We start from the raw sequence: 115343 nt of genomic DNA on the forward strand, positions 1-115343 counted from the left end.
CGACGGGTGGCCCCGGCCGGAGACCGCGGGAGAACAAACCTGACTCCCGAGCTGTCGTTGATCGGTCTCCGGGCGGTCGCCCGGTGTTCCAGACTGCCCTCATGAACCGTCCGGCCGCGTTCCTCGCCGATCCGCCGCAGAGCCCGGCGGTGACGGCCGCCTACGAGGACGATCTCACCTCCGACGGCTACGTCAACAACCTCACCCGGGTCTGGTGCTGGCGTCCGGACGTGCTGGCGTCCTTCCAGGCCGTGCGTGCCGGCCTCCTGGCCGATTCGGGGCTGTCGCCGAGGGAGGTGGCCGTGCTGGTCGCCGCCACCGCCGCGGCCCGCGGCGACGCCTACTGCGCGCTGGCCTGGGGTGCCCGGCTTGCCGAACTCAGTGACGAGGCCAGCGCCGCACGGGTGCTGCGCGGCGTCGACGGTGACCTGTCCGAGCGGGAGAACGCGCTGGCGGCCTGGTCCCGGCAGGTCGTCCAGGATCCGAACGCCACGACCGGGGTCCAGGTGCGGCGCCTGCGCGAAGCGGGCCTCGACGACCGGGAGATCTTCGAGGCGACCACCCTGATCGCGTTCCGGCTGGCGTTCTCCACCGTCAACGACGCGCTGGGAGCACACCCGGACCCGCAGCTCGCCGAGAAGGCTCCTCCGCTCGTCCGCGAGGCCGTCACCTTCGGCCGCCCGGTCCAGGACCCGTCCTCGGCCCCGACCGGCCGCGGCACCGCGTGACGGCCGCACCCACACCGGCTGACGCGGAGGGGGCGCGGCCGCGTCAGGCGGGGCGGCGGGCCAGGACGAGCGTGGTGCGCAGGTCGAGGACCACGGTGCCCCCGAACCCGTCGATCGTCGCGACGAGCGCGGCGAGCACCCGCTCGCGCAGCGCGGGCGGGCGACGCAGCTGCGGCGAGAAGGTGGCGACCAGCCGCAGGTAGGCCGCGGTGTCCAGCGGCAGGTCCCGGCGGTGCAGCGACGCCCGGACGTCGGTGAAGAGGCCGCTGCCCGCGATGTCGTCGTGGAACCAGGTCTCGGGGCGGTCGGCCTGCCGTTGCGGGTCTGCCGACTCGAACGCCGCCCGGATGGCAGCCCGCTGGGCGGGGTCGACGTAGTCGTAGCGGTGCCCGAAGACGGCGAGGGTGCCACCGGGGCGCAACGCGTCGTGCGCGCGCCGGTTGCGGGTGGCCGGGTCGAGCCAGTGCCAGGCCATGGCGCAGGCCAGCGCCGACACGCCGCCGGCCGGCGGGATCCACTCCTCGAAGGCGGCCGTCTCCACGTCGACCTGCGGGAAGCGTGCGGCCAGCACCGCCGCCATCCGGGTGTCCGGCTCGACGCAGACGGTCGGCGCGCCGAGGCCGAGCAGGGTGGCGGTGGCCAGGCCGGTGCCGGCGCCCACCTCGGCCAGGAGGCCGGGCGTTCCGCCGTGGTAGGCGCGGATCGCCGCGACGATCTCGGCCGGATAGCCTGGGCGGGCCTCGTGGTAGGCGCCGGCCACCTCGCCGAAGAGTTGCGACATGATCGCCATCATGGCAGTGCCGGCCGGGCGCCGCCGCCCCGACGGAGGGAGTGCCGTGGATCCGCAGCTGCCCGACGACCTGCCGTTGTTCGAACGGGAGGCGGTCCGGCTGGTGGTGCTGGACGCCACCGACCGGGTGCTGCTGTTCCACACCCGCGACCCGGACCATCCCGTGCTGGGCACCTGGTGGGAGCTGCCCGGCGGCGGGCTCGACCCCGGGGAGACCTACCTGGAGGCGGCGGTGCGGGAGCTGCGCGAGGAGGCCGGGATCGTGGTCGCGCCGGCGCAGGTGGGCGCACCGACCTGGCGGCGGCGGGCCAGTTTCCGGCACCGGCAGCGGCGGCACCTCCAGGACGAGGTGGTCGTGCCGGTCCGGCTGGCCGGGCCGGGGCCCGACGTGGACGAGGCGGACCGGCTGGACTACGAGGTGGAGGACTACTTCGGGTTCCGCTGGTGGCCGGTGGCCGACGTGGTCGCCGACCGGCCGCGCTGCTATCCGGGGCGACTGCCGGAGCTGCTGCCGGCGTTCCTGGCCGGCGAGGAGATCGACGAGCCGTTCGAGCTGTGGTCCTGACGGGCGTGCCGTCAGCCGCGCCGACCGGCACAGTGGAGCGGTGAACCCACTCCACGCACCCCTGGCCCACTACGCCGAGCGGCTGCACCGCGCCGCCGGCGACGCCCACCACGTCGCCTCGCCGCTGGGCGCCTGGCTGCTGCTCGCGCTGACCGGCCCGGCGGCCACCGGCGAGGCTCGGGCGACCCTCACCGAGGCGCTCGGCACCGACGCGGACGACGCCGCCGCGGCGGCCCGCGCGCTGCTCGCGGAGCCGCACCCGCTGGTCGCCTCGGCCACCGCCCTGTGGGAGCGGACCCCGTTCGAGCAGCTGGCCGCCTGGCGGGCCGGCCTGCCGGAGCGCACCGAGCGGGGGCCGCTGCCCGACCAGGCGGCGCTGGACGCCTGGGCCCGGGAGCGCACCGGCGGCCTGATCGAGCGGTTCCCGGTCGCCGTCGCCCCGGACACCCTGCTGATCCTGGCCAGCGCGCTGGCCACCCGGGTGTCCTGGGCGGACCCGTTCCAGGTGGCGCCGGCCGCCGAGCTGGGGGCCGGCAGCGCCTGGGCCGGCCGGCTCCGGCGGGTGCTGCGCACCCCGCCGTGGGGGCACCGCTGCTGGGTGGCGACCACCGACCGGGCCGGCGACGTGGCGGTGCACGCCGCGCCGGCGCGACCGGCGGACAGCGGGGCCGGCCTGCTGGTGGTGTCGGTGGCCGCCGCGCCGGACGTGCCGGCGGTGGACGTGCTGGCCGCCGCGCAGGAGCTGGCCGCGAGGGCCGCCACCGTCCCGGCCGGGACCGAGCCGGGGCGCCGGTCGCTGTTCGACCTGCCGCTGGGCGAGACGCCGCTGTGGGCGTTGCGGGAGGAGCCGACCCGGACGTTCGCCCGGGACGGCCGGGAGGAGCGGGCCGCGGCGGTGCTGCCCTGCTGGTCGGCGGAGAGCCGGCACGACCTGACCCGGGCCGGGTTCGGCTTCGACGGGGCGGCGCGGGCGCTGGGCGCGCTGCTCGGGCTGGCGGAGCCGCCGTTCGAGGCGGTGCAGTCGGCGGTGGCCCGGTTCGGGCGGTACGGCTTCGAGGCCGCCGCGGTGACCGCGTTCGGCGTCGCGGCCGGGCTGCCGCCGGAGGGCGTCGCCCGGGTCGCGGAGCTGCGGTTCGGGAACCCGTACGCGGTGGTGGCGGTGGCCACCGACGACGCGGGCGGGCCGTGGCACGGGCTGCCGGTCTACTCGGGATGGGTGGCCGAGCCGGCGGAACTGCCCGAGGACGAGGTGGCGGACCCGCCGGCGCAGTGGTAAGCGTGGGGCCTCCGGTTGCCGCCGGAGGCCCCCACCGGCCTAGACGGCGACCTTCTCCCGCTCGGCGGCCCGGGCGGCGAGCCGCCGCTCCCGCTCCTGCGCGCCGATCAGGTCGTCGGGCAGGGAGTCCTCGACCTCCAGGTCGAAGCGGCGCAGCAGGCGGATCGCGAAGCCGCCCAGGGTGATGAGGATCAGGGCCACCCCGAAGCAGACGTACGCGAAACCGATGCCGCGGCCCGGTCCGGTGCCGATCACCGCGCCCACCGACCCGGCCAGCGCCCCGTCCGGGGCCAGCATGGGCTCGAACAGGGCGGTGGCGCCCGGCGCGAGCAGCGCGAACCCGATCGGCAGGGTGGACCAGGCGATGGTCTGGTTGAGGCTGAACACCCGGCCGTGGAAACGCTGCGGCACCTTGACCTGGACGATGGTCGCGTAGATCGACTGCGCGGTGGTCATGGCCATGGCCAGCCACGCCATGCCCACGCAGATCATCGCCACCGAGGCGTCCAGGCCGATGAGCACGCAGCCGATCGCGGTGCCCAGGTTGCCGATGAGCACGCCGATCATCCGCCGCTTGCGCGGGCCGCCCCACAGCGACATGAGTACGCCGCCGGCCACCGCGCCGGCCGCCTCGGCGAGGGCCACCTGGGCCACCTGCGTCGGGCTGCCGAAGGACAACACCAGCGGGGTGGCGAGCACCAACGCGGGCGCCAGGAAGATGTTGCCCAGCGCGAAGTAGCCGAGCATCAGCCGGAAGCCGCGGTGCTGCCAGGAGTAGCGCATCCCGTTGGCGATGGCCACCAGCAGCCGCTCCCGGGGCCGCCAGCCGAGCAGGTCGGGGAAGCGGACCACGGCCAGGGTGAGCACGGCGACCAGGTAGCTGGCCACGTCGATGAGCAGGATGCCCTTCAGGTCGATCGCGGCGAGCAGGCCGGCCGCGAAGACCGGCATGAGCAGGGTGGCCACGCCGGTGGAGAGCTGGGTGATGCCCATGGCGTGGCCGAGGTAGCGCTTCGGCACCAACTGCGGCACGGCCGACTGGAACGCGATCCGCTGGAACGACCCGGCGACCGAGCTGAGCGCGACCAGCAGGTAGATGTGCCAGAGCACCAGGTTGTCGGTCCACAGCAGACCGGCCAGGACCAGCTGGATCGAACCGGCCACGGAGCTGGCCAGCATCATGATCCGGCGCCGGCTGACCCGGTCGACGATGGCGCCGGCCACCGGGAGCATGAGCACGCCGCAGATCAGCGCGAGCGCCCAGAGCAGGCCCAGGTCGGCCACCGACCCGGTCCGGTTGAACAGCCAGATCGGCAGGGCGAACGCGGTCAGCGCCGAGCCGGTGCTGGAGACCAGCTGCCCGACGGTGATCGACAGGAAGCGGGCCATGCTCGGCTTGACCGTCGTGGCCGCCGGCCGCTCCTCCTGGCCGACCCGGAGCCGGTCGAGAACCGCCCAGCCGGCGTCCTCGCCCCGGGCCTGCGGGCCGAGGTCGGTGACGTCCCCGGCGACCACGGCCGGGTGCACCCGGGTGACGATCTCGGCCAGCTCCTCGGCCCGGTACTTCAGGAAGAAGTGCCCGGCCTGGTCGAGGACGACCAGCCCGAGTGTGTCGCTGAGGAACTGCCACTCGGCGTACCGCTCGCGGTAGTAGTCGGTGACCGGGTCCTCGGAGCCGACCACCGAGATGATCGGGGCGCGCAGCTTCGTGGCCCGCTGGTCGAGCAGCCGGGTGAAGTACTCCTCGGAGGCGCGGGAGTCGGCCCGCATGTTGCTGATGATCCGGTCGGCCTGTTCCGGGTCCAGCTCGTCGGTGTCCACGCCCATCGACTTGAGCCAGCTGGCGTAGTGCTTGTTGCTGCGCAGCTGTTCGAGCCGGTTGCGGGCGGCCGCGAAGAGGCCCTTCGGGCGGGCGAACGGGAACATCGCGCCGATGTAGACGGCGTCGAGGTCCCGCCCGGCCGCCTCAACCTTGCGGGCCACCTCGGCGACGATGGCGCTGCCCACGCCGCAGTGGCCGTAGAGGGCCAGCGGCCCCTCGACCCGTTCCAGGATCTCCTCGGCCACCCGGGTGGTCAGCTCGTCGAAGGGCAGCGCGTCCTCGCTGAGGCCGACGTCGTGGCCGGGGATGGCCAGGGACCACAGCGCGTGCCCGGCCGGCAGCGCGTCGGCGAGCGGCTGGTAGACGATGGCGCTGCCGCCGCCGTACGGGACGCAGACGTAGGTGAGCACCCGCTGGGCGGCGGGGATCGGCTTGGTCAGCTCGTAGAGCAGCCGGCGCGGGCCGGCCTCGGCGGCGTCGCCGGAGATGAACGCGGCCAGCTCGCGGATCGTCCGCTGCTGGAACAGGTCCATGACGCCGACCGCCCGGCCGCCCAGCTCCGCCTTGCGGATCTTCGCGACCACCTGGGTGGCGAGCATGGAGTGCCCGCCCAGGTCGAAGAAGTTGTCGTCGATGCCGAGCGTGTCGACGCCGAGCACCTCGGACCAGATGGCGGCGAGCGCCCGCTCCGTCTCGTCGCGCGGCTCGACCAGGGCCACCGACGCCTCGCGGGTGACCACCGGCGCGGGCAACGCCTTGCGGTCGAGCTTGCCGTTCGGGGTCAGCGGCAGCGCGTCGAGGGTGACGAACGCGGCCGGCACCATGTATTCCGGCAGGGTGTCCTTGAGCGCCGCCTTCAGCGCCGCGTGCTCGGCCGCCCCGACCAGGTACGCGGTGAGCCGCTTGTCGCCGGGGCTGTCCTCGCGGACGATCACCGCGGCCTCGGTCACCCCGGGCTGCTCGCGCAGCGCGCTCTCGATCTCGCCCAGCTCGATGCGCAGGCCGCGCAGCTTGACCTGGTGGTCGATCCGGCCGAGGAACTCGATGACCCCGGCCCCGTCCGGCCCGACGACCCAGCGGGCCAGGTCGCCGGTGCGGTAGAGCCGGGCGCCCGGCTCACCGAAGAAGGGATCGGGAACGAACTTCTCGGCGGTCAGCGCCGGCCGGCGGTGGTAGCCGCGGGCCAGCCCGACGCCGCCGATGTGCAGCTCCCCGGCCACCCCGACGGGGCACTCGGCGCCGGCCGGGTCGAGCACGTGCAGCCGCAGGTTGGCGATCGGCGCGCCGATCGGCACGCTCGCGGCCACGGCCAGCCGGGCCGGGTCGCAGCGCCAGGCCGTGACGTCGATGGCCGCCTCGGTGGGGCCGTACAGGTTGTGCAGGCCGCACCACGGCAGCCGGGCCGTGAAGTCGAGCGCGGAGGCCAGCGGCAGCTCCTCGCCGGAGCAGATCACCCGACGCAGCGCGGTGGCCGCCTCGATGCCGTCCTCACCGAGGAAGACCGTCAGCATGGACGGGACGAAGTGGGCCGTGGTGATTTCCTCGGCCACCAGCAGGTCGCGCAGGTAGCCGGCGTCCTTGTGGCCGCCCGGCTTGGCGAGGACCAGCCGGGCGCCGGTGCGCAGCGGCCAGAAAAACTCCCAGACCGAGACGTCGAAGCTGGCCGGGGTCTTCTGGAGCACCGCGTCGTCGGCGCCGAGGCCGTAGGTCTTCTGCATCCAGTCGAGCCGGTTGACGATGCCCCGGTGGGTGTTCGGCACGCCCTTCGGCCGGCCAGTCGAGCCGGAGGTGTAGATGACGTACGCCAGGTGCTCGGGGCCGGCGGTGGGCGCCGGGTCGGTGGCCGGCTGGTCGGCCCAGACCGTGGCGTCGTCGAGGGCGAGCACCGTGGCGGCGGTGGCCGGCAGCACGTCGCGCAGGTGCTCCTGGACCAGCACCACCGGCGCGTCCGCGTCGGTGACCATGAAGGCGAGCCGGTCCGCCGGGTACTCCGGGTCCAGCGGCAAGTAGGCGCCGCCGGCCTTGAGCACGCCGAGCAGGCCGGCGACCAGCTCGACGGAGCGTTCCGCGCAGACCCCGACCAGGGTCTCCGGGCCGACGCCGGCGGCGCGCAGCCGGTGCGCGACCCGGTTGGCCGCCGCGTTCAGCTCGGCGTAGGTGAGGCTGCGTCCCTCGATGGTCACGGCGACCGCGTCGGGGGTGGCGGCGGCGCGCTCCTCGATCGGGCCGTGCAGGGTCGCGTCGCGCGGGAAGTCCGCGGCCGTGTCGTTCCACCCGGCCAGCAGCGCCCGCTCGTCGGCGGGAAGCAGCGCCAGCCGGGAGACCGGGGTGTCCGGCGCGGCGACGATCGCGGCCAGCAGGGTGGTCCACCGCCGGGCCATCCGCTCGACGGTGTCCCGGGTGAACAGGTCGGTGTTGAAGACCAGCTTGCCCCAGAGGCCGTCGACGGTTTCCACGGCGTGCAGCTCGAAGTCGAACCGGGTGGCCCGCAGCTCCATCGGGGTCCACTCGAAGCTGACCTCGTCGGTGCGGGACACCCCGCTGAACCGGCCCATCTCGTAGTTCTGCAGCACGAACATGGCCTGGAACACCGGCGAGCGGCTGACGTCGCGGGGCAGCCCCAGCTCGTGGACGACCTTGGCGAACGGCACCTCGGCGTGCTCGAAGCCGTCGAGCACGGTGCGCCGGGTGCGCGCCAGCAGCTCCGCGAAGGTGGGGTCACCGGCCAGTTCGGCGCGGAGCGGCAGCATGTTGATGAACATGCCGACGACGTTCTCCAGCTCCGGTGCGGACCGGCCGGCCACCGAGGCGCCCACGGCGAAGTCGTCCTGGCCGGCGTGCCGGGCGAGCAGCACCTGGTACGCGGCCAGCAGCGTCATGAACAGCGTGCCGCCGGTGGCCCGGGTGAGGGCGTTGAGCGCCTCGGTGGCCGCCGGGTCGAGCTGGAACTCGACGAAGTCGCCCCGGTAGGTCTGGGTGGCCGGGCGGGGCCGGTCCAGCGGCAGTTCGAGCGGGGTGATGCCGGCCAGCCGCTCCTTCCAGTAGTCGACGTGCGCCCGGGCCTGCGGCCCGTCCAGCTCCCCGGCCTCCCAGACGGCGAAGTCGCCGTACTGGATGGGCAGGGCGGGCGGCTCGCCGCCCCGGTAGAGGGTGATGAGGTCGCGCAGCAGCACGTCCACCGACCAGCCGTCGCCCACGATGTGGTGCTGGCCGAGAAAGAGCACGTGGTCGTCGACGTTCATCCGGTCCGGAGTGCCGTCTTGCGGCGCGGAGGCCGGATTATCGTCGTCGGCGGCCAGCCGGATCAGCAGGGCGCGCAGCAGCGGCCCGTCCGCCAGGTCGAACGGTTCGGCGGCGGCGGCGTCCACCAGCGCCTGCGCGCTCGCCTCGTCCGGGGCGTCCACGATGGTCAACGGCACCTCGACGGACTCCTCCACCACCACGGTGGGGCGGCCGTCGGAGTCGGCCGGGAAGCGGGTCCGCTGCGACTCGTGCCGGGCGCCGAGCGCGGCCAGGGCCGCGCGCAGCGCCTCGACGTCGAGCGGGCCGCGCACCCGCAGCGGCACCGCGATGTGGTACGCCGCCTCGCCCGGGGCGAGCTGGTCCATGAACCAGACCCGCTCCTGGGCGTACGACAGCGGCACCGCGGCGCCGGGGGGTCGGGGGGTGATCCGGGCCGCGGGGGCGGCCTGGCGGGCGCGCAGCCGCTTGGCGATCAGCGCCTGCCGGGCCGCCTCGCGGGCCGGATCCTTCAGGTCGGTCATCAGCTGCTTTCCTCTTCCGCCGCGAGCAGGGCGGCGACCTCGCTGTCGGAGAGCCCGTCGAGTTCCGCGGCGATCCGCTGCTCGATCTGGGCGGCCAGGTCCGCCACCACGGGGCTGCTGAACAGCGCCCGCATGGGCAGGTCGACGTCCACCTCGGCGCGGATCCGGGCCATGGCCCGCATGCCGCGCAGCGAGTTGCCGCCGAGGGTGAAGAAGTCGTCCAGGGCGCCGACCTTCTCCACCTGGAGAATCTCGGCGTACACCTCGGCGACCAGGGACTCGGCCTCAGTGCGCGGCGCGACGTAGGCGCCCTCGGCCGGGGCGGCGGCGGCCGGGGCGGGCAGCGCGGCCCGGTCCAGCTTGCCGTTCGGCGTCAGCGGCAGCGCGTCGAGCCGGACCAGGTGCGCCGGCACCAGGTGCGCGGGCAGCTCGCGGGCCAGCTCGGCGCGGACCGAGTCCTCGTGCGCGGGGCCGACCAGGTAGCCGACCAGGGTCGGCTCGCCGCTGTCGGTGCGCACCGCCGCGGCGGCCGCCCGGACGTCCGGGTGGGCCAGCAGGGCCGCCTCGACCTCGCCCAGCTCGATCCGCATGCCGCGCACCTTCACCTGGTCGTCGCGGCGGCCCAGGTAGTCCAGGGTGCCGTCGGGCCGCCAGCGGGCCAGGTCGCCGGTGGCGTACATGCGCGCGCCGGGCAGGCCGTAGGGGCAGGGCACGAAGCGCTCGGCGGTGAGGCCGGGACGGCGGTGGTAGCCGCGGGCGAGCTGCGCGCCGGTGACGTACAGCTCGCCGACCACGCCCGGGGGGACCGGCTGGAGGGCCGCGTCGAGCAGCAGCGCCCGGGTGTTCCAGGTGGGCGTGCCGATCGGCACCGGTCCCGGCGGGACCGGCTCGCCGGGGGCGATCCGGGCGGCCACGCAGCCCACGGTGGCCTCGGTCGGGCCGTACTCGTTGGTCACCGCCACGTCGGGGTGGGCGGCCCGCCAGCCGGCGAGCTGCTCGCCGGTCAACGCCTCGCCGCCGATCACCAGGTCGACGGTGGGCGACAGCTCGCCGTCGAGCAGCGGCAGGTGGCTCGGGGTGACCTTGAGGAAGGCCGGCCGGCCGCCCACCCGGGCGGCCGGTGAGTCGATGGCGGCGAGCCGGACCGTGCCGCCGGCGGTGAGCGGGCCGAGCAGGCCCGTGACGGTGAGGTCGAAGGAGACCGGCGAGTGCAGCAGCGCGGCGCCGGCCAGTCCCGGGTAGGTGTCCCGCGCCCACGCCAGGTAGGCGCTCACCGCCCGGTGCTCCACCACCACGCCCTTGGGCCGGCCGGTCGAGCCGGAGGTGTAGAGCACGTACGCCGGGTGCTCGGGGCGCAGCGGGCTGCGCCGGTCGGCGTCGCTCAGGTCGCCGCCCGGCTGGTCCGCGCCGAGCTCGCCGTCGAGCACCAGCGCCCCGCCGGGCACCAGGCCGGCGGTGTCCGGCGTGGTCACCACGAGGGCCGGCGCGGCGTCCTCCAGCAGGTACGCGATCCGCCCGGCCGGGTACGCGGTGTCGACCGGCACGTACGCGGCGCCGGACTTCAGCACGGCGAGCATCGCCACCACCAGCTCACAGGAGCGGGGCAGGGCGAGCGCGACGCGGGTCTCCGGGCCGGCACCGCGGGCCACCAGCAGCCGGGCCAGCCGGTTCGCGGCGGTGTTCAGCTCGGCGTACGTGAGCGGCACGCCGTCGCAGACCACGGCGGTGGCGTCCGGGGCGGCCGCGGCCCGCCGCTGCACCTCGTCGACGACGGTCGCCGGCGGCACCCCGCGCGCCGTGTCGTTCCAGGCACCCAGCACCAGGTCGCGCTCGGCGTCGGTGAGCAGCGGCAGCGCGGCGACGGTGCGCTCCGGGTCGGCCACGGCGGCGGTGAGCAGCCCGACGTACCGCCGGACCACCGTCTCGGCGGTGGCCCGGTCGAACAGCGCGGTCCGGTAGACCAGGCGGCACTCCCCTGCGGTGATGTCGAAGGCCAGGTCGTCCTTCGTGGTGCCCAGCTCCACCGGGTCGAGGCCGGAGTCCGGGATGTAGTTCAGGGCGGTCTGGAAGATCGGCTGGACGGACGGGTCGCGCTGCGGGTCGACCGCCTCGACGATCTTCTGGAACGGGGTCTGCCCGTGCTCCATGGCGTCGACCAGGCCGTCCCGCACCCGGCCGAGCAGCGCGGCGAAGGACGGGTCGCCGGAGACGTCGCAGCGCAGCGCCACCGGGTTGACGAACATGCCGATCAGCGGGGCCAGCTCGGGGGTGTCGCGGCCCGCCGTGGAGACGCCGACCACCACGTCGGTGTCGCCGGAGATCCGCGACAGCAGCGCCGCGAAACCGGCCAGCAGCACCATGTACGGCGTGGCCGCCGCGCCGGCCGCCAGCGTGCCGACCCGGTCGAGCAGCCCCGCGGGCAGGTCGAAGCGCACCTCGTCGCCGGCGAACCCGAGCTGGGCCGGGCGGGGCCGGTCCAGCGGCAGGTTGGTCACCGGCGGCGCGCCGGCCAGGTGGCCGGTCCAGAAGGCGAGCTGCCGGTCCAGTTCCGCCCCGGCGAGCTGGTCGCGCTGCCAGACCGCGAAGTCGGCGTACTGGATGGGCAGCTCGGGTACGGCGGGTTCGGCGCCGGTCCGCGCGGCCGCGGCGAACGCGGCGAGTTCGGCGTGGAAGAGCACCGCCGAGTGGCTGTCGAAGACGGCGTGGTGCGCCACGAAGACCAGCGCCCAGGCGTCGTCGAGGCGGACCAGCCGCGCCCGCCACAGCGGCGGCGCGTCCAGCGGGATCGGGGTGCGGGCCAGCTCGGCCCGGATCGCCTCGAACGCGGCCAGCCGCTCGCCTTCCGGCAGGTGGCTCAGGTCGGTGGTGGGCAGCGGGGCCGGCTCGTGCGCGCGGACCACCTGCACGAGCGCGCCGTCGTCGACCCGCAGGTGGGTACGGAGCGCCTCGTGCCGGGCCACCACCCGGTCGACCACGTCGCCGGCCGCGTCGGCGTCGAGGCCGGCCGGGAAGCGCCACGGGATGGACACGTTGAACACCGGCGAGCCGGCGTCGAGCTGGTTGGCCATCCACACCCGCTCCTGGGCGAAGGAGGCCGGGAAGGTCCACTCCTGACTCATGAGTGTGCCTCGCGGACGGAGCGGGGACGCATGTCGGTCCAGACCTCGTCGACGTGGGCCAGGCACTCCTCGCGGGTGCCGGCGAAGCCGGTGTCGTGCCAGCCCGCGGGGAGGTCCCGGTCGGCCGACCAGATCGAGTACTGCTCCTCGTCGTTGCGGACGACCAGGAATCGGGGTTCGGCCATCTCAGTTCGCTCCAGGGGTGTCGGGGGTGTGCGGCTCGGCCATCGCCACGGCGATCCTGCGGGGGCCGGTGAACGGCTCCCGGCCGTGCGCGGCGGTCATGTTGTCCACCACCAGCACGTCGTCGCGCTGGTAGTCGAAGCGGACGGTGGCCGCCCGGTAGGCGGCGCGCAGGTGGTCCATGACGTCGGCGGGGATCTCGCCGCCGTCGCCGTAGTAGGTGTTCGACGGCAGCCCGTCGGCGCCGAACATGGCCAGCAGCCCCTCCTGGTAGTCCTTCGGGAGGGTGCTCACGTGGAAGAAGGTGGCGTGGTTGAACCAGCGCGGGGTGTCCGAGCCGGGCCGGTGGTGCACCACGTCCCGCACGGCCCGGGTGCGCAGGCCGTCCGTGCCGACCCATTCCACGGTGATCCCGTTGGCCGCCGCGTACGCCTCGACCTCGGACCGGTTCTCGGTGTTGAACACCTCCTGCCAGCGGGTGCCGAAGTCGCCGTGGAAGTTGCGCACCAGCATCCAGCGCCGCCGGACGAACTCCTCGCGTACCGCCGGGTCGATCAGGTCGTGGACCCGGCGGACGTCGGCGAGCGGGGTGGCGCCCCGGGTCTCCGGAGCGGTGATGCAGTAGAAGAACAGGGTCAGCGGCCAGCGCGCCTGGTACGAGTTCTCGTTGTGCAGGAAGATCTCCTCGTCCGGCGGGTAGTCGGTCGAGGTGTACACCCGGCCCTTGATGGAGTGCCGGGGCGAGGAACGCTCCGTGTAGGTCAGCGGCTCGCCGGACAGGGCGCGCACCACCCCGTCGAAGCCGTCCACCCCGCCGACGTCGAAGCCGCGGAACAGCAGCCCGCCGTGCTCGACGAGGGTGGCCCGCAGCTCGGCGCGGCGGGCCGCGATCAGGTCGGTCAGGGCCCGGCCGTCGTTCTCGACGACCACCGGCAGCGTGGCGATCGTGTCGCTCATGATGCGGTGTCTCCTTGTTCTCGTGGTCAGGCGCGGGGTAGCCGCGGGATGGCCGGGATCGCCGCCGGCGCGGCCGGTTCGTCGGCGGGCTGGCTGGCCCGCAGCTCCTCGATGCGGGCGGCCAGCCCGGCGACCGTGGGGGTCTCGAAGAGGCTGCGCATGGGCAGCCGGACCCCGGTGGCCTTGCGCATCGCGGCGATCAGCTGCACCGCGACCAGCGAGTTGCCGCCGAGGGCGAAGAAGTCGTCGTCCACGCCCACGTCGGTGACGCCGAGGCCGTCCCGCCAGACCTGGGCGATGGTCTTCTCCAGCTCGGTCGAGGGGGCGGCCGAGCCGCCGCCCGTCCCGGCCGCTGCGGTGGCCGGGGCGTCGGTCTCCGCCTCCAGGCTGTCCGTGGTCACCCGGGCCGCGCGCCGCCGGATGTCGGCGACGGTGCGGGTGGTGATGACCACCTGCGCGCCCAGGCCGGCGGTGAGGCTGCGGCGGAACGCCTCGGCCCCGTCGACCGGCCGGATGTCCTCGGTGACCGCCGCCGGAGCGGCGCCGGCCGGGGTGTCGGCGAGGCCGCCGGTCACCGCGCCCTGGTCCACCTTGCGCAGCACGAAGTCGCTGATCGAGACCAGCTCCCGGCCCTCGGTGTCGCGCAGCGACAGGTCGGCCGCCACCACCTCCTCGGTGGCGCTGGGCCGGTGCCGCAGGTGGCTGTGGAAGGTCGCCGGCAACGTCCCCCGCACCACGATCCGGCCGTACGACAGCGGCAGGTAGGTGCCGGAGCCCTGCCCGCGGCCGAACGCGGTCGCCACGTCCAGCAGCGCCGGGTGCAGGCCCCAGGAGGGCAGGTCACCCAGCGCGGCGGCGGGCGCCTCGACCCGGGCCAGCTCCTCCCCGTCGGCCAGGTGGTGCTCGGCCAGCGCGGCCCAGCGGGGGCCGAAGGTGAGCATGCTGGTGCGGCCCCGGCCGAACGAGGCGTCGTCGTCGACCCGGCGGCCGGCGACGGCGGGCGTGCCGGCCGGCGGGGCGGGCTCGGTGGTCCAGCCGGCGGCGCCCCGCACGTGGGTGCGGAGCTGGCCGGCGGCCAGGCTCGCCACGGTGAAGTCGACACCGTCCTCGGTCGGGGTCAGCTCCACCCGGTACTGGGCGACCGTGCCGTCCGGCACCGAGAACGGCTCCAGGAAGACGACGTCCCGCAGTTCCACGGCGGCGTCCGGCGCCGGGGCGGGCAGCGCGGCGGTCACCGCGGCCCGCACCGACTCCAGGTGCGCGGTGCCCGGCACCACCGGCACCCCGCCGATCCGGTGCTCGTCGAGCAGCCAGTGGGTGCCGGCGGACACCAGGCCGTGCAGGACGGTGCCGTCCGGGCCGGTCACCCTGGTGGTGAGCACCGGGTGGTCCACCGGGGCCGTGACGGTGTCCCGTCCGGCGGCCCGGAAGGCGGCCGGCGCGTTCGTCTCCACGGCCATGCCGACCTCGGCCCAGCCGCCCCAGTTCTGCGAGACCACCGGGGCGCGGAAGCCGGCGCCGGCGCGCGCCCAGGCGTCCAGGAAGGCGTTCGCCGCGCAGTAGTCGACCTGGCCGAAGCCGCCGATCACCGCGGTGATCGAGGAGCAGAGCGCCACGAAGTCCAGCGGCAGGTCACCGAAGACCTGGGCCAGCGCGAGGGTGCCGGCGAGCTTCGGGGCGAGCACCCGCTCCGCCTCCGCCCGGTCCTTGATCTCGGCCATGCCGCCGCCGGGCAGGCCCGCCGCGTGCACGAGGCCGTCCAGCCCGCCGAACCGCGTCTCGACGGCCTCGCGTACGCGGCGCAGGTCGTCCGGGTCGGTGACGTCGGCCGCGAGCACCAGCACCTCGGCACCGGCCGCCTCCATCCGGCGGATCGCCGCGATGGCCCGGCCGGCCCGGTCGGCGCCGCCGTGCACCGCCAGGTGCTCGTCCCACCCGGCCCGCTCGGGCAGGCCGGAACGGGCCAGCAGCACCAGCTTGGCGCGGGCCCGGCGGGCGAAGTCCTCGGCAAGGGTGACGCCGATGCCGCCCAGACCGCCGGTGATCAGGTAGCGGCCGGCCTCGCGCAGCACGCCCGGTGCGTCCTCGGCGTCCACGGTGACCTGCTCGTAGCCGGCCACCCAGCGCCGGTCGCGGCGCAGCGCCACCTCCGCGTGCTCCGGGTCGACCGGGCCGCGCAGCTCGGCCGCGAGCGCGGCGATCCCGCGCGCGGCGGTGTCCGCGTCGACCAGCCGGACGGTCAGCCCGGGCAGCTCGACCGGGAGCACCCGGGCCAGGCCGGCCAGGGTGGCGTGCTCCGGCCGGACCAGGTCGTCGCCGCGCACGTCGCCGATGCCGGCGGTGACCAGGTCGAGGCGGATCCCCTCCTCGTCGGCGGTCAGGCCGGCCCCGGCGAGGGCCTGCACCAGGTGCAGGGCGCTGAAGAAGCCCCGGTCCTGGGCGGCCCAGGCGGCGGCGATGTCCGTCCCGGCCGGCTCCCCGTCGAGGGCGTACGCGTGCACGATCCGGCGGGGCAGGTCGGCGCCGAGCGCGGCGACCAGGGCCTCGTGGTCCTCGCGGATGCCGGGGCGCAGCCGGAAGCCGCTGCCGGTGACGGCGAAGGCGTCGCCGGCGCGTACCTCGACCGGGTCGTCGCCGGCGGCCCGCAGCGCGGCGACGAGCGCCTCCCCGCGCGGGCCGTCGGCCAGCACGAGGCACCGGCCCAGCGGGACGACGGTCCGCGCCGGGGCGGCCTGCCGCCACACCGGCACCGCGAACCACTCCGGCAGCGGCCGGGGCCCGGTCTCGACCGGGGCCGCCGCCTGCTCCGCCGGGTCCGGCGCGACCCAGTAGCGGCGCCGCTCGAACGGGTACGTGGGCAGCGGCACCCGCCGGGCGTCCGGGTCGACGTCCAGGGTCACCGGCACCCCGGCGCACCACAGGGCCCCGGCGGTGCCGAGCAGGGTGGCCAGGTCGCCGGTGGGCTCGCCGGGCCCCGGCAGGCTGCCCAGCGGGGTCAGCTTCCGCTGCGCCTCGGACGCCTTGGCGACCTGCATCCGGGCCAGGTTGGCGAGCTGCCGGCCCGGGCCGCACTCGACCAGCGCCCAGGTGCCCTCGGCCAGCAGCGTGGCCACGCAGGCGCCGAAGCGGACCGGCCGGCGCAGGTGCGCGGCCCAGTACGCGGGGTCGGTGGCCTGCGCCTCGGTGATCCACGTGCCGGTCACGTTGGAGAGGAACGGCACCGTCGGCGGGCTCAGCGGCACGCCCGCCATGAGCGCGGTGAACTCGTCGAGGATCGGCTCCATCATCGGCGAGTGGAAGGCGTGCGAGGTGCGCAGCAGCTTGGACTTGTTCTTCCCGCCCAGGCTGGCGGCGAACTCCTCGACCAGCGCGGTCTCGCCGGCCACCACGCAGGTGCCCGGGCCGTTGACGGTGGCCACCGACAGGCCCTCGGGCAGCCGGTCCGCGACCGCCGACTCGTCCAGCGTCACGGCGAGCATCGAGCCGGCGGGCAGCGAGTGCATGAGCCGGCCCCGGGCCGCGACGACCCGCAGCGCGTCGGGAAGGGTGAGCACCCCCGCCACGGTGGCGGCGACGTACTCGCCGATGGAGTGGCCGAGCATCGCGGCCGGGGCGACCCCGGCCCGCTGCCAGGCGGTGGCGAGCGCGTACTCGACGGTGAACAGGGCGGGCTGGGTGTAGCGGGTCTGGGTGAGCTTGTCCCCCGCCTCCGGGTCGCGGCCGAGGATCAGGTCCCGGATGTCCAGGCCCAGCTCGGGGCGGAGCAGCTCGGCGCACTCGTCCACGGTGGCCGCGAACCCCGGGTCCTCGGCGTAGAGCTCGGCGCCCATGCCGGCGTACTGCGAGCCCTGGCCGGAGAAGAGGAAGGCGACCCGCGGGGCGGGGCCGTCCAGAACGCCCCGGTGGCCCTTGCGCTTGTCGCGCAGGGCGGCCGCCGCGGAGGGCAGGTCGCCGGCGACCACGGCGGCGCGGTGCGCGTACCGCTGGCGGCCGACCCGCAGGGTGTGCGCCACGTCGGCCAGGAGTTCGGGACCGCCGGCCGTGCCGTTCTCCAGGTGCTCGGCCAGCCGCTCGACCGCGGTGGACAGCGCGGTCGGGGTCTTCGCCGAGACCTGGAGCAGGTGCGCCGGGCGGACCCGCCGCTCGGTCCGGTACGCGGCCGGGGCCTCCTCCAGCACGACGTGCGCGTTGGTGCCGCCGATGCCGAACGAGCTGACCCCGGCGCGCCGGGGCCCGCCGTCGGTGTCCCACTTGGTCAGCGTGTTCGCCACGTAGAACGGGGTGTCGGCGAAGTCGATGGCCGGGTTCGGGGTCTCGTAGTTGATGGTCGGCGGGATGAGGCCGTGCTCCATGGCCAGCACCGTCTTGATCACGCTGACGATGCCGGAGGGCTGGCTCAGGTGGCCGATGTTCGACTTCACCGAGCCGATGCCGCACCAGCCCCGGTCGTCGGTGTCCTTGGTGTACACCGCGGAGAGGGCGGCGATCTCGATCGGGTCGCCGAGCGCCGTGCCGGTGCCGTGCGCCTCGACGTAGCTGATGGTGCGCGGGTCGATGCCGGCCAGGCCGACCGCCTGGGCGACCGCCTCCATCTGGCCGTCGATGCTGGGGGCGGTGAAGCCGACCTTGCCGGCGCCGTCGTTGTTGATCGCGTTGCCGAGCACCACGGCGCGGATGGTGTCGCCGTCGGCGATCGCGTCGGAGAGGCGCTTGAGCAGGGTGACGCCGACGCCGCTGCCCCAGACCGTGCCGTTGGCTCCGGCGTCGAACGGGCGGCAGCGGCCGTCCGGGGAGGTGAAGCCGTCCATGCCGAGGTAGCCGACGTGCGGCAGCTCGATGTTGACCCCGCCGGCCAGGGCCATGTCGCACTCGCCGTTGCGCAGCGCCTCGCAGGCCAGGTGGAAGGCCACCAGCGAGGTGGAGCAGGCGGTGTGCACGGTGAGGCTGGGCCCGCGCAGGTCGAGCCGGTAGGAGACGTTGGTGGCCACGTAGTTCGGCGAGTTGCCGGTGGCCAGGGAGACCGCGCCGTGCGGGCTGCCGCCGACCCGCTTGTTGCGCAGCACGTTGCGGTGCAGGTAGGTGTTGCCGCCGGTGCCGGCGTAGACGCCGACCGCGCCGTCGTAGCGGGCCGGGTCGTAGCCGCCGTCCTGGAGCGCGGTGTAGCAGGTCTCCAGGAAGAGGCGGTGCTGCGGGTCGGTGATCTCGGCCTCGCGGGCGGTCATCCCGAACAGGCCGGCGTCGAACTCGTCGTAGCCGTCGACCAGCGGGGCGCGGTTCACCCAGCCGGGGTCGTCGACCTCCTCGGGGGTGGCGCCGCGGGCGATCTGCTCGTCGCGGGTCAGCTCGGTCACCGACTCGACGCCGTCGACCAGGTTGCGCCAGAACTCGTCGATGTCGCCCGCGCCGGGTAGGCGGGCGGCGAGACCGACGATCGCGATCGGTTCGATGCCGTCGTCGGTGGTGGGAATGTCGTTCTGCATCCGGGGTGTCCTTAGCTCACGCGGTGCGTCGGGGAGGGGTACGGCGTCAGGGCTGGTTCGGTCGTCGGGGTGGGGTACGGCGGGCGCGGCCACGCCGGGCGGCGGCGCGCAGCGCGGCCCGGGCGAGTTCCGGCCGGTCGGCGGCGCCGTCGAGGCTGGCGGCGAGGGCCCGAACGGTCGGGTGGCGGAACAGGTCGAGCATGGTGAGGGAGCGGCCGGTGGCCTCGGTGAGCCGGGCGTGCACCGCGGCGAGGGCCATCGAGTGGCCGCCGATGTCGAAGAAGTTGTCGGCGACGCCGACCCGGTCCCGGCCGAGCACGTCCCGCCAGATGCCGGCGATCAGCTCCTCGGTGGCGGTGAGCGCGTCCGGCCCGGTGGGCAGCGGGGCCCGGGCCGGCTCGGCGGCGGCCACGGTCATCGCGCCGAGCGCCGCCACCCGTACGGCCGGGCGGGGCAGCTCGGTGGCGACCTGGTCGGCGGGCGCGTCCGGGTCGGCCGCGAGGGCGCCGACCAGGGCGGCCAGGTCGGCCAGGAGCGCCTCGATCCGGTCGGCGTCGAACAGGTCCGGGTTGTGCACCACCTCGACGCCGGCCCGGCCGTCGCGTTCCACCACGTAGACGGTGATGTCGAACGGTGAGCCGGGCTTCGGCACCGGCACCGGCTCGACCGACAGGCCGGTCAGCGCGAGCCGGGGCGGCACGAAGTTGAGCACGTTGAACAGCACCTGCACGAGCGGGGCGCGGGAGGTGTCCCGACCGACGCCGAGCGCCTCGACGATCCGTTCCAGGGGCGCTCCGGGGTGCTCGGTGACCGCGTGCAGCTCGGCGGCGCACCTGTCGACCAGCCCCGCGAAGGTCGCCCCGCCGGTGCGGACCCGCACGGGCACGGTGTCGATGAAGAAGCCGATGACGTCGTCGAAGGCGGCGAGCCGGCGGTCGGCGACGATCGCGCCGAGCACGTGGTCGTCGGCGCCGGTGAGCCGGCGCAGCAGCTCGCCGAAGCCGGCCAGCAGCACGGCCGCCACGGTGGTGCCACGCCGGGCGGCCAGGTCCCGTACCGCCCGGTCGGCCGCCTCGGTGAGCCGCACCGCGGCCTCGACGCCGGCGTAGGTCTGTACCGCCGGGCGGGGCCGGTCGCGGGGCAGGTCCAGCACGGTCGGGGCGCCGGCCAGGTGGTCGGTCCACCAGGCCAGGTCGGCCGCGCCCCGGCGGCGGTCGCGCTCCGCCCGCCAGACCGCGTAGTCGGCGTACGTGGCGGGCAGCGGCGGCCGGGCCGGCGGGTCACCGGCGACCGCCCGGGCGTACGCGCCGGCCAGCTCGTCGTAGAGCAGCGCCTCGGACCAGCCGTCGAAGACCGCGTGGTGCACGGTGACGGCGAGCACGTGGGTGTCGGCGGCCAGCCGGTAGACGGTCACCTGCCAGGGCGGCCCGGTGGCCAGGTCGAACGAGTGCCCGGCGCCGGCCGCGAGCATGCTGGCCAGCTCCGCCTCGGCGTCGGCGGCGCCGGTCAGGTCGACCACCGGCACGGCCACGTCGGTCGGCTCCTCGCGGACCGCGTACGGCACCCCGCCGGTCTGCGGGATCCGCCAGCGCAGCACGTCGTGCCGCTCGGCCACGGCGCGCAGCGCGGCGCCGAGCGCGGCGGTGTCCAGCGGCCCGCGCAGCCGGTGCGCCACGGCGATGTTGTAGGGCGCGCTGGACGGGGCGAGCTGGTCCATGAACCAGAGCCGCCGCTGCGGTGGGGAGAGGGTGGGCGGGTTGCCGGTGGTCAGCTCGTCGCCGTCGGCGGGCGCGGCGGCCCGCACCCGGTCGACCAGCGCGCCGAAGGTGCGGTCGGTGAACAGCACCCGGGTGTCGACCCGCCGGCCCAGCTCGGCGCGGAGCGCGGCGACCAGTCGCATGGCGGCGATGGAGTTGCCGCCGGCGGCCAGGAAATCGCTGTCCGGGCCGGGGTTCGCGCCGAGCAGCCGGATCCAGAGTCGCCGGACGGCCGCCTCCACCGGGTCGCCGCCGGCGATCTCCGCCGCTTCCCGCGGCGCGGCGACCGCCAGCGCACGCAGCGCGGGCCGGTCCAGTTTGCCGCTGGTCGGGCTGACCGGCAGCGCGGCCAGCCGCACCGTCCGGGCCGGCAGCATGGCGGTGGTCAGCCGGGGCCCGGCGTACGCCCGCAGCGCCTCGTCGTCGGGCGCGTCGGCGGGGGTGAGGAAGGCGACCAGCTCGGTGCCGGCCGGGCCGGGCACGGCCTCCACGGCCACCCCGTCGACGGCGGCGTGGCCGGCCAGCACGGCCTCGACCTCGCCCAGCTCGATCCGCTGGCCGCGCACCTTGACCTGCCGGTCGGCCCGGCCGAGGTAGACGATCCGGCCGTCCGGCGCCTGCCGGACCAGGTCGCCGGTGCGGTAGAGCCGCTCCCCCGGCCGGTCGCCGAACGGGTCGGGCACGAACCGCTCGGCGGTCAGCCCGGGCCGGTCGAGGTAGCCGTCGGCCAGGCCGGGACCGCCGATCAGCAGCTCGCCGGTCTCCCCCGGCGGCACCGGGCGCAGGTCGGCGTCCACCACGTACGCCCGGTGGTTGGGCAGGGGCAGGCCGATCGGCACCGGGTCGGTGTCGGCGGCCGTGAGGTCACCGCTGACCGCCAGCACGGTGGTCTCGGTGGGACCGTAGCCGTTGAGGAACCGCCGGCCGGGGGCCCAGCGGGCGACCAGCTCGGCCGGGACCGCCTCGCCGCCGCAGAGCAGCACCCGCCACGACGGCAGCTCCGCCGGGTCGAGCAGGGCGAGCACGGTCGGGGTGATGAAACCCCAGGTGACCTCGTGCGCGGCGACGAACCGGGCGAGCCGGACGGGGTCGGCCCGGTCGTCGGTGCCGAGCAGCTGCACCGCGCCGCCGAGCAGCAGCGGCACGAACAGGTCCATGGTGGCCGCGTCGAAGCCGAGCGAGGCGATGCCGAGGCTGCGTACCGAGGCGTCGGCGCCGGTGAGCGCGGCGACCCCGGTGACGAACTCGACGGCGTTGCGGTGGGTGGTGAGCACACCCTTGGGCCGGCCGGTGGAGCCGGAGGTGAACAGCACGTACGCCGGGTCGCCGGGGCGCGCCGGGCAGGGTGCGAGGGGGGCCGGGCCGGGCAGCCCGACCGCCTCCACACCGGGCTCGCCGCCGAACTCGGCCGCCGCGGTGTCGCCGACGACCACCCGGACCCCGGCGTCCCGGGCGATCTCGCGCAGCCGCTCGCGGGGGCCGCCGGGCTCCAGCGGCACGTACGCGGCGCCGGCCAGCAGCACGCCGACCACGGTGACCACCAGGTCGGGGGTACGCGCGCCGCAGACCCCGACCCGGTCGCCACGGCCGACGCCGCGCTCGCGCAGGGCGGCGGCCACCCCGGCGGCCCGGTCGACGAGCTGCCGGTAGGTCAGCCGGGTGTCCCACTGGCGTACCGCCACGGCGTCGGGCGTGCGGGCGGCCTGCGCGGCGATCAGCTCGGCCAGGGTGGCGTCCGGCCAGGGCAGGTCCGCCCCGTACGCGACGCTGGCGGTGAGGATGTCGGTCACCCGTGGTCTCCCCGGTGCTCGGCTGGGTCGGTGATCTGGAGGCGGAGTTCGTTGACGTAGCCCCGGCCCCGCGCGTCGGTGATCCACGACTCGGCCGGGTCGGGCAGCAGCTCGGTGACCACCAGGGCCACGTCGGGACCGGTGCGGGCGGCGGCGTCGACCATGGCGCACAGCGAGTGGGCGTGCAGCGGGCCGGTCAGGTTGACGTAGCAGGGCTTGACCTCGGTTCCGACCTTCACGAAGACCCGCTCGGGCAGGCCGAGCCGCTGCCGCAGGCGCCGGACCGCGAGGTAGCGCTCGGCCTCGCCGCTCACCCCGGCCAGCCCGGACTCCCCGACCGTGGTGCGCCAGGTGCGCCGGGCCACCACCAGCCGGTCGATGGTGATGCGGGGCATGTGCGGGGCCGGGTCGAGCAGCTTGAAGCTGTCCAGCAGCAGCGCGGAGAACAGGTTGCCGAACACCTCGGTGAGCGGCCACCGCCGCCCGTCGGGGAAGACCGCGTCGAACTCGGCGCCGGCGCGCTCGATCCGCACGTCGGTGGCCGGGACGAGGCGGTCCAGGTCGGCGCCCCGGGCCGTGTCGATGCCGATCTGCCGGTCCTGCGGGCCGGTCAGCGCGTAGGTGGTCCGGGTCGTCAGGCGCGGATAGTTGGCCGGGTAGACCACGCGCAGCCGGACCGGCCCGAGGTCGGCGTCGAAGCCGGCACGCAGCACCGCGGGATCCGGGTGGAACGGGGTGAGGACAGCGCTGTCGAAGGTGGTCAGGCTGGGGTGCAGCTCGCCGAGGACCAGCAGGAACTCGCCCCGGTTGAGCGCGTCGAGGTCGGCGGCGACGATCTGCACGTCGGGGCTGTGGATCCGGGCGGACGGCCAGCCGGGGCCGTCGGCGGCGAACAGCTCGGCGGCGCGGGCGGCCAGGTCGGCGCTGCGCAGGGTCAGCTCCGCCTGCCCGGGCGGCAGGTCGGCCAGCCCGCACAGCTCCCGCCAGCGGGCGGTCAGCCCGGCGGCGGCGCGCTGGAGCGGGCCGTCGGGGGCGAGCAGCAGCCCCTGGGCGGGCGCCCACACGTCGGCGAGCCGCACCGGGCCGTCCCCGGCCAGTTCGGCGTGGAGGTCGGCGACGACCGCCGTGCAGGCCGCGCCCACCTCGGCGGTCAGCCAGCGGGCCGCCGTCAGCACCACGGCGAGCGGCTCGGCCAGCGCCTCCCGCACCGCCGCGCCCACCCGCACGTCCAGGTCCCGTTCGGTCTCCTCGTAGACCAGGGTCCGGCCGGCGTACATCTGGCCGGCGTGCCGGGTCGCGGCGGCCCCGGTGACCGCGGTGAACTCGTCGTTCAGCGCGGCCAGCGCGGCGCCCAGCCGGTCCGGGTCGCCGGCCGCGGCGGCCACCGCGTCCCGGGCCGCGCGGAGCCGGTCGAGGCCGGCCTCGGCCCGCGCCCGGTCGGCCGGGTCGCCGACGGCGGCGAGCCGCTCGGCCAGCACCCGTTCCGCGGCCGGGCTGGTGGGCAGGGCGGCGTCCCAGGCGAGCAGCCCGCGCTCGGCCAGCCGGTCGAGCAGCAGGTAGCCGTCGTCGGCGGTGCGCAGGTCGCCGGCCGCCCGGAACCGCTCGACCAGCTCGGCCGCCGGGGTCCGGCCGTCGGCGGCGGCGAGCAGCCGGGCCTCCACCGGAGGCAGCTCGACCGGCGGGTGCAGCGGCCGGTGCAGCCGGTTGCCGACCACGGTCAGGTGCGGCGGCCGGGTCGGTGGCCACCAGCGGCGCACCGCCAGGTCGGCGCCGAGCCGGTCGGCGTACGCGGCCAGCGCCCACGCCTCGAAGTGGACCCGGCGGCGGCGGACCAGGCCCGGACCGGGGGCCACCCGCGACGCGGCCGTCTCCGGTTCGAGGGTGCCCCAGGCGACGGGCCCGAAGAACCCGATGGTCTCGGCCTTGCCGCAGTAGCGCTGCCAGTAGCGCAGCAGCGTCATCTCGCGCTTGCGGCGCCGGCTGTTGCGGGTCGCCGGGTCGGTGCGCAGCAGCCCGTCCAGGGCCACGAGCATGTCCCGGTTCTGCCAGGTCACCGCCTCGCGGAGCAGCGGGTCGGCGGCGAGGTCGAGGGCCGCCGCGGAGCCCTCGGCCGCCGCCTCGTCCAGCGCCTTGTCGAAGACCTCCCGCGTGCCCTCCCCGGCGAGCAGCGCGTCCGCCGCGGCGGCGGCCTCCGGGGCCGCGAACCGGTCCAGCCCGGCGGCCGGGAAGCCGGCCGTCCGCACCACGGTGTCCCGCCAGACCGACCAGCCGGTCTCCCCCAGCGGCAGCAGGTGGCTCATCGGGCCACCGCCCCCTGGGTGTCCACGATGTGCAGGCGCAGCTCGCTGAAGTAGCGGCGGCCGGCGCCGTCGGGCACCCAGGCCTGGTCCGTGGTGGGGAGCATCTCGCTGACCGTGAGCGAAACGTCGTCGCCGCCGTCGACCCGGGCGGCCCGGACCATGGCGCAGAACATGTTGGCGAAGGCCGGGCTGGACAGGTCCACGAAGCACGGCTTGGTTTCGGTGCCGAGCTTGACGTAGACCTGCTCGGGCAGGCCGAACCGGCGCCGCCAGTCCCGCACGGCCAGGAAGCGCTGCCGCTCGCCGGTGGCGCCCGCCAGCCCGCTCTCCCCGACCGTGGTCCGCCAGGTCTGCCGGGCCACCACCAGCCGGTCCAGCGTGATCCGAGGCGTGTACGGCGCAGCGGCGACCAGCTTGAAGCCGTCCACCGCGTGCGCGCTGAGCAGCTCGGCGAAGACCTCGGTGAGCGGCCACCGCTGCCCGTCCGAGGCGGTGGCGACGAGCCGGCCGTCGACCTCGCCGACGGTGAGGTCGACGGTGGGCAGCACCCGGGCCGGCTCGCCGCCCGGCGCGTCCTGGAAGGCCAGGTGCCGGTCGGTCGGCCCGGTCAGCGACTCGGAGGTGCGGCTGGTCCGGCGCGGCCACTCGGTGGGGAAGAGCAGCCGGATCCGCCGTTCGCCCATGTCCTCGGCCAGCGCGGCGCGCAGCCGCTCCACGTCCGGGTGCGACGGGGTGAAGACCGCGCAGTCGAACGACGACCAGGCGGCGTGCAGCTCGCCGAGCACCACCGTGTACTCGCCCCGGGCCAGCGCCGCCGCGTCGGTGGCGCAGATCTGCAGGTCGGGGCTGTGCATCACGGCGTTGGACCAGGTCGGCCTGGCGCCCGGGAAGACCGCGTCGACCCGGTCGGCCAGATCGGCCACCCGCAGCCGTACGTCGGTGGTGCCGGGTGGCAGCGCGTCCAGCCCGAACAGCCCGGCCCAGCGGGCGGCGAAGTCGGCGGCGACCCCGTCGACCGGCCGCTCGCCCCCGCCCCAGAACAGGCCCTGGGCCAGGAACCACAGGTCCGCCAGGGCGACCGGACCGCCGCCGGCCTCGGCGCGCAGCTCGTCGTGGAGCCCGCGGAACACCTCGTCGTACGCGTCGGCCAGGGCGTTCGCCATCCACCGGGCGGCGCGCAGCAGCACGTCCAGCGGGGCGGCCAGCTCGGCGAGCAGCGGCGCGCCGAAGACCACGTCCAGGTCGCGGGCGGTGTCCTCGTAGCAGATGGTGCGGCCGGCGTACATCTGGCCGGCGCGGCGGACGGCCGGACGGCCGGTCAGTTCGGTGAACGTGGCGTCGAGGGTGTCCAGCGCGGCGCGCAGCCGCACCGGGTCGCCGGCCGCCCCGGCCACCGCGTCGCGGGCGGCGCGGAGCCGGTCGAACCCGGCCCGCGCGGCGCTGCGGGCGGCCTCGTCGCCGATCGCCGCGATCCGGTCGCCCAGCACCCGCTCGGCGTCCGGGCTGACCGGCAGGGCCGCGTCCCAGCTGATCAGCTCCCGCTCCACCAGCCGGTCGAGCAGGGCGTAGCCGTCCTCGGGGCGGCGCAGGCCGATGGCCGGGTCGGCCACCAGGTCGGCGGCACGGCGGTGGCCGTCGGCGGCGGCGAGCAGGGCCGCCTCCACCGGGGTCAGCGCCAGCGGGGGCCGGCCGGGACGCAGCACGGTCCGGTCGCGGACGGCGAGGTGCGGGCGCAGCACCGGCGGCCACCACCGGCGGACGGCCAGGTCGGCGCCGATCCGCTCGGCGTACGCGGCGAGCGCCCAGGACTCGAACCAGACCCAGCGCCGGCGGGTCAGCCCGGCGCCGGGGCGGATCCGGGCGGTCTCCGGCTGGTCGGGGTCGACGGTCACCCAGCAGCTCGGGCCGAAGAAGCCGACCGTCTCGTTCTTGCCGCCGTAGCGCTGCCAGTACTTGAGCAGAGCCCGCTCCCGGTCCCGCCGCCGCACGTTGCGGGCCGCGTCGGCGCCGCCGCGGGCCAGCCCGTCGAGCGCGACCAGGGCACCCCGGTTCTGCCAGGTGACCGCCTCGCGCAGCAGCGGGTCGACGGCCAGCTCGCTGAGCCGCTGGGCGGCGGCCCGGACCGCCTCGTCGAACTCCTTGTCGTAGCGGTCCTCGCCGGTGCCGGTGGCGAGCAGCTCGTCGGCCGCCGCGGCGGCCCGGGGCGCGGCGAACAGGTCCAGGCCGTCGGCCGGGAAGCCGGTGGTGCGCAGGATGGCGTCGCGCCACACCGACCAGGCGGTGCCGCCGAGCGGCACCCGGTGCACACCGCCGGCGGTCCCGCGGCCGGCGGTGTGCACCCGGTCCGTACCCGCGGCCGGCCCGCCGGCGCGGGTGGTCCCGGCGTCGAGCGCCGCGGCCAGGTCGGCGCGGATCAGCGCGAGCAGCTCGGGGAGCCGATCGTGCAGGAAGAAGTGGCCGCCGGCCAGCTCGTGCAGGGTGAACCCGGCCGCGGTGTGCGCGGCCCAGGCGGCGTGCTGCTCGCGGGTGACGGCCCGGTCGTCCCGGCCGCTGAACGCGACGATCGGCAGCGGCAGCGGCTCGCCGGGCACGTACCGGTAGTCGTCCACCCGGCCGAAGTCGGCCCGCAGCAGCGGCAGCAGCAGCTCCACCAGCTCCGGGTGGTCGAACAGCTCGGCGGGCAGGCCGCCGCCGCCGCCGAGGCGGCGCAGCAGTTCGTCGTCGTCCGCCCGGGACAGCCCGTCGAAGGGTCCGGGCGCGGTGACGTGCGGGGCGCGGGCGCCGCCGACGTAGAGCCGCAGCGGCATCGGCCGGCCGGTCCGGCGCAGCTCCCGGACCACCTCGAAGCCGAGCCGGCCACCCATCGAGTGGCCGTACAGGGCGTACGGGCGGTCGGCCCGGGCCGCGACGGCGTCGGCCACCTCGGCGACGCCGAAGCGCGGATCCTCGTTGATCCGGTTCTCCCGGCCGGGCAGTTGCACCGGCAGCACCTCGACGTCCGGCCCGATCCCCTCCTGCCAGCGCCGGAACGCGCTCGCGCCGGCACCGGCGTAGGGCAGGCAGAACAACCGCACCGGCGCCTGGGGTCGGCTTCCGGCGGAGACGAACCAGTTCACCGCGGACCTCTCTGAACGGGGTCGATCCAGTACCGGCGGCGCTGGAACGGGTAGGTGGGCAGGCCGGTGCGCCGGACCGTGCCCTCGGGGTGCAGGGCGTCCCAGTCGACGTCCCGCCCGGCGACCCAGTCGGCGGCCAGGTCGCGCAGCGGGCCACCCTCGCCCGCGATGCGGACGCCGGTGTCCAGCAGCATGTCCAGGCCGGCCAGCGCGCCGGCCAGGTCGGCGGCGACGACCGCGGCCCGGTGGGCGAAGGCCCGCCGGCCGAGCGCCAGGGTGGCGGCCACCTCGGGCAACGCCGGGGCGTCGCCGCCCAGGTGGGCCCGCAGCCGGGCCAGCGCGGCCCGCAACGCCGCCGGGGTACGCGCCGACACCGGCAGCAGCCACGGCCCGTCGCCGGGCGGGTCGGCCGGGTCGGCCGGCGGCGGCTGCTCCACGACGACGTGCGCGTTGGTGCCGCCGAGGCCGAAGGCGCTGACCCCGGCGACCCGGCGCGGGCCCTCGGGCCAGTCGCGGGCCTTGGTGGGCACGTAGAACGGGCCGGCGGCCAGGTCGATCTCCGGGTGCGGGCGGGTGAAGTGCAGGTTCGGCGGGATCACCCCGTGCCGCACGGCGAGCACCGCCTTGATCAGCCCGGCGATGCCGGCGGCCGCGTCGAGGTGGCCGATGTTGGTCTTCACCGAGCCGAGCGCGCAGCTCTCGGCGGGCGCGGCCCCGGCGTACACCTCGTGCAGCGCGGCGACCTCGATGGCGTCGCCGAGCGGCGTGCCGCTGCCGTGCCCCTCGACGAGGCCGACCTCGCCGGGGGCGACCTCGGCGGTGGCCAGCGCGTTGGCCACCGCGGCGGCCTGCCCGGCCGGGCCGGGCACGGCGAAGCCGGCCCGGTCCGCCCCGTCGTTGGTGACCGCCCAGCCGGGCAGGACCGCGTAGATCCGGTCGCCGTCGGCCTGCGCGTCGGCGAGCCGGCGCAGCGCGACCACCCCGGCGCCGGAGCCGAAGCCGGAGCCGTTGGCGCCCTCGTCGAAGGCGCGGCACCGGCCGTCCGGCGAGGCCAGCCCGCCCGGGACGTGCCGGTGCCGGGGCCAGGTGACGGTGACCCCGCCGGCCAGGGCGAGATCGCACTGGTAGTCGGCGAGGCTCTGCGCGGCCAGGCAGACGGCGACCAGCGAGCTGGAGCAGGCGCTCTGCACGGCCAGGGCGGGCCCGGTGAGCCCGAGCCGGTAGGCGACCTGCCCGGGCAGGTGGTCCGTGAACTGCCGGCCGATCAGCCGCGCCTCCCAGTCGTCCGGGTCGACGTCGCCGACCACGGCCGGGTTGTCCATGAGGTGGAACAGGAAGTACCGGTTGACGGAGGTGGCCGAGTAGACCCCGACCAGGCCGGGGAAGCGTTCCGGGTCGTGCCCGGCGTCCTCCATGGCCTCCCAGGCCGTCTCCAGGAAGAGCCGGTGCTGCGGGTCGGTCCGGGCCGCCTCGTCGGCGGCGAAGGAGAAGAACTCGGCGTCGAAGTCGGCGACCCCGTCGAGCCGGCCGACGGCCCGCACGTGCCGGGGGTCGGCGCGCAGCCCCGGCCCGACGCCGAGGGCGGCCAGCTCCTCGTCGGTGTGCTCGTGGATCGAGTCGACGCCGGTGCACAGGTTCCACCAGAAGGTGGCCACGTCCGGCGCGCCGGGGAAGCGGCCGGCGAGGCCGACCACCGCGATCTCGTCGCCGGTGTACGCGCGGGCCGCGGCGGCCGGGGCCGCGGGCGCGGGCAGCACCGGGGCGCGGACCGTCTCGGGCGGGGCGTCGAGAAGCGCCGCCTGGGCGGCCACCGTCGGGTGGTCGAAGAGACGCAGCAGGGGCAGGCGCACGCCGAACACGTCGGCGAGCCGCTGTTGCACCTGCCCCAGCAGCAGGGACTGCCCGCCGACGTCGAAGAAGCTGTCGGTGCGGCCGACCGCCGAGCGGCCGAGCACGGCGCACCAGATGTCGTGCACGGCCCGCTCGGTGTCGGTGGCGGGCCCCTCCCCGGCCGGCACCCCGGCCGGCGGGTCGGGCAGCGCGCGCTCGTCGACCTTGCCGGTGACGGTGAGCGGGAACTCGTCGAGCAGCACGACCGCGCGGGGCAGCGCGTAGCCGGGCAGCGCGGCGGCGAGCGCGGCGCGCAGCGCGGTCGGATCGGGGCGGTCGCCGGCCGGGCGGGCGTACGCCAACAGTTCGCCATCGCGGGCGATGGCGCGCACGCCGGCCACCCCGGGCTGGGCGGCCAGCACGGCCTCGATCTCGGTCAGCTCCACCCGGTGGCCGCGCACCTTGACCTGCCGGTCGAGCCGGCCGAGGCAGACCAGCTCGCCGCCGGGCAGCCGCCGGCCGAGGTCCCCGGTGCGGTACGACCGCACCCCGTCGGCGTCCACGGTGAACCGGTCGCTGCCCTGGTTGAGGTAGCCGGGCGCGAGGTGTCGGCTGCGAACCACCAGCTCGCCGGTGTCCGGGGCGAGATCGACCTGGTAGCCGGGGAACGCGGTGCCGATCGGCAACGGTCCAGTGGCGGCCGGATCCACCGTGGACAGCGGCAGCACGTGCCGGGCCACGAAGGTCATCTCGGTGGCGCCGTAGCCGTTGACCAGCCGGCAGTCCGGGGCGAACCGGTCCCGGCCGCGGAGGGCGTCCGCGTAGGTGGCCTGCTCGCCGCCGAGCAGCACCACCCGGACCGCGTCGAGGCGCCGGTCGCCGAGGGCCTCCAGCAGGTAGCGGTAGACGGTGGGCGTGCAGTGCAGCACGGTGGCCCGGTGCCGGTCGAGCTGGGTGACGGCCTGGGCGAGCCCCTGCCGGCGCAGGTCGACCGGGACCACCGCGGCGCCGGTGAGCAGCGCCGGGTAGAGGTCGGGGATGGCGGCGTCGAAGCTGAACGAGGCGAGCAGGCTGAGCCGGTCGCTCGGGCCGACCGCCAGCGCGGCGATCTGGTTGTCGACGACGTGCGTCAGGTTGCGGTGCGTCTGCCCGACGGCCTTCGGCACCCCGGTGGACCCGGAGGTGAACAGCACGTACGCCAGCGCGTCCGGGTCGACCGGCACGGGCCGCAGCGGGGCCGGCGGCACCCGGTCCAGCGGCACGACGGTCCGCCCGCCGGCGAGGCCCCGGGCCAGCTCGCGGTGCTCGGCGGCGCAGGCGAGGGCGGTGACCCCGGCGGCGGCGAGCATGTGGCGCAGCCGGTCGACCGGGAAGCCCGGGTCCAGCGGCACGTACGCGCAGCCCGCGGCGAGAGCACCGAGCAGCGCCGCGACGGTCGGAGCGCCGTGCGCGGTGAGCAGGGCGACGCGGTCACCGGGCCGGACGCCGGCGGCGACGAGCGCGGCCGCGTGCCCCCCGGCCATCCCGGCCAACCCGGCGTAAGCGACCTCGTGGGTCTCACCGAGCAGGGCCGGACGTTCACCGTGACGCGCCGCGACCTCGCCGAAACGATTGATGATCATCGGCTGTGCCATGTCAGCGGGCTGATGTTTCCCCAGTGACGACAGGCGCGCAGCGTTCAGTGAATGTGATCATGATCCCCCCCAGGACTTCACATTGGAGCCAGAATAGGGCTCGATATCTTGACGGGGAGGGCATCGATGCAGGTCGAGCCGAAGGGATGACGACCCGTGGAAGCTCGGACCGAGGAAATCGACCGATCATCCCTCTAGCGCGTAGACGATTTACCGCGTAAGCGCCTACTCGCGAGTTATTTTACGGTGAAAATACTTCCGGACCGTGGAATTTCCACCGCGAGGGCCTCATCTCCGCAGCTCAACACGCGTTTCGGGGGGCCCGACTACACATCGTACGGTGGCCGCGGGATCGGGTCGACCATCGCGTCGAATCCGTTCGGGAGCTGCGCCACGAGATCCTGGAACTCGCCGACCGTGACCGTCTCCCGCAGGGTGGCGAGCACCGCGCGGGCGCCCACCTCGGCGACCGCCGGGTCCACTCCGGCCCGCTCCGCGACCCGGTATAGGAAGGCGACCGCGCCGCCCGTCGTGCCGCCCTCGCCCGGCGCGACGAGATAGCTGCCGACCTCGTCCGGCAGCTGCGCGGCCAGGTCCGCCGACTCGGTGGCGGTGATCCGCTCGGCGAGGGTCTGCAACACCGCCCGCGAGATCGTGGCGGCCTGACCGGTGGGCAGCTCGGCGCGGCGGGACACCGCCTCGACGAATCGGGGAAACCGCACAGCCGCACTCCTGTCGTCGCCGGCCGCCGCCGGATGTCCGGCAGCCCCGGCCCGAGCCGGCCGGAGCGTCGCGTCCGCGGTTACCCGCGCCCGACGGCCGCAAACGGCGGCGGCACCCGGGCGGCACCTACCGCGCCGGGCGGGCGAGGTCAGTGCAGCGCGCCGACAGCCCGGAAGTGGTCGAAGATGAGCTGATCCACCGCGGAGACCCGGGACCGGTCGGCGTAGCCGAGCCAGGCCAGCTCCGCGATCTCGCTCGCCGGCCGCAGCGTGCCCTCGTAGTCGGCGGCGTAGCAGGTCATCCGGACCAGCGTGCCGGCGCCGTGGCCGTGGGCCTGCGCGGTGAAGACACCCACCGGCACGGCGGACTCCGGCACGACGGCCACGTCCAGCTCCTCGGCGATCTCCCGGACCAGGGTCGCCAGGTCGGTCTCACCGGCTTCCCGCTTGCCGCCGGGCAGGTACCAGACGTCCCGGCCCCGGGACCGGGTGCTCAGCACCCGGCCGTCCTCGATCCGGATCCAGGCGACCTTGTCGATCTCGGGCACCGTGCTCCTCGGGTCTCGGCGGCGTGGGCGTGGATGACGCCAGGGAGCGACCCTACGCTCGACGGCCCCGCGGCCGGCGCGCACCGCCCGCTCCGGTGACCGGGCGGCCGATGGGTTTGCCGCCGCCGCCCGAGCGGGCACTCCCGCCGTGACGCCCGGGACGCCGGGCACCGACGCGGGACGGAGCATCCGGATGGAGTGGCTGAGGAGGCTCCTGGGTGGACCGGCATCGGCCCGGCAGGACGTCGCGGAGCGGTTGACCACGTACGGCCTCTTCCGGCGGGCGACCGAGACGGTCGGGCTGGACGACCGGGAGACCGTCCGGCGGTGGCTGCGGGATCTCGATCCGGACCTCCAGCAACAGGTGCACATCCGCCGCCCGTGGGGGGTCATCGCCGCCGTGAGCGACCACCGCGACCCGGTCGGTGTGGTCATGCAGGAGCCGGACGGCCGGGCGTGGGGCGCCTACGTGCCGGGCGCCGACCGCCGGGAGCACCTGACACCCGAGCAGGTCGAGGCCGTGATGCTCGCGGCACTCACCTCGACCGGACGACCCGACGGGCCGGACTGGCGGCCGATCCGCTGACCCGGCGGCGGGAACCGGACCGGTGCCCCCGCTGAGTAGGCTCGCCGCATGGCCCGCACCACCCATCCCGGCGCCTGCCCGCTGGACTGCCCCGACACCTGCGTCTGGCAACTCACGGTCTCCGACGGCCGGGCCGTCGCGCTGCGCGGCGACCGCGAGCACCCGTTCACCCGGGGCGCGCTCTGCGGCAAGGTCAACCGCTACCTCGACGCGGTCAACGGCCCCGACCGGCTGACCACCCCCTACGTGCGCACCGGCCCGAAGGGCGCCGGGCGGGTCGCGTACCGGCCGGCGAGCTGGGCGGAGGCGGTCGACCGGGTGGCCGCCGGGCTGCGCGCGAGCATCGAACGGGACGGCCCGGAGTCCGTGCTGCCCTACTACTTCGCCGGCACCATGGGCCACGTGCAGGGCTGGACGATGGGCCAGCGGCTCTTCGCGCACCTGGGTGCGTCCCGGCTGGACACCACCATCTGCACGGGCGCGGCCAGCGCGGCGCTGCGCTCGATCTACGGCGGCTCGGTCGGCTTCGAGCCGGAGTCGATCGTGGCCGCGAAGCTCATCGTGCTCTGGGGCGCCAACCCGCTCGCCACCAACCTGCACCTGTGGCCGTTCGTGCAGCAGGCCCGGGAGCGCGGCGCGTACCTGGTCACCATCGACCCGCTGCGCACCGACACCGCGGCCCGCAGCGACGAGCACGTCGCCCCGCTGCCCGGCACCGACGCGGCCCTCGCGCTCGGGCTCCTGCGGCACGTACGCGACGCCGGCGCGGCCGACGAGGAGTGGCTGGCCGCGCACACCGTCGGCTGGCCCGAGCTGGCCGCCCGGCTCGACGAGTGGCCGGTGGAGCGGGCCGCCGCCGAGTGCGGCCTGCCCGTCGAGGTGGTCCGCCGGCTCGGCGAGCGGATCGCCACCACCCGACCCACCGCCGTCCGGGTCGGGCTGGGCCTGCAACGGCACCACGGCGCCGGCCAGGCGATCCGCGCGATCTGCGCGCTGCCGCTGGTCACCGGCGACTTCCGGTACCCGGGCGGCGGCGCCCTCGTGTCGACCAGCGGGCACCACCCGATCGACGAGGGCCCGGTGGTCCGGCCGCCCGGCATGCCGGCCCCGGCCGCCCGGTCGGTGAACATGAGCCGGCTGGCGACCGTGCTCACCGGGGAGGCCGACCCGCCGGTGACCTCGCTGGTGGTGTTCAACGCCAACCCGGCCGCCACGGCACCGGACCAGAACCGGCTCCTCGCCGGCCTGCGCCGCGCCGACCTGTTCACGGTGGTGCTGGAGCAGCGCTGGACCGACACCTGCGACTACGCCGACGTGGTGCTGCCGGCGACCATGCAGCCGGAGCACCTCGACCTGCACTCCTCCTACGGCCACCACTACACGACGTTGAACCTGCCGGTCACCCGGGCGCCCGGGGAGGCCCTGCCGAACACCGAGATCTTCCGGCGGATCGCCGCGGCGCTCGGCATCGACCACCCCCGGTTCTCCGACAGCGACGAGGACCTGGCCCGGCAGCTGCTGGCCGGCACGCCGGTCAGCTTCGAGGAGCTGCGCGAGCAAACGTACGTTCGGGCCACCGGGGTGCCGGTGGGCGCGGCCCCGTTCGCCGCCGGCGGTTTCCCCACCCCGGACGGCCGGGCCCGGCTGCTCGACCCGGCGCTGGCCCGGCTCGGGGTGGACCCGCTGCCCGGGCACACCCCGCCCGTGGAGGCGGCCGACACCGAGCTGGCCCGCCGGTTCCCGCTGGTGCTGATCGCCCCGGCGGGCCGGTTCCTGATGAACTCCACCTTCGCGTCGCTGCCCTGGCACACGCGGCGGACCGGCCCGCCCCGGGTGCACCTGCACCCGGACGACGCGGCGACGCGCGGGCTCGCCGACGGCGACGCGGTGCGGGTGCGCAACGACCGGGGCGCGTTCCTCGCGGCGGTCGCCGTCGACGGGGCGACCCGACCGGGGCTGGCGTTCACGTACAAGGCGTACTGGGCGCGGCTGAGCCCGGGCCGGGCCACCGTCAACGCGGTCACCGCGGTGCGCGACACCGACCTGGGCGAGGCGCCGACGTTCCACGACTGCCGGGTCGAGGTCGAGCCGGTGCCGGCGGAGCTGCTGATCCCCGAGCCGCCGGCCGACGCGGCGGCCGTGCCGGCGCCGGCCGCCGCCGCCGACCCGGCGGCGGTGCCGGCCGGCTGAGCCGGGACTTCCGGCCCGCCGACAGGGTCCCTGCGCCCCTGCTGCCGCCCGCCGCCCGTCCGTAGCGTTCAGGACGGAAGAGGGAGGTCGCCATGCGTACGTGGCAGGTGCAGGACGTGATGACCACCGACGTCGCGACGGTACGGGAGGACACCGCGTACCGGGAGGTCGTGGACGTGCTGACCGGCCGGCGGGTCACCGCGGCGCCGGTGGTGGACGAGGCCCGGCGGGTTGTCGGAGTGGTCTCCGAGGCCGACCTCATGTACAAGGTGGAGCTGCTGGGGCAGCCGCGGGAGCGACGGATCCTCCCCGACCGGCACCGGCGGGAGGCGCGGGCCAAGGCCGGCGCGACCCTGGCCGCCGACCTGATGACCGCTCCCCCGGTCACCGTCACGCCGGACGCGTCGCTGGTCGAGGCGGCCCGGAGCATGGACGCCCGCGGGGTGAAGCGGCTGCCGGTCGTCGACGACCTGGGCCGGCTGGTCGGCATCGTGACCCGTGGAGACCTGCTCAAGGTCCACCTGCGCCCGGACGCCGACATCGCGCGGGACGTGCGCGAGGAGGTGCTGCGCCGGACCCTCGGCGTGCCCGACGGCGTGGTGGACGTGGCGGTGGACGGCGGCGTGGTCACGCTGACCGGGCAGCTCGACCGCTGGTCCACCGTGCGCCTGGCGCTGCGGCTGGCCGGTCAGGTCAGCGGCGTGGTCGAGGTGGTCGACGCGCTCGGCTACGCGATCGACGACGCCCCGATGGCCGCGCTGCGGGCCGGTGGCGGCACCCCCGCCGGCATCGCCTGATCCGCGCGGCCGGGCCGCCGGCGTCGCCGTCCCCCGGGCGACGCCGGCGGCTCAGCTCTCGGCGAGGGCGTCCAGCACCAGCGCGGCGGTCCAGCTGAACGCCGGGGAGCCGAGCCCCGCGCCGGTGTCCGGGTGGAAGTACTCGTGGGAGCCGGCACCGTCGACGAGGTTCAGCAGCGACTCGTGCAGCCCGGCGGCCAGGTCGGGGCGGTGGTGGGCGCGCAGCCCCCGCCACAGCAGCCAGCCGGTGTTCACCCAGCTCGGGCCGCGCCAGTAGCGCAGCGGCTCGAAGTCCGGCGCGGTGCGGTCGTGGGTGGGCAGCGGCCGGTCCATCCGGGCGGCCAGACCGAACCGGGGCGAGCACGCCTCGGCGAGCAGCGCCCGCACCTGGTGGGCCGGCAGGTCGGGCAGGATCAGCGGCATGAGCCCGAGCACCGTGCGGGCCGGGACGAGCCGGTCGGCCCGGACGTCGCGCGGCCGGAAGGTGCCGGTCACCGGGTCGTGGAGCCGGTCGACCAGGGCCTGCGTGATCCGCGCCGCGCGGTCCCGGTGCGGCCCGGGGTCGGCGCCCACCACGGTGGCGATCCGGGCGAGGGCCTGCTCGGAGACCCCGAGCGCCGCGTTGAACAGGGGGCACTCCACGAGGAACGGCTGCCGGTCGAGCAGCCCCTCGTCCCGGTACCGGCCGGCCCGGTAGGTGTCCACGAGCGCCACGTAGCGCGCGTAGTCCAGGTCGGTGGGGCGGTGCGCCGCGTCGGCGTGCGCGGTGTCGTGCCGCCGGTACGCCCGCAGCACCGCCTCGTCGGCGGGCACCGCGGCCAGCGGGGCGTCCCAGGCGGGGCTGTTGTCCAGGCCGGACTCCCACGGGTGCACGACGGCGGCCAGCCCGCCCCCGCCGACGTCCCGCCGGCCGGTCAGGTAGTGCTGCTGGGCGACCAGCCGCGGGTAGAGCCAGCGCAAGGCGGCCACGGACGCCGCGGAGGGAGCGCGGCGGTGCACCAGCCAGGCGGCCGGGGCGTGCACCGGCGGCTGGACGATCCCCGAGGTGGCCGCCGCCGGGGCGCCGTCGGCCCGGGCCGAGTCCCAGAACTCCGGCCCGGGGAAGTACGCGCCGACCCGCAGCGCCGGGTTGAACACGATGTGCGGCACCCGCCCGTCGGCCCACTGCGCGGCGAACAGGGTGCGCAGTTCCCGCCAGGCCCGGTCCGGGCGGACGTGCGCCAGCCCGACCGCGATGAACGCCGAGTCCCAGCTCCACTGGTGCGGATAGAGCGTGCGGGAGGGCACGGTGTGGTCGTGTTCCCAGTTGGCGTCCAGCGTGGCCAGCGCGAGCCGGCGCAGCCGGGCGGCCCGCTCTGCGTCACCGGGACCGCCGGGCCGCACCCGGGCCGCGCCGCCGGGGGCGCTCACGCCGCCGCCTCGCTGTCGCTCCGCACGGACGCGAGGCGCCGCGCTACCGCGCCCCATGGCTCGCTCGCTCCGCTCGCTCACGCCGCCGCCCGCCGTGGCCGGGCCTGAGCGAGGACGGTGGCGGCCTGGCGAAGGGCGGCGACGGGTTCGCCGCGCAGCCGGCACTCCAGTGCCAGCCAGCCGGGGTAGCCGATCCCGTCCAGGGTGGCCAGCAGCCTCGGCCAGTCCAGGTGCCCCGCCCCCGGCTGGTGCCGGTTGGAGTCGCTGACCTGCACGTGCCCCAGGTACGGCGCGGCCGCCCGCAGCGCCGCGCAGGCGTCGTCCTCCTCGATGTTCATGTGGTAGGTGTCGGCGACCACCCGGACCGAGGGCAGCCCGACGGCACGGCACAGGGCGACCGCCTCGTCGAGCCGGTTGACCATGTGGTCCTCGTACCGGTTGAGGGGTTCCAGGAAGAGGGTGACCCCCTCGGCGCGGGCGTGCTCGCCCAGCTGGCCCAGGGCGTCGACGAGCACCCGCCGGTCGCCCTCGGGCGGGCGGGGCGGCTCGAACGGCGGCAGCCGGCGGGAGAACATCCCCCAGGCGGCCGGGGTCATGGCGCCGATCCCGCCGAGCTCCGCGATCACGGAGAGCTGGGAGCGCAGGTTGCGCACGGCGTCCCGGGAGCGCGCGGGGTCGAAGTCGCCGATGAAGTGGTCCATCTCGACGCAGACGGTCGGCATGACCACGCCCTCGGCGCGGGCGCGGCGCAGCTCCGGCAGCCGCCGGGCCAGGGCCAGGTCACCCCGGCCGCGCAGCTCGATGCCCTGGTAGCCGAGGGAGACGGCGAGGGCGTACTTCTCGGACAGGCCGGCGCCGGGGAGCAACTGCTCCTGGCAGGCCAGGGGGATGGTCATGGGAACCTCAGCACCACTTGGAGGGCGTCACCGTCACCGCGGTCGAGCAACGCCAGCGCGTCGGCCACCGCGCCCGCGTCGACGACGTGGCTCACCAGCGGCAGCGGGTCGACGCTGCCCTCGGCCACCAGGTCCATGAAGGTGTGGGCGATCCGGGTCCCGGTCCACCGGCCGGCCGTGCCGGGCGCGGGGGCGGACCCGGAGATCTGGGCCGCCACCAGCTGGATCCGGTTGTGGTGGAACTCCTCGCCGAGCCCCAGCCCGTGGGCGTATCCCTGGTAGAAGCCGGCGGCCACGACGCGGCCGGCGTGGGTGGTGGCGCGGATGGCCTCGTGCAGCGCCGGGTACGACCCGGACAGCTCCAGGCAGACGTCCGCGCCGCGGCCGCCGGTGGCCGCGTGCAGCGCGGCGGCGGCGGAGTCGACGGTGGCGTCGACCACCCGGCGGGCGCCGAGCCGGGTGGCGTGGGCGAGCCGGTCCGGTACCCGGTCGACGGCCACCACCCGGGCTCCGGAGAGGACGGCGAGTCGGGTGCCGAGCAGCCCGATCACCCCCTGGCCGAAGACACCCACCCAGTCGCCGAGGTGCAGGTCGCCGGCGAGCACGGCGGTCAGCGCGATGGCGCCGGGGCGGGCGAAGACGGCGGCCAGGGGGTCGAGCCCGGGGGCGAGCGGGGTGACCGCGCCGGCGGCCAGCACGGCCTCGGCGCGGTGCCCCCAGATGCCCCAGACGACCTGCCCGGGCCGGCGGTCGGCGACGTCGGGCGCGACCTCGACGACCTCGCCGACCTCCTCGTAGCCGAAGCCCACCACGGGGTACGCGGGCGCGGCCTGCCGGGGCACGAACATCCGGGTGGCGTCGTCCCAGTCCTTGCTGAGCCGGGGATTGCTGCCCCGGTAGAGGGTCAGCTCGGTGCCGGCGGAGATCCCGGAGTAGCAGGTGCGGACGCGGACCTGGCCCGGGCCGAGCGGGTCCGGGGGGCAGGGCTCCAGGCTCACCCGCCGGGGCCCGGCCAGAGAGACAACCCAGTTGGCCATGGCGTCGCTCCGAGGAAAGTGCCGGAGCCAATTCTAAACCGAAATATTGGTAATTGTCTTGTAATTGATCAATCGAGAGCGTTAAATCCCTGATGTACCCTTCGAGAGGAGTGCCACCGATGCCATCACCCTCGATGCGGATCCTCGCCCCCACCCTGATCATGGCACTTGCCGGGACAACCCTGCTGGCCTGCGGTGACGACGAGCCGAAATCCGACAGTTCTCAGATAACAGTGTGGAGCCTGGAAGACGTGGCGGACCGGGTGAGCGCCACCAAGGCCATCATCGCGGACTACACCGCCAAGACCGGCGTCAAGGTCAACCTGGTCACCGTCAACGAGGACCAGTTCCCCTCCCTCATCGCCTCCAGTGCCGCCGCCGGCGACCTGCCCGACGTGGTCGGCTCGGTCTCCCTGGCCGGGGTGCGCACGCTGTCCGGCAACGACCTGCTGGAGCCGGACGCCAACAAGAAGGTCGTCGAGAAGCTCGGCCGGGACACGTTCTCCCCGCGCGCCCTCGAACTGACCAGCGAGGACGGCAAGCAGCTCGCCGTGCCCAGCGACGGGTGGGGCCAGCTGCTGGTCTACCGCAAGGACCTGTTCGCGGCGGCGGGCCTGTCCGCCCCCGACACGTACGAGAAGATCGCCGCCGCGGCGGCGAAGCTGAACACCGGCGGCGTCGCCGGCATCACCGCCGCGACCGCCCCCGGTGACGTCTTCACCCAGCAGACCTTCGAGCACCTCGCGCTGGCCAACAACTGCCAGCTCACCGACGACGCCGGCAAGGTCACGCTGGACTCCGCCGAGTGCGTCGAGGCGTTCCGCTTCTACGGCGACCTGATGCGGAACAACTCGGTCAAGGGCGCGCAGGACGTGGACACCACCCGGGCCACCTACTTCGCCGGCAAGGCGGCCATGCTGATCTGGTCGCCGTTCATCCTCGACGAGCTGGCCGGGCTGCGTAACGACGCCAAGCCGACCTGCCCGCAGTGCCAGTCCGACCCGGCCTGGCTGGCGAAGAACAGCGGCTTCGTCACCGCGATCAAGGGTCCGAACGGCGCCGAGCCGGCCCAGTACGGCGAGATCAGCTCCTGGGCGGTGCTCGACGGCGCGAGCGACCCCGCATCGTCCTTCGTGGAGTACATGCTCTCCGACGGCTACCCGCGCTGGTTCGGCATGTCCCCCGAGGGGCGCTTCCCCGTGCGCACCGGCACGGCGGAGGACAAGCAGAAGTTCCTCACCGCCTGGAACACCAGCCAGGCGGGGGTGGACCGCAAGCAGCCGCTGTCGGCGGTCTACGGCGACGACGTGCTCGCCACCCTGCGCAAGAGCCCGGACACCTTCCAGCGCTGGGGGCTGACCCAGGGTCAGGGCAAGCTGGTCGGGGCGATCCTCGGCGAGCTGCCGGTGCCCAAGGCGCTCGCCGACGTGATCGGCGGGAAGTCCGACGCCCGGGCCGCCGCCGAGCGGGCGAAGAAGGACGTCGACGCGATCGCCAAGGGCGTGAATTGACCACCACCGCGCCGGAGGCCGGCCGCTCCCCTACCGGGGAGCGGCCCCGCCGGCCCGGCCGACGCCCGCTCACCCTGCGCCGCCGCGAGTCCCGCGCCGGGCTCGCGCTGGTCGCCCCGACCCTGCTCGTCGTGGTCGCGGTGATCGGCATACCGATCGTGTGGACCGTGGTGCTGGCCTTCCAGCGGGTACGCCTCGCCACCCTGCGCCGGACCGGCCTCTTCGGCGAGCTGACCCTGGACAACGTCGACCGGGTGCTGCACACCCCGGGATTCGCCGACACGCTCTGGACCACCGTGCTCTACAGCGCCGGCGGGACCGTCGGCTCCATCCTGGTCGGCCTGGTGGCGGCGCTGGTGGTCCGCCGGCCGTTCCGGGGCCGCACGATCGTCCGCGCATCGATGCTGCTGCCGTACGTGGCGCCGGTGGTCGCCATGACGTTCGTCTGGCAGGTGATGCTCGACCCGCAGCTCGGCTTCGTCAACGACTGGGGCCGCCGGTTCCTCGGCTGGGACGAGCCCGTGCCGTTCCTGTCCCAGGAGTCCACCGCCCTCTGGACGGTCATCGCGTTCGAGGCGTGGCGCTACTTCCCGTTCGCCTTCCTGTTCCTGCTGGCCCGGCTCCAGGCCGTGCCGGGCGAGCTGGAGGAGGCGGCCCGGGTCGACGGCGCCACCCCGACCCAGCGCTTCCGGCACATCCTGCTGCCCCAGCTCATGCCGGTGATCGCGCTGATCGGGGTGCTCCGGTTCATCATGACCTTCAACAAGTTCGACGACGTCTACCTGCTCACCGGGGGCTCGGCCGGCACCGAGGTGGTCAGCGTCCGGGTCTACCAGTTCCTCACCGCGCGGACCGACATCGGCGCGGCCGCGGCGCAGGCGGTCGTGCTGGCCGTGGTGCTGATCGTCTTCGTCGCGATCTACCTGCGCTTCTTCAGCGGCCGACGGGAGGGGGCGTGATGGACCGGGACCGGATCGAGACGGTGAGCCTGCGCTGGCTGCGCCGGCTGGTGATCACCGCCTTCCTGCTGGTCACGCTGCTGCCGTTCTGGTACATGCTGGTGCTCTCGGTGCGCCCCATCGAGCGGCTGCTGCTCGACCCCGGCTCGCTGGTCGTGCCGTTCGGCGAGCTGACCGTCGCCACCTACGCCGAGGTGCTGAAGTCCGTGGAGGACGGCGGGCAGGGCTTCCTCACCTTCATCCGCAACAGCGGCATCGTGGCGCTGGCCGCCACCGCGCTCACCCTGGTGATCGCCATCCCCGGCGCGTACGCGGTGTCCCGGCTGCGGTTCTTCGGCCGGCGGCAGGTCAGCGCGCTGTTCCTGGCGGTCTACCTGTTCCCGTCGATCGTCATCGCGATCCCGCTCTTCGTGGTGTTCACCCGGGCCGGGCTCCGCGGGTCGCTGGTCGGGCTGGTGCTGGTCTACATCTCGCAGACCCTGCCGGTCTCGGTCTACATGCTGAAGAACTACTTCGAGACGATCCCGGTCAGCCTGGAGGAGTCAGCGGCGATCGACGGGGCCGGCCGGCTCGGCATCATCCGCCGGGTCAGCCTGCCGCTCGCCGCGCCGTCGGTGATGGCGGTCGCGCTCTACGACTTCATGATCGCCTGGAACGAGTTCCTCTTCGCGCTGCTCTTCCTGGTCGACCGGCCCAACCGGTGGACCGTGTCGCTGGGCCTGTCGCTGCTCTCCGACGGTGTCGAGGTGCCGAAGACGGTGCTGATGGCCGGCTCGGTGATCCTCACCCTGCCGATCGTGATCCTCTTCTTCGCCAGCGAGCGGCTGCTCACCGAGGGCCTCACCAGCGGCGCGGAGAAGGGATAGTTGACCTTGGCGGACGGCTCCACCAGGATGGCCCGGTGCGGGCGACCCGGGAACGGACGGTCAGCGGGCGGCTGGCCCGGCTGATCACCGAGGTGCTCGCGCCGGGCGTCCTGGTGACCGCCCTGCCGCTGGTGGCGGCCGCCCGGGTCAGCCACTCCCCGCAGCAGTTCCTGCTCTGGGCCGGCACCGCCCTGCTGTTCTGCGCGGTGATCCCGGTCGGCGTGATCGTCCACGGCGTACGCCGTGGCCGGCTCACCGACCGGCACGTCGGCGACCACACCCAGCGGGCCCGCCCGCTGCTGACCGGCCTGGCCTCGGTGGCGCTCGGCATGGCCCTGCTGGCCGCGCTGCGCGCCCCGGCCGAACTGTTCGCCGTGATCGTGGTGATCTTCGTGGTCGGCGTGGCCTGCACCCTGGCGAACCACTGGTGGAAGCTGAGCATCCACAGCGCGGTCGCGGCCGCCACCACCACCGTCCTGGTGCTGCTGTTCGGCCCGACGCTGCACGCCGGCTGGCTGCTGGTGGCCGCGGTCGGCTGGTCCCGGGTGGTGTTGCGGGACCACACCTGGCCGCAGGTGGTCGCCGGCGCGGTCACCGGCGCCCCGCTCGCGGCCGGCGCCTTCCTGGCGCTGGGCTGAGGTTCCCCCGCCGGGCTCTCACAAGATCAGCTACCGTGGGCGGCATGGGCAAGCCGACCCGCTGGGTGACCGACACGAAGCCCGGCCACTCGCAGTGGTACGTCGACCGGTTCCGCCAACTCGCCGCCGAAGGGGCGGACCTGGCCGGCGAGGCCCGGCTGCTGGACGCGCTCGTCGCGCCCGGCGCGCGGGTCCTGGACGCCGGCTGCGGCACCGGGCGGGTGGCCGCCGCGCTGGCCGCCCGGGGCCACACCGCGGTGGGCGTCGACGCCGACCCGGTGCTGATCGACGCCGCCCGCACCGACCACCCCGGCCCGCGCTTCCTGGTCGCCGACCTGGCCGAACTGGACCTGGCCGCGCAGGACGAGCCCGAGCCGTTCGACGCGGCCGTGGTGGCCGGCAACGTGATGGCGTTCGTCGCCCCCGGCACCGAGCGCGCCGTGCTGACCCGCGTGGCCGCGCATGTCCGGCCGGACGGCGTCGTGGTGGTCGGCTTCGGCACCGACCGCGGCTACCCGCTCACCGGGCTGGACGCCGACGCGGTGGCCGCCGGGCTCCGCCTCGAACACCGCTTCGCCACCTGGGACCTGCGCCCCTGGCACGACGACGCGGAGTTCGCGGTGACCGTGTTCCGCAAGTCGGCCGCCTGAGCCGTCCCGGCGCTGCTTCCGCCGCGGGCCGGCCTCACGCCGGCGCGGCGACCGCGCGGGCGGCGGCCGGGTCGAGCGGGCTGCCGGCCGGCACCAGGCTGACCAGGCCCGCCGGCAGCCGGACCGGACGCACCCCGGCGTAGCCGAGCATGCCGGGCACGTCCGCACCGGCCAGCGCGTAGCGCCGGCCGAGGTCGGTGACCACGCAGACCGCCCCGCCGGTGGCGCCGGGAGCGGCGACCGACTCGACGAGCGCACCCCGCCCCGGCTCGACCACCACCTGGTCGGCCAGCCCGCCCCGACCGGCCGGCGTCCGCGCGGCCGCGGAGAGGTCCGGCGGGGTGGCGCCGAGCCGGACCTCGCGTACGCCGGTGTCGTCCCCGGCGCTGGCACAGAGCGCGCCGCCCTCCACCGTGGCCAGCGCGGGCGGGACGGCGGGCGGGGCGGTCGGCCCGGTGGGCACCAGATCGGGGAGCTTCGGCAGGGCGGCGAACCGGCCCAGGGTGATCGGTTCCGGGTCGCCCTGGCCGGTGCGGGCGAGCAGCAGGGCCGCCTGCAACTCGGTGATGCCGGCCAGGCCGGTCCGCCCGGCCACCGCGTACTGCCGGCCGCCCCCGGAGTTGCGGACCAGGTAGACGTCGCCGACGGTCGCGCCGGCGACCCGCTCGGACGGGGTGCCCAGGTCGCGCAGCGGGGGCGGCGCCAGGTCGGCGCCGGCCGGCACCGTGTTGAGCAGCGCCGGGGCCACCGGCACCGCCCGTTCCCGGGTGGCGGCCAGCGCGGCGAGCACCCGGTCGGTGTCCCGGAGCAGGAAGCGCCGCTCATGCCAGAGCAGGTGCAGGGTGCCGTCCGGGTGGCGCAGCAGCAGGCCCTGGTCGCCGAGGGGCCGGCCGCCGGTGGGGCCCCGCCCGACCAGCAGCGCCGAACGGACCTCCGTGCGGCCCGCCTCGGCGGCGGTGACCGAGCAGACCGTCCATGCCCCGCCGGTGAGCCGCCCCGGCGCGGGCAGCGAGTCGGGAGCGTCGGCGATGCCGAGCGGCAGGCCGCGCGGCACGCCCTCGATGGAGCGGCGGGAGACCAGCACGGTCTTCGGCCGCTCCGCCCCGATGACCAGCAGCGCCGAGGCGTAGTTGAGGACCGGGTGCAGCTTCTCCTCCCGGTAGACGAACCGCGCGCCGGACTCCTTCTCGACGATCACCGCGCCCGTGTCACGCCAGGCGCTGCCGCCCCCGGCGAACAGTCCGTAGAGGGCGACCCCGCCGAGCGCGATCACGGCGACCAGCACGCTGGCCAGGCCGGCGCCGGCCAGCCGCCGGAACGGCGACTGCGCGGGGTCGGTCTCCCGCATCACCAGGGCGGCGACCGCCCGCTGGACGGTGAACTGGTAGGAGTGGAGCTGGTCCTGCCGGGACGGCATCGGGCCCCTTCCCGAGAGCGATCGTCGGCGCACAGGATAAGCGCTCCGTCGATCTCCCGGGGACCCTCCGTGTCCGCCGGGCGCCTCGGCCGGCCGGCGGCCGGGTGGAGTGACCCCGCAGACCGGGTGGCGGACCGGGTACCCCCGGGGGTATGTTTGCCTCCAGGAGGTGCACGGTGAAACTTCGACCCGAGATGACCGGCGACGCCCTGACCCGGCTCAAGCGGGCCCGCGGCCAGCTCAACGCCGTCATCGACATGATCGAGAACGGGGAGGACTGCCGGGCCGCCCTGACCCAGCTCGCCGCGGTCTCCAAGGCGATCGACCGGGCCGGCTTCAAGATCATCGCCTCCGGCATGCGGCACTGCGGCACCGCCCGCGACCGGGGCGAGGAGCCGGAGATGACGGAGGAGGAGCTGGAGAAGCTCTTCCTCGCCCTGGCCTGACCGAAACACACCACCGCCCGCGTGGCCTGATCGGCGCGTGGGCGGGTATTTCGCGCCCGAACCCGGGCGGACGTCTGTCTCCCATATACCCCCGGGGGTATATGGGCAAGGAGGGAGCACCGATGGCAACGGACGTGACCGTGATCGCGACGTCCTCGCTCGGCGACCGCAGCTACCTGGCCTCGGACGGCCGGGTGGGCATCGTGGTCGACCCGCAGCGGGACATCGACCGCATCCTGTACCTGGCCGGCGCCAGGGGCGTGCGGATCACCCACGTGGTGGAGACGCACCTGCACAACGACTACGTCTCCGGCGGCCTGGAACTCGCCCGGATCACCGGCGCCCACTACCTGGTGGCCGCCGGCGACGAGGTCGCCTTCGACCGGATTCCGGTCACCGACGGCGACACCATGCCCGTCTCCGACAAGCTCCGGCTCCGCGTGGTCGCCACCCCCGGCCACACGTTCCACCACCTGTCGTACGTCCTCGACGAGGCCATCGACGGTGGCTGGCAGCCGGCGGGCGTCTTCACCGGCGGCTCGCTGCTGTTCGGCACCACCGGACGCACCGACCTGCTCGGCCAGGAGCACGCCCACGAGCTGGCTCACCGCCAGCACGCCTCGGCGCGGCGGCTGGCCGACCTGCTGCCCGACGGCGCTCAGGTGTGGGCGACGCACGGCTTCGGCAGCTTCTGCTCGGCCAGCCAGGCCGACGCCCCCGACTCGACCATCGGGCGCGAGAAGCAGGCCAACGCAGTGCTGCGACTGGCCGCGGACGAGTTCGTCAGCCAGACCCTCGCCGGTCTGGACGCCTACCCGGCGTACTACGCCCACATGGGCGTAGCGAACGGCGCCGGGCCGGCACCGGTCGACCTCACCCCGGTCGCCCGGGCCGACGCGGCCCAGCTCCGCGACCGGATCTCCGCCGGAGAGTGGGTGGTGGATCTGCGGCACCGCAAGGCGTACGCGGCCTCGCACCTGGCCGGCACGGTCAGTCTCGCGCTGGACGGCCCGATGTCGACCTGGCTCGGCTGGCTGATCGACTGGGGCACGCCGATCACGCTGCTCGCGGAGACCGCGGAGCAGGTCGCCGACGCGCAGCGCGAGCTGGTCCGGATCGGCATCGACCGGCCGGCAGCGCAGGCCACCGGCGCGGCCGAGCAGTGGGCGGCCACGCCCGACCAGCTCCGCGAGCTGCGGATGGCCGGCTTCCCGGCACTGGCCGCGGCCCGCGCCGGGAAGACCCCGGCCGGCCTGCCCGCCCCGGACGTCGTGCTCGACGTGCGGATGACCAACGAATGGCGCGCCGGCCATGTCGAGGGTGCCGTGCACGTCCCGCTTCCCGACCTGCCCAAGCGGCTCGCCGACGTGCCGGCGGGCGTGGTCTGGGTGCACTGCGGCTCCGGCTACCGGGCCACCGCTGCGGCGTCGCTGCTGGCCAACTCCGGTCGCGAGGTCGTCGTCATCGACGACAGGTTCGATCGGGCCGAGACGGCGGGCGTCGCCCTGGCCGACAACGCCTGACCCGTATCCGAGTCCCGGCCGGCGCCACCGCGCGCCGGCCGGCGTCCCACCCTGCCGCCAGCCACGGCGGTTCGCCCCAGGAAGAGGAGATATGAGCACTTCCGAGACCACGCACCCGGCCAGCCTGGACGCCACCACCCTGCGGGAGCTGATCGACTCCGGGCGCTCCCCCCGGCTGCTCGACGTGCGCACCCCGGCTGAGTTCGAGACCGTCCACATCCCCGGCGCCTACAACGTCCCGCTGGACCTGCTCAAGGAGCACCGCGAGGAACTGCGTAACCACCTGGACGAGGACGTGGTGCTGATCTGCCGCTCGGGTGCCCGCGCCACCCAGGCCGAGCAGGCGCTGGCCGGGGTCGGGCTGCCGAACCTGAAGATCCTCAACGGCGGCATGCTCGCCTGGCAGGCGGCGAACGCGCCGATCAAGCAGGGCGCGCCCCGCTGGGACCTGGAGCGGCAGGTCCGCCTGGTCGCCGGTTCCATCGTCCTGGCCAGCGTCCTCGGCTCGGTGTTCGTGCCGGGCCTGAAGTGGGTCGCCGCGTTCATCGGCGCAGGTCTCACCTTCGCCGCGGTCACCAACACCTGCGCGATGGGCATGATGCTGAGCAAGCTGCCGTACAACCGGGGCGCCAGCTGTGACCTCGACACCGTCGTCGGCCACCTGCGCGAGAGCAACGGGGAGCGGGCATGACCGCGTCCCTGCTGCTCACCGTCGGCCTGGCCGTGCTGATCGGGGTGAGCCTCGGGCTGCTCGGCGGCGGCGGGTCGATCCTCGCCGTCCCGCTGCTGGTGTACGTCGCCGGCCTGCCGGCCAAGGAGGCGATCGCCACCTCCCTGCTCGTCGTCGGCGCCACCAGCGCCGTCGGCGTCCTGCCGCACGCGCGCGCCGGACGGGTCCGCTGGCGTACCGGTCTGATCTTCGGCTTCGCCGGAATGACCGGTGCGTACGCCGGCGGCCGGCTGGCGGAGTTCGTCCCGGCCGGATTCCTGCTCACCGGCTTCGGGGTGATGATGCTGGCCACCGCGATCGCGATGATCAGGGGCCGGCGCGCCACCGAGGGCCGGCCGGTGCCGCACGAGCTGCCGGTGTTCCGGGTGATCCTCGACGGGATCGTCGTCGGGCTGGTGACCGGCCTGGTCGGCGCGGGCGGCGGCTTCCTCGTGGTGCCCGCCCTGGCCCTGCTCGGCGGCCTGCCGATGCCGGTCGCCGTCGGCACCTCCCTGGTCGTCATCGCGATGAAGTCCTTCGCCGGCCTGGCCGGTTACCTCTCCAGCGTGAGCATCAACTGGGGCCTCGCACTCGCGGTCACCGCCGCCGCCATCGTCGGCAGCGTCGTCGGCGGTCGCCTCGCCGGGAAGATCCCCGCGGACCTCCTGCGCAAGTCGTTCGGCTGGTTCGTGGTGGTGATGGGCGTGTTCGTCCTCGCCCAGCAGCTGCCCCCGTTGGCGGGACTCGCCCTGGGAGCGCTTGCCGGAGCCGGTACGGTCACCATGGCGGCGCGGGGCCGCCGAAGGAGGAGACACAGTGGACAGCAGCGCCTGGGACGCCCGGTACGCGAGCACACCGGGGCTGGTGTGGAGCGCTGAGCCCAACCGCTTCGTGGTCGAGTCGGTCACCGGGCTCGCCCCCGGCGCCGCGCTGGACCTGGCGGCGGGTGAGGGGCGCAACGCGGTCTGGCTGGCGGAGCAGGGCTGGCGGGTCACCGCGGTGGACTTCTCGCCGGTGGCCGTCGGCCGGGGCCGCGAGCTGGCCGACGGCCGGGGCGTCCAGGTCGAGTGGCGGGTCGCCGACGTGACCGCGTACCGGCCGGTGCCGGGCAGCTACGACCTCGTGCTGATCAGCTATCTGCATCTCCCCGCCGGCGACCTCGCCCCGGTGCTGGCCGCGGCCAAGCAGGCGCTGCGTCCGGGCGGGAGCCTCGTGGTGGTCGGCCACGATCTGGCGAACCTGACCGGCGGCACGGGTGGCCCGCAGGACCCGGCCGTGCTGCTCACCCCGGAGGCGGTGGTCGACGGGCTGGCCGGGCTGCACATCCGGCGCGCCGAGACGGCCCGCCGTCCGGTGCCCACCACCGACGGGGGCACGGTCGACGCCCTCGACACCGTCGTCGTGGCGAGCCGCCCCGACTGACCGGCGCCGCGACCCGTCAGGGCCGCAGGATCAGCCGGATCGGATTCCCCTCCTTCTCCTGCACCCGGCGCACCGCCTCCGGTGCGTCCGCCAGCGGCAGCACGTCGCTGACGGACGCGGACAGGTCGAGCCGGCCCAGCCCGGTGAGGGTGACCAACTGCCCGACATGCTCGGCCTCGGAGCCGTAGTGGCCGAGCACCGCCTGCCGGTTGTAGGTGAACCGGCTGTCCGACGGGATGCTGATCGGCTGGTTGGCGATGCCGGCGAGCACCAGCCGTCCGTGCCGGCCGAGCACGGTCATGGCCTGCTCGCGGACCGCGTTGACGCCGGCGAAGTCGAACGCCACGTCGAGGCCCCGGGTGCCGACCAGTTCGAGCACGGCGTCCTTGAATCCGTCGTCCGCCGGGTCGAGGGCCACGTCCGCGCCGAGGGCGATCGCCCGGTCCCGGGCCGCCGGCAACGGGTCCACGGCGATCACCGGGGCCGCGCCGACCAGCAGCAGCAACTGCACCGCGTGCGCGCCGAGGCCACCGACGCCCCACACGGCGACCGCTTCCGCCGGCCGGACCCGGGCGGTCTCGGTCACCGCCGCCCAGGGCGTGGAGACCGCGTCGGGGATGATGCAGGCCTGCTCGAACGGGAGCAGATCCGGGACGGGCAGCAGGGTGTCCTCGCGGGCCAGGGCATATTCGGCCCAGCCGCCGTCGTAGTCGACGCCGCGGGTGAGCACGAGGCCGAACCGGTCCCGCTCCCCCGCCTGGAGCAGCACCCGCTGGCCCGGCTGCCAGCCCGTCACCCCGTCACCGAGGGCGTCCACCGTGCCCGCGACCTCGTGGCCGAGGGTCACCACGTCCCCGCCGAGGTACAGCGGCGTGAGGGTGCCGTCGATCAGGTGCACGTCCGACAGGCACACCCCGGCCGCGGCGACCCGGATCCGCACCTGCCCGCGTCCCGGCTCGGGCACCGGCACCGATTCCATCCGCAGCGCTCGATCGGCCACGTGCAGCCGTCCGGCCAGCATCTCCGCCACGTCCGTATCCCTTCTCCGGCGTCCTCGACCCGCCACGTCCCCGACCCGCCACGCGCGCCGGGGCTGGAGTCGCCGTCGGCGTACCCGTCGCCGGCCCGGCGATGCCGGCAGGCACGGAAAAACGGCCGGGCCGCCCATATCCTCGGGCCCTCGAACGACCGGCCGGTAGCATCCGGTGACGGACTGGCGGAGAGGACACCCGTGGGCGCACGCTTCGAGGAACTGGCCTGGCGGGAGACGCCGATCGGCGAGATCAGTCTGCGCCGGCGGCGCGACCCGTCGCTCGACGTCGACGTGTACGAGGTGAAGCTCGACGACGAGTTCCTGATGTCCAGCCTCTTCCCGGTCGCGGAGATCGAACTTGCCCGGCTCGGGCTGGCGCCGCTGACCGGGGCGGCCCTGGACGTGGTGGTGGGCGGGCTCGGCCTCGGTTACACGGCGCGCACCGCGCTGGAGGACCCCCGGGCGCGCTCGCTGCTGGTGGTCGAGGCGATCGAGGACGTGATCGACTGGCACCGCCGGGACCTGCTGCCGTTCGCCGCCGGGCTGGCCGCCGACGCGCGGACCCGGTTCGTCCGGGCGGACTTCTTCGCGGCGGTCGCGGACGGCACCGGGTTCGATCCGGAGGCGCCGGGGCGCCGGTTCCACGCGGTGCTGCTCGACGTGGACCACTCCCCGCGCCAGGTGCTGCACCCCAGCCACGCCGCGTTCTACACGGTGGACGGGCTGCGCCGGCTGGCCGCGCTGCTGCACCCGGAAGGGGTGTTCGCGCTCTGGTCGAACGACCCGCCCGACCCGGTCTTCCAGCGGACGCTGACCGACGTGTTCCCGACCTCGGTGGCGCATGTCGTCCGCTTCCCCAACCCGTTGCAGGGGCGGGAGGCCGCGAACACGGTGTATGTCGCCCGGCAGTGATCGCCCCCGGGCAGGCATGGTGGAAGCCGGAGCGGGAAAGCGGGCGGCCCACCGTACTCCCGGGAGGATGACATGCGGGCGTTGCTCTGGATCGTCGGCGTCGTGGCCGCCGTGCTCATCCTGCTCGGGCTGCTGCTGGAGGCGGTCCGCTGGCTGATCATCATCGGCCTGGTCGCGCTGGTCGTGGTCATCGTCCTGGCCGCCGTGAAGACCCGGCGGGTGGTGAACCGGCCCGCCGGCCGCCGCTGACCGGGCGCGCGCCACTCCGCCACGTCGCGTCGTGTGACGAACCCGGCAAAGTTACTGAGGGGTAAGTTACCGGGTGGTTAAGTTAGGCTGAGGGCCGTCATCCGGCAGCGAGGAGAGACGGCGATGGACGCGACCGCGCAGCGGCCCTGGACGCGCAACTACGCCCCGGGCGTACCGGCCGAGATCGCCGAGCCGACCGGCTCGCTGGTGGACCTGCTCACCGACGCGGCCCGCCGCTTCGGCCCCCGGGTCGCCCTCGACTTCTACGGCGCCACCACCACCTACGCCGAGTTGGCCGACCAGGTGGCCCGGGCGGCCGAGGCGCTGCGCCGGCTCGGCGTCGGCCCCGGCGACCGGGTCGCGCTGGTGCTGCCGAACTGCCCGCAGCACGTGGTCGCCTTCTACGCGGTGCTGCGCCTCGGCGCTGTCGTGGTGGAGCACAACCCGCTCTACACCGCCGACGAACTGGCCCACCAGCTCACCGACCACGGCGCCCGGGTCGCCGTGGTGTGGGACAAGGTGGCGGCGCTGGTCGCCGGGCGGGGCGCGGTCGAGACGGTCGTGGCCGTCGACCTGCCCGGGGCGCTGCCGCGCCTCAAGCGCTGGGCGCTGCGGCTGCCGCTGCCCAAGGTCCGCGCCGCCCGGGCCGCCATGACCGCCCCGGCACCTGACGCGCTCTCCTGGCCGGCGCTGGTCGCCGGCGCCGCCCCGCTGGCCGCCGACCACCTCGCGCCGCGACCCACCGACACCGCGCTGCTCCAGTACACCGGCGGCACCACCGGCGTCCCCAAGGGCGCCGTGCTGACCCACCGCAACCTGCGGGCCAACGCCGCGCAGGGCCGGGCCTGGGTGCCCGGCCTGCGCGACGGCGCCGAGACGGTGTACGCGGTGCTGCCGCTGTTCCACGCCTACGGGCTGACCCTCTGCCTCACCTTCGCGGTGAGCATCGGGGCCACCCTGGTGCTCTTTCCCCGCTTCGACCTCGACCAGGTGCTCGACGCGGCGCGCCGGCGCCCGCCGACCTTCCTGCCCGCCGTCCCGCCGGTCTACGCGCGCCTCGCCGCCGCGGCCCGGGAACGCGGCGTCGACCTCACCTCCGTCCGGTACGCGATCTCCGGCGCCATGGCCCTCCCGCCGGCCACCGTGGACCTCTGGGAGTCGGTGACCGGCGGCCTGCTCGTCGAGGGCTACGGGATGACCGAGACCTCGCCCATCACGCTGGGCAACCCGGTCGCCCCGAGCCGCCGCCCGGGCACCGTCGGGGTGCCCTTCCCGTCCACCGAGGTGCGGATCGTCGACCCGGAGGACCCGACCCGGGACCGCGCCCCCGGGGAGGCCGGCGAGCTGCTGGTCCGCGGCCCGCAGGTGTTCGCCGGCTACTGGAACCGCCCCGAGGAGACGGCCCGGGTGCTGCTGCCCGGCGGCTGGCTGCGCACCGGGGACGTGGTCACCATGGACGCCGACGGCTTCGTCACCGTGGTCGACCGGATCAAGGAACTCATCATCACGGGCGGGTTCAACGTCTACCCGTCCGAGGTGGAGGAGGCGCTGCTCCGGATCCCCGGCGTCCGCGAGGCCGCCGCGGTCGGCGTGCCCAGCGGGGACGGCGAGGAGGTGGTGGCCGTCGTGGTGCTGGACCCGGGGGTGGGCGCCGTCCCGGAGTCGGTGCGCTCGGCCTGCCGGCAGCACATCGCCGGCTACAAGGTGCCGCGCCGGGTCGTGGTGGTCGAGGAGCTGCCCCGCTCGCAGATCGGCAAGGTCCTCCGCCGCGAGGTCCGCGACCGCCTGCTCGCCGAGGACTGAGGGCGGGTCCGGCACCGGTCAGGGCAGTTGGCCCGGCCGGTCGACGATCGCGACCCGGAGTCGCGCGACGGCCGATTCCGGTGACTCCCTGCCGTCGCGCACCACGGACCTGCGGGTGCCGAGGTAGACGTGGGTGTTCCGGTCGAAGATGAGGTCGTTGTTGCCACCGATCACGCCGGGCATGCGGATCGCCACCCCGTGCCGGCCGGCGGCGTCCACCACGTCGCCGGAGATGACGACGGCTCCCGGCTCGCGCGCCAGTAGTTCGAACAGCGCCGCCAGGGCTCCGGGCGGCACGTAGCCCTCGAGCACCGACCGCGCCGTGGTGTAGGGCATGCTCTCGCTCCCGTACACGGCCCTCTCGTCGGCTCCCGCGGAAAGATGCAGGTCTACCGGGTGTTCCCGGAGGTACCGGAGCAGCCGGTCCGGGTCGGTGGGCAGGTCGCCGTGGTACGCGGGTGACGGGAGCTCGTCCAGCTCCTTGCGGGGGTCCGCGGGATCGATGGGGCGGAGCACGCGCCGTTCGCCCCACCCGTTCGGTTCGTTCTCCGGCCGGTACCGCGCCTGCGGGTGCGCGACTCCCCCGGCCGACTGCCACATCTGCACCCGGGTGGTGATGTACGGGCCGCTGTCCGGCCTCTCCCGCGTCGTCGCCAGCGCCTCCGTGAACACGTACTGGTCGGGTCGGGCGGTGAGCTCGGGCTGTTGCCGGGCGGCATCGGCCGCCAGCCGGAGGATCTCCGACGCGCTCGCCGCGGGTGGTGGCTGGGTGCCGAGCCCCATCGTCTGCGCCGCCAGGGCACCGGCGGTCAGCGCGACCGCCAGCCCGAGCGCCCCGGCGAGGCGCCAACCCCGCGGGAACCGGATCCGGCGCCCGACCGGACGGGGCGCCGCAGCGGCCTCGGACCGCCGGACGATGTGCTCTTTCAGATCGGTGAGGAGCTGCTCCTCGAAGTCGTGCGGTGACCGCTCGATCGTGTTCATGGCGTCGTCTCCGTCTCAGGCGAGGGTGGTGGCCGGGCGGGCGAGCACGGCGCGGACGGTGCGACGGGCGCGGTGCAGGCGGACCCGGGCCGCGACCGGGGACATCCCGAGCGCGGCCGCCGCCTCCGCGACGGTGAGGCCGTCCACGGCGACGCTCTCGACCAGCGCCCGGGTGTGCTCGGGCAGCCCGCTCAGCGCCCGACAGGTGCGGCGCGCCGCCGCCTCGGCGTCGATCCGCTCCTCGATGCGGGCGATGTCGTCGGCGGCCAGGTCCCGCCGTCCGGCCAGCCGGCCGGTCACCCCCAGCCGTCGGGCCGCCCGGCGCCGCTCGTCGGCGATGACGTTGCGGGCCACCCCGAACAGCCAGGCGATCTGGCTGCCCCGGTCCGGCCGGTAGCCGGCCGCCGACTCGATCACCGCGAGGAACACGTCGGCGGTCAGGTCGGCGGCGAGGTGGGGGTCGTCGACCCGCCGGGCCACGAACCGGCCCACCGCTTCGACGTGCCGCCGGTAGAAGATCTCGAAGGCCACCGGATCGGCTCCGATGCCGGAGATGTCACCCTCCACTGAGCCAGGATCATGCACGGGCCGTCCTCTCTCGTAGCCGTTACACCCCTTCTTCGTCCGGCGGGGCGTGGGTGTTACCGGAACGAGAGCTCCTCCAGAGCCCGGACTATCCCGGCGTGACGGGCCCGGGGTCGCCGGAACGAATCGTCCTGGCCACCTCGCTCAGGTCGTTGTCCAGCTGGTGATCGCGCCCGGGCAGCAAGTGCAGCCGTGCCTGCGGGACGGCGCGGGCGTACCGGTCGGCATGCGACGGTGGGGCCGTGTCGTCCCGGAGCCCGTGGAACACGTGCACGGGTACGCCGTGCGGCAGCCGCGCACCGAGGTCGTGCGGCAGCTCGAACTCCTCGCCGGGCCAACCGCCCGCACCGACGAACGGCGCGGCGATCAGCACGATCGCGCCGAGTTCCCGCTCCGGTGGTCGCTCGGCGAGCGCGGCGACGAGGATCGTGGCGCCCACCGAGTGGCCGGCGACGACCGCGCCGTCGTCCAGGGCCGCCATCTCCCGCCGGATCGCCGCGCTCCACCCGGCGTAGCTGGGATCGTCCTCGTCGGGCATGCGCGGGTAGCGGACCTCGTACCCGTCTCCGAGCTCCCGCCTCAGGCTGTCGAACAGTTTGTCGTCCCACTCGTCGTGCACGCCCGCGCCGCCGCCCTGAATGAACAGGACCTGCCGGGTCACTGCCATGACGATCCACCTCCGCGCGCTCGGGTCGGACAACGACGATTGTGCCGGCGGGAAGGGATCGTCACGCCGGTTCGACGGGCAGCCACAGTTCGCAGGTCGCCGTGCTGAAGTCGTCCGCGTGGTCGAGGATCGTGACGATCGAGGGTCCGGGCCGGAGACGCCACGGGTTGGAGGGAAACCAGTCGGTCGCGGTGGCGGCCCAGGTTTCCTGCAGGACCTGCGGGTGCGGTCCGGTGGTGCGGAAGACGGCCCACCTGCCGGCGGGGACCTCGATGGCGTCGAGGTCGTCCGGGACCGACGTGTCCGCCGAGACAGCGACCCCGTGCAGGTAGGTCAGTTCGCTGCCCTCGGCGCCGTCCGGGTCGACGTCGTCGGAGACCTGCAGGAGGCCCGGCGGCTCGGTGTCCCCGAGGCTCTTCAGCCGGAGATGCTCCTCCCTCGGCAGTCCGGTGATGTGCCGCTGGATGTGCGGGTTGACGCCGTGGTGGATCAGCGGGACCCGGACCGCGTGTCCGACGAGCCGGAACGCGGGGCGGTCGACGATGCGGGTGTCCATGGGTCTGCTCCCTTCGACGCTCAGGCGGAACCTGAGCTGCGGTTGTGTGCGAAGGGGGCCTCCGTCGCGGCGGACGTCACCGGGTCCGGCACCGTGGACCGCCCGGAACGCCCGTCCGAACGCCTCCGTCGAGCCGTATCCGTGCCGGACCGCGATGCTCAGCAGGTCGTCCTGGCCGCGAACGACGTCGGCAGCGGCCACGGTCATGCGGCGCCGGCGCACGTACTCCGACAGCGGCATGCCGGCCAGCGACGAGAACATCCGGCGCAGGTGGTATTCGGTCGTGCCGAGCGTCCTGGCCAGTCCGACGACGTCGAAATCCCCGGTCAGGTGCTCTTCGACGACATCGACGAGCCGGTTGAGTGCCGAGATCACGAGGCCTCCCTTCGACGTCAAGACTGGCCCGGGGGACCCCGGCCGCGCCCGACCGCTGTGGCCCGATCCGATCATGTCGCTCCCCGGGAGCGGAGCGGTCAGCCGAGACCGCGGTGCGCCGCCCACAGCTCGCCGGCGCGGCCGGCAGCCCGGTCGACCAGGGCCACCAGCTCGGGCCGCTCGGGCACGGGGAACGAGACGTAGGTGCCGCGGCCACCGGCGGTCGGGCGGCCGTAGGCCTTCGCCGCGAGGCGCCCGTCCGGCAGGAGCCGGACGTTGAGCGTGGTCAGCGTGAACTCCTCGCCGCGGCGGGTGTCGGTCCAGCGGAGCCCCTCGGGGATCGTGACGTTGATGGCCAGGGCGCTGACCTCGAGTCGGGCATCGCTGCTCATGGACGCATGTTCTCACGCAGGCCGAAACCCCAGCGCCGCCGAGGATGGCGTTCTCCCCGTCACCGCTTCGGAAACGACGGTCGGCGTCAGCTATGCAGCCGAGCAGCGGTGCTCACCATCGCTCGACGAGGTGTTCCCGGCCCTGCGGCGGCTCGTACGGCTCCGGCCAGTAGTCGACGATCCGGTTGATCAGGCCCTGCTCGGACACCTCCAGCCAGACACACGCGTCCTGCCGCTCGTCGCCCACCCGGACGTCGAGCCACAGGGCCGCCAACCGGCCGTCGGCGACCAGCCGGCGGACCCGCAGGTGCCAGTCACCGGGATAGTCGATGTTGAACCGCAGGAACGCCTCGCGACCGCGGATGCGCTCCCGGGTCTGCGGCATCTCGTAGACCACGTCGTCGGTGAGCAGGCCCGCCAACCCGGGCCAGTCGCGGCGTTCGAGACGGTCGACGTAGTCCTGGGCGGCCTGCCGGCTGATGGCGGTGTCACTCACGGCGCGGACGCTACCGACCGGCACCGACAACCTCGGACGGCCGCAACGCGTGCCCACGGGGCGGGCCGGATTTGCCGGAACAGCAAGAAAGTTTGTCAACGGCGGAGGGCGTTCCGGATGCTGGTGGCGTGGACAGCACGAGCCCGACGGGGAAGGAAGCCGCCGCATGAGTGAACACGGACACCAGCACGCCGAGGAGGACGCGGCCGCCATCTTCGAGCCGCCGGCCTGGGACGAGCGGTACTCCGGCGCGGAGAAGATCTGGAGCGGCAACCCCAACGCTCAGCTCGTCGCCGAGGTGACCGGCCTGACGCCCGGCACCGCGCTCGACGTCGGCTGCGGCGAGGGCGGCGACGTGATCTGGCTGGCCCGGCAGGGCTGGAGGGTCACCGGCGCCGACTTCTCCGCCAACGGCCTGGCCCGCGCGGCCCGGCACGCCGAGCAGGCCGGCGTCGCCGACCGCACCGACTGGTGGCAGGTCGACGCGCGGACCTTCGCGGCGGACGGCCGGTCCTACGACCTGGTCACCAGCCACTTCCTGCACCCGCCGGACGGCGGGATGGTGGAGGTGACCCGCCGGCTGGCCGGCGCCGTCGCACCCGGCGGGCACCTGCTGGTCGTCGGCCACGCGCCGCACGAGATGTTCACCCACCTGACCGCGAGCCACCGCCGGGCCATGTTCCTCGCCGAGGATCTGCTGCCCGGGCTGCCGGACGACTTCGAGGCCCTCGTGGTCGAGCAGCGCCCCCGGACGGTGACCCGCGACGGTGTGACGGTCGACGTCGACGACTCCACTCTGCTCGCTCGCCGGAAGTCCCAGGCGGCTTAGAACCAGCTCTCCCGGGTGTCCAGGGTGGTGCGGTCCAGGCTCTCCAGCAGGTCGAACTGCGGCCCGGTCCGGGGCAGCTCGTAGCGGAAGAAGTACCGGGCGGCCTGGCGCTTGCCGGCGAGGAAGTCGGCGTCCGGGCCGTCCGGGCTGCCCAGCGCCTCCACGGCGAGCAGCTGCTCCAGCCACATCCAGGCGATCACCACGTGCCCGACGGCCTCCAGGTAGAGCGAGGCGTTGGCCAACGTCACCTCGGGATCGCCGGCGCCGTGCAGCCGCCGGGTGACCACGGCGATCCGGTCGACCGCCGCACCGAGCCGGCCGGCCAGCTCGGCCGCCTCGCCGTCGGTCTTCCAGGCCCGGGTGACGGTGGCTCGGATGGTCTCCAGCAGCAGTTCCAGGCCGGCGCCGTCGCGCATGATGACCTTTCGGCCCAGCAGGTCGAGCGCCTGGATGCCGTGGGTGCCCTCGTGGATGGGGTTGAGCCGGTTGTCCCGCCAGTGCTGCTCGACGTCGTAGTCCCGGGTGTAGCCGTAGCCGCCGTGCACCTGGATGGCCAGGTCGTTGGCGGCCAGGCACCACTGCGACGGCCAGCTCTTGGCGATCGGTGTGAGCAGGTCCAGCAGCAGGTGGGCGCGGCTGCGGTCGGCCTCGGCCGGGGCGGTCTTCTCCTCGTCGAGCAGCCGCCCGCAGTAGAGGATCAGGGCGAGCGCGCCCTCCACGTAGCTCTTCTGCGCCAGCAGCATCCGGCGGACGTCGGCGTGCGCCACGATCGGCACCTGCGGGGCGGTGGGATCCTTGTCGCCGGCCGGCCGGCCCTGGGGGCGCTGCCGGGCGTACGCCACGGACTTCAGGTGGGCGGTGTAGCCGAGCGCGGTGGCGCCGGCGCCCACGCCGATGCGCGCCTCGTTCATCATGTGGAACATCTGCGCCAACCCCTGGTGCGGCTCCCCCACCAGGTAGCCGACCGCCCCGGGCCGCCTGTACGGGCGGTGCACGCCCTCGCCGAAGTTCAGCAGCGTGTTGGTGGTGCCCCGGTAGCCGAGCTTGTGGTTGAGGCCGACCAGCACCACGTCGTTGCGGGGCCCGAGCGCGCCGTCGTCGTCGAGGAGCACCTTCGGCACGATGAACAGCGAGATGCCCTTCACCCCGGGCGGCCCGCCGGGGATGCGGGCGAGCACCAGGTGGACGATGTTCTCGGCCAGGTCGTGCTCCCCGCCGGAGATCCACATCTTGGTGCCGACCAGCCGGTACGTCCCGTCGTCCTGCGGCTCGGCCCGGGTGGTGATGTCGGCGAGCGAGCTGCCGGCCTGCGGTTCGGACAGGCACATGGTGCCGAAGAACCGCCCCTGCACCATGGGCCGGACCCAGGTGTCGATCTGCTCGGCGCTGCCGTGGGCGAGCAGCAGGTTGGCGTTGCCGAGGGTGAGGAACGGGTAGGCGGCGGTGGCCACGTTGGCGGCCTGGAACCAGGCGGAACAGGCGGCGGCCACGGCGTGCGGCAGCTGCATGCCGCCGACCGACTCGTCCATCGTGGCGGCCAGCAGGCCGGTGTGGGCGTACGCGTCGAGGGCGGCCTTCACCTGCGGGATGGTGCGGACCCGCTGCCCGTCGAAGGTCGGTTCGCTGGCGTCGGCGGCCCGGTTGTGCGGGGCGAACTGCTCGGCGGCGACCTGCGCGGCGAGGTCCAGCACGGCGTCGAAGGTCTCCCGCGAGTGCTCGGCGTAGCGCGGGCGTTCGGTCAGCCGGCCGACGTCGAGCCAGTCGTGGAGCAGGAACGCCAGATCGCGACGGGACAGCAGGGTGGACGACGACGACACGGGACTCCTTCCGTCGGCCGTCGTCAGCCGCGGCGCAGCCCGGCGACGGCCTCTCGGAGGTCATCCTGACTGATCGGGGCCGGCGGCGCACCCTCCGTCGCCTCCCGGAGCGCCTTGGCGAGTTGCACCCGGCGCAGCACCTCCCGCAGGTCGGCTCCGGTGAGCCCGGGTGTGGTCGCGGCCAGCGCGGCCGGGTCAACGTCGGCGGCGAACATCCGGAAGCCGGGCCGCTCGTGCCTGTCGATCAGCTCGCGGATCATCTTGGCGAGGATCTCCGCGCGGCCGGCCTCGTCCGGCGCCGGGATGGCGATCTTGAGGTCGAAGCGGCCGGAGCGGGTCAGCGAGGCGTCCACCCGCTGCGGGAAGTTGGTGGTGGCCACCACGATGACGTCCGGGTTCTCCTCGAACAGGGTGTTCATCTCCTGCTTGAAGATGCCGGCCACCGCGTTCACCGCCTGGCTGGCCGCGTCGCCGCCGGAGCCGGCGTAGCTGATGATGCTGTCGAACTCGTCGAAGAGCATGACGGTGGGCCGCCGGTAGCGGCGCGCCTCCCGGAAGATCCGCTTGATGTTGCGTTCGGAGCCGCCGAGGAACTTGTCGAGGATCTCCGGGGTGCGGATCTCCACGAAGTCCGCGCCGATCTCGTTGGCCAGGGCCCGGGCCAGCATGGTCTTGCCGGTGCCCGGTGGCCCGTACAGCAGGATGCCCTGCGGCCGGCGCGCCCCCCAGCGGGCCATCGCCTGCGGGTGCCGGAACGACACGGCGACCTCGCGGAACCGGGCGACCACCTCGGCCAGGCCGCCGACCTGGTCGAGGGTCACCGCCGCGCTGCGCGGCACCGCCGCGGCCGCGCGGTGACCCACGGGGTACGACCGGCCGCGCAGCAGCGTCGGCTCCGGGGTGTCGCCGGCCAGCTCCCGGACGGTCTGGAGCACCACGCCGACCATGGCGGTCAGGTGCGCCGCCGTCACGTCGGCGCTGGGCACCTCGGCGCGTATCCGCACGGTCGGCCCGTCGTGGCTGACCTCCGGGCGCAGGCCGGCCTCCTCGGCGGTGCGCAGCACCGCCCGGCCGGCCGGGTCACGCGACGGCTCGGCGAGGGCGGCCCCCGTGGGCCGCAGCCCGAGCCGGCGGCCGGCCTCGGCGGCGACCCGGCCGACGGCGGCGGCCGGCCCGTCCCCGCCCCGGGCGGCGAGCCGCTGGGCCACGAGCAGCCCGACCGGCCCGGCCAGGCCGAGGGCGAGCAGGCCGGCGCCGGGCAGCGCGGGGTCCGCCCGCAGGTACGCCTCGAAGCGGTGCACCGGCCGCCCGTCCCGGCTGTCGGCGCGCACGGTGCAGCGCACCTCCCGCACCGGCGCGGGGAAGTCGCCGCCGGCCAGCAGCTCCACCGGCCCGTCCTGGGCGGCGGCGAGCAGCGCCGTCGCGTCGGTGACGGTCACCCGGGCGCCGAGCAGGGTCACCGTCTCCACGTCCGGCCGGACCTCGTACCCGGTCATGCGACCACATCCCTCGCTGCGGCGGTCTCCGCTGCCGAGTCTGGCACCGTGGCGCCGCCCCGGCCACCGGCGCGGCTCAGCCCGCCTCGGCCAGCAGGCCGTCGACCAGGTCCCGGGGCAGCCCGTGGGTGTCGTGCAGCCAGTGGTAGTCGCGCTCGGTCAGCGGTCCGCGCGCGCGGACCCGGTCGACCAGCGGCCGGCCCCGCTCCAGCAGGCCGCGGAAGCGCCGCTCCTCCGCCAGCAGCAGGTCGCGCAGCGGGCCGGCGTCCGCGTCCTGGCGGAACCGGCGCAGCGTGTCGCGGTACGCGTCCAGCGGCAACTCGGTCAGGCTCCGCGCCGGGTCGTCGCGCCACAGCACGGTGAGCGCCCGCCGGACCAGCCGGCGCAGCACGTACCCGCGGCCGGTGTTGCCGGGGCGTACCCCGTCGCCGAGCACGACCACCGCGGAGCGCAGGTGGTCGGCGACCACCCGCAGGTCCGCGCCGCGCAGGTCCCACCGGCCGCGGACCGCGCCGACCCAGGGGCTCAGGCCCGCGCCCTCGAAGGCCGACCGGCCACCGCGCAGCACCATCTCCAGCCGTTCCAGGCCCATCCCGGTGTCGATGCTCGCCGTCGGCAGCGGCGTCAGCCGGCCGTCCGGGTGCCGGTGGTGGCGCATCTGGACGTGGTTCCACACCTCCATCCAGCGCTCGTCGGTGCCCGGGGTGCCGACCGGCGGCCCGTCCCCGGTCCAGAGGAAGATCTCCGAGTCGGGCCCGCACGGGCCGGTGGGGCCGTTGGACCACCAGTTCTCCGCGCCGTTGGTCTCGACCGGCACGCCCAGCCCGGTCCAGGTGGCGAACGCCGTCTCGTCCGGGCCGACCTGGTCGTCGCCGCCGAACACGGTGGCGTGCAACCGCCCCGGGTCGATGCCGAAGCCCTCGGTGAGCAGTTCGTGGCCCCAGCGCAGGCTGGTCGCGATGTCGTAGTCGCCGAGCGACCAGGAGCCCAGCATCTCGAAGACGGTCAGGTGGGTGCGGTCACCCACCTCGTCCAGGTCGGTGGTGCGCAGGCAGCGCTGCACGTTGACCAGCCGCCGGCCGCCGGGGTGCGGGCGGCCCAGCAGGTACGGGGTGAGCGGGTGCATGCCGGAGGTGGTGAAGAGCACCGGGTCGCCGGGCGACGGGACGAGCGAGCTCTCCGGCGCGTCCCGGTGGCCGCGGCGGTGGTAGTGGTCGACGAAGGTGCGGACGATCTGGTCGGGTGTCATGGCACGGGCCTTCCGGTGGGGACGACCGGACGGTCCGCCGCGCGGGCGGTGGCGTGACACGACGACGCCGGCGGACCGTTTCCGGTCGCCGGCGGGGATGGGGCAGGTCAGGCGGCGGCAACCGGCGAGCGGGAAGCTCGCGCGGCTGCGGCGGTGGTGCTGCGCCTGAGGTCCATGCCCATGACGGTAGCCGATCGGCGGTGGCGCCGCCCACCGGAATACCTCTCCGGTGGGCGGCGGCCGGTCAGGCCGTGCCGGAGGAGACCAGCGGGGCCGGGGCCACCTGTCGGCGGCGGTCGGCGCGCCGGTTGGGCAGCGACAGCCGGATCACCTTCCACCAGGCGGAGGCGACCTGCTTGGGCAGCGGGCCGGTGGTGTACTTCAGCCCGTACCGGTCGAACAGGGCCCGGACCTGCGGGGCGATCTCCTGGTAGCGGTTGCTCGGCAGGTCGGGGAAGAGGTGGTGCTCGATCTGGAACGACAGGTTGCCGGTCATGATGTGCAGCAGCCGGGGGCCGCTGATGTTGGCCGAGCCGAGCATCTGCCGCAGGTACCACTCGCCGCGGGTCTCGCCGTCGATGGAGGTCTTCTCGAAGGTCTCCACGCCGTTCGGGAAGTGCCCGCACATGATCACCGAGTGGCTCCACAGGTTGCGGATGAGGTTCGCGGTGAACGTGGCGGCGAGCGTGGACAGGAACGACGGGCCGGACAGCAGCGGGTGCAGCACGTAGTCCTTGAGCACCTGGCGGCGGATCTTGCGGCCGACCGCCCTGGCGCGGGCCCGGAACCCCGGGTCCTTGTGCCGGCCGTTCTTGAGGTTCTCCCCCAGCTCCAGGTCGTACGCGGCGATGCCGTACTCGAAGAAGCAGGCGTTCACGAAGTTGTAGAACGGCTGGCCCAGGTACGCCGGGTGCCACGGCTGGTCCTCGTCGACCCGCATGATGCCGTAGCCGAGGTCGTTGTCCTTGCCGAGCACGTTGGTGTAGCGGTGGTGCAGCTCGTTGTGCGAGTGCTTCCACTGCTCCGGAGGGGAGACGTGGTCCCAGTCCCAGGTGGTCGAGTGGATCTTCGGGTCGCGCATCCAGTCCCACTGCCCGTGCAGGACGTTGTGCCCGATCTCCATGTTGTCCAGGATCTTGGCCACCGAGAGGCCGGCCGTGCCGACGATCCAGGCCGGCGGGAACAGCGAGAACAGCAGCACGGCGCGGCTGCTCAGCTCCAGCGTTCGCTGGGTCTTGATCACCTTGCGGATGTAGCGGGCGTCCCGCTCACCCCGGTCGGCGATCACCCGGTCCCGGATCGCGTCCAGCTCCTTGCCGATGATCTCGATGTCCTCGGCGCTGAGGTGGGCGATCGGGTTGTCCGCCTTCTTCTGGATCACTGTCACGTCGGAGGGCCTCCTGTCAGAGTTCGATGTCGCAGGTACCGGCGGCCGCCGACACGCAGGTCTGCACGAGCACGCCGTCACCGGGAACGGCGGTGGTGACGTCGCCGTTGCGCAGGTCGCGCACCGCGCCCTCCCGCAGCGGGACGACGCAGCCGAAGCAGATGCCCATCCGGCAGCCGGACGGCATCAGCACCCCGGCCCGCTCGCCGGCGTCGAGGATCGGGGTGGCCCCGTCGGCCTCGACGGTCACGCCGGCCCCGGTGAACGTCACGGTGCCGCCCTCCCCCGGCGAGATCACGGTCGGGCGGAACCGTTCGGTGTGCAGCCGGTCGGCGAGCCCCTGTGCCTCCCAGTACCCCTCGACGGCGTCGAGCATGCCGATCGGCCCGCAGGCCCAGGCCTGCCGGTCGAGGTGGTCGGGCACCAGGCCGGCCAGCTCGTCGACGCCGAGCAGGCCGTCGGTGTCGGTGTGCCGCTCGACCAGCCGCAGCGCGCCGGCCTCGGCGAGCGCCCGCAGCTCCGGGCCGAAGATGACGTCGTCCCGGGTCGGCGACGAGTGCACCAGCACCACGTCGGCGCGGTCGTGCAGGCCGGCGCGGAGCATCCCCATGACCGGGGTGATGCCGCTGCCGGCCGTGAGGAAGAGGACCGGTCCGGGGGTCGCCTCGGGCACGACGAAGTCGCCCTGCGCCTGGTCGAGCTGGACGATCGTGCCGGGCCGCACCCGGCGGACCAGGTGGTTGCTGACCTTGCCGTCCGGGATCGCCTTCACGGTGACGGAGATCAGGCCGTCCGCGGCGCCCGGCGTCGAGGTGACCGAGTACGCGCGCCACTGGCGCACTCCGTCGACGTCCACGCCGAGGCGCACGTACTGTCCGGGCAGGTGTCCCCGCCAGCTGCGGCCCGGCTGGATGACCACGGTCGCCGCGTCCCGGGTCTCCGGCCGGACGGCGACGATCCGGCCGCGCAGCGGGGCGCCGGCCCGCAGCGGCGCCACGAGGTCGAGGTAGTCGCCGGGCAGCAGCGGGGTGGTGACCGCGCCGGCCAGCCGCGACAGTCTGTCCCGGAAGGTCACCTTCTGGGAGCGGCGGGGGGCAGTTGTGGTCATATCACCAGGGTGACTGCGTGATCGCATAACATCTTGACCGGCAAAGGTGAAATGGTCGCAGGTTCTTGTTCGGGGAGAACAACATGTCGGACGACCACGCGAGCTATCGCGCGGCCCATCTCGAACTCGACGCGCGGGTGTCGGCCCGCCTCCGGGACCGGCTCCCCGTCGTCGCCGAGCGTACCGTCACCGCGATCACCGCCGAGGTGCCCGACTACTCCGGCGCGCTCACCGGCACGATGCGGGAAAAGATCGAGAACGCGGTACGCATCGCCCTGGGCACCTTCCTCCAGCTCATCGACGGGGCACAGCTGGCCGATCCGAGCACCCCGCTGGCCCCCGCCCTGGAGGCCGCGTACGCGCTGGGCAGCGGCGAGGCCCGCTCGGGGCGCAGCATGGACGCGCTGCTGGCCGCATACCGGGTGGGGGCGCGGGTGGCGTGGCGGGAGGTCTCCGCCACCACGGTGCGCAGCGGGCTGTCCGCCGAGACGGTGGCCGAGTTCGCCGAGCTGATGTTCGCGTACATCGACGAGCTGTCCGCGGCCAGCGTGGCCGGGCACGCCGACGAGCGGGCCAGCGCCGGCCGGGCCCGCCGCCGCAACATGGAACGGCTCACGCAGCAGCTGCTCGCCGGGGAACCCGAGGACATCCTGCGGCGCAGCGCCGAACGGGCCGATTGGCCGCTGCCGCAGACCCTCACCGTCGTCCTCCTGCCCCGCCGCAACCTGCGCGCGGTGCTCGCCCTGCTCGGCCCGCACACCCTGGAGAGCGGCGAGGACCTGCCCGGCATGGACCCGGCCGAGGAACTGGCCGTCCTGCTGGTGCCGGACACCCACGGCGCCCGGCGGCGCCAGCTCACCCGCCTGCTGCACGGGCACGGGGCGGTGCTCGGGCCGGCCCGGCCGTGGCACCGGGTCGCCGCCTCCTACCAGCGGGCCACCCGGGCGCTCGCCCTCGGCCTCGGCGAACCGGACGCCGGGCCGGTCGACACCGAGCACCACCTGGCCGAACTGCTGCTCAGCATGGACCCGGAGGGGCTGGCCGACCTGCGCGCCCAGGCCCTCGCGCCGCTGGCCGACCTGCCGCCGGCCACCGCGCACCGGCTCGCCGAGACGCTGCGCTCCTGGCTGCTGCACCAGGGCCGCCGCGACGACGTGGCCGCCGACCTGTTCGTGCACCCGCAGACCGTCCGCTACCGGATGGGCAAACTCCGCGAGCTGTACGGCGACCGGCTCCACGAACCGGCCACGGTGCTCGCCCTCACCATCGCCCTGGCCGTCCCGCCCACCCCGCCGAAGACGGAATGACCACCGGGCGCGTCCCGCGCGGCGCCGGGCCGGCCGGTCCGGGTGTCAGCGGGTCCCGGCGACGGCGGGCCGCGGTTCGCCCAGGAACGCGTAGGCGGCCAGCGCGCCGGCGAGGACGGCGTCCACCGCGATGACGAAGCCCCGGTCCATCCCGTCCGGGGCAAGGGCGAACCCGGTCGCCAGGGCGACCACGGCGATCAGCACCGGGATCCCCCGGACCGCCCGCCGCGCGGCCGGACGGGTGGCGGGCGGCCGGAACCCGGCGACCGCCAGGACCGCCCGGACGACGCCCGCGAGCCCGACGATCAACGAGGGAACGGCCAACCCGGCCACCTCCCGGTCCAGCCCGGCCAGCCCGGACCAGGCGAGCAGCCCGAAGACCACGACGGCGAGGACGTGCAGAGGCGCGTCGCCGAGCAGGCGGCGACGCGCGGCTGGTTCGCTGTCCCGCGTCATGACCGTCCCCCGTCCGGATGCCGGCATCGTGGACAGCCATCGTCGCACTCCGCGGGGCCGCGCCCCAGCGGCCGACCGGGCCTATTCCTCCGGGACGCCCGGGCCGACCTCGCCGCGCCTCAGGTGCTCGGCGTTGCGGTCGGCTTCGCTGTCCGCGTTCGCGGCGCCGGCGCCGGCGTCCCTGGTGCGGCGCCCCTCGGCGTCCTGGTACACCGCGCCGGTCTCCAGCGCGTCCTCCTGCTGCCGGCTCTGCTCAGGTGTGGTCATCACCACCGACTACCCGGCCGTCGCCCCGTTCATGCGCCGGTCCCGGCGAGGCGGAGCGCCCGGAGACCATGCTGCCGTCACGCGGGGAGGTAGACGAGGTCCATGGTGTCGGTGCGCCCGGACCAGCGGAGGTCGAGGTGCCAGCAGCCGGCCTGCGGCAGGTCGACGATCGAGGGGCCGGGGCCGCCGGCGACCGTGCGGGTCACCCGGGTGGTGGTGCCGCCCAGGGAGGCGGTGATGACGAGGGTGGTCGACGCGTCGGGGTCGGGCGACGGGGTCGCCGCCGGCCGGGCCACCCAGAGGATCTTGTTGTTCGGTCCCTCCGTCCGGTCGACCGTCAGCGGATGGCCGAACAGCACGGCCACGATGTCGCCCTTCGCGCCGAACACGTGCGGGGCGCGGGCGTCCCCGCTGAACCCGGCGTCGGCCCAGTCGGGCAGCCGGCCCTCCTCCACCCGCCCGGCACAGCCGGTGGGCGCGACCGCCGCCGGGCTGGGCGGCGCGGCCGACCGGCTCGCGGTGGTGCAACCGGCCAGCAGCACCACCGACCCCAGCAGGAGCCTGCCCCATGAACGCATCTCGCACCTCCGCACCGGGTGGGCGCCGGTCGGTGGCACCCCGTTGTCCTGAGGACACCGGTCGGGCCGCGCAGGTTCCTCCCGTGGCGGGCGAGCGGTCGCGCGGGGCGACAGGCGCCTAGTCCAGGGAGGCGGCGATCCCGGTCGCCTCGTCCCGGCGGAGGTCACCTTCCAGCCGGTAGCTGACGCCGGCGTCCTCCCAGATCAGCGTGGCCGCGGCGAGCCGCGCCGTCTCCACCCGGACCGTGCCGGTGCGGTCGACGTACGCCAGCTCGTGCGGGCCGCCGATCCAGACGGCGAAGTCGCCGTCGACCTGGACCCACTCGACGCCGGGCCCACTGATCTGCTTGTGGAAGACCGGATCGAGCTGACCGTCGAAGGCGTCGAGGCGCAGGGTCCCGCCGCGGTAGAGCAGCGTCGCCACCCGGTACGCCCCGGCGCCGTCCGGGTCGGCGACCAGCACCTGTTCCGGCTCGCCCAGCTCGACCGGTACGCGGATCGGGAAGCGGACGTGCCGCTGCGCCTCGACGAGGGAGGCGGGCCGCTGCTCCGGCAGCGGCGAGGGTGTGCCGGTGTGCGGCGCCGGCACCGGCGTGGTCTCGATGACGATCCCCGAGAAGCGCAGCAGTCCCGTCACCGCGTCGGCGATGGCGGCCCGCCCCGGCGGCAGCAGGGCGACGAGCAGCGCGGCCAGCGCCGCGGCGAGCCAGTAGCGCCAGCGGCGCCGGCGGCGGGCCGGCGCGGCCAGCCGGGCCCGCACCCGGGCGGTCACGTCGGGGACCTCGGGCGTCTCCAGCCAGGTGGCGAGGTCGCGCAGTTCGCGTTCGAGGTCATCCACGGCGCACCTCCTCGCGGTCGAGCAGGCCGCGCAGCTTGGCCAGAGCCCGGTACGTCCGCGACTTCACCGTGCCCCTGGGCCAGCCGAGCGTCGTCACGGTCTCCTCCTCGGTCAGGTCGAGAAGGAACCGGCACACGATCACCTCGCGGTCCTTGACCGGCAGCTGGCGCAGCGCCGCCACCAGCGCGGCCCGGCGTTCCGCGGCGAGGACCCCGCCGACCGCGACGTCCTCGCCGACCGCCGGCCCGTCCTGCGCCGCCGCACGCAGGACCAGCCCGTCCCGCCGGCTGCGGGACCGGTGCAGGTTGCGGGTCTCGTTGGCGACGATCGCGAGCAGCCACGACCGGAAGGACGACTCGCCGCGGTAGCGGGACAGACTGCGGAACCCCTTCACGAACGCCTCCTGGATGACGTCCTCCGCGTCCGATCCGGCGCCGAGCAGCACCGCCGTCCGGTACGCGGACGCGGTGTGCCGGGCGACCAGGAGTTCGTACCCCTCCAGGTCACCGGTGCGGGCGCGGCGGACAAGCTCGTCGTCGTCCAGTGGAGACCTCCCCTTCGACCACCCTCATGACACCGGTCGCGCCCGGACGGTTCCACCTTCTGCGGGATGGAACCTCGACGGCTTCGAGGGTGTCACCTCGGCATGACCGTCACCATCTCCCGCCGCGGCGTCCTGACCCTGCTCGCCGGTGCCGGCGCCGCCGCACTGGCCGGCTGCGAGCCGACCCGCGCCAGGACCTCCGCCCCGACCGTCACCGTCCCCGATCCGCTGCTCGTCCAGGTCGACGCGGGACAGGTTCTCCTGCGCGGAGCCGACCGGCGGACGATCCCCCGCGCCGTCGCCAGCGCGGACGGCGCCTGGATCTTCGCGACCGCCCCCGCGGGCCCCGACACCGCCTGCTGGCGGATCGACACCACGACCGGCCGCGCCTCGGCGAGGACGGCGCTACCCGGACGCTGGCTGCCCCAGGTGGTCTCCGCCGAGGGGACGGGCGTGGCGCTCACCACGACCACGGCGACGGTGAACGGCGGCCGGCCCGCCGGGCGGGAGGTGACGCCGGTGCTGGTCGCCGACGTCAACGGGCTGCGCCACCGCCTCGACCTGCCGGGCAACTTCGTTCCGGAGGCGTTCACCGCCGACCGCACCGGGCTGTTCGTCCTCGAATGGCTCCCGGCGGCCGCGCCGGACCGCTACCGGGTGCGGGTCGTCGACCTGGCCACCGGCCAGCCCGGCCCGCTGGCCACCCGCGACAAGCAGCCGGTGCCACCCGGCGCCGAGGAGGAGATGCGCGGCGACGGCCGCCAGGCGGTGCTCGCACCGGACCGCACCGTCCTCTACACGCTCTACACCCACCAGCCCGGCCACCAGCACACCCGGGACCTCGTGAGCGGACGGCCCGGCAACGCGCACGCGTTCGTCCACACGTTGCACCTGGCGCAGTGGTGGGCGTACTGCATCGATCTGCCGCACCCGTTCGGCGAGGCGACCGCGGCCGGCCACACCATGGCGATCAGCCCCGACGGCGGTCGGCTCCTCGTCGCCGACATCTCGTCGGGCACCGTCGCGGACATCTCCACCGAGGACCTGACGGTACGCCGGACGGTGCCGCTGGCCCGCGGCGCCGGCGCCGCCCACGCCACCGCCGGCTCCGACCGCCTCTTCCTCGCCGCCGGCACGGCGGTCCGGGCCCTGGATCTCAGCCGCCTGACCGGCACGGTGGACTGGCAGGCGCGCGAGCCGGTCTCCGGCCTGGTGGCCAGCCCTGACGGCAGCCGCCTCTATCTGGGCCAGCGGGACGCGGTGAGCTGGCACGACGCCGCCAGCGGCCGGGAACTCGGCCGCGTCCCGGTGCCCGGACTCGTCGGCCTGCGCGGCCTCGCGGCACGCCCCTGAACGCCGCGCCACCAGGGGCTCACCGCAGGACGGCGTACCGCACGTGAACGGCGTACGGCGAGTGGTGGACCGAGAGGATCTTCAGGTCGAGATCGCGGTCGAAGCCCTCGAAGAGCCGCTTCCCCCGGCCCAGGACGACCGGAGCGGTGGTGACGCCGAGCTCGTCGACGACCCCGGCCGTGAGCGCCTGCCGGATGACGTCCGCCCCGCCGCCGATGGCGACAGCGCCGTCGCCGGCCGCCCGCCGGGCCGCCGCCAGCGCCTCGTCGAACCCGTCGACCATGAGGAACCCGCTGCTCGGGTCGGGCTGGTCCGCGGTGCGGTGGGTCAGCACGACCAGGGTTCCCTGGAACGGGTTCCGGCCGCCCCAGCCGCCCGCGCTGTCGTACATGCCCCGGCCGCACAGGCCGGCGCCCGTCCCCGCGAGCAGCGTGTCGAAGTAGGCCCGGTCCTCGTCGCTCATGCCGGCGCCGGGTTCGCGCTCCGACTCGTAGGTCCACGGGCCGCCCATCACCCAGTAGTGGAGCCGCTCGCCGCCGACGCCGAGCCCCTGGCCCGCGTGGTCGTCGGGACCGGTGACGTAGCCGTCCAGTGACACGGTGATGGCGGCCTTCACCGGGCCGCGTTCCGCGGTGCTGCTCATGCGTCCTCCCGTGGCGGACCTCGAACGTGGCGGAGACCGCCCGCCGGCGGGCTCGTCGGTCGTGCGTGCGGGGCCGCCGGCGTGTGTCTCCCGTCACCGTAGCCGGACGTACGTCGAGGAGGGACCCGCCGGCGGCCCGACCCGCCGCCCACCGCCGTAAGAACTCGGCAATGGATCGGCCACCCACCCGTGGCTACGCTGGCCCCTCGGGTACGGGGAGGTGCACGTGGCGCAGCGGGTGCTGGTGGTCGACGACGACCGCACGGTCGCCGACGTGGTCTGCCGCTACCTGGAGCACGCCGGCTACGAGGTCGCGCACGTCGGGGACGGGGCCGGGGCGCTGGCCGCCGTGGCCCGGCACCCGCCGCACCTCGTGGTGCTCGACCTGATGCTCCCCGTGCTCGACGGGCTGGAGGTCTGCCGGCGGCTGCGGGAGCGGCCCGACGGCGTACCCATCGTCATGCTCACCGCCCGTGGCGACGAGGCCGACCGGATCCTCGGCCTGCAACTGGGCGCGGACGACTACCTGAGCAAGCCGTTCTCGCCCCGCGAGCTGGTGCTGCGGGTCCGCTCGGTGCTGCGCCGCGCCGGTGGCGACCCGGCCGGCGTACCCCCGGAACTGCTCGCCGACGGCGGCCTGGAGGTGGCGACAGGCCCCCGGGTGGCCCGGCTGCACGGCCGGGAGCTGACCCTGACGCTGCGCGAGTTCGACCTGCTCGTGCACCTCATGCGGCATCCCGCGCGGGCGTTCCGCCGGGCCGAGCTGCTGGAGCGGGTCTGGGGGTGGAGCTTCGGCGACCAGTCGACGGTGACCGTCCACGTGCGGCGGCTCCGGGAGAAGATCGAAACCGACCCGGCCGATCCCCGCCGGATCGTCACGGTCTGGGGCGTCGGCTACCGGTACGAGCCGGCCGATGCGTGACCTGGCGCTGATTTTCGGGGCGGCGCTGGTCGCGGCGCTCGCCGTCGGGCTGGCCGGCGCGGTGGCGCTGCGGCTGCTGCGCGGCCGGTCGATCACCGTGCACATCTCCGTGCTGCTCGCCATGACGGTCGGCGCCGTGGCGGCCGGGGTGGCGGTGGTCGCCGAGGCGATGTTCCTCTCCCCGCACGACCTCGAGGTGGTGCTGACCACGCTCTCCGCCGCCGCGGTGGTGAGCCTCGCGGTCGGCTGGCTGTTCGGCCGCCGGCTGGCCGCCGCGGCGGTCTGGGCCGACCAGGCGCGGGAGCGGGAACGCCGGATCGAGAAGGGGCGGCGGGACCTGGTCGCCTGGGTCTCCCACGACCTGCGCACCCCGCTCGCCGGGCTGCGGGCGATGGCCGAGGCGCTGGAGGACGGGGTGGTGGGCGATCACGCGACGGTCGCCGAGTACCACCGCCGGATCCGGGTGGAGACCGACCGGATGACCCGGCTCGTCGACGACCTGTTCGAGCTCTCCCGGATCAACGCCGGCGCGCTGCGGTTGTCGCTGTCCGCGGTGCCGCTCGGCGACGTGGTGTCCGACGCGCTGGCCGGCAGCGCGCCACTGGCCGCCGCGCGCCGGATCCGGCTGCTCGCCCCCGAGTCCGGCTGGCCGACGGTGACCGCGAGCGAGCCGGAGCTGGCCCGGGTGGTGGGGAACCTGCTGCTCAACGCGATCCGCTACACGCCGGAGGACGGCACCGTCCGGGTGGACGCCGGCCGGGACGCGGACACCGCCTGGTTGGCCGTGGCGGACACCTGCGGTGGGATCCCGGAGCGCGACCTGCCCCGGGTGTTCGACGTGGCGTTCCGGGGGGAACGGGCCCGCACTCCCCCGCGCGACAGCGGCGGCGTGGAGGGCTCCGGCGGGCTGGGGTTGGCGATCGTGCGCGGCCTCGTCGAGGCGCACGGCGGCCGGGTCGAGGTGGGCAACGTCGCCGACGGCTGCCGCTTCGTCGTCCGGCTGCCGCTGGCCGCCTGAGCTGAGCAGCCGGCGGCTCCGGCCTACGGCCTGACCACCGGCCGGCGGCTGCGGTCTACCGCCGGACCAGCTCGGCGAACCAGCGGTCGTCGGCCTGGAACACCTCGCGGACCGCGAGGCCCGCCGCCGCGGCCGTCTCGTGCACCGCCCGGGTGTCCAGCCGGGCCCAGCCGAAACTCGGCCCCCGGTACCGCCCCGACACCACCCGCACCCGGCCCTGCCAGCTGCCGCTGCCGGGCGGGTCCAGCTCGACCAGGACGGTCCCGTCGGCGTGGAGCAGCTCCCGGCACCGGCGCAGCAGCCGGCCCGGGTCACCGCCGATGCCGATGTTGCCGTCCAGCAGCACGACGTGCCGCCACCGGCCCTCGGCGGGCAGCGGGTCGAACAGGTCGGCCTGGACCGAGACCACGCCCAGGCTCCGGGTCAGCGCCACCGCACGCGCCGAGACGTCGACTCCCACGGTGACCAGCCCGGCCCGCGTCAACGCCACGGTGAGCCGGCCCGGCCCGCAGCCCAGGTCCAGCGTCGGGCCGGCGCAGCGGGACACCACGGCGGCGGTCGCCGGCTCGGCCGGCCCGTGCCACCGCTCCACCGGCAACCGGCGGCGCGACCCGTCGGCGTGCACCAGCCAGTGCGCGGTGGCGTCCCGGTGCCGCAGCGCGGTGGCGAACCCGTCGACGCTCACCGCCGGCCCCCGACGACGTGCCGTCCCGGTTCCCGAACCGGCCGGGCCCGCCCCGTGGCGGCCACCTCCCGGGCGAAGCGGCCCGTGGGGACCAGGGCGGCAACGGCGAGCGCGTCGGTCCAGTCGTCCACGTCCCGCAGCACCGGCAGCGTCCCGATCCGCAGTCCGCACCCGGCCAGCGCCTCCCGGGTACGCCGCCCGGTGTCCGGGGTGGACATCGGCACCCCGCGCAGGGCCGCCGCCCGCCGGGGGTCGCGCAGCCCCAGCGCCCACCAGCCGCCGTCCGCGGCCGGGCCGAGCACCGCGTCGGTTCCGGTCGCGCCGAGCCGGCGTACGGCGGCGGCCAGCCGCGCCGCGGTGAGCTGCGGGGTGTCCATGCCGATCTGGAGCACGGGCCGCCCCGGGTACGCGTCGGCCACGTCGGCGTGCGCGTGCGCGAGCCGGTCGGCGAGATCGTCGCCGCGCTGCGGCAGCACCGGCCAGCCGGCGACCAGGGCGGCCAGGTCCGGCCCGTCCTCGGCGGCGGCGAGCCGGCCGGCCAGGGCCAGCACCGGGACGACACCCGGGGTGGCGGCGACGGCGTCGAGGGTGTCGCGCAGCGCGGCCGCGGCGATCCGCGCCGCCTGCGCGGGCTCGGCGGGCGGGCAGAGGCGGGTCTTGACCATGCCGGCCACGGGCGCCTTCGCCATCACCAGCAGGACGGTCATCGCGGGCCGTCCACGGTGCGGAGCACGGTGAGGAAGTCCCGGGTGGCGCGGACGGTGCCGCGGACCGAGCCGGAGACCTTCGACCGGGTGCCGGCGGCGCGCGGGGCGTAGCGGACGTCGCGCTCGTGGATGCGCCAGCCGGCCGCGGCGGCGCGGATCATCAGCTCCAGCGGGTAGCCGAAGGCGCGATCGGTGACCCCGAGGGCGAGCAGGGCGTCCCGTCGGGCCACCCGGATCGGGCTCAGGTCGCGCAGCGGCACCCCCCGCTGCCGCAGCAGCGCCGCGACCAGCGCCGTGCCGGCCCGGGCGTGCCAGGGCCAGACCCCGGCGGACACCGGCCGCCGCCGGCCCACCGCCAGGTCGGCGGTGCCGGCCGCCACGGGGGCGACCAGGGCGGGCAGCTCCCCCGGGTCGAAGGAGCCGTCGGCGTCGAGCACGCAGACCAGCTCGGTCTCGGCGTGTTCCAGGCCGGTGTGCACGGCCGCCCCATAGCCCCGGCGGGGCTCCCGCACCACCCGCGCGCCGTGCCGGGCGGCCACCTCCGGCGAGCCGTCCCGGGACCCGTTGTCCACCACGATCGCCCGGTAGCCGGGCGGCAGCGCGGTCAGCACGCCGGGCAGGGCGGCGGCCTCGTCGAGGCACGGCAGCACCACGTCGATCTGTGTCGGCATGCCGCCGACGCTAGGCCGGTCCGCGCCACGCCAGGCCCCGATCGTGCTTACGGAACCCTTACCGAGCAGGGATTTCTTACCATCCGGTGACGAGCCGGCGGATCGGCTGCCGCGGGCCGCCGCCGGGCCGTACCGTCCGGTCGTCATGAGAGCCGCAGCCACCCTGCCCCGCGTTCCCGGCCCCCGGCGGACCGCCCCCGGGCGCCGCGGTGACCTGATCGCGCTGGCCGTCGAGGCGGTGCTGCTGGCCGCGGCGGTCACGGTCGGGCTGCTGCTCAACCGGCGCGGCGGCGGGCTGCACGCGGACGCCGCGCCGCTCTACGCCACCTGGCGGCCGCACGCCGGTGTCGGCACCCCGCTGGCCGTGCTGGTCGCGGTGGTCGTGCTCGGGCCGGGCCTGCACTGGGCGCGGACCGCCCGCTGGGGCCCGCTGCTCGCGGCCGGTTGGCTGGCCGCGGTGGCCTGGACGCTGTCGCTGGCCCTGGTGGACGGCTGGTCGGCCGGGCTGGCCCGGCGGCTCACCGTGCAGGCGGAGTACCTGCACGAGGTGCCCGGCGTCACCGACATCCCCGCGATGCTCGCCGGATTCACCGACCGGATCCTCGACTTCCAGCCCGACTCCTGGTCCACCCACACCGCCGGACACCCGCCGGGCGCGCTGCTGGTCTTCGTCTGGCTGGACCGGATCGGCCTGGGCGGCGGCACCGCCGCGGCGCTCTGCTGCGTGCTGGTCGGCGCGACGGCCGCGGTCTCGGTGCCGGTCACCCTGCGCGCGCTGGGCGCCGCCGAGGCGGCCCGGGCCGTGCTGCCGTTCCTCGTGCTGCTCCCCGGCGCGGTCTGGCTGGGCGCCTCCGGCGACGCCGTGTTCACCGGCGTGGTCGCCGCCGGCCTGGCGCTGCTGGCGGTACGCGGGCCCCTGGCCGCGCTGGCCGGCGGGCTGCTGCTGGGCTTCGCGCTGCACCTGTCGTACGGGTTCGTGCTGGTCGGCGTCCTGGCGCTGGCCGTGCTGGCGCTGCGCCCCGACCGGCGCCGGTCCGCGCTGCTCGCCGCGACGGCCGGCGTCGTCGCGGTGACCGCGCTGTTCGTCCTGGCCGGCTTCCGCTGGTGGGAGGGGTACGACCGGGTGGTCGAGCGGTACTACCAGGGCTGGGCCGCCGATCGCCCGTACGCGTACTGGGTCTGGGCGAACCTGGCGGCGCTGCTGCTCTCCGCCGGGCCGGTGCTCGGTCCGGCGCTGCGCCGCGCGGTGCTCGCCGCCCCGGCCGTATGGCGGTCCGCCGGCTCCCCGCCGGACGGCCCGGCCGGTGACCGGGTGCTCGACCGGCCGGGCGTGGGGCTGCGCGGCGCGGCCCGGGCCGGCGCTGCCGTCGGCCGCAGCGGTGCCGCCCGGCTCGGTCGGCGGTGGCGGGCCCGGGTGCTCGCGCTCGGGCCGGCCGTGCTGCTGCCCGCCGCCGCCGCACTGGCGGTGGCCGCCGCCGACCTGTCCGGGATGAGCAAGGCCGAGGTGGAGCGGATCTGGTTGCCGTTCGCGGTCTGGCTCCTGGTGGCCGTGGCGCACCTGCCACCGCCGACCCGGCGCTGGTGGCTGCTGGCCCAGGCGCTCACCGCACTAGCCGTCAACCACCTGCTGTTCACGGTCTCCTGACCCCACCGCTAAAGCCCTTGGCGACGTCCCGTTCCGTGATCTCCAGGAATCTCCCCGGGTGATCATGAAGTTGGCCGCGACAGATCAGGCAGATCGTGCCGTCAACCTCATGATCGACGAGGACCGTCGGTTCAGGCGGCCAGGGCGGCGGGCTCGCGGAGGGGGTCGGTGGCGAAGGCGGTCACGCCGTCGGCGAAGCCGACCTCCGCGGTGTAGCCGAGCAGGTCGCGGGCTCGGGACGGGTCGGCCACCACGTGCCGCACGTCGGCCGCCCGGGCTCCCCCGACCACCTCCGGCTCGGGGCCGCCCATCGCCCGGGCCAGCGCGGCGGCCAGGTCACCGACGGTGTGCGGCTCGCCGGAGCAGACGTTCACCGGGACCAGGCCGTCCGGCGTGGGCGCGGTGAGCGCCAGCAGGTTGGCCCGGGCCACGTCGGTGACGTGCACGAAGTCCCGGCGCTGCCGGCCGTCCTCGTACACCCGGGGCGGCCGGCCGTCGGCGAGCGCCGAGCGGAACAGCGAGGCCACCCCCGCGTACGGGGTGTCGCGGGGCATCCGGGGGCCGTACACGTTGTGGTACCGCAGCGCCCACACCCCGCCCCCGGTCTGCCGGGCCCAGGCCGCCGCGTAGTGCTCCTGAGCGAGCTTGCTGGCCGCGTACGTGCTGCGCGGCTCCAGCGGGGCGTCCTCGGGGACCAGGGCCGGGTCGAGGGTGCCGCCGCAGGCCGGACACGTCGGGTCGTACCGGCCGGCGGCCAGGTCGGCGGTCCGGCGCGGGGCCGGGCGGACCACCCCATGGAGGGCACAGGTGTAGCGCCCCTCGCCGTAGACCACCATCGAGCTGGCCAGCACCAGCCGCGACACCCCGGCCCGGTGCATGGCCGCGAGCAGCACGGCCGTGCCGTGGTCGTTGTGGGCGGCGTAGTCCGGAGCGTCCGACGGGTCCAGCCCGTGCCCGACCATCGCCGCCTGGTGGCAGACCGCGTCCACCCCGGACAGCAGCCGGTCCAGCAGCGCGGCGTCGCGGACGTCACCGATCACCGGGTCGTGCGGCCGGGACCACTCCGGCAGCGCGCCGCCGTGCGCCTGGGGCAGCAGCGCGTCCAGGCACACCGGCTCGTGGCCCTCAGCGGCCAGCAGGTCGGCGATCTGCGATCCGATGAAGCCGGCGGCGCCGGTGACCAGTACCCGCATGCGGCCAGGCTAGGGCACCGGGCGGCCCCGGTCCGGCGGTTCCCGACGGACGTCAGCGATCCGTAAGGGACGGCGGTAAGGGTTCGGTAATGCGGCGAAACGGAATGACGGGCGGTCACGGCGTCTAGCGTCCTGGTGAGGGTGCCACCGGCGAACGGGTGGGGCCCGACCGCCGACCAGGAGGAGACGTGCCCGCCAGCCCACCGCCACCGGACGACGCGCCGTCGGCCGCGCCGGCCGCCCTGTGGGCCGGGCTGGCCCGGCACCGGCCGCCCGGCGTCGACGCCGCCGACCGGGCCTGGCGCAGCCCGGTCCGCGGGCCGTGGCTCACCTCGGTGCTCGGCGCCGTGCTGCTGGCCACCCTCCCCCTGGTGATCGTGACGGGGCTGCTCGACTGGATCGCCTACGGGCCCCGCCTCGACCAGGCGTTCCCCCGGGACGTGGGCTGGCTCCACCCGCCCGTGTTCGACTGGCCGACCCGGCCCGCCTGGCTGTTCCGCCTCACCCAGGGGCTGCACGTGACGCTCGGGATCGTGCTGGTGCCGGTGGTGCTGGGCAAGCTCTGGTCGGTGGTGCCCAAACTCTTCGACTGGCCGCCGGCCCGCTCGACCGCCCAACTGCTGGAACGGCTGTCGCTGGTGCTGCTGGTCGGCGGCATCCTCTTCCAGACGGCCACCGGACTGCTGAACATCCAGTACGCGTACCTGTTCGGCTTCGACTTCTACACCGCGCACTGGTACGGCGCGTGGATCTTCACGGCCGCGCTGGTCGCCCACGTGGCGATCAAGTTGCCCCGGATGGTCACCGCGCTGCGCGGGCCGGGCTTCACGCGTACCCCGGTGGAGCGGACGCGGCCGGAACCGGCGGACCCCGACGGCCTGGTGGCGCGGCGCCCCGGGCCGGCCACGATGAGCCGGCGGGGCGTGCTCGCCCTGGTCGGCGGCGGCGCGCTGCTGCTGGCGGCGCTGACCGTCGGGCAGAGCGTCGACGCGCTACGTGGCACCGCGCTGCTGCTGCCCCGCGGCCGGCGGATCGGCGACGGACCGACCGGCTTCCCGGTCAACCGCAGCGCCGCCGCGGCCGGGGTGACCCCGGAGCAGACCGGGCCGGGCTGGCGGCTCACGCTGCGCGCGGGAAACCGCACGGTGGCCCTGGGCCGGGACCGGTTGCTCGCCCTGGCGCAGCACACCGCGGTGCTGCCGATCGCCTGCGTGGAGGGCTGGTCCACCACGCAGACCTGGACGGGGGTCCGGTTGCGCGACCTGGCCGCCCTGGTCGGGTCGGCCGACCCGGCCACCGCCCGGGTCCGGTCGCTGGAGCGCGCCGGCCTGTTCCGCGAGGCCGCCCTGCACGACGGTCAGGTGACCGACCCGGACGCGCTGCTCGCCCTGCGGGTCAACGGCGTCGACCTGAGCCTCGACCACGGCTACCCGGCGCGGATCATCGTGCCGGCGCTGCCCGGCGTGCACTGCACCAAGTGGGTGGCGGAGATCGTGTTCCATGGCTGAGTTCCGGCGCGCCTACGGCGCCGCGCCCTGGCACCTGCTGCTCCTGGCCGGATGCTTCGCGATCACCGGCTGGATCGCGCTGCGGCTCGCCGGTGAGGCGTCGGCCGGCCGGATCCTGCTCTGGTTCCTCGGCGCGGTCATCGCGCACGACCTGATCCTCTTCCCGGTGTACGCGTCAGTCGACCGGGTACTGCGCCGTGCCCTCGGCCGGGGCCGCGTCCCGTCGGCGCTCAACCACGTCCGGGTGCCGGCGCTCGGGGCCGGCCTGCTGTTCCTGATCTACCTGCCCGGCATCCTCGGGCTCGGGGACGGCACCTACCTGGCGGCGACCGGCCTGGCGCCTCGCGCAATGCTGGGCCGGTGGCTGGCGGTCAGCGGAGCGCTCTTCGCCGGAAGCGCGCTGCTCTACGCCGCCCGCCGGCTGGCCCGTCCGGGTCGTCGGGGTCGTCGGGGTCGTCGGGATCGTCGGGGTCGTCGGGGTCGTCGGGGAAAGCAACAGCCCTGACCAGCGGAGACCCTGGTCAGGGCTGTTGCACACGGCATTCGTCTCCTGGCAATCGACCATCGCGCCTGCGCTTCGCGAGATCGACCCTTGTGCCAGGAGCGCGTAGGGTCATCGTTCCATGAAGGTTCTGATCTCGGTAGACATGGAAGGCATCTCGGGGATCGTGCATCCCACTGAGACGAATCCGGATCGGTACGACTACGAGCGCGGCCGGGCCCTGATGACGGCCGAGGCAAACGCGGTGATTGCCGGCGTTCTCGACGCCGAACCCGACGCCGTCGTGTGGGTCGCCGACGCACATGGACCGTTTCGGAACCTCCTGCCGGAGGACCTCGACCGGCGTGCTCACCTGGTGCGAGGCAAACCCCGCCCGCTGGGCATGCTCGCCGGGCTGGACGAGCAGACGGATGCCGTCATGTTCATCGGCTATCACGCTCGGGCCGGCGCCGGGCCTGCCGTGCTGGCGCACACGATGAGTGACGCCATCCTCGACGTGCGGGTGGCCGGACGGTCGCTGGGCGAGATCGGCCTCAACGCCGCCATGGCGGGGCACCTGGACGCGCCGGTTGTCCTGCTCAGCGGGGACGACGCCGCCTGCGCGGAATTCAGTGAGCTGGTGCCCTCGGCGGTCACCGTCGCCGTCAAGCAGACCCTTGGCCAGGCGGCCGCAGTGGCCCTGCACCCGCAGGAGGCACGGGAGCGGCTGCGCCGCGCTGCCGCCGATGCAATCGCCCGGCGCGCATTGATCCCCCCGCCGAAGATGGCCGGGCCGTTGGACGTCGAGGTCGACCTGTACGGCCCTTACATGGTCGACCTCGCAGTTCTGGTGCCGGGTGTGACCCGGGTCGGCGGCGGCCGAACGGTCGCCTTCCACGCCGCGGACTTCCCCGACGCCTACCGGCTGGTTCAACTGCTTGTCCAACTCGCCACCATCAAACCCGGCTAGCGCGGGAAGCGCAGCAACCCACGTGAACAGCCACGCCCCTTGGCGCGCAACGGAGTGGAACCACTGCCGACGGCAATGGCTCCACTCCGTTGTCACTGTGCCTCGTACCCCGGCGGCCGCTGACCCCGAGTCGAGGCTTCCTGCCACCGCGCATGCCCCCTCGTGCGCGCGCTGAACTTCCGGTTCACACGATGGAGATCGACCGAACCTGGGTGTTGCCCTTGGTATCGACGTACACCTTGTAGTCGCCGACGGTGTAGGTGCCGGCAGCGTTGTTGTTGATCGTGAACGTGGCCGTCACCGGAGACTCGCTGCCGTCGATGTGGGTCTGCTTCACCGTGATGGTCAACTCGTTCGTGTGGCCGTTCAGCTTCTTCACCACCGCCGACGGCTTCGCATCGACGACCGCGTTGGCGACCGTCACGTAGACCGCGTCGGGCGACGAGAATTCCGCGTTCTTCTGGCCATCACCGAACACGAAGAAGCCCCGCTGTTCGACGGCCCCGCGCCCGGGGAACGGATCCGGGTTGGAGGCCAGGTACGTCGGATTGACCTTGTACAGGTCCGTCTTGGAATCCGCGAGCTTGGCCTGCACGCCGGTGTACGGCGCATCGGTGATCGCGAGGTTGACCGACAGGTAGATGGCGTCGGGGTTGTTGGCCGACATGCGCGAGGAGAAGTACTTGTCCGTACTCTGCCCCGCGGGAACGGCCAGCGGCACGACCTTGTCGCCGACGAGAATGTTGAACTGGAAGTCGCCGTAGCCCCCGGCGACGAACGTCGCCCACGCCGCGTCCGACATGTGGTCGGGGCGCTCCACCTTGAACTCCAGACGCATCGGCGCCACGTACGTGGAGTTCAGGTACTCGGTGTCGGTCAGGGGCAGGTATACCCCTCCCGGGGCGTGCCCCAGTTCGAAGGCCGACGCCGTCGGGGTCGAGTTGCCGCGCCCGTTCCACATCGGGATGTTGAACGAGGTGGCGCCGAGCAGGGCCCGATTGCCCAACTGGCTCGTGCCGACAGCGGCCGACGCGTCCTTGTAGGTGCCGATCGTGACGTCGAGCAGGTCGAGGTCCGCCCGGTCGGCGTTCAGCCCCGGCATGTCCGCCCACATGAACTTGGCACCGGCGGGCCCGGAGTACCGGGCCATCTCCAGCATGCCGTCGGCCATGATCTTGGTCATCTGCACCGCCGAGTCGACCTTCATCCGCTCGTTGGCCGTGTGCCACCAGCGCTCGTTACCCGGGATGACGGCGCCGAAGGCGGTCATCTTGTTGCGGAAGCTGCTGGCCAGGGTGCCACCGGTCGTGCCCTGCGGATAGACCACGTCCCTGAGGGCATAGGGATCCGCGAACTCCCCCGGGTTGCGGTCGATCGAGGCCTGGTAGCTCCCGAACTGCAGAGCCGTCAGCGGGTTGTCGTGAGTGACGTACAACCCGGCGCCGACGGGCGAGCCGAGGTTGCCGATGGTGAACCCCTTCGCCTGGAAGGCGGCCGTGACCGCCGCCGTCGCCTGGCCGGAGTCAGCCGCGGTGACGTGCATGCTGCGCACATACATCGGCATGCTGAGGCTGCCGGAGGCGTCCGTGTAGAAGCTCGTCGGGGTCTCCGAGTTGATGCCGCCCATGAGGGCGAAGGTCAGGTTCGGCGTGCCGTTGCTCGGGTTGCGCAACAGGTTCGCCGGGATGCCCATGTACTTGCCGATATAGGCCTCGCCTTCGACACCGTCGCGGAAGAACAGGTCGGTGATGCCGTCGGCGGCCTTCTTCAGTTGCAGGTCGGCGGCCGTGGTTCCCAGTGCGCCGAGTCCCTCCGAGAGCAGGAACATTCCCCACACGACGGCATTCCTGCCGTACTGCGGGGTCGGCATCTCCATCGCCACATCGGTGTTGATCTCCAGCGTGAGCGAGTCGCCAGTGATCGTGGTCCGCACCTTGGGCGTGGTGCGGGGAGCGGCCGGGAGCCAACCCTTCGTGGTCGCGGCGGCGGTGATCGCGGACACGAATCGGTCCCGCTCGGTCGAGCTGGCCCCCGCCACGTCGAGGGTGAAGATCGCACGCGAGGCGATCTGGGTGGTGCTGCCGTAGGCGATGTCCTTGAGCGTCGGGTCGCCTTCGCGCAGGGTCACGCCGGCCGTGGCAGCCGTCAGCCGGAAGGCCTTGCTGCTGTCCGCGGACAAGCTCATCGACACCGACGGGGTCACCGATCCGGAGTTGCCGACGATGACCGGGAACCGCGAGTCGGAGGTGTAGGCCGCAACCGGGATCTCCTCCCGGTTGAGGTTCTTGTAGGCCCAGTTGTCGTAGAAGCTCGGGTTCGAGTTGTACGGGATGGACTGGAAGGTGGCGGTGTTCGTCGTCGAGGGCGTGCCGGGACCGCCGTCCTCATAGATTCCCATGACGATGCGGATGCGCCGGTCGAGGGGCAACCCCGCCTGGAGCAGCGCCTTGGCCGCGAGCAGCGTCGCCAGCGTCGGGCCGCTGTCGTCCTGGATACCCGCCCCGTAGACCCAGCCGTCCTGGACATAGGGCGAGTGGTACGCACCAGGAGTGCCGAGGTTGCCGTCGGCGTCCCGCCAGCGCGCCAGCTGGGCCGGCGACACCGAAGCCGTCGGCGAGTCGAGGTGGCTCAACGCCATGACCATTTCCGGGGCGTCCGGGTCACCGATCTCCGCGTAGACGTACTTGTCGGGTTGGCGTTGGACGACCACCGGGAAACCCAGGTCGGTGGCCAGCTTGACCACCCAGGCGAGCTTGGCGACCTTGCGGTCGTACTCGTTCTGGTTGGCTTCGGTGTTGCTGACCGGGAAGGGGTACGCCGTCGCGGCCGTGCCGCCTCGGGAGATGGAGTCGTAGCTCGACCCGTCCAGCATCGCCCCGACCAGCGTGAGCGGGTTGTAGGTGCCGTCCCCCGCCCGCGCGCTGCTGACGCGTCCCGCCAACGCCTCAACTTCCGCGTGGATCGCGTCGCGCTCGGCGTCGGTCACCGACAGGTCGTAGGTGACACTCGGCTGGAAGCGCTCCTCGCCGGGGCTGGCCGCGGACGCGTGGGGCGCGGGCGCAACGGTCGCCGCGAGGGCCGCGGCGAGCAGGACGGAGAAGGTGGTCGTCCGTCTGTCTCTCATGGAAGCTCCCGAACAGGGGGGATGACACGGTGGCGACAGCACACGCCAGCCGTGCCGCCAGCGGGCGGCGGGGCGGGATTTCTTGAGGATGATCTGAGAATCGGCCGGTGCCGTCAGCTCCGCGTAGCTCCGGGTGGACCTGTTGTGGATCAGGCTTGTCGCGTGGCTTTCATCCGACGACCGCCAGGAAATCCGAGTAGAACAGGCCCAGGCCGACCGCCACGCAGACGCCGGCCACGATCCAGAACCGGACCACGATGTTGACCTCGCTCCATCCGGCCAACTCGAAGTGGTGGTGCAACGGCACCATCCGGAAGACACGTCTTCCGGTGGTCCGGAACGAGACGATCTGGATCACCCAGGTCGTCGTGATGATGACGAAGAGCCCGCCGATCATGATCGAAAGTAGCGTCGTGCGGGTTGCCACCGCGAGCCCGCCGATCAGGGCGCCGAGCCCGAGCGAGCCCACGTCACCCATGAAGATCCGCGCCGGGGACGTGTTCCACCACAGGAAGCCCACGCAGGCGCCGGCCGCAGCCGCCGCGATCATGGCGATCTCCAGGGGATCCCGGACCTGGTAGCAGTAGTCGTTCACGCGGGCGTACGCGTCGTCGGCGCACCAGTGCCGGTACTGCCAGAAGCCGATCAGCGCGTACGCGCCGAGCACCAGGATCGACGCGCCGGTGGCCAGACCGTCGAGGCCGTCGGTGAGGTTCACCCCGTTGGACATCGCCGTGATCACGAAGACGATGACCACGACCGCGCCGGCCTTGCCGACGTTCAGCCAGCTCATGTCGCGGATGAGCGAGATGTGCTCGCTCGCCACGGTCTGGCCGTTGGTGCTCGGCATGTAGAGCGCGGCGACGCCGAACCCGGCGCCGACGATCGCCTGGCCGAGCAGCTTGCCCTTGGCGGACAGTCCGTCGGAGTTGCGCCGGCGCACCTTGAGGATGTCGTCGAAGAAGCCGACCGCGCCGCAGAAGACGAACAGGCCGAGCAGCACCAGGGCCGTCATGGTCGGCCCCTCCTGCGCGATCTGGCGGTCGGGCAGGGTGGTCAGGGCGAGATGCCCGGCGACGTAGGCGAAGACGGTCGCCACGATGAAAACCACGCCGCCCATCGTGGGCGTGCCCTTCTTTCCCTCGTTGCTGGCGAGCCCGATGGATCGGATCGGCTGACCGGCCTTGAGCGCGGTGAAGACGCGGATCGCCACCGGCGTGCCGAACAGGGAGATGATGAACGCGACCGCCGCCGAGACGATGACGGCCCTCACGGGCGAACCTTCACGAGATCCAGACGTCCCGCGGCGTCCCCACCTGGCGTCCAGATCAGCACCTGACGTATCGACCTGAGCCGGCTAAGCAGACAGTCCTTGGCGACATCATCGATCATGGGACACGAGCTTGCCATCCGACGGCGGGCGGAGCAGCCCCTGGACCTCACAGCACCAAGGTTCGACGATCAGAAAAGGCCATCCCCCGCACGTGCCCGTCGTCACCCGGTCAGTCACCCACCCTTGATCGCGCCCAACTCCTTGCGTCGAGGCTTGCGGCTACCGGGCCTTTAGACGGTCCCTACCGGCAGAGCCAGAAGCCCTCCCCCTCGTAGACCGTCACGGCTCCACCCAGATGACGGACGCAGATCGTCGATCCCCGGACCCAAAGCTGCTCGCCCGCATGGAGCAGTATGGGGCGGGGAAGTTCCACTGCCCAGTCACTGGCCTCGACCATGGTCACGAGGGTCAAACGCGTAACAGGAACAGCGTTGGTCCGAACGACTCCAGTCGAGTCAACTCCGGGACCAGGCTGCATCTGCATAAGGTGAGGTTACAGATCACTGGGAGAGCCGCTCCTACGTCGAAGCGGACTAGGATCCGCAGTCCTGCCATCAGCAACAACGTCATACGCACCTACTGACGGGCTGTATCGGGCTGCCGGCGTTGATCGCTGGTTGACAAGGAATTGAGCCAGGTGCTCGTCGAAATTGATGGCCGCGAGGTACGGAGCGAAGGCGACCTTCATCGGCTTCTCGGCCGCGCTCTCGACGGAGCCCCTACTACGGTTCGAACCTGGATGCCCGGTGCGACCGGTCGAGCAGGGATGTCCCCCGCCCGGTAAGGGTGGTCTGGACACACTGGCGGGTCAGCAGGAGGAACCTCGGAGCGCAGAAATTCGAAAGGATCTGCAACCTCGTGCGCGTCGTCCAAAGCAGAGGACCAGAAGTTCGGCCACGACGAGCGGCTCGAGTTCGAGCTGCGGTGAACGCTTCGGTGTGAACGCGGTTATTGCAGCAGAGGACTCAGGGAGCGTTCTCCTCGCGCCTCGCCTCTAGTCGGTCTGCTCGGTGGTGAAGTTCCGCGGCGATGGTGTCCCAGTCCGGGCCGAAGGCATGCAAATCGTTGGCCGCCACATGCAACAGCTCGGCATCCTCCGGCCGTTGGAGGCAGGCCAACCGGAACGCGAGGTTCCGCGCCCAGACAGGCAGACCCATCCAGTCCTCTTCCAGCATCACCTTCAGCATCGCGACGATCTCGTCAGCCGATGCGAAGGTCACCACCTCGACGAACGCGCTGGCAACCCTGGCGCTGTGCCGCTGAGTAAGCAACCTGGCCAACTCAAGCAGCGACATGCACTCCGGCGCGAACGGCTCTGCGTCAGCGGACTTTCCGGGGCGATCCCTAGTAGCCCTGTCAAGCAACGCCCGGAACCAACCCGTCGTCTTCACAACTTAGAAGCTAACCGCCCTCCACCCGACAACGGCACCGACGCGTCGCACCCTGGCCCTGCCGGCCCGGTGCGGCACCGCGCTCACCACCCACCGCGAGCGCCAGAGCCGGCCTGCCGCCGACCGCCTCGTCCTCCCCTCCGCTGCCGGCACGGCCCTCGACCGGCACAACGTGCTTCGGGCCTTCCGCCCGGTCGTCGCCAGAGCGGGCCTTGACCCGCGCGACTGGACCCCACGCGAGCTGCGGCACAGCTTCGTGTCCCTGCTGTCCGACAGCGGCATGAGCATCGAGCAGATCGGCGACCTCTGCGGCCACTCCGGCACGACCGTCACCGAGAGCGTCTACCGGCACCAACTGCGGCCAGTGCTCCTGGGCGGCGCGATCGCCAAGGTCGGATCTTCGGCGCTGAGGCACAGTCACTCAGTCAGTCACCCAGCTACGACAAGAGGGCACGTCCATAAATTGGATGTGCCCTCTGAGCTGCGTCGGGACGGCCGGATTCGAACCGACGACCCCTTGACCCCCAGAGATCGGCAACGCCGTCCCGTTCGGCTCGCACTGCTGACCCAAGGCCTGATGGTGGTCACCAGGGTTCCGCTTGGTGTGGTCGGTTGCTGTACTTCGTTGCTGTACGGGCCCGGACGGCCTGCCACAGCGGAGCCATCACTCCCCTGCTGCTCCCTCTGCGCGGCAAACGCAGCCCCTACGGGCGGCTCCTATCCTGCAACTATGGCCAGCCAATGGACCATCTCGGATGCCTGGGTCTTTTCCTCGATCGAGGGAACCGGTCCCGACGATGGCTACACCCTCGCCCAGGTCATCGCGAAGGCTGACGGCATCAACCACGCCCTCCTGACCGAGGCCGAGTTCATCCAAGCCGTACCCCGCCTGGTAGCCGCAGGCCTCATCGGCGCCCTGCCAGAGGCAAACCGCTACTGGCACACCGAGGCCGGACGGGCACTGTACCGACAACGGATGAAACGGCGCGGGCTCTTCGGCTGGATCGACGCGATACCTCCAGCACTACGCCGGCTCGGCGAGCCCGAAGGCACCGCTTGGTCCTTGCCTGCTGGCGTCTTCGCCCATGCCACCCAGGAATGGCACCTAAAAGCCGAGGCAATCCTCAGACGACTCGGCACTCGACGCCAAGATCCAGGAGACACGACCAAGCAGCCCACCCCGAGGACTGAGGGGATTTGAACCCCTTACACCCGCAGTAGCGAGTGGCCGTCATCAGTCGGACCGATCGACGACGCGACCAGCACCGAACCTGCCGACACTTGCCAACGTCCGCCGTCGTTGGTTGCTCTCAGTTGTAGTGGATCTGTACCCGATGATCTTCACCGACCCCGCCAGAGATCGAGCCAGTTCCGAATACTGCTCGAGGAGTCGGCCTGCTAGGGCCGACCATGGTTCGCGACGCTTCGCGAGCAAAGTCCACTTAGCGTGCAATACAGGATTCGTCTCGGTAAGGGTGGACGGCCTAGCACATGATCGACTGAGTTGGTACAGTCTCCGCGAACATCGACCATGATCGAGGGGATTACTGTTGATTCGTCGTCTCATTGCCCTGACCGTCGCGGCCGTTAGCCTTACGGTGGCCATCACGGCAGTCACGGCAGCCCCGGCTGCCGCCTCCAGTTTCGCTACCTGTTCGACCGGCAAGGTTGAAGCCAAGGCTTACAGCAACATCCCCGTTTTCTATCAGCCCGACACTTCCAGCACCATCGTTGATTACGTTCAGAGGGGTCAGTACGCTGATTGCAGCCAAACTACCGGTGTGAAGCTTGGCGGCCGCTACAATGGGTGCGGGGCAACCAACGCAAACGCGTGGATCCTCGTTAGTTATTCGCGTTACACACCCCCGGACGGATGGATCGATCCAGTCGGCTACACCTACGCGGTGTGCTGGTCGGACTTCTAAACGCGATTACGACGTCTGCCTCTACTAAGGGGGCCCACCATGCCGACCACGGAGGTTGGGACGACGGACCTGGCCTTTTCCTTCGTCTGCCGCCGTTCGTGGCGCGTGTCGCGCTGCTAGCTGACCGCCCAGCTCGACCTGAGTAGGCTTCCCGGCTGCGCCTTGCAGTCATCCCGTCGGCCTTCGTCCGCACACCCGTGGGGTGGGCAGGGCCTGCCCGGTCAAGGTGGAGCACACCACTGTCTGAACGACCTTGACCGGGCAGGCCCTGCCCGCTCGGCTCTGCCCGGACGAAGGATGTCGGGATGGCGCCACCATCCCGGAGCGCCCGAGGACCCCGCCGGAGGCACTGCCCTTGTTCCAACCAACACCGAAGCCCCGGATCTGCCAGCAACCATGGCGGCCGGGGCTTCGTCGTACGTCGTGCCGCCGGCGGGCTAACACCGGCGCGCTGGCGGCCGAAGGCCAGAGGCGCGGCGGCGGGCCATCGGCCCGGCCCAGGTTCGGCGGCGCGAGCGGCCTGCGAAGCGGGCCGCCTTGATCTCGTACAGAAAGTTCTCACACCTGCTCAGCACCGAGGTTGTCCGACTCCGGTTGATGCGTTACACGGTGGCTTCACTTGATGGGTGACACTCCGCCGAGTGCTGGTGGAGATGAGTGTGACCGAGCAGCGTTACCGCGCGGTGCTGGGAGTCCAAGCTGGCCTGTCCGTGACCGAGGTTGCCGAACGCTTCGGCGTCTCACGTCAGTCCGTGCACCGCTGGTTGGGCTGGTATCACGATCACGGCTTGGACGGTCTGGCTGACCGATCGCACCGACCGCATGCGCATCCCGCCCAGACCGCCGCTGAGGTGGAGGCGGTGATCTGCGAGCTGCGCCGCAACCATCCCCGGTGGGGTCAGCGGCGGTTGCACTACGAGCTGGGCCGCCACGGTTGCCCGGGACCCGTCCCGTCGCTGAGCACCATCTACCGGGTCCTGGTCCGTCACGGGCTCATCGACCCGACACCTCGTCGGCGCCGACGAGAGGACTACCGGCGCTGGGAACGCGGCAGGCCGATGGAGCTGTGGCAGATGGACATCGTCGGCGGCATCCAACTCGCTGACGGTGGTGAGGCCAAGGTCGTCACCGGCGTCGACGACCACTCCCGCTTCTGCGTCATCGCCCAAGTCGTCCGTCGGGCCACCGGCCGTGCGGTCTGTCTCGCCTTCGCCGAAGCCCTGCAACGGTTCGGGGTGCCTGAGGAGGTGCTCACAGACAACGGCAAGCAGTTCACCGCCCGGTTCGGTCGCGGCGGCGGGGAGGTGATGTTCGACCGGATCTGCCGGGAGAACGCCATCACCCACCGGCTGACCAAACCCCGCTCACCCACCACCACCGGCAAGGTCGAGCGATTCCACCAAACCCTGCAACGCGAGCTCCTCGACGACGTCGGAGTCTGGGCCAGCCCGGAAGAGGCCCAGGCCGCCATCGACGCTTTCTGGCACGAATACAACACTGAACGACCCCACCAGTCCCTCGGGATGGCGTTCCCGGCCGACCGGTTCACCGCCCAGCCGGCCGAGGAGCAGCTGCCGCTGCGGCTTCCGCCAACGCTGGCCACCACCATCCCCGCCCCCCGCCGGCCGCTGCCAGCACCACCGGCACCTGCACCATCCGCCGGGCAAGCCGTCGCCCTGGCAGTGCCAGTGCCGAGCGACGACAACGTCGACCTGGCCGTGGAGGTCACCCGCCTCGTTCCCGCCTCAGGCAACCTCACCGTCTGCGGACAACAGTTCTGGCTCAGCCCCACCCGAGCCGGACTGCCGGTCACCCTCTGGGCCGACACCACCGTCGTCCACCTGCTCATCGACGGCGTCCGACTCAAGACCGTCCCGTCCCGGCTCACCCCCGACCACCTGCGCCAACTCCTCGCCGACGACGGCGCCCCAGCTGGGCCACCACCGATCACCACCGGCCCCGCCCAGGCCGGCGCCCCGATCGAGATCGAACGGCTCGTCAACGCGACCGGCCTGATCAGCCTCGCCGGCCGGCAACACCCCGTCGGCTACCACTTCGCCGGCAGGCGCGTCACCGTCCGACTCGACCGCGGACTGCTGCAGATCACCGCCAACGGCGTCCTGCTACGCAGCCTGCCCAATCCCCTGACACCGGCCGAGGTCGCCCGCATCCGCGACGCCCGCCCTGCCGGACCACCACCGCGGCCCGCATCTCAGCCGCTGAAAGTCGAACGCCGCGTCAGCTGCCGAGGAGCCCTCGTCATCGCCGGCCAACGCATCCACGTCGGCATCCGCCACGCCGGAGCGACCCTCACGGTCGAAGCCGCCGACACCACCTTCCGCGTCCACGACGGCGACCAACTCGTCACCGAGGTCGCCCGCACCACCGTCAAGCCGATCGCGCGGTTCAAGGTCCGCAAACCCGAACCTCCACGGCCGCCTCGCCGCAGCATCACCCCTGGGAGGTCCATGGAGTGAACCACCACGGCTCTCCAGCGGTGTCGGCCGTTGCCGCACCGGACACGGTCACGTTGGAACCATCGACGAAGCAGACCTCCAGGTCACCTGCCTCGCTGACCTGAGCCCGCTCCACCGTCAGGCTGTTCAGGTCGAGCAACCGGCACACATCTGCCGACGCCGGCAACGCCCGGCTCGACCCGGTAGTCACCCGAACCTGCCACAAGCTGTCGAGATAAAGCCGAGCTTCACGCGACGGCGCGCTCCCACCGTCGGCAAAGGTGATGAACGGCCAAGCCTGCCGCTCCCCAACCTCAACAACCACGCAACCTGCAAGCTCGTCCGGATCCACGTCCCTGCCCACCCCGGAAGCCTCCCAGAGCAGGCTCTCGACGAAAACCGAAGCGTAGTGTCAATATCCACAGCTTCAGAGGAATCACAAGATCGTCTAGCCGGACGTGTCACGGATCAAGTGACAGCGATCCGTAACGCATCAAGTGGAGCCCGGCAGCTCAGCACCGAGGTGTACGGTCTCGGGACCTGCGTGACAGATCGGTATCAGGACCTGGGTGACACTCCGCCAAACTTTCAGAGCCGCACGAACAACAGTGGCAGGCCGCCCACGCGGAGGCACGTTCTCTCAGCGCGCTCGCGCCCGATCCGGTCGGATGACAATGGTGCTCACTGTCCCGTTGCCCCAGACAGTGGTGTTCAGCAGAGGCCGGCTGGAGCCAGCGCGGAGGCGATATCTGCATCGGTGAGGGACACTCGCGGACGATAGCCCAGGGCCGCCTGCCGCGTTTGGTCTATCCCGCGCGGCACCCTTGCCTGCGATCACCTGGTGCCATCGGCAGCGAACGCACCCGACGCGCATCCTCACCCGCCGGTAGTAACAAGACCGTCTAGCCGGACGTGTCACCCACGTCCCGAGACTGATATGTCACGCAGGTCCTGAGACCCGACAGCTCAGCACCGAGGATGTCCGACTCCGGCTGATGGTTGACACGACGGCCTCGGTTGATGCTCGACATGATCGCTCCGGCGTCGCCTCGAGCGCGCGACTCGCGGCAGATCCGGTAAACGACAGAGATCGAGAACGGTTCGGGAGGCGAACACGCTGTAGTCCGTCCGCGGGGCTCGTCGCCGCGGTCCAGCAAGGTGTCGGGGCACCTTGGTCATCAGCAGGACAGGGACGTGGCAAATGTCCTTCACCCGTCGGGGTAGGTGACAACTGGCTCCGCTTCCGGATCGGAATACGCCCAATGGGCGCCCGGCTGAGCCTGACGGGTGAGGACCGCAACTGACGGCTCCGACAGCGGCCGGTAGGGCAACTCATGAAGCAAGCGGCTTGCTTCTTCGACGGAGAACCAGCGGGCCTCCTGAATCAGACCATCTGGGTCGCGGACGTGCAGGGCCGGATCCACCACGTCGACGGTGAAGTTCCACACCCGGCTGACGGTGACTGCTCCGGTCACCGCCGCCGTGCCATGAAGAACGAGGTCCGCGGTTGCGACGACCAGACCTGTCTCCTCGGCCAACTCTCGGCAGGCGCCCTCAAACGGCGTCTCGTGGTCCTCGATCCGCCCGCTCGGGATGTTCCAGTAGGGGCCGCCCCACCGTGGGTACTCCTCGTACACGAGAACGACTTTGTCGTCGTGATGTGCGAGAACGCCGGCGTACCGGGACCGACTCATGCTTGGCACGGGGGCCATTCAACCTCACCTCAGCACCGCGCACGGGCACGGGCACGGGCACGGGCACGTCACAGCTTTCATCTGCGGCATCAGTGCGTTCCACCGCACCAGTCCTACTGCTTGCCGTCGTAGCCGCGAACCGTCCCGAGCAGCGGTTTGTGCAGCCCGACCTGATGTGGCGCTGCCGTGAGCGGCGGATGGTTGACGGCTGCATGGCGGGCAGCAGACACGCCGACTTCTCGATCACGATGGAGATCTACAGCCAGGTCTCATCCAGGGCGACCCGGGAGGCCCTGCGGAAGCTCGGCGAGAGCCTCGATCAATGAGCCGTTGCAGTACTTCGCTGCTGTACAGGATCAGAAAAGGCCATCCGGAAGATTCCGAATGGCCTCTGACCTGCGTCGGGACGGCCGGATTCGAACCGACGACCCCTTGACCCCCAGTCAAGTGCGCTACCAAGCTGCGCCACGTCCCGATGCCCCCGCGCGGCATTCCCCGCGGCAGCCGGTACAGCTTAGCGCAAGATCTACAGACCCGCGCACAGGCCCCACCGCGTGCCGACCGCCACTCCCCCTGGAGCGTCCTAGGAAAGAAGCCGCCGGGGACGGGGTCCCCGGCGGCTTCTCTCGTAAGGTGGATCAGCCGTGGGCCTTGCCCCGGCCGCCCGGGCCGAGCTTCTTGCGGGGGCGGACCGAGATGTCGATCGGGCTGCCCTCGAAGCCGAACTCCTCGCGGAGCTTGCGCTCCACGAACCGCTGGTAGCCGGCGTCGAGCGGGCCGGTGGTGAAGAGCACGAAGCGCGGCGGGGCCACCCCGGCCTGGGTGGCGAAGAGGATGCGCGGGGCCCGGCCGCCGCGCACCGGGTGCGGGGTGGCCTGGACCAGCGCGGTGAGCCACTGGTTGAGCTGGGCGGTCGGGATGCGGGTCTCCCAGCTGGCCAGGGCCTTGTGCAGCGCCGGGGCGAGTTTGTCGACCGCCCGGCCGGTCTTCGCCGACAGGTTCAGCCGGATCGCCCAGGGGATGCGGCGCAGCTCCCGGTCGATCTCCTTGTCCAGGTAGTAGCGCCGGTCGCCGTCGACCAGGTCCCACTTGTTGAACGCGATGACCAGAGCCCGACCGGCCTCCACCACCATGGTGAGGATGCGCTGGTCCTGCTCGCTGATCACCTCGCTGGAGTCGAGCAGCACCACGGCCACCTCGGCCGCCTCGATCGCCGCGGCGGTGCGCAGGCTGGCGTAGTACTCGGTGCCGCTGGCCTTGCCGACCCGCTTGCGCAGGCCGGCGGTGTCGACCAGCTGCCAGGTCTCCCCGCCGATCTCCACGAGGCTGTCCACCGGGTCGACGGTGGTGCCGGCGACCGCGTCGACCACCGCCCGGTCCTCGCCGGAGAAGCGGTTGAGCAGGCTGGACTTGCCGACGTTGGGGCGGCCGACCAGGGCGACGCGGCGCGGGCCGCGGGGGCGGTTCTCCACGATCTTCGGCGCCTCGGGCAGCGCCGCCATGATGGCGTCGAGCAGGTCGCCGGAGCCACGGCCGTGCAGCGCGGAGACCGGGAACGGCTCACCGAGGCCGAGCGACCAGAGCGCAGTGGACTCCATCTCGATGGCGGTGTTGTCGGCCTTGTTCGCGACCAGGATCACCGGCTTGGCGCTGCGCCGCAGCATCTTCACGGCGGCCTCGTCCACGTCGGTCGAGCCGACCATGGCGTCGACCACGAAGAGCACCACGTCGGCGGTGACGACGGCCGTCTCGGCCTGGGCGGCGATGGCCGCGGCCCGGTCCTTGGCGTCCGGCTCCCAGCCGCCGGTGTCCACCACGGTGAACGCCCGGCCGTTCCACTGCGCGTCGTACGGCACCCGGTCCCGGGTCACGCCGGGGATGTCCTCGACGACCGCCTGGCGGCGGCCGATGATCCGGTTGACCAGCGTCGACTTGCCCACGTTGGGGCGGCCCACCACGGCCACCACCGGCTGCGGGCCGGTCGGCTCACCGGGCTCGAGCTCCGGCTCGCGCAGCTCCACCCAACCGCCGAAATCCTCGCTCATGCCACACCCCGATCGGTGAGCAGCGCGCGCAGCCGGGCGACGACCTCGTCGATGCCCAGCTCGGTGGTGTCCAGCACGACCGCGTCGGGGGCCTGCTGGAGCGGGTTGACCTTGCGGGTCGAGTCCAGCTTGTCGCGGCGGGCCAGGTCGGCGGCGGTCGCCGCGACGTCCACGGCGTCCTCGGCGCTGCGCCGCTGGGCGCGGGCCGACTCGGAGGCGGTCAGGTAGACCTTCAGGTCGGCGTCGGGCGCCACCACGGAGCCGATGTCGCGGCCCTCGACCACGATCCGGCCGGCGTCGGCGATCATCTGCCGCTGCCGGGCGACCAGCAGCTCGCGTACCGCGCCCACGGCGGCCACGGCGGAGACCGCGCCGGTCACCTCGGGGCCGCGGATCTCCTTCGCCACGTCGACGCCGTCGACGGTCACGCCGTACCCCTGGGGGTCGGTGCCGATGCGCAGGTCGGCCTCGCCGGCGACCTTGGCCACCGACTCGGTGTCGATCAAATCGACGCCGGAGCGCAGCACCGCCCAGGTGAGCGCCCGGTACATGGCGCCGGTGTCGAGGTAGCGGGCCTCGATGCTGACCGCGAGCCGCCGTGACACGGTGGACTTACCCGAACCGGACGGCCCGTCCACAGCGACCACGCAGCGCCCGGCCCGTACGTTTTCCTCCACCGTTGTCCTCCTCAGCCCGTACCTCGCGGGTCGCCGGCTTGTCCGGCGCCGTTGAGCGGTTGTGTTTCCTCGTCAATCATCCCGCGCCGCGCGGGTCGGCCACGCGCCGTGCCGCCGGAGGGCGACCGCGGGCCGCGTCGAAGCCTACCGGGACCCGTACCCCGATCGTCGGGGTCAGTCACCCACGGCCTTGAACAGGGCGGCGACCTCCGCGTTGGTCAGCCGGCGCAGCCGCCCGGTGCGCAGGTCGCCGAGCCTGATCGGACCGATCGAGGTACGGACCAGCCGGGACACCGGGTGTCCCACCTCGGCCATCAGGCGCCGGACGATGTGCTTGCGCCCCTCGTGCAGGGTCAGCTCCACCTGGGCGGTTTTGCCCAGGGTGCCCACCACCTTGAACGAGTCGACCTTCACCGGCCCGTCCTCCAGCTCGACGCCGGCCGTCAGCCGCTTGCCCAGGTTGCGCGGGATCGGCCCGGCCACCTCGGCGAGGTAGGTCTTGAGCACCTCGTACGACGGGTGCATGAGCTTGTGCGCGAGGGTGCCGTCGTTGGTGAGCAGGAGCAGGCCCTCGCTGTCGGCGTCGAGCCGCCCGACGTGGTAGACCCGCTGCTCCAGCCGCGCGCCGATGAAGTCGGCGAGCTCGGTGCGGCCCTTCTCGTCGGCCATGGTGGTGACCACCCCGCGCGGCTTGTTCATCGCCACGTAGACCAGGCGGACATCGGCCTGGAGCCGCTCGCCGTCCACGTGGATCACGTCGCGCGCCGGGTCCGCCTTGTCGCCGAGCTGGGCCACGCGGCCGTTGACGGTGACCCGCCGCCGGAAGATCAGGTCCTCACAGGCACGCCGCGAACCCACCCCCGCGGCGGCGAGCACCTTCTGCAGGCGCTCGGCGCCCTCGTAGACGGGGGCGTCGGGCTTCGGGGCACGGTCATCGCGTCGCATCGGCAAGCTCTTCTACGTCGTCGGGGAGGAAGGGGGCCAGGGGCGGCAGGTCGTCCACCGAGTTCAGCCCCAGCTTCTCCAGGAACATCGTGGTGGTCCGGTAGAGGAACGCACCGCTGTCCGCTTCGGTGCCGCACTCCTCGACCAGGCCGCGGGACACCAGCGTACGGATCACCCCGTCGCAGTTGACGCCCCGGATGGCGGAGATCCGCGACCGGGTCACCGGCTGCTTGTAGGCGATCACCGCGAGGGTCTCCAGCGCGGCCTGGGTCAGCCGGACCGTCTGGCCCTCCAGTACGAACCGCTCGACGTAGGTCGCGTATTCCGGGCGGGTGTAGAGACGCCAGCCACCCGCGGCCCGGCGCAGCTCGAAGCCGTGCCCGGCGGAGGTGTAGCCGGCCGCGATCTCGTCGAGCATCGGGCCGATCCGCTCCGGGGACTGTTCGAGGACCTGGGCCAGGGTCAGCTCGCTGACCGGCTGGTCCACCACCAGCAGGATCGCCTCCAGCGCGCCGCGCAGCTCGGCGTCGTCCAGCACCGGCGCGGGCTCCGGCTCCGGCGCCGGCCGCCGCCGTCCCCGCTTCCCGGGTACGCCGCTCCCGCCGCCCTCGCCCTCCGGGTCGCCGGACGCGGCGTCGGGGCCGACCGCCTCGTCGGCGCCCGTGCCCGCCCCGGCCGGTTCCCCCGCGTCGAAGGCCGCCTCGGGCTCGCCCGCGCTCTCCCCCGTTGGATCTTGGACAGTTTCCGCTCGGGGCGAACGGTACGTGTCCAAGGTCTCCGGTTCGGCACCGACGGGCGGCGCCGCGGACGGCTCGGGCTCGGCCGGGGTGTCGCTGGTGGTGGGCTTCGGCGCGGTCGGCCGCTCCCACGGGGGGACCCAGGCGGCTGCCTGGTCGGCCAACGAATCGCGGCGTTCCTCGTCGCTCATCGGGTCACTCCTGTGTCGGCGCGGCGTCGTCCGCCGCCGCGGCCCGGGTCGGCGGGGCCTCGTCCGCCGCGGGCGGGGGCGTCTGCTCCGGGGAGCCGGCGTACTCGTCGATGGTCAGGTCGGTGTCGCCGTCGGCGGAGCCGGTCCAGCGCACGGTCAGTTCCTCCAGCGCCTGCTCCTGGACGAAGGCGACCAGCCCCTGCCGGTAGAGCTCCAGCAGCGCCAGGAAGCGCGCCACCACCTCCAGGGTGATCTCGCAGTCGGCGCAGAGCAGCGAGAAGCTGGCGGTGCCGGCGCGGCGCAGGCGCTCGGAGATGATCTCGGCGTGTTCGCGGACGCTGACCCGGACCATGTGCACGTGGGCGATGGACACCTCGGGCACCGGCTTCGGGGTCATGGCCCGGAGCGCCAGCTTGAGCAGCCGTTCCGGGCCGATGCCGAGCACCAGGTCGGGCAGTGCCTCGGCGTACCGGGGTTCGAGGGTGACCGCCCTCGGGTAGCGGCGCCCGCCGACCGACTCCAGCTCGGCGATGTGCGCCGCCGCCTCCTTGTACGCCTTGTACTGCAGCAGCCGGGCGAAGAGCAGGTCCCGGGCCTCCAGCAGGGCCAGGTCCTCCTCGTCCTCCACCTCGGCGGCGGGCAGCAGCCGGGCCGCCTTCAGGTCCAGCAGCGTGGCGGCCACAAGCAGGAATTCGCTGGTCTCGTCCAGGTCCCACTGGTCGCCCATGGCCCGCAGGTACGCGATGAACTCGTCGGTGACCTTGTGCAGGGCCACCTCGGTGACGTCCAGCTTGTGTTTGCTGATGAGCTGGAGCAGCAGGTCGAACGGGCCGGTGAAGTTGTCCAGCCGGACGGTGAAGCCGGTGGTCTCCTCGACGGTGACCGGGTCGGCGGGCACCACGCCGTCGACCTCGGCGGCCAGCTCGGCGGCGGCCACCGGGTCGGCGGCGCCGTGCGGCGGGTCGAGGGGCGGTGCGGTCACCGGCAAACCGTAGTCCACGACCGGGTCACCCGGCGTGCGGCCTACCGCTCCGCCTGGGCGGCGATCACCTCGCGGGCGAGCTGCCGGTAGTTGCGCGCGCCCGAGGAGGCCGGGTCGAGGGTGGTGATCGGGGCACCGGCCACCGTCGACTCGGGGAACTTGACGGTCTTGGTGATCACCGTCTGGTAGACCTTGTCGCCGAACGCCTCCACCACCCGCTGGAGCACCTGCCGGCAGTGGGTGGTGCGGCTGTCGTACATGGTCGCGAGGATGCCTTCGAGCTCCAGGTCGAAGTTGAGCCGCTCGCGCACCTTGTCGATGGTGTCCAGCAGCAGCGCGACACCGCGCAGGCTGAAGAACTCGCACTCCAGCGGGATGAGCACGCCGTGCGCCACGGTCAGCGCGTTGATCGCCAGCAGGCCCAGGGAGGGCTGGCAGTCGATCAGGATGAAGTCGTACTCCTTGCGGATCGTGCGGAGCACGCGCGCGAGGGCCATCTCGCGGGCGACCTCGTTGACCAGCTGGATCTCGGCGGCCGAGAGGTCGATGTTGGCGGGCAGCAGGTGCAGCCCGGCCACGTCGGTCTTGATCAGCACGTCCTCGGCGGTGACGTCGTCCTGCATGAGCAGGTTGTAGACCGACAGGTCGAGGTTGTGCGGGTTGACGCCCAGGCCGACGGAGAGGGCGCCCTGCGGGTCGAAGTCGACCAGCAGCACCTTGCGGCCGTACTCGGCGAGGGCGGCGCCCAGGTTGATGGTGGTCGTCGTCTTGCCGACGCCACCCTTCTGGTTCGCCATCGCGATGATCCGCGCCGGGCCGTGCCGGTCGGTCGGCATCGGCTCGGGGATCGGCTTGCGCATGGTGTAGGCGGCCGGGTCGGCGGGTCCGAGGTCGGCGCCGAGCGTCGCCTGCTGCTCGCGGAGCTCCGACGTCCAGGTCTCGGCACGGTCACCGTTTCCTGCCATGTCCTCGTTGCCCCCTCCCGACGACCACCCGGCGTCGGAGCCGTCCGACGTCCCTCGCGGCGCCGCTGCGCACCCCCGGTCCGTCACCCCTGGAGGCCCGCGCCGAAGCCGACTGTACGCCACGTGCCAGCAGCGCGTTCGGTAGCGGGTCGGCGTGTCGGGCGGGCGGTCGGCCGGGACGCTGGTTCGTCCGCGGCTGCGGGGCTCGCCACCCCGGTTTCCTCCTGCGTTCACCCGCGGGCGCGGGGGTGGGCGGTGGCGTACACCTCGCGCAGCCGTTCCACGGTGACCAACGTGTACACCTGGGTGGTGGTCACCGAGGCGTGGCCCAGCAGTTCCTGCACCACCCGCACGTCGGCGCCGCCGTCGAGCAGGTGGGTGGCGTACGAGTGGCGCAGGGTGTGCGGGGAGACCGCGTCGGGCCCGTCGACCGGCAGGCCGGCCCGGTCGGCCGCGGCGCGCAGCACGGTCCAGGCGCCCTGCCGGGTGAGTGGCCCGCCGCGGGCGTTGACGAACACCGCCGCGGTGCCCCGGCCGGCGGCCAGCAGCGCCGGACGGCCCCGGACCAGCCAGGCGCGCAGCGCCTCGGCCGCGTACCCGCCGACCGGTACGAGCCGGGTCTTCCCGCCCTTGCCGTGCAGCAGCACGGTCCCGGCGTCGAGGTCGAGGTCGTCGACGGCGGCGCCGATCGCCTCGGAGATGCGCGCGCCCGTGCCGTACAGGAATTCCAGCAGCGCCCGGTCCCGCAGCGCGCGGGGCGCGGCCTCGCCGGTGGCGGTGACCGGGCCGGCGGTCTCCAGCAGCCGCACCACGGCGTCGACCGGCAGCGCCCGGGGCAGCCGGCGCGGCGGGGCGGGCGGGCGGACGTCGCGGCCGGGGTCGGCGCCGGCCATCCCCTCGCGCAGCGCGAAGCGGTGCAGGCCGCGCACGGCGCTGGCGGCGCGGGCGGAGGAGGAGACGGCGAGCGGCGGGTGGTCGGCGTCGCCGCCGCGCAGCCGGGCCAGGTGCGCCTCGATGTCGGCCGCGCCGACGGCGGCCAGGTCGGTCACCCCGGCGGCGGCCAGGGTGGACAGGTAGCGGTCCAGGTCCCGGCGGTACGAGGCGAGGGTGTTCGCGGACAGTCCCCGCTCGACGGTGAGGTGGTCCAGATAGGCCCGGACGGCACGGCGCAGGGCCGGCGCGGGCTCGACGCCCGCACCGGCCCCTTCCGTCGTCGCGGTCAGGCTGTCGTCCCTCAGGCGAGCACCTCGGCCAGCGGCAGCGCGTCCATGCCGTGCGCCTCGGCGACCGGGCCGTAGACGACCTGGCCGGCGTGGGTGTTCAGGCCGAGGGCGAGCGCCGGGTCGTTGCGCAGCGCGCCGCGCCAGCCCTGGTTGGCCAGTTCGAGGGCGTACGGCAGGGTGACGTTGGTCAGCGCGTAGGTGCTGGTGTTGGGCACCGCGCCCGGCATGTTCGCCACGCAGTAGAAGATCGAGTCGTGCACCTTGTAGACCGGGTCGGCGTGCGTGGTCGGACGCGAGTCCTCGAAGCAGCCGCCCTGGTCGATGGCGATGTCGACGAGCACGCTGCCCGGCTTCATCCGGGAGACCAGCTCGTTGGAGATGAGCTTCGGCGCCTTCGCGCCGGGCACCAGCACCGCGCCGATGACCAGGTCGGCGTCGACCACGGCCCGCTCGATCTCGTACGCGTTGGAGGCGACGGTCTGCAGGTGGCCCCGGTAGATGGCGTCGGCCTGGCGCAGCCGGGCGACGTTCTTGTCCAGCAGCAGCACCTCGGACTGCAGGCCCAGCGCGATGGCGGCGGCGTTCAGGCCGGAGACGCCGGCGCCGATGACCACGGTCTTGGCCGCGTACACGCCGGAGACGCCGCCGGGCAGCACGCCCCGGCCGCCGCCGGTGCGCATCATGTAGAAGGCGCCCACCTGCGGGGCGAGCCGGCCGGCCACCTCGGACATCGGGGCGAGCAGCGGCAGCGAGCGGTCGGGCAGCTCGACGGTCTCGTAGGCGATGCCGGTGACCTTCCGGTCCAGCAGCGCGTCGGTGCAGTCCTTCGAGGCGGCCAGGTGCAGGTAGGTGAAGAGCACCTGCCCCTCGCGCATCCGGTGGTACTCCTCGGCGATCGGCTCCTTCACCTTGAGCACCAGCTCGGCGGTGTCCCAGACCTCGTCGGCGGTGGCCAGGATCTTGGCGCCGGCGGCGGCGAACTCGTCGTCGCTGATGCTGGAGCCGACGCCCGCGCCGGACTCGACGAAGACCTCGTGGCCGTGGCGGGTGAACTCGTTGACGCCCGCGGGCGTGATCGCCACGCGGTACTCGTGGTTCTTGACCTCGCGTGGGATTCCGACCTTCACGATGCAGACACCTTCCTCGGGGAGGCTCACCCCCGACTGCGCGGCGCCGCGACGGCCCCTTTGCCGACACGGTCCACCGGTCCCGCCCGGCGGCAGTCTAGGCGCGTGGGAACCCCACGGAGGCCAACACAGTGACATCCGGTGCCCGGTCGTGCTGACGGTGTGTCAGGCATCGATCGGGCTGTGCGGTGGAGACCGCCTCAACCGTCAGGACAATGTTCGGTAAATATCCTTCCACCGATGGGGCGGCGGTGCGGACAGGACGGCAGTGGATCACTAAGGTGTCCGCTCATGACCACTCCTCCTTACCAGCAGTACCCCCCGCAGGGCGTCTCGGACAAGAGCAAGGTCGTCGCGGGCATCCTGGGCATCCTGCTCGGCTTCTTCGGTGCCGGGCGCTTCTACATGGGTGACACCAAGACCGGCGTGCTCCAGCTCGTCGTGAGCGTCGTGACCTGCGGATTCGGTGCCCTCTGGGGCACCATCGACGGCATCCTGATCCTGGTCAACGGTGGCGTCGACGGGCAGGGCCGCCCGCTGCGCGACTGACCGTCGCCACAGCACGAAGGGGCCGCGCGGTGCGTACACCGCGCGGCCCCTTCGTCGTCCGACCCCGGTCAGCGGGGCAGCGGCGTCTCCGGGCGGCGCAGCTCGGCGAAGCCGGCCTCCCGGGCGCGGGCGGCGGCGAGCAGCCCCGCCACGCAGGAGGCGTTGGTGATTTCGCCGGCCAGGACCATCCGGACCGCCTCGTCGAGGTCGACCCGGACCACCTGGAGGTCGGCCTCCTCGTCGCGCCGGTCGTGGCGCTGCTCGGCGGGCACGTCGGCCAGGTCCCGGGCCAGGAAGACCCGGACCACCTCGTTGCTGAACCCGGGCGAGCTGTGCAGGTCGACCAGGACGTCGATGCTGCCCGCGGTGAGGTCGGCCTCCTCCGCCAGCTCCCGGGCCGCCGCGGTGGCCAGGTCCTCGCCCCGCACGTCCATCAGCCCGGCGGGCAGCTCCCACAGGTGCCGGCCCACCGGGTGCCGGTACTGCCGGATCAGCACCACCTGGCCGGCGTCGTCGAGGGCCACCACGGCCACCGCGCCGACGTGCGTCACGTAGTCGCGGGTCGCCGTGCCCCCGCCGGGCATGGTGACGTCGTCGCTGACCACCGAGAAGATCCGGCCGGACCAGATCTCCCGGTGCCCGGCCACCTCGTACCGGTGCTCGACCGCGCTCACGCCACCGCCTCGCTTCGCTGCCCGGCGGCGCGAGGCGCCGTGCTGCCGAGGTCGATGGCTCGCTCGCTCCGCCCGCTCACGAGGCGGACGCCGCCTTCGCCGCCGCGGCGCCACCGTTGCGGCCCGCCTTCCGCGCCGCAGCGGCCTCCGCCGGGGCGTCCAGGTCGACCGGGAGCTGGTCGGCCTCGGAGTACGCCACGGCGGCCTTCACGAACGCCGCGAAGAGCGGGTGCGGCCGGGTCGGCCGGCTCTTCAGCTCGGGGTGCGCCTGGGTGGCCACGAAGAACGGGTGCAGGTTCCGGTCCAGCTCGACGAACTCGACCAGCCGGCCGTCCGGCGAGGTGCCGGAGATGGTCAGGCCGGCCTTGGTGAGCTGGTCGCGGTAGGCGTTGTTCACCTCGTACCGGTGCCGGTGCCGCTCGCTGACCTCGGTGCTGCCGTACGCCTCGGCGACCAGCGAGCCCTCGGCCAGCGTCGCCGGGTACGCGCCGAGACGCATGGTGCCGCCCAGGTCGCCCTTGCCGGCGACGATGTCCTCCTGGTCGGCCATCGTGGCGATCACCGGGTGGGTGGCCTCCTCGTCGAACTCCAGCGAGTTCGCCCCGTCGAGGTGGGCCAGGTGGCGGGCCACCTCGATGGTCATGCACTGCAGGCCGAGGCAGAGGCCGAGCAGCGGGATGCCGTTCTCCCGGGCGTACCGGGCGGTGCCGATCTTGCCCTCGATGCCCCGGACGCCGAAGCCGCCGGGGATCACGATGCCGTCGACGCCGGCCAGGGCCGCCGCCGCACCGGCCGGGGTCACGCAGTCGTCGCTGGGCACCCAGCGCAGCTGCACCCGGGCCCGGTGGCCGAAGCCGGCGGCCCGGATCGCCTCGCTCACCGACAGGTACGCGTCGGGCAGGTCGACGTACTTGCCGACCAGCGCGACGGTCACCGTGTGGCGGGGCTGGTGCACCCGGTCGAGCAGATCGTCCCAGCGGGTCCAGTCCACGTCCCGGAAGGACAGGCCGAGCCGGCGCACCACGTACGCGTCGAGGCCCTCCCGGTGCAGCACCTTCGGGATGTCGTAGATGCTCGGCGCGTCCGGGGCGGCGGTGACCGCCTCCCGGTCGACGTCGCAGTACAGCGAGAGCTTCTCCTTGACCTTGTCCGGGATCTCCCGGTCGCAGCGCAGCACCAGGGCGTCCGGCTGGATGCCGATGCTGCGCAGCTGGGCCACCGAGTGCTGGGTCGGCTTGGTCTTCAGCTCACCCGACGGGGCCAGGTAGGGCACCAGCGACACGTGCAGGTAGAAGCAGTTGTCCCGGCCCAGGTCGTGCCGGACCTGGCGGATCGCCTCCAGGAACGGCAGCGACTCGATGTCGCCGACCGTGCCGCCGACCTCGGTGATCACCACGTCGGGGGTCTGGCCGTCGGCGTCCGGGTCGGCCATGCCGAGGATCCGCGCCTTGATCTCGTTGGTGATGTGCGGGATGACCTGGACGGTGTCGCCGAGGTACTCGCCGCGCCGTTCCTTGGCGATCACCGCCGAGTAGATCTGCCCGGTGGTGACGTTCGCCTTGCCGGACAGGTCCCGGTCGAGGAACCGCTCGTAGTGGCCGACGTCGAGGTCGGTCTCGGCGCCGTCCTCGGTGACGAAGACCTCGCCGTGCTGGAACGGGTTCATCGTCCCGGGGTCGACGTTGAGGTACGGGTCGAGCTTCTGCATCACCACGCGCAGACCGCGCGCCGTGAGCAGGTTGCCGAGGCTGGAGGCGGTGAGGCCCTTACCCAGCGAGGAGGCGACGCCCCCGGTGACGAAAATATGCCTGGTCGTCCGTGCTGAAGGGGCCAAGGCCTGCTCCCGTGTCGTCCGTAGCGGTCGTGCGAACCGCCGTGCCGATCACCCAAGTGATCACGCGATCCACGGGATTCCACGGTAACACCTCCCCGGCCCCGCAGCGGCGTCGCACCCTCCGTCGGCGCACGTGAAGCCGCATTCGCCTCAGCCGGCGGGCACCTCGGTCGATGCCGGGCCGGGCTGGGCCGGCACCCGGGGCACCCGGTCGGCGGTGGCGTCCGGCGCCCGCGTACCCCGTTCGGGGCCCGCCGGAGCGCCCTCGGCGGCGGCCGGGTCGGGGTCGGGCCGGGCGGCGCCGCCCGCGCCGGGGACCGCGGCCGCGCGCCCGCCGCTCGGGCGGTCCCCGGTGGGGCCGCCGGGCGGGGCCGACCCGCCCGCGTCGCCCGGGCGGCCGCTGCCCGGCAGGGTGCGGTCGGTGGAGTGGTCGAGCACCCGCAGGGCCGCCAGGGCCGCCATCGGCACCACCAGGGCCGCCGCCGCCCCGGCCACGTCCAGCGCCGAGCCGCCCAGTACGCCGCCCAGGCCGGCGGCCACGCCGGTCCCGGCCATCGCCGCCCGGATCGCCGGGTAGATGCCGAACAGCCGCAGGAGGCCGCCCCAGGGCTGCAGCAGGGCGAACCACACCAGCGCCGCGCCGGCCAGCGCCAGGACGGTGAGCGGGCTGTTCACCAGCGTCTGGAAGTTGGCGGTGCTGGACCGGTGCACGGTCAGCCCGCCGGTGCCGTCGCCGAGCGCGGCCAGGAAACGCCCCAGGCTCCCCCGCTCGGCCTCCGGGCGGCCCACGTCGACCACGGCGAAGCCGATGGTGACCGCCAGCCCGGCCATGGTGGCCCACGCCAGCCGGCTCACGGTCAGCCAGCCGCCGGTGCAGATGGCGGCCGCGACGCTCACCCCGGCGGTGAGCGCGATCGCGCCGATCGAGTCGGCCCCCAGGTAGGGGCTGCCCACGATGACGACGGCCGCCCCGCCCACCGCGACCATCACCATCGGGCGCCAGGCCCGGCGGACCCGCTGGGCCAGCCAGCCGCCGCACAGCAGCGAGCCGGCGATGAACACGCCCAGCCCGACGGTGCCCAGGCCGGCGTACCGGCCGCCCTCCAGCGCCGAGTAGCCGATCACGCCGTTGAGCTGCAACCGGGAGCCGGTGAGCACGTCCACCCCGACCACCAGGGTGGCCAGGGCGGCCACCGCGCCGAGCGGGCCGAGGGTGCGCTCGTGGCCGGGGGTGAACCGGACGGCGGCGGTGCCGCCCACGGTCAGCAGGGCGGTGACGGAGGCGAACCACCAGCCGGCGTGCGACCCGCGCCACCAGGGCACGGCGTCGGCGAGCAGGGCGGCCGGCACGGCGAGCGCGGCGGCGACCAGCAGCAGTTCCACCGCCGCCACCACCCGCCGGGACACCGGCTCGGGGCCGTGCGGGCCGGCGTGCCGGCGGGCCCGGCGCAGCAGCGGCAGCACCGCCAGGGCGAGGGCCACCTGGGCGGCGGCGAGCAGGGTGAAGAACCAGCCGGCGACCCGGCGCTGCGCGGCGGCCTCACGGTCGGCGTCGGCGGGCGCGTCGATCGCGGCGCGCAGGTCGTCGGGGCGGTCGCCGGCGGAGACGGCGGGGCGGCCGAGGAAGAGCCGCTCGGGCATCGGCCGGCCCAGGGCGGCCAGCGCCGTGGGGGCCAGGTCGACCAGTTGCAGGTAGCCCTCGCGGGCGGTGCTCGGGGAGGTCAGCCAGCCCCGGCCCCAGCCCGGGCCGTCGGCCACCGCGACGTGCAGCCGGGACGGGTTGTCGGTGTCCGAGACGCCGGCCACGAGGACCAGGGAGCGGGGTGGCCGGGCGGCGAGCACCCGGGCGAGCTGGGCGTCCACCTGGCGGGCCTGGGCCGCCCGGCTGGTCGGATCCTCGCCGTCGACGGTGCCCAGGTCGACGATGCTCAGCACGCAGGAGCCGAGCAGCTTCGCCGGGTCGGCGGGGAGCACCGGCGCGTACCGGTCGACCCGGCCGAACGGGCGGGCGGCGGCCACCGCGGCGCCCGGGCCGACCGCCACCGAACAGCGCACCGACTCGGACAGGGCGCCCGGGGTGGTCCCCCAGGAGAGCCGGTCCTGGTTGTAGGCGACCACGCTCTCCTGGTCGGGCAGGTTCGCGCCGATCCCGTCGGGCTGCTCGACGGCCACCCCGGTGGCCGGGCAGCCCCCGCCCGACCGGCTGCCGTTCCAGGCGGCGAAGTTGCCGGCGCCCAGGGTGAGCCAGCCGTCGACGGGGCAGGTGGGCCGGTGCGCGGAGCGGACGGAGAGGGAGCCGATCGACCCCTCCTCGGCCATCCGCCACAGCGTGGGCGTGGTCTGCGGGTCGACGTCCTCCCAGCGCAGGCCGGCCGCCCCGGCCAGCACCACGAAGTCGGCGCTGCGCTCCGGCGCGCCGTCGTCCGGGCGCGCGGCCAGCGCGGTGATGCCGAGGGCCACCACGAGCAGGGTCAGCAGCACGGGGGCCAGTCTGCGCAGCATCAGCGCGTCCCCGTCGAGTGCTCGGGCGTCAGCTCGGCGTACAGGTCGACCAGTGCGCCCGTGGTGTCCGCCTCGGTAGGCCAGCTCGCGGCCCGGGCGGCGCCCCGGCGGCCCAGGTCGGCCCGACGGGCCGCGTCGTCCAGCAGGTCGCGCACCGCCGCGTCGACGGCGTCCACGTCGCCGGCGGGGACCAGCACCGCGGCGTCGCCGACCAGCTCCGGCAGGCCGCCGACGGCGGTCGCCACCAGCGGTACGCCGGCGCCCAGCACCTCCTGGGCGAAGAGCTGGCGGGCCTCCCAGTCGCTGGTCACCACGGCGAGGTCGGCGGCGCCGAGCAGGTCGGCCACGTCGGTGCGGTGCCCGAGCAGGGTCACCGGGGCCCGGGTGGTCGAGATCCGCGCGGCGAGCGGGAGGTACGCGGGCCCGCTGCCGGCGATGACCACGAGCGGCGCCGGCTGCCGGGAACGCCACCGGGCGGCCGCGTCGACGAGGATGTCGTACCGCTTCTGCGGGTGCAGCCGACCCACCGAGACGATCAGCGGCCGGTCGGCGGCGACCCCGAACTCGGCGCGGACGGCGGCCCGGCGGCGGCGCGGCGCGGGCAGCGCCGGCGCGGCGACCGGGGCGAGCCGGGCGTCGGCGGCGCCGAGCGCGGCGGCCCGCTCGACCAGGTCGGCGGAGGCGCCCAGGGCGACCCGGACGTTGCGGGCGACGATCCGCTCGGCCAGCCGGGACAGCGTGCCGCGCAGCCCGCCCGCGAGCACGGCGTTGTGCCAGGTGACCACGAGCGGGGCGGCCGGCCGGGCCAGCACGGCGACCAGGCCGGCGCGCAGCCCGTGCGCGTGCACCACGTCGACCGGCGGGTCGGTGAGGGCCCGGCGCAGCGCGGCGACGGCCCGCGCGTCGGCCGGGGTGGGGCTGGCCGGGATCTCCACCGGCGTGAAGCGGGCGCCCACCCCCGTGAAGTCGAACTGGTCCTGGGTGGCGGCCGGGCCGCAGACCAGCACGGACGCGCCGGCCTCGGTCAGGCCCCGGGCGATCGAGCGGATGTGCTGCCCGACGCCACCGGTGCTGGAGGCGAGAACCAGGGCCACGGAGCCGGGCCACCGCGGCGCCGACGAGGCGTCCGTCATGAGGAAACGGTCTCCTTTCCGTCGCCCCGCTCGCCGGGACGGTGGTCCTCCCGCGGGCCGTCGCCCGTGCCGGGCCCGCGGCGCCGGCCGAGCCGGCGGGTCACGGCCGCGATCAGCGGCCGGACGTCGCGGGCGTCGGTCGCCCAGGCGACGGCGAGGAACAACACGCCGACCACGACCCCGGACAGCATGCCCTGAACGAGGGCCTCCCCTGTCGTCGGGGTGCCGCCGGCCAGCCCGGCGAGTCCCCGGGCGGTGGCCGCGCCGCCGAGCCCCGCGACGGCCGCGGCGAGCAGGCCGGCGGCGCCGGCCCGCCCGACGCCGGCCAGAGCGGCCGGGCCGGCGGAGCGGAGCACGGCGACGATCAGCAGCCCGCCGAGCAGGAGCATGCCGGCGGAGGTCGCCAGGGCCACGGCGAGCACGCGGTCCGCGAGGGGCAGCAGGTGCCCGAGCAGCACGGCCAGCACCGGCACGCTGAGCCAGCCGAGAGCGGTGGCGACGGTGGCCGCCCGGGTCTCCCCCCGCGCGTAGAGGGCGCGGGTGAGCACCGCGAACAGGCCATAGCCGAGCAGGCCGGGCGCGAAGCCGGCGATGCCGGCCGCGGCCGTGCCGGCGTCGGCCGGGTCGAAGAAGAAGTGCCCGACCGGGCCGGCCGTGCCGACCAGTGCGGCGGCCCCGAGCAGGCTGAACAGCACCACCCCGCGCACCGCCGGGGCGAGGGTGGCCCGGTAGGTGCGCTCGTCGCCGGTTGCCCGGGCCGCCACGAGCATCGGGTACGCGGCCACCGCGAGCGGCACGGCCAGCACCGACCAGGGCAGGAAGTAGACCGTCTGGGCGAGGTTGTAGACACCGACGTCGGCGGTCCGGCCGTAGGTGACCTGGTTGAGCGCGACGACCAGGGCGATCTGCTGGGCGGCGACGGTCACCACGCCGGCGGCGGCCAGCCCACCGACCCGGGCGCGGGTGTCGGCGGGGAACCGGAAGCCAGGCCGCGGCCGCAGCCCGAGACGGCGCAGCGGGACGAGCAGGGACAGCGAGAGCACCACCACGCCGAGCGTGGTGCCGCCGGAGAGCAGCAGCTCACCACCGGGGCCGACCTCGACGACGCCGGCCAGGCGCCCTTCCGCGGCGGTGAAGCCGAGGTAGACCACGATGACGGTGACGCTGGACAGCAGCGGGGCGATCACCGGCCAGGCGAACCGCCGGTGCGCCTGGAGGACCCCGGTGAGCACGATGCCGACGCCGTAGAGCGGCAACTGGGGGGCGAAGACCCGCAGCATCCGGGCCCCCACCTCCTGCTGGGCGCCGTCGAGGCCGTGGCCGAGCACCCCCAGTAGCGGGTCGGCGAGCAGCGCCACCAGCACCGCGAGGGGCACCAGCAGGCTGAGCGTCCAGGTGAGCAGGGCCCCGGTGGTGGCGGCCACCGCCCGCCGGTCCCCCGCCTCGACCGCGCCGGCCAGCAGCGGTACGACCAGGCTGGCCAGCGCCCCACCGGCGACGATCTCGAAGATGAAGTTCGGGACGTAGTTCGCCACCAGGTAGGCGCCACCGAGGTCGGTGGGGGCGAGCGTCCAGGTGAAGACGGCGGTGCGGCCGAAGCCGGCCAGCCGGCTGACCACGGTGAGGACGGCGATGAGGGCGGCCGCCCCGGCCACGCGGCCGGCGCCGGCGAGGGGTGCCGGTTTCGTCACGTCAGTCGGCGAGCCGACCCAGCTCGTCGAGGTGCCGCAGCCCCGGGGTCCGCTGGATCACCTGGGTGAAGCTCACCTTCTCGCTGGCGGCGGTGAGGGCGGCGAGCACGGCCAGCACGCCGGCCCGGCCCAGTGGCCCGGTGCGCGCGGCCAGACTCACCCCGAGCAGCGCGCCGAGCGCGTTGGCGCCGCTGTCGCCGACCATGACGCGTTCGTCGAGGTCATCCCGGACCAGCCCGGCTGCCGCCCCGACCGCGCCCGCCGCGATGCCCCCGAACGGGCCGCGGGCGAGGGGCGTGCCGAGCAGCATGCCGGCCTTGAGCGCCCGGCCGGGGCGCAGGTCGAGCAGGTTGACCAGGTTGGCGGTGCCGGCCACCACTCCGGCGCCGAGCAGCACGTCGACCCCGCGGCGGAGGGCGCCGGCCGCCTGCCGGCGGGGGTGCGCGGCGACCCGCGGGTCGGCGGCGAGCAGCGCCGCCGCGCCGAGCCCGGCCGCGCCCACGCCGGCGATCTTGACCAGCCCGGCGGTGACCCGCCCCTCGCGCAGCGCGGCCAGGTGCCCCGCGAACCCCTTGGCGGCCTTCTGGTCGGGGCGCGCGCCGACCACGTCGTCGTAGAGCCCGACGGAGCCCGCGCCCACCCCGGCGAGCAGCGCCGCCGCGCCCGCGGGGGCGCTGCCGGCACCGAGCGCGCCCGCGGTGGCCGCGCCGACCGCGAGGGCCGGACCGGCGGCCAGCGTGACCGTGCGGCCCCGGAAGTTGGTGCGCTCCAGCGCCGGTGCGGCCGGCGAGGTCCGCACCTCCCGCAGCACGTAGCGGGCGGCCAGCGCCCCGGCGCCGACGGCCAGCAGCCGACCCAGTCTCACGCGACCCCTCCGATCCGGATGTTGAGCGCGACGCGGTACGGACCGGTCACTGGGGCAGTCTAGGCAGCAGCGCGGCGGCGTTGTCGCCGACGCCGTACTGCCCGGCCTTCTTCTCGGTCAGCTGCTGCACGAGGGCCAGGCTGGTGACCAGCTGGCCCTGCACGGTGTTGGCGTTGTCGACGGTCGAGATGGTCTGGGACAGCACCGGGTCGCCCCGGACCACGGAGACCACGTTGCCGCCGGCCGAGCCCATGCCACCGACCACGATCGCGCCGGTCCGGTCGAACTGCTCGGCGATCTTCACCACCGACTCGTCCTTCTCCGCCGAGTACTTGTCGACGTACGGCTGGCCGCTGACCAGGACGACCGCCTCGGCGGCGCCGCCGATCTTGTCCTGCGGGGTGAGGTAGCCGGAGTTGGTGTACTGCTGGACCACCGCCCGGCGGTCCGCGTCCGTCACGGCCGGGCTGCCCTGCGGCCGGTCCAGCAGCACGCTGGCGAGCAGCGCGCTGGAGGTCTCCACACCGTGCCCGTTGCCCGGCAGGCCCGAGGTGGGCACGCTGTTCGGGCGGGCCGCCGTGACGGCCAGCTCCAGCAGGTTGTTGTTGCTGTCCGGGTTGATGAACTTGTCCTGGACGTCGATCCGGGCGGTGACGTTGGCCCCGGCGAGCTGGAGCATCTTCATGACGCCCTCGGTGTGGTCCCGGCCGCTCGGCAGGCTGAGCACCAGCACCCGCCGGCCGTTCAGCTTGCCGGGGAGGATGACCTGCGCCATCTCGGCGGCGAAGTCCTCCTCCATGTCCAGTTCCTTCTGGAGGCTGTTGACCGACTGGCGCATCAGCGAGTTGTCCTTGCTGAGCCCGTTGACCCGCTCCTTGAGCGAGTCGGCCACCGGACCGTTCAGAGCGGCCGTGCCGACCACCAGGCCGATGGCCAGCGCCAGGAAGACCGCGGTCAGGGACACCACGTGGTAGCGGAAGTTGATCACGCTTGCAGCCTCTTGATCGTCGGGGAGCTAGAAGATCTGGCCGAGCCGGAACACGAAATTGTCCCACCACTCCGACACCACACCCAAATACGCCTTCCCGACTGTGGAGACCGCCACCGCCGAGGCCATCGCGGCCACCGCCGAGAGGATGAGCAGCAGCAGCGAGGACCCGGAGATGCTCTGCCGGTAGAGCCGGCTCACGCCCTTGGCGTCGACCAGCTTGCCGCCCACCTTGAGACGGGTCAGGAAGGTCGAGGCCATGCCACCGCGGCCCTTGTCGAGGAACTCCACCAGGGTGGCGTGGGTGCCGACGGCCACCAGCAGCGAGGCGCCCTTCTCGTCGGCCAGCAGCATGGCCAGGTCCTCGCTGGTGGCCGCGGCCGGGAAGGTGATCGCCGGCACACCGAGGCCCTCGACCCGGGCCAGGCCCGGCGCCCGGCCGTCCGGGTAGGCGTGCACGATCACCTCGGCGCCGCAGCGCAGCACGTCGTCGGTGACCGAGTCCATGTCGCCGATGATCATGTCGGGGGTGTAGCCGGCCTCGACCAGCGCGTCGGCACCGCCGTCCACGCCGATGAGCACCGGCTTGAACTCCCGGATGTAGGGGCGCAGCACGTCGAGGTCGGCCTTGTAGTCGTAGCCCCGGACCACGATGAGGCAGTGCCGGCCCTGGATCTGGGTCTGGATCTCCGGCACGCCGACGCCGTCGAGGAGCAGGTCGCGCTCCTGCCGGAGGTAGTCCATGGTGTTGGCGGCGAACGCCTCCAACTGCACCGACAGCCCCTCGCGGGCGTCGGCCATCGACTTGGCCACGGTCTCGGCGTCCTGCAGGGCTCCGTGCGCGACGGGCTCCTCGCCGACGAAGACCGTGTTGCCCTCGATGCGCACCACGTCGCCCTCGCGGATCTGCTCGAAGACGCTCTCGCCGAGGTCGTCCAGGAGCGGGATGCCGGCCGAGATCAGCACCTCGGGGCCGAGGTTCGGGTAGCGCCCGGACACCGACGGCTTGGCGTTGAGCACGGCGGCGACACCGACGGCCACCAGCGAGTCGGCCGCCACCCGGTCCAGGTCGACGTGGTCGATGACCGCGATGTCGCCCGGGCGGAGCCGGCCGACCAGCCGTTTCGTCCGGCGGTCGAGGCGCGCGGTACCGAGGATCGAGCCCGGTTCCGCGTTCCGGGTCCGGCGCAACGTGGGTAGACGCATCGTGACCATCCTGGCATGTGAGGCAGGTTTTGCTGTCGCGACATGCCTGAGCAGGGCCGCCTACCCAGGGAAGCACACCGGAGCGCACGCCGGTGTGCTTGCGCTCACAATCTCGGGATCAGGGGCGCCTTTCCTTGGCCGCCACCGCCAGGAGCTCCTCGGCATGCGCGATACCCAGATCCGAGTCCGGCAAACCGGCGAGCATCCGGGCCAGCTCGCGGGCCCGCTCGGTGTCCTCCACCACCCGCACACCGCTCGTGGTGACCGCTCCCCCGGTGTCCTTCGCCACCACCAGGTGCCGGTCGGCGAACGCCGCGACCTGCGGCAGGTGGGTGACCACGAGCACCTGGTGGCTGCGGGCCAGCCGGGCCAGCCGGCGGCCGATCTCCACCGCGGCCTGCCCGCCGACGCCCGCGTCGACCTCGTCGAAGACCAGGGTGGGCGGGCCGCCGGAGCCGGCGAACACCACCTCGATCGCGAGCATCACCCGGGACAGCTCGCCGCCGGAGGCGCCCCGCTGCAACGGCAGCGCCGGGGCACCCGGGTGGGCGAGCAGCCGCAGCTCCACATCGTCGGCGCCGTCCGGGCCCACGCCGGCCTCGACCCCGTTGACCGGCAGGCCCGGCTCGGCCCGCCCGGCCGGCCGGGGCAGCACCGCCACCTCGATCCGGGCGTGCGGCATGGCCAGACCGGCCAGCTCGACGGTGACCTGCTCGGCGAAGCGGACCGCGGCCTCCTGCCGGGAAGTGGAGACCCGGCCGGCCAGGTCGGCCACCTCACCGGCGAGCCGGGCCGCCTCCCGGTCCAGCTCGTCCAGCAGGTCGTCGGAGGTGTCCAGGTCGGACAGTCGGGTGCGGGCCCGCTCGGCCCAGGCGATCACGCCGTCGACGTCGTCGGCGTACTTCCGGGTGAGGCCGCGCAGCGCGGCCCGGCGCTCGTAGACGGTCTGCAGGCGGGCCGGGTCGGCGTCCAGCGCGGCCAGGTAGGTCGACAGCTCGGCGGAGACGTCGGTGACCAGGGTGGCCGCCTCCTCCAGCCGGGCGGCCAGCTCGCCCAGGGCGGGGTCGGTGCCGGCCTGCGCCTCCAGGGTGCGCCGGGCGGTGCCGAGCAGCGCGGTGGCGTCGGGGGTGTCGTCGGCCGCCTCCACGCCGCCGGCCACGCACTGCTGGGCCAGCTGGGCCGCGGTGCGCAGCCCCTCGGCGTGCTCCAGGCGCTGCGCCTCCGCCTTCAGCTCGTCGTCCTCGCCCGGCTGCGGGTCGACCCGGGTGATCTCGTCGAGGCCGAGGCGGAGCAGGTCGGCCTCCTGGTTGCGCTCGCGCGCGTTGCGCCGCCGGTCGGCCAGGTCGTCGACCACCGCCCGCCACCGGGTGTGCGTCTCGCGCAGCGCGTCGAGCAGCTTCTCGTGCTCCGGGCCGGCGAACCGGTCGAGCGCGGCCCGCTGCTCGGCGGGACGCAGCAGGCGCAGCTGGTCGGACTGGCCGTGCACCGCCACCACCTGCTCGCCGACCTCGCCCAGCATCGACACCGGCATGCCGCGGCCGCCCAGGTGCGCGCGGGACCGGCCCTCGACGGTGACCGTGCGGCTCAGCAGCAGCGAGCCGTCCTCGTCGGGGTCGCCACCCGCGTCGGTGATCCGGGCGTGCACCGTCTCGGCCACCCGGCCGTCCAGGCGCAGCCGGCCCTCCACCACGGCGCGGCCCGGTTGGGCCCGGACCCGGCCGGCGTCGGCCCGGCCGCCGAAGAGCAGGCCCAGGCCGGTCACCACCATGGTCTTGCCCGCACCGGTCTCGCCGGTGATGACGTTCATCCCGCCGGTCAGCGGCAGCGTGGTGTCCTCGATGACGCCCAGTCCGGTGATGCGCAGCTCTTCCAGCACAGCACCCGACAGTAGACGCGTCCTCCGACACTTGACCAGCCGGCGCGG

94 protein-coding genes, 1 tRNA gene and 1 pseudogene (1 of these 96 running past the window's edge) are annotated in these 115343 nt (G+C 74.1%); 35 read left to right on the top strand and 61 right to left on the bottom strand.

Annotation, left to right across the window (positions count from 1 at the left end):
- A protein-coding gene (locus NFX44_RS21015; RefSeq protein WP_262285272.1) for a hypothetical protein crosses the window boundary here: on the top strand, positions 1-43 show its end. It extends 1013 nt beyond the left edge of the window; only the last 43 of its 1056 coding nucleotides appear in the window; its start codon lies beyond the left edge, outside the window; it ends in the stop codon at positions 41-43.
- Between the two features lie 58 nt (positions 44-101).
- The gene (locus NFX44_RS21020; protein WP_262285273.1) at positions 102-728 is read left to right on the top strand and encodes a carboxymuconolactone decarboxylase family protein; all 627 of its coding nucleotides are present in this window, start codon (positions 102-104) and stop codon (positions 726-728) included.
- Positions 729-771: 43 nt separating this feature from the next.
- Here the strand turns inward: NFX44_RS21020 and NFX44_RS21025 are convergent, their stop codons facing one another.
- Positions 772-1509 (bottom strand): trans-aconitate 2-methyltransferase, encoded by a 738-nt coding sequence (locus tag NFX44_RS21025; RefSeq protein ID WP_262285274.1) that lies wholly within the window; start codon positions 1507-1509, stop codon positions 772-774.
- A gap of 55 nt (positions 1510-1564) precedes the next feature.
- Between NFX44_RS21025 and NFX44_RS21030 the strand changes: the two genes are divergently transcribed.
- Together NFX44_RS21030 and NFX44_RS21035 are read left to right on the top strand one after the other, a co-directional pair.
- Complete coding sequence (locus NFX44_RS21030) at positions 1565-2083, top strand: NUDIX hydrolase (protein WP_262285275.1); 519 nt, start codon at positions 1565-1567, stop codon at positions 2081-2083.
- 40 nt (positions 2084-2123) lie between these two features.
- A complete protein-coding gene (locus tag NFX44_RS21035; RefSeq protein WP_262285276.1) occupies positions 2124-3359 on the top strand; it encodes a hypothetical protein in 1236 nt (411 codons plus the stop codon).
- A gap of 39 nt (positions 3360-3398) precedes the next feature.
- Here NFX44_RS21035 and NFX44_RS21040 read toward each other — a convergent pair whose 3' ends face one another.
- The 11 genes from NFX44_RS21040 to NFX44_RS21090 form a co-directional block, all read right to left on the bottom strand.
- Positions 3399-8945 (bottom strand): non-ribosomal peptide synthetase/MFS transporter, encoded by a 5547-nt coding sequence (locus NFX44_RS21040; RefSeq protein WP_262285277.1) that lies wholly within the window; start codon positions 8943-8945, stop codon positions 3399-3401.
- Positions 8945-12064: an amino acid adenylation domain-containing protein gene (locus tag NFX44_RS21045; protein WP_262285278.1), complete on the bottom strand. Its 3120-nt coding sequence runs from the start codon at positions 12062-12064 to the stop codon at positions 8945-8947. Before NFX44_RS21045 ends, NFX44_RS21040 begins: the two co-directional genes overlap by 1 nt.
- On the bottom strand, positions 12061-12249 hold the full coding sequence (locus tag NFX44_RS21050; RefSeq protein ID WP_262285279.1) for an MbtH family protein: 189 nt from the start codon (positions 12247-12249) through the stop codon (positions 12061-12063). Before NFX44_RS21050 ends, NFX44_RS21045 begins: the two co-directional genes overlap by 4 nt.
- Before the next feature lies 1 nt (position 12250).
- Positions 12251-13204, bottom strand: a complete 954-nt coding sequence (locus tag NFX44_RS21055; protein ID WP_262285280.1) for a TauD/TfdA family dioxygenase — start codon at positions 13202-13204, stop codon at positions 12251-12253.
- Between the two features lie 26 nt (positions 13205-13230).
- The gene (locus NFX44_RS21060; RefSeq protein ID WP_262285281.1) at positions 13231-18684 is read right to left on the bottom strand and encodes a type I polyketide synthase; all 5454 of its coding nucleotides are present in this window, start codon (positions 18682-18684) and stop codon (positions 13231-13233) included.
- Between the two features lie 46 nt (positions 18685-18730).
- Positions 18731-22231, bottom strand: a complete 3501-nt coding sequence (locus NFX44_RS21065) for an amino acid adenylation domain-containing protein (RefSeq protein WP_262285282.1) — start codon at positions 22229-22231, stop codon at positions 18731-18733.
- Positions 22228-24531: a lantibiotic dehydratase family protein gene (locus NFX44_RS21070; protein ID WP_262285283.1), complete on the bottom strand. Its 2304-nt coding sequence runs from the start codon at positions 24529-24531 to the stop codon at positions 22228-22230. Before NFX44_RS21070 ends, NFX44_RS21065 begins: the two co-directional genes overlap by 4 nt.
- The gene (locus NFX44_RS21075) at positions 24528-27647 is read right to left on the bottom strand and encodes a thioesterase domain-containing protein (RefSeq protein WP_262285284.1); all 3120 of its coding nucleotides are present in this window, start codon (positions 27645-27647) and stop codon (positions 24528-24530) included. The genes NFX44_RS21070 and NFX44_RS21075 overlap by 4 nt, the downstream gene beginning before the upstream one ends.
- On the bottom strand, positions 27644-31099 hold the full coding sequence (locus tag NFX44_RS21080) for an AMP-binding protein (protein WP_262285285.1): 3456 nt from the start codon (positions 31097-31099) through the stop codon (positions 27644-27646). Before NFX44_RS21080 ends, NFX44_RS21075 begins: the two co-directional genes overlap by 4 nt.
- Positions 31100-31437: 338 nt before the next feature.
- Positions 31438-31833, bottom strand: a complete 396-nt coding sequence (locus NFX44_RS21085) for a DUF2267 domain-containing protein (RefSeq protein ID WP_262285286.1) — start codon at positions 31831-31833, stop codon at positions 31438-31440.
- A 149-nt stretch (positions 31834-31982) separates the two neighbouring features.
- The gene (locus tag NFX44_RS21090) at positions 31983-32381 is read right to left on the bottom strand and encodes an NUDIX domain-containing protein (protein ID WP_262285287.1); all 399 of its coding nucleotides are present in this window, start codon (positions 32379-32381) and stop codon (positions 31983-31985) included.
- 193 nt (positions 32382-32574) lie between these two features.
- Here NFX44_RS21090 and NFX44_RS21095 point away from each other — a divergent pair, with 193 nt between their 5' ends.
- From NFX44_RS21095 to NFX44_RS21105, 3 genes are all read left to right on the top strand, one after another.
- On the top strand, positions 32575-32967 hold the full coding sequence (locus NFX44_RS21095) for a hypothetical protein (RefSeq protein ID WP_262285288.1): 393 nt from the start codon (positions 32575-32577) through the stop codon (positions 32965-32967).
- A 48-nt stretch (positions 32968-33015) separates the two neighbouring features.
- A complete protein-coding gene (locus NFX44_RS21100) occupies positions 33016-35157 on the top strand; it encodes a molybdopterin-dependent oxidoreductase (protein ID WP_262285289.1) in 2142 nt (713 codons plus the stop codon).
- Between the two features lie 92 nt (positions 35158-35249).
- Positions 35250-35954 (top strand): CBS domain-containing protein, encoded by a 705-nt coding sequence (locus tag NFX44_RS21105; RefSeq protein WP_262285290.1) that lies wholly within the window; start codon positions 35250-35252, stop codon positions 35952-35954.
- A 51-nt stretch (positions 35955-36005) separates the two neighbouring features.
- Here the strand turns inward: NFX44_RS21105 and NFX44_RS21110 are convergent, their stop codons facing one another.
- The 3 genes from NFX44_RS21110 to NFX44_RS21120 all read right to left on the bottom strand — a co-directional run bounded on the left by NFX44_RS21110 (position 36006) and on the right by NFX44_RS21120 (position 39297).
- Positions 36006-37364, bottom strand: a complete 1359-nt coding sequence (locus NFX44_RS21110) for a hypothetical protein (protein ID WP_262285291.1) — start codon at positions 37362-37364, stop codon at positions 36006-36008.
- Between the two features lie 77 nt (positions 37365-37441).
- Entirely contained in the window at positions 37442-38260 is an 819-nt protein-coding gene (locus NFX44_RS21115; RefSeq protein ID WP_262285292.1) for a sugar phosphate isomerase/epimerase family protein, read from the bottom strand.
- Positions 38257-39297: a zinc-binding alcohol dehydrogenase gene (locus tag NFX44_RS21120; protein ID WP_262285293.1), complete on the bottom strand. Its 1041-nt coding sequence runs from the start codon at positions 39295-39297 to the stop codon at positions 38257-38259. Before NFX44_RS21120 ends, NFX44_RS21115 begins: the two co-directional genes overlap by 4 nt.
- Before the next feature lie 119 nt (positions 39298-39416).
- Here NFX44_RS21120 and NFX44_RS21125 point away from each other — a divergent pair, with 119 nt between their 5' ends.
- The 5 genes from NFX44_RS21125 to NFX44_RS21145 are packed head-to-tail and all read left to right on the top strand — an operon-like array spanning position 39417 to position 43921.
- The gene (locus NFX44_RS21125; RefSeq protein WP_262285294.1) at positions 39417-40808 is read left to right on the top strand and encodes an ABC transporter substrate-binding protein; all 1392 of its coding nucleotides are present in this window, start codon (positions 39417-39419) and stop codon (positions 40806-40808) included.
- A complete protein-coding gene (locus NFX44_RS21130) occupies positions 40805-41767 on the top strand; it encodes a carbohydrate ABC transporter permease (protein WP_262285295.1) in 963 nt (320 codons plus the stop codon). The genes NFX44_RS21125 and NFX44_RS21130 overlap by 4 nt, the downstream gene beginning before the upstream one ends.
- On the top strand, positions 41767-42633 hold the full coding sequence (locus tag NFX44_RS21135; protein WP_262285375.1) for a carbohydrate ABC transporter permease: 867 nt from the start codon (positions 41767-41769) through the stop codon (positions 42631-42633). Before NFX44_RS21130 ends, NFX44_RS21135 begins: the two co-directional genes overlap by 1 nt.
- 35 nt (positions 42634-42668) lie before the next feature.
- Positions 42669-43271: a phosphatase PAP2 family protein gene (locus NFX44_RS21140; RefSeq protein WP_262285296.1), complete on the top strand. Its 603-nt coding sequence runs from the start codon at positions 42669-42671 to the stop codon at positions 43269-43271.
- A gap of 44 nt (positions 43272-43315) precedes the next feature.
- The gene (locus NFX44_RS21145) at positions 43316-43921 is read left to right on the top strand and encodes a bifunctional 2-polyprenyl-6-hydroxyphenol methylase/3-demethylubiquinol 3-O-methyltransferase UbiG (protein WP_262285297.1); all 606 of its coding nucleotides are present in this window, start codon (positions 43316-43318) and stop codon (positions 43919-43921) included.
- 34 nt (positions 43922-43955) lie between these two features.
- Here the strand turns inward: NFX44_RS21145 and eccB are convergent, their stop codons facing one another.
- Entirely contained in the window at positions 43956-45338 is a 1383-nt protein-coding gene (gene eccB / locus NFX44_RS21150; protein WP_262285298.1) for a type VII secretion protein EccB, read from the bottom strand.
- 176 nt (positions 45339-45514) lie between these two features.
- Here eccB and NFX44_RS21155 point away from each other — a divergent pair, with 176 nt between their 5' ends.
- From NFX44_RS21155 to NFX44_RS21175, 5 genes are all read left to right on the top strand, one after another.
- Positions 45515-45784: a metal-sensitive transcriptional regulator gene (locus tag NFX44_RS21155; RefSeq protein ID WP_262285299.1), complete on the top strand. Its 270-nt coding sequence runs from the start codon at positions 45515-45517 to the stop codon at positions 45782-45784.
- A 122-nt stretch (positions 45785-45906) separates the two neighbouring features.
- Entirely contained in the window at positions 45907-47307 is a 1401-nt protein-coding gene (locus NFX44_RS21160) for an MBL fold metallo-hydrolase (protein ID WP_262285300.1), read from the top strand.
- A 91-nt stretch (positions 47308-47398) separates the two neighbouring features.
- Positions 47399-47998 (top strand): rhodanese-like domain-containing protein, encoded by a 600-nt coding sequence (locus NFX44_RS21165; protein WP_262285301.1) that lies wholly within the window; start codon positions 47399-47401, stop codon positions 47996-47998.
- The gene (locus NFX44_RS21170) at positions 47995-48894 is read left to right on the top strand and encodes a sulfite exporter TauE/SafE family protein (RefSeq protein WP_262285302.1); all 900 of its coding nucleotides are present in this window, start codon (positions 47995-47997) and stop codon (positions 48892-48894) included. The genes NFX44_RS21165 and NFX44_RS21170 overlap by 4 nt, the downstream gene beginning before the upstream one ends.
- On the top strand, positions 48833-49438 hold the full coding sequence (locus NFX44_RS21175) for a class I SAM-dependent methyltransferase (protein WP_262285303.1): 606 nt from the start codon (positions 48833-48835) through the stop codon (positions 49436-49438). Before NFX44_RS21170 ends, NFX44_RS21175 begins: the two co-directional genes overlap by 62 nt.
- Positions 49439-49454: 16 nt before the next feature.
- Here the strand turns inward: NFX44_RS21175 and NFX44_RS21180 are convergent, their stop codons facing one another.
- A complete protein-coding gene (locus NFX44_RS21180; protein ID WP_262285376.1) occupies positions 49455-50459 on the bottom strand; it encodes a zinc-binding dehydrogenase in 1005 nt (334 codons plus the stop codon).
- Between the two features lie 210 nt (positions 50460-50669).
- Between NFX44_RS21180 and NFX44_RS21185 the strand changes: the two genes are divergently transcribed.
- The 3 genes from NFX44_RS21185 to NFX44_RS21195 all read left to right on the top strand — a co-directional run bounded on the left by NFX44_RS21185 (position 50670) and on the right by NFX44_RS21195 (position 53435).
- On the top strand, positions 50670-51383 hold the full coding sequence (locus NFX44_RS21185; protein ID WP_262285304.1) for a spermidine synthase: 714 nt from the start codon (positions 50670-50672) through the stop codon (positions 51381-51383).
- A gap of 72 nt (positions 51384-51455) precedes the next feature.
- A complete protein-coding gene (locus tag NFX44_RS21190) occupies positions 51456-51632 on the top strand; it encodes a hypothetical protein (RefSeq protein WP_262285305.1) in 177 nt (58 codons plus the stop codon).
- A 123-nt stretch (positions 51633-51755) separates the two neighbouring features.
- Positions 51756-53435, top strand: a complete 1680-nt coding sequence (locus NFX44_RS21195) for a long-chain-fatty-acid--CoA ligase (protein WP_262285306.1) — start codon at positions 51756-51758, stop codon at positions 53433-53435.
- Positions 53436-53453: 18 nt separating this feature from the next.
- Here NFX44_RS21195 and NFX44_RS21200 read toward each other — a convergent pair whose 3' ends face one another.
- The 6 genes from NFX44_RS21200 to NFX44_RS21225 form a co-directional block, all read right to left on the bottom strand.
- On the bottom strand, positions 53454-54419 hold the full coding sequence (locus NFX44_RS21200; protein ID WP_262285307.1) for a CU044_5270 family protein: 966 nt from the start codon (positions 54417-54419) through the stop codon (positions 53454-53456).
- 15 nt (positions 54420-54434) lie between these two features.
- Positions 54435-54986, bottom strand: a complete 552-nt coding sequence (locus tag NFX44_RS21205; protein ID WP_262285308.1) for an RNA polymerase sigma factor — start codon at positions 54984-54986, stop codon at positions 54435-54437.
- 106 nt (positions 54987-55092) lie between these two features.
- Positions 55093-55671 carry an alpha/beta fold hydrolase gene (locus NFX44_RS21210; protein ID WP_262285309.1) on the bottom strand — a complete coding sequence of 193 codons (579 nt, stop codon included), beginning with the start codon at positions 55669-55671 and terminating at the stop codon, positions 55093-55095.
- Between the two features lie 61 nt (positions 55672-55732).
- Positions 55733-56602, bottom strand: coding sequence for an AraC family transcriptional regulator (locus NFX44_RS21215; RefSeq protein ID WP_262285310.1), 870 nt, complete (start codon positions 56600-56602; stop codon positions 55733-55735).
- 98 nt (positions 56603-56700) lie between these two features.
- Positions 56701-56994 carry a hypothetical protein gene (locus NFX44_RS21220; protein ID WP_262285311.1) on the bottom strand — a complete coding sequence of 98 codons (294 nt, stop codon included), beginning with the start codon at positions 56992-56994 and terminating at the stop codon, positions 56701-56703.
- 112 nt (positions 56995-57106) lie between these two features.
- Complete coding sequence (locus NFX44_RS21225; RefSeq protein WP_315974616.1) at positions 57107-57520, bottom strand: nuclear transport factor 2 family protein; 414 nt, start codon at positions 57518-57520, stop codon at positions 57107-57109.
- A gap of 136 nt (positions 57521-57656) precedes the next feature.
- On the opposite strand from NFX44_RS21225, the gene NFX44_RS21230 reads away from it, so the two are divergent.
- On the top strand, positions 57657-58319 hold the full coding sequence (locus NFX44_RS21230; RefSeq protein ID WP_262285313.1) for a bifunctional 2-polyprenyl-6-hydroxyphenol methylase/3-demethylubiquinol 3-O-methyltransferase UbiG: 663 nt from the start codon (positions 57657-57659) through the stop codon (positions 58317-58319).
- Here NFX44_RS21230 and NFX44_RS21235 read toward each other — a convergent pair.
- From NFX44_RS21235 to NFX44_RS21255, 5 genes are all read right to left on the bottom strand, one after another.
- Positions 58316-60136 carry an acyl-CoA dehydrogenase gene (locus tag NFX44_RS21235; RefSeq protein ID WP_262285314.1) on the bottom strand — a complete coding sequence of 607 codons (1821 nt, stop codon included), beginning with the start codon at positions 60134-60136 and terminating at the stop codon, positions 58316-58318. The two genes, NFX44_RS21230 and NFX44_RS21235, sit on opposite strands and share 4 nt — an antisense overlap.
- 23 nt (positions 60137-60159) lie before the next feature.
- Complete coding sequence (locus tag NFX44_RS21240; RefSeq protein ID WP_262285315.1) at positions 60160-61632, bottom strand: 26S protease regulatory subunit; 1473 nt, start codon at positions 61630-61632, stop codon at positions 60160-60162.
- A 76-nt stretch (positions 61633-61708) separates the two neighbouring features.
- Positions 61709-62881 (bottom strand): alanine--tRNA ligase-related protein, encoded by a 1173-nt coding sequence (locus tag NFX44_RS21245; RefSeq protein ID WP_262285316.1) that lies wholly within the window; start codon positions 62879-62881, stop codon positions 61709-61711.
- Between the two features lie 244 nt (positions 62882-63125).
- A complete protein-coding gene (locus NFX44_RS21250; protein ID WP_262285317.1) occupies positions 63126-64268 on the bottom strand; it encodes an acyl-CoA desaturase in 1143 nt (380 codons plus the stop codon).
- 16 nt (positions 64269-64284) lie between these two features.
- Entirely contained in the window at positions 64285-65376 is a 1092-nt protein-coding gene (locus NFX44_RS21255) for a ferredoxin reductase (RefSeq protein WP_262285318.1), read from the bottom strand.
- 83 nt (positions 65377-65459) lie between these two features.
- Here NFX44_RS21255 and NFX44_RS21260 point away from each other — a divergent pair, with 83 nt between their 5' ends.
- Positions 65460-66683, top strand: coding sequence for a CdaR family transcriptional regulator (locus NFX44_RS21260; protein ID WP_262285319.1), 1224 nt, complete (start codon positions 65460-65462; stop codon positions 66681-66683).
- A 45-nt stretch (positions 66684-66728) separates the two neighbouring features.
- Here the strand turns inward: NFX44_RS21260 and NFX44_RS21265 are convergent, their stop codons facing one another.
- The 5 genes from NFX44_RS21265 to NFX44_RS21285 form a co-directional block, all read right to left on the bottom strand.
- Positions 66729-67139, bottom strand: a complete 411-nt coding sequence (locus NFX44_RS21265) for a hypothetical protein (protein WP_262285320.1) — start codon at positions 67137-67139, stop codon at positions 66729-66731.
- Positions 67140-67220: 81 nt separating this feature from the next.
- Entirely contained in the window at positions 67221-67406 is a 186-nt protein-coding gene (locus tag NFX44_RS21270; protein ID WP_262285321.1) for a ribonuclease, read from the bottom strand.
- Between the two features lie 77 nt (positions 67407-67483).
- Positions 67484-67984 carry a hypothetical protein gene (locus NFX44_RS21275; RefSeq protein WP_262285322.1) on the bottom strand — a complete coding sequence of 167 codons (501 nt, stop codon included), beginning with the start codon at positions 67982-67984 and terminating at the stop codon, positions 67484-67486.
- Positions 67985-68102: 118 nt separating this feature from the next.
- Entirely contained in the window at positions 68103-68822 is a 720-nt protein-coding gene (locus NFX44_RS21280) for a hypothetical protein (RefSeq protein WP_262285323.1), read from the bottom strand.
- Positions 68815-69267: an RNA polymerase sigma factor gene (locus tag NFX44_RS21285; protein WP_262285324.1), complete on the bottom strand. Its 453-nt coding sequence runs from the start codon at positions 69265-69267 to the stop codon at positions 68815-68817. The genes NFX44_RS21280 and NFX44_RS21285 overlap by 8 nt, the downstream gene beginning before the upstream one ends.
- Before the next feature lie 201 nt (positions 69268-69468).
- Here NFX44_RS21285 and NFX44_RS21290 point away from each other — a divergent pair, with 201 nt between their 5' ends.
- On the top strand, positions 69469-70719 hold the full coding sequence (locus tag NFX44_RS21290) for a YncE family protein (RefSeq protein ID WP_262285325.1): 1251 nt from the start codon (positions 69469-69471) through the stop codon (positions 70717-70719).
- 19 nt (positions 70720-70738) lie between these two features.
- Here NFX44_RS21290 and NFX44_RS21295 read toward each other — a convergent pair whose 3' ends face one another.
- Positions 70739-71362, bottom strand: a complete 624-nt coding sequence (locus NFX44_RS21295) for a dihydrofolate reductase family protein (protein ID WP_262285326.1) — start codon at positions 71360-71362, stop codon at positions 70739-70741.
- A 226-nt stretch (positions 71363-71588) separates the two neighbouring features.
- Between NFX44_RS21295 and NFX44_RS21300 the strand changes: the two genes are divergently transcribed.
- The gene (locus NFX44_RS21300) at positions 71589-72284 is read left to right on the top strand and encodes a response regulator transcription factor (RefSeq protein WP_262285327.1); all 696 of its coding nucleotides are present in this window, start codon (positions 71589-71591) and stop codon (positions 72282-72284) included.
- Positions 72277-73302: a sensor histidine kinase KdpD gene (locus tag NFX44_RS21305; protein ID WP_262285328.1), complete on the top strand. Its 1026-nt coding sequence runs from the start codon at positions 72277-72279 to the stop codon at positions 73300-73302. Before NFX44_RS21300 ends, NFX44_RS21305 begins: the two co-directional genes overlap by 8 nt.
- Positions 73303-73357: 55 nt before the next feature.
- On the opposite strand, the gene NFX44_RS21310 is transcribed toward NFX44_RS21305, so the two are convergent.
- The 3 genes from NFX44_RS21310 to NFX44_RS21320 are packed head-to-tail and all read right to left on the bottom strand — an operon-like array spanning position 73358 to position 75365.
- Positions 73358-73987 (bottom strand): class I SAM-dependent methyltransferase, encoded by a 630-nt coding sequence (locus NFX44_RS21310; protein WP_262285329.1) that lies wholly within the window; start codon positions 73985-73987, stop codon positions 73358-73360.
- Positions 73984-74694 carry a DUF2064 domain-containing protein gene (locus NFX44_RS21315; protein WP_262285330.1) on the bottom strand — a complete coding sequence of 237 codons (711 nt, stop codon included), beginning with the start codon at positions 74692-74694 and terminating at the stop codon, positions 73984-73986. The genes NFX44_RS21310 and NFX44_RS21315 overlap by 4 nt, the downstream gene beginning before the upstream one ends.
- A complete protein-coding gene (locus NFX44_RS21320; RefSeq protein ID WP_262285331.1) occupies positions 74691-75365 on the bottom strand; it encodes a glycosyltransferase family 2 protein in 675 nt (224 codons plus the stop codon). Before NFX44_RS21320 ends, NFX44_RS21315 begins: the two co-directional genes overlap by 4 nt.
- 145 nt (positions 75366-75510) lie before the next feature.
- Here NFX44_RS21320 and NFX44_RS21325 point away from each other — a divergent pair, with 145 nt between their 5' ends.
- Positions 75511-77010 (top strand): hypothetical protein, encoded by a 1500-nt coding sequence (locus NFX44_RS21325; protein WP_262285332.1) that lies wholly within the window; start codon positions 75511-75513, stop codon positions 77008-77010.
- 131 nt (positions 77011-77141) lie between these two features.
- On the opposite strand, the gene NFX44_RS21330 is transcribed toward NFX44_RS21325, so the two are convergent.
- Positions 77142-78203, bottom strand: coding sequence for an NAD-dependent epimerase/dehydratase family protein (locus NFX44_RS21330; protein WP_262285333.1), 1062 nt, complete (start codon positions 78201-78203; stop codon positions 77142-77144).
- Between the two features lie 188 nt (positions 78204-78391).
- Here NFX44_RS21330 and NFX44_RS21335 point away from each other — a divergent pair, with 188 nt between their 5' ends.
- From NFX44_RS21335 to NFX44_RS21345, 3 genes are all read left to right on the top strand, one after another.
- Positions 78392-79711: a molybdopterin-dependent oxidoreductase gene (locus NFX44_RS21335; protein ID WP_262285334.1), complete on the top strand. Its 1320-nt coding sequence runs from the start codon at positions 78392-78394 to the stop codon at positions 79709-79711.
- Positions 79704-80216, top strand: coding sequence for a hypothetical protein (locus NFX44_RS21340; protein WP_262285335.1), 513 nt, complete (start codon positions 79704-79706; stop codon positions 80214-80216). Before NFX44_RS21335 ends, NFX44_RS21340 begins: the two co-directional genes overlap by 8 nt.
- Before the next feature lie 118 nt (positions 80217-80334).
- Positions 80335-81162, top strand: a complete 828-nt coding sequence (locus NFX44_RS21345) for a M55 family metallopeptidase (RefSeq protein ID WP_262285336.1) — start codon at positions 80335-80337, stop codon at positions 81160-81162.
- A 184-nt stretch (positions 81163-81346) separates the two neighbouring features.
- On the opposite strand, the gene NFX44_RS21350 is transcribed toward NFX44_RS21345, so the two are convergent.
- The 3 genes from NFX44_RS21350 to NFX44_RS21360 all read right to left on the bottom strand — a co-directional run bounded on the left by NFX44_RS21350 (position 81347) and on the right by NFX44_RS21360 (position 86914).
- Entirely contained in the window at positions 81347-84148 is a 2802-nt protein-coding gene (locus NFX44_RS21350; RefSeq protein WP_262285337.1) for a M20/M25/M40 family metallo-hydrolase, read from the bottom strand.
- 307 nt (positions 84149-84455) lie between these two features.
- Positions 84456-85559, bottom strand: a complete 1104-nt coding sequence (mraY, locus tag NFX44_RS21355) for a phospho-N-acetylmuramoyl-pentapeptide-transferase (RefSeq protein ID WP_262285338.1) — start codon at positions 85557-85559, stop codon at positions 84456-84458.
- Positions 85560-86584: 1025 nt separating this feature from the next.
- Complete coding sequence (locus NFX44_RS21360) at positions 86585-86914, bottom strand: hypothetical protein (RefSeq protein WP_262285339.1); 330 nt, start codon at positions 86912-86914, stop codon at positions 86585-86587.
- 136 nt (positions 86915-87050) lie between these two features.
- Here NFX44_RS21360 and NFX44_RS21365 point away from each other — a divergent pair.
- From NFX44_RS21365 to NFX44_RS21380, 4 genes and pseudogenes are all read left to right on the top strand, one after another.
- Positions 87051-87472, top strand: a pseudogene (locus tag NFX44_RS21365) (tyrosine-type recombinase/integrase); the annotation flags it as partial.
- Positions 87473-87740: 268 nt separating this feature from the next.
- The gene (locus NFX44_RS21370) at positions 87741-88211 is read left to right on the top strand and encodes a hypothetical protein (RefSeq protein ID WP_262285340.1); all 471 of its coding nucleotides are present in this window, start codon (positions 87741-87743) and stop codon (positions 88209-88211) included.
- A 349-nt stretch (positions 88212-88560) separates the two neighbouring features.
- Positions 88561-88935, top strand: coding sequence for a hypothetical protein (locus tag NFX44_RS21375; protein WP_262285341.1), 375 nt, complete (start codon positions 88561-88563; stop codon positions 88933-88935).
- 653 nt (positions 88936-89588) lie between these two features.
- Positions 89589-91412, top strand: a complete 1824-nt coding sequence (locus tag NFX44_RS21380; protein ID WP_262285377.1) for an IS481 family transposase — start codon at positions 89589-89591, stop codon at positions 91410-91412.
- On the opposite strand, the gene NFX44_RS21385 is transcribed toward NFX44_RS21380, so the two are convergent.
- Both NFX44_RS21385 and NFX44_RS21390 read right to left on the bottom strand, forming a co-directional pair.
- Positions 91387-91743, bottom strand: coding sequence for a hypothetical protein (locus NFX44_RS21385; RefSeq protein ID WP_262285342.1), 357 nt, complete (start codon positions 91741-91743; stop codon positions 91387-91389). The two genes, NFX44_RS21380 and NFX44_RS21385, sit on opposite strands and share 26 nt — an antisense overlap.
- 856 nt (positions 91744-92599) lie before the next feature.
- Positions 92600-93103, bottom strand: a complete 504-nt coding sequence (locus NFX44_RS21390; RefSeq protein ID WP_315974617.1) for an NUDIX hydrolase — start codon at positions 93101-93103, stop codon at positions 92600-92602.
- A 140-nt stretch (positions 93104-93243) separates the two neighbouring features.
- Here NFX44_RS21390 and NFX44_RS21395 point away from each other — a divergent pair, with 140 nt between their 5' ends.
- Positions 93244-93411, top strand: coding sequence for a hypothetical protein (locus NFX44_RS21395; RefSeq protein ID WP_262285381.1), 168 nt, complete (start codon positions 93244-93246; stop codon positions 93409-93411).
- 75 nt (positions 93412-93486) lie between these two features.
- On the opposite strand, the gene NFX44_RS21400 is transcribed toward NFX44_RS21395, so the two are convergent.
- The 9 genes from NFX44_RS21400 to ald form a co-directional block, all read right to left on the bottom strand.
- A tRNA-Pro gene (locus NFX44_RS21400) sits at positions 93487-93560 on the bottom strand.
- Between the two features lie 163 nt (positions 93561-93723).
- Complete coding sequence (gene der / locus NFX44_RS21405; RefSeq protein WP_262285343.1) at positions 93724-95130, bottom strand: ribosome biogenesis GTPase Der; 1407 nt, start codon at positions 95128-95130, stop codon at positions 93724-93726.
- Complete coding sequence (gene cmk, locus NFX44_RS21410; RefSeq protein ID WP_262285344.1) at positions 95127-95807, bottom strand: (d)CMP kinase; 681 nt, start codon at positions 95805-95807, stop codon at positions 95127-95129. Before cmk ends, der begins: the two co-directional genes overlap by 4 nt.
- A gap of 174 nt (positions 95808-95981) precedes the next feature.
- On the bottom strand, positions 95982-96752 hold the full coding sequence (locus tag NFX44_RS21415) for a pseudouridine synthase (protein ID WP_262285345.1): 771 nt from the start codon (positions 96750-96752) through the stop codon (positions 95982-95984).
- Positions 96739-97680 carry an SMC-Scp complex subunit ScpB gene (gene scpB, locus NFX44_RS21420; protein ID WP_262285346.1) on the bottom strand — a complete coding sequence of 314 codons (942 nt, stop codon included), beginning with the start codon at positions 97678-97680 and terminating at the stop codon, positions 96739-96741. The genes NFX44_RS21415 and scpB overlap by 14 nt, the downstream gene beginning before the upstream one ends.
- A 4-nt stretch (positions 97681-97684) precedes the next feature.
- The gene (locus NFX44_RS21425; protein ID WP_262285347.1) at positions 97685-98662 is read right to left on the bottom strand and encodes a ScpA family protein; all 978 of its coding nucleotides are present in this window, start codon (positions 98660-98662) and stop codon (positions 97685-97687) included.
- A gap of 41 nt (positions 98663-98703) precedes the next feature.
- Complete coding sequence (locus tag NFX44_RS21430) at positions 98704-99627, bottom strand: ParA family protein (protein WP_091266519.1); 924 nt, start codon at positions 99625-99627, stop codon at positions 98704-98706.
- Between the two features lie 230 nt (positions 99628-99857).
- Positions 99858-100850: a site-specific tyrosine recombinase XerD gene (locus tag NFX44_RS21435; protein WP_262285379.1), complete on the bottom strand. Its 993-nt coding sequence runs from the start codon at positions 100848-100850 to the stop codon at positions 99858-99860.
- A gap of 11 nt (positions 100851-100861) precedes the next feature.
- Positions 100862-101977: an alanine dehydrogenase gene (gene ald, locus NFX44_RS21440; RefSeq protein ID WP_262285348.1), complete on the bottom strand. Its 1116-nt coding sequence runs from the start codon at positions 101975-101977 to the stop codon at positions 100862-100864.
- Between the two features lie 240 nt (positions 101978-102217).
- Between ald and NFX44_RS21445 the strand changes: the two genes are divergently transcribed.
- A complete protein-coding gene (locus tag NFX44_RS21445; RefSeq protein ID WP_315974618.1) occupies positions 102218-102526 on the top strand; it encodes a TM2 domain-containing protein in 309 nt (102 codons plus the stop codon).
- Between the two features lie 68 nt (positions 102527-102594).
- Here the strand turns inward: NFX44_RS21445 and NFX44_RS21450 are convergent, their stop codons facing one another.
- The 9 genes from NFX44_RS21450 to recN form a co-directional block, all read right to left on the bottom strand.
- A complete protein-coding gene (locus NFX44_RS21450; protein ID WP_262285350.1) occupies positions 102595-103200 on the bottom strand; it encodes an NUDIX hydrolase in 606 nt (201 codons plus the stop codon).
- 76 nt (positions 103201-103276) lie between these two features.
- Complete coding sequence (locus tag NFX44_RS21455) at positions 103277-105034, bottom strand: CTP synthase (RefSeq protein ID WP_262285351.1); 1758 nt, start codon at positions 105032-105034, stop codon at positions 103277-103279.
- A gap of 150 nt (positions 105035-105184) precedes the next feature.
- Positions 105185-107536 (bottom strand): hypothetical protein, encoded by a 2352-nt coding sequence (locus tag NFX44_RS21460; protein WP_262285352.1) that lies wholly within the window; start codon positions 107534-107536, stop codon positions 105185-105187.
- The gene (locus tag NFX44_RS21465; RefSeq protein WP_262285353.1) at positions 107536-108669 is read right to left on the bottom strand and encodes a glycosyltransferase family 4 protein; all 1134 of its coding nucleotides are present in this window, start codon (positions 108667-108669) and stop codon (positions 107536-107538) included. Before NFX44_RS21465 ends, NFX44_RS21460 begins: the two co-directional genes overlap by 1 nt.
- On the bottom strand, positions 108666-110360 hold the full coding sequence (gene murJ / locus NFX44_RS21470) for a murein biosynthesis integral membrane protein MurJ (protein WP_262285354.1): 1695 nt from the start codon (positions 110358-110360) through the stop codon (positions 108666-108668). Before murJ ends, NFX44_RS21465 begins: the two co-directional genes overlap by 4 nt.
- 1 nt (position 110361) lies before the next feature.
- A complete protein-coding gene (locus tag NFX44_RS21475) occupies positions 110362-111225 on the bottom strand; it encodes a hypothetical protein (RefSeq protein WP_262285355.1) in 864 nt (287 codons plus the stop codon).
- Positions 111226-111271: 46 nt separating this feature from the next.
- The gene (locus tag NFX44_RS21480; RefSeq protein ID WP_262285356.1) at positions 111272-112213 is read right to left on the bottom strand and encodes a copper transporter; all 942 of its coding nucleotides are present in this window, start codon (positions 112211-112213) and stop codon (positions 111272-111274) included.
- A 27-nt stretch (positions 112214-112240) separates the two neighbouring features.
- Positions 112241-113419, bottom strand: a complete 1179-nt coding sequence (gene steA / locus NFX44_RS21485) for a putative cytokinetic ring protein SteA (RefSeq protein WP_262285357.1) — start codon at positions 113417-113419, stop codon at positions 112241-112243.
- A gap of 118 nt (positions 113420-113537) precedes the next feature.
- The gene (recN, locus tag NFX44_RS21490; protein ID WP_262285358.1) at positions 113538-115295 is read right to left on the bottom strand and encodes a DNA repair protein RecN; all 1758 of its coding nucleotides are present in this window, start codon (positions 115293-115295) and stop codon (positions 113538-113540) included.
- Positions 115296-115343 lie beyond the last annotated feature (48 nt).

It is taken from the genome of Micromonospora sp. MA102, assembly GCF_025460765.1.
Lineage (GTDB): Bacteria > Actinomycetota > Actinomycetes > Mycobacteriales > Micromonosporaceae > Micromonospora > Micromonospora halotolerans.

Excerpts from the sequence above, each read along its gene's own strand:
- NFX44_RS21095 (WP_262285288.1), top strand. The coding sequence starts at position 32,575 with ATGGAGTGGCTGAGGAGGCTCCTGGGTGGACCGGCATCGGCCCGGCAG.
- NFX44_RS21415 (WP_262285345.1), bottom strand. The coding sequence starts at position 96,752 with ATGCGACGCGATGACCGTGCCCCGAAGCCCGACGCCCCCGTCTACGAG.
- NFX44_RS21430 (WP_091266519.1), bottom strand. The coding sequence starts at position 99,627 with ATGGCAGGAAACGGTGACCGTGCCGAGACCTGGACGTCGGAGCTCCGC.
- NFX44_RS21230 (WP_262285313.1), top strand. The coding sequence starts at position 57,657 with ATGAGTGAACACGGACACCAGCACGCCGAGGAGGACGCGGCCGCCATC.
- NFX44_RS21290 (WP_262285325.1), top strand. The coding sequence starts at position 69,469 with ATGACCGTCACCATCTCCCGCCGCGGCGTCCTGACCCTGCTCGCCGGT.
- NFX44_RS21060 (WP_262285281.1), bottom strand. The coding sequence starts at position 18,684 with ATGCAGAACGACATTCCCACCACCGACGACGGCATCGAACCGATCGCG.
- NFX44_RS21165 (WP_262285301.1), top strand. The coding sequence starts at position 47,399 with ATGAGCACTTCCGAGACCACGCACCCGGCCAGCCTGGACGCCACCACC.
- NFX44_RS21460 (WP_262285352.1), bottom strand. The coding sequence starts at position 107,536 with ATGCTGCGCAGACTGGCCCCCGTGCTGCTGACCCTGCTCGTGGTGGCC.
- der (WP_262285343.1), bottom strand. The coding sequence starts at position 95,130 with ATGAGCGAGGATTTCGGCGGTTGGGTGGAGCTGCGCGAGCCGGAGCTC.
- NFX44_RS21105 (WP_262285290.1), top strand. The coding sequence starts at position 35,250 with ATGCGTACGTGGCAGGTGCAGGACGTGATGACCACCGACGTCGCGACG.
- eccB (WP_262285298.1), bottom strand. The coding sequence starts at position 45,338 with ATGCCGTCCCGGCAGGACCAGCTCCACTCCTACCAGTTCACCGTCCAG.
- NFX44_RS21195 (WP_262285306.1), top strand. The coding sequence starts at position 51,756 with ATGGACGCGACCGCGCAGCGGCCCTGGACGCGCAACTACGCCCCGGGC.
- NFX44_RS21315 (WP_262285330.1), bottom strand. The coding sequence starts at position 74,694 with ATGACCGTCCTGCTGGTGATGGCGAAGGCGCCCGTGGCCGGCATGGTC.
- NFX44_RS21265 (WP_262285320.1), bottom strand. The coding sequence starts at position 67,139 with ATGACGCGGGACAGCGAACCAGCCGCGCGTCGCCGCCTGCTCGGCGAC.
- NFX44_RS21345 (WP_262285336.1), top strand. The coding sequence starts at position 80,335 with ATGAAGGTTCTGATCTCGGTAGACATGGAAGGCATCTCGGGGATCGTG.
- NFX44_RS21340 (WP_262285335.1), top strand. The coding sequence starts at position 79,704 with ATGGCTGAGTTCCGGCGCGCCTACGGCGCCGCGCCCTGGCACCTGCTG.
- NFX44_RS21295 (WP_262285326.1), bottom strand. The coding sequence starts at position 71,362 with ATGAGCAGCACCGCGGAACGCGGCCCGGTGAAGGCCGCCATCACCGTG.
- NFX44_RS21305 (WP_262285328.1), top strand. The coding sequence starts at position 72,277 with ATGCGTGACCTGGCGCTGATTTTCGGGGCGGCGCTGGTCGCGGCGCTC.
- NFX44_RS21050 (WP_262285279.1), bottom strand. The coding sequence starts at position 12,249 with ATGGCCGAACCCCGATTCCTGGTCGTCCGCAACGACGAGGAGCAGTAC.
- NFX44_RS21270 (WP_262285321.1), bottom strand. The coding sequence starts at position 67,406 with ATGACCACACCTGAGCAGAGCCGGCAGCAGGAGGACGCGCTGGAGACC.
- NFX44_RS21100 (WP_262285289.1), top strand. The coding sequence starts at position 33,016 with ATGGCCCGCACCACCCATCCCGGCGCCTGCCCGCTGGACTGCCCCGAC.
- NFX44_RS21120 (WP_262285293.1), bottom strand. The coding sequence starts at position 39,297 with ATGGCCAACTGGGTTGTCTCTCTGGCCGGGCCCCGGCGGGTGAGCCTG.
- NFX44_RS21220 (WP_262285311.1), bottom strand. The coding sequence starts at position 56,994 with ATGAGCAGCGATGCCCGACTCGAGGTCAGCGCCCTGGCCATCAACGTC.
- NFX44_RS21180 (WP_262285376.1), bottom strand. The coding sequence starts at position 50,459 with ATGCTGGCCGGACGGCTGCACGTGGCCGATCGAGCGCTGCGGATGGAA.
- NFX44_RS21370 (WP_262285340.1), top strand. The coding sequence starts at position 87,741 with ATGGCCAGCCAATGGACCATCTCGGATGCCTGGGTCTTTTCCTCGATC.
- NFX44_RS21200 (WP_262285307.1), bottom strand. The coding sequence starts at position 54,419 with ATGAACACGATCGAGCGGTCACCGCACGACTTCGAGGAGCAGCTCCTC.
- NFX44_RS21275 (WP_262285322.1), bottom strand. The coding sequence starts at position 67,984 with ATGCGTTCATGGGGCAGGCTCCTGCTGGGGTCGGTGGTGCTGCTGGCC.
- NFX44_RS21380 (WP_262285377.1), top strand. The coding sequence starts at position 89,589 with ATGAGTGTGACCGAGCAGCGTTACCGCGCGGTGCTGGGAGTCCAAGCT.
- NFX44_RS21210 (WP_262285309.1), bottom strand. The coding sequence starts at position 55,671 with ATGGCAGTGACCCGGCAGGTCCTGTTCATTCAGGGCGGCGGCGCGGGC.
- steA (WP_262285357.1), bottom strand. The coding sequence starts at position 113,419 with ATGCGTCTACCCACGTTGCGCCGGACCCGGAACGCGGAACCGGGCTCG.
- NFX44_RS21160 (WP_262285300.1), top strand. The coding sequence starts at position 45,907 with ATGGCAACGGACGTGACCGTGATCGCGACGTCCTCGCTCGGCGACCGC.
- NFX44_RS21325 (WP_262285332.1), top strand. The coding sequence starts at position 75,511 with ATGAGAGCCGCAGCCACCCTGCCCCGCGTTCCCGGCCCCCGGCGGACC.
- NFX44_RS21070 (WP_262285283.1), bottom strand. The coding sequence starts at position 24,531 with ATGAGCCACCTGCTGCCGCTGGGGGAGACCGGCTGGTCGGTCTGGCGG.
- NFX44_RS21465 (WP_262285353.1), bottom strand. The coding sequence starts at position 108,669 with ATGACGGACGCCTCGTCGGCGCCGCGGTGGCCCGGCTCCGTGGCCCTG.
- NFX44_RS21445 (WP_315974618.1), top strand. The coding sequence starts at position 102,218 with ATGGGGCGGCGGTGCGGACAGGACGGCAGTGGATCACTAAGGTGTCCG.
- NFX44_RS21360 (WP_262285339.1), bottom strand. The coding sequence starts at position 86,914 with ATGTCGCTGCTTGAGTTGGCCAGGTTGCTTACTCAGCGGCACAGCGCC.
- NFX44_RS21390 (WP_315974617.1), bottom strand. The coding sequence starts at position 93,103 with ATGGCCCCCGTGCCAAGCATGAGTCGGTCCCGGTACGCCGGCGTTCTC.
- scpB (WP_262285346.1), bottom strand. The coding sequence starts at position 97,680 with ATGAGCGACGAGGAACGCCGCGATTCGTTGGCCGACCAGGCAGCCGCC.
- NFX44_RS21135 (WP_262285375.1), top strand. The coding sequence starts at position 41,767 with ATGGACCGGGACCGGATCGAGACGGTGAGCCTGCGCTGGCTGCGCCGG.
- NFX44_RS21240 (WP_262285315.1), bottom strand. The coding sequence starts at position 61,632 with ATGACCGGGTACGAGGTCCGGCCGGACGTGGAGACGGTGACCCTGCTC.
- NFX44_RS21145 (WP_262285297.1), top strand. The coding sequence starts at position 43,316 with ATGGGCAAGCCGACCCGCTGGGTGACCGACACGAAGCCCGGCCACTCG.
- NFX44_RS21040 (WP_262285277.1), bottom strand. The coding sequence starts at position 8,945 with ATGACCGACCTGAAGGATCCGGCCCGCGAGGCGGCCCGGCAGGCGCTG.
- NFX44_RS21055 (WP_262285280.1), bottom strand. The coding sequence starts at position 13,204 with ATGAGCGACACGATCGCCACGCTGCCGGTGGTCGTCGAGAACGACGGC.
- NFX44_RS21020 (WP_262285273.1), top strand. The coding sequence starts at position 102 with ATGAACCGTCCGGCCGCGTTCCTCGCCGATCCGCCGCAGAGCCCGGCG.
- NFX44_RS21025 (WP_262285274.1), bottom strand. The coding sequence starts at position 1,509 with ATGTCGCAACTCTTCGGCGAGGTGGCCGGCGCCTACCACGAGGCCCGC.
- NFX44_RS21125 (WP_262285294.1), top strand. The coding sequence starts at position 39,417 with ATGCCATCACCCTCGATGCGGATCCTCGCCCCCACCCTGATCATGGCA.
- NFX44_RS21190 (WP_262285305.1), top strand. The coding sequence starts at position 51,456 with ATGCGGGCGTTGCTCTGGATCGTCGGCGTCGTGGCCGCCGTGCTCATC.
- NFX44_RS21245 (WP_262285316.1), bottom strand. The coding sequence starts at position 62,881 with ATGACACCCGACCAGATCGTCCGCACCTTCGTCGACCACTACCACCGC.
- NFX44_RS21115 (WP_262285292.1), bottom strand. The coding sequence starts at position 38,260 with ATGACCATCCCCCTGGCCTGCCAGGAGCAGTTGCTCCCCGGCGCCGGC.
- NFX44_RS21080 (WP_262285285.1), bottom strand. The coding sequence starts at position 31,099 with ATGATCATCAATCGTTTCGGCGAGGTCGCGGCGCGTCACGGTGAACGT.
- NFX44_RS21320 (WP_262285331.1), bottom strand. The coding sequence starts at position 75,365 with ATGCCGACACAGATCGACGTGGTGCTGCCGTGCCTCGACGAGGCCGCC.
- NFX44_RS21170 (WP_262285302.1), top strand. The coding sequence starts at position 47,995 with ATGACCGCGTCCCTGCTGCTCACCGTCGGCCTGGCCGTGCTGATCGGG.
- NFX44_RS21330 (WP_262285333.1), bottom strand. The coding sequence starts at position 78,203 with ATGCGGGTACTGGTCACCGGCGCCGCCGGCTTCATCGGATCGCAGATC.
- NFX44_RS21255 (WP_262285318.1), bottom strand. The coding sequence starts at position 65,376 with ATGACCACAACTGCCCCCCGCCGCTCCCAGAAGGTGACCTTCCGGGAC.
- NFX44_RS21045 (WP_262285278.1), bottom strand. The coding sequence starts at position 12,064 with ATGAGTCAGGAGTGGACCTTCCCGGCCTCCTTCGCCCAGGAGCGGGTG.
- NFX44_RS21260 (WP_262285319.1), top strand. The coding sequence starts at position 65,460 with ATGTCGGACGACCACGCGAGCTATCGCGCGGCCCATCTCGAACTCGAC.